This is a genomic window from Streptomyces lucensis JCM 4490 (genome assembly GCF_014650035.1).
In the GTDB taxonomy this organism is placed as follows: domain Bacteria; phylum Actinomycetota; class Actinomycetes; order Streptomycetales; family Streptomycetaceae; genus Streptomyces; species Streptomyces lucensis.
In genome coordinates this window covers 57672-173014 of sequence record NZ_BMUE01000010.1, presented here as the reverse complement: position 1 = coordinate 173014, position 115343 = coordinate 57672, and the positions used below count along the sequence as shown (strand labels likewise).

At 73.9% G+C, this 115343-nt stretch carries 103 protein-coding genes and 1 pseudogene (2 of these 104 cut by a window edge); 63 read left to right on the top strand and 41 right to left on the bottom strand.

Translation table 11 applies throughout. The features are described from left to right. A protein-coding gene (locus IE177_RS22870) for a YihY/virulence factor BrkB family protein (protein WP_190017252.1) crosses the window boundary here: on the top strand, positions 1-670 show its 3' portion. The gene continues 497 nt to the left of window position 1, outside the view; the window shows 670 of its 1167 coding nt (coding positions 498-1167); its start codon lies off the left edge, out of view; its stop codon occupies positions 668-670. A gap of 193 nt (positions 671-863) precedes the next feature. Next, complete coding sequence (locus IE177_RS22865) at positions 864-1559, top strand: helix-turn-helix domain-containing protein (RefSeq protein ID WP_190017251.1); 696 nt, start codon at positions 864-866, stop codon at positions 1557-1559. Here the strand turns inward: IE177_RS22865 and IE177_RS22860 are convergent. Next, positions 1539-1943 (bottom strand): VOC family protein, encoded by a 405-nt coding sequence (locus IE177_RS22860; protein WP_190017250.1) that lies wholly within the window; start codon positions 1941-1943, stop codon positions 1539-1541. The genes IE177_RS22865 and IE177_RS22860 overlap by 21 nt on opposite strands. 245 nt (positions 1944-2188) lie before the next feature. On the opposite strand from IE177_RS22860, the gene IE177_RS22855 reads away from it, so the two are divergent. The 3 genes from IE177_RS22855 to IE177_RS22845 all read left to right on the top strand — a co-directional run bounded on the left by IE177_RS22855 (position 2189) and on the right by IE177_RS22845 (position 5029). After that, positions 2189-3052 carry an isocitrate lyase/PEP mutase family protein gene (locus tag IE177_RS22855; RefSeq protein ID WP_190017249.1) on the top strand — a complete coding sequence of 288 codons (864 nt, stop codon included), beginning with the start codon at positions 2189-2191 and terminating at the stop codon, positions 3050-3052. Continuing rightward, positions 3049-3306 (top strand): hypothetical protein, encoded by a 258-nt coding sequence (locus IE177_RS22850; RefSeq protein ID WP_229816225.1) that lies wholly within the window; start codon positions 3049-3051, stop codon positions 3304-3306. Before IE177_RS22855 ends, IE177_RS22850 begins: the two co-directional genes overlap by 4 nt. A gap of 157 nt (positions 3307-3463) precedes the next feature. After that, positions 3464-5029, top strand: coding sequence for a carboxylesterase/lipase family protein (locus tag IE177_RS22845; protein ID WP_190017351.1), 1566 nt, complete (start codon positions 3464-3466; stop codon positions 5027-5029). A gap of 18 nt (positions 5030-5047) precedes the next feature. On the opposite strand, the gene mmuM is transcribed toward IE177_RS22845, so the two are convergent. Then, complete coding sequence (gene mmuM / locus IE177_RS22840; protein ID WP_190017248.1) at positions 5048-5980, bottom strand: homocysteine S-methyltransferase; 933 nt, start codon at positions 5978-5980, stop codon at positions 5048-5050. A gap of 148 nt (positions 5981-6128) precedes the next feature. Here mmuM and IE177_RS22835 point away from each other — a divergent pair, with 148 nt between their 5' ends. The 3 genes from IE177_RS22835 to IE177_RS22830 all read left to right on the top strand — a co-directional run bounded on the left by IE177_RS22835 (position 6129) and on the right by IE177_RS22830 (position 7805). Next, positions 6129-6497, top strand: a complete 369-nt coding sequence (locus IE177_RS22835; RefSeq protein WP_190017247.1) for a VOC family protein — start codon at positions 6129-6131, stop codon at positions 6495-6497. Between the two features lie 61 nt (positions 6498-6558). Beyond that, entirely contained in the window at positions 6559-7017 is a 459-nt protein-coding gene (locus tag IE177_RS35190) for a DinB family protein (protein WP_229816224.1), read from the top strand. Further along, positions 7014-7805, top strand: coding sequence for an isocitrate lyase/PEP mutase family protein (locus tag IE177_RS22830; protein WP_229816223.1), 792 nt, complete (start codon positions 7014-7016; stop codon positions 7803-7805). Before IE177_RS35190 ends, IE177_RS22830 begins: the two co-directional genes overlap by 4 nt. Here the strand turns inward: IE177_RS22830 and IE177_RS22825 are convergent. From IE177_RS22825 to IE177_RS35185, 4 genes and pseudogenes are all read right to left on the bottom strand, one after another. Continuing rightward, positions 7739-8455, bottom strand: coding sequence for an alpha/beta fold hydrolase (locus IE177_RS22825; protein ID WP_190017245.1), 717 nt, complete (start codon positions 8453-8455; stop codon positions 7739-7741). The genes IE177_RS22830 and IE177_RS22825 overlap by 67 nt on opposite strands. Continuing rightward, entirely contained in the window at positions 8448-9032 is a 585-nt protein-coding gene (locus IE177_RS22820; protein ID WP_190017244.1) for a TetR/AcrR family transcriptional regulator, read from the bottom strand. Before IE177_RS22820 ends, IE177_RS22825 begins: the two co-directional genes overlap by 8 nt. An 81-nt stretch (positions 9033-9113) precedes the next feature. Further along, positions 9114-11984, bottom strand: coding sequence for a glycoside hydrolase family 2 TIM barrel-domain containing protein (locus IE177_RS22815; RefSeq protein ID WP_190017243.1), 2871 nt, complete (start codon positions 11982-11984; stop codon positions 9114-9116). 7 nt (positions 11985-11991) lie between these two features. Continuing rightward, positions 11992-12301 (bottom strand): annotated as a pseudogene (locus IE177_RS35185) (transcriptional regulator); the annotation flags it as partial. 187 nt (positions 12302-12488) lie between these two features. Between IE177_RS35185 and IE177_RS22810 the strand changes: the two are divergent. From IE177_RS22810 to IE177_RS22750, 13 genes are all read left to right on the top strand, one after another. After that, on the top strand, positions 12489-13496 hold the full coding sequence (locus tag IE177_RS22810) for a hydroxyacid dehydrogenase (protein WP_190017242.1): 1008 nt from the start codon (positions 12489-12491) through the stop codon (positions 13494-13496). Between the two features lie 130 nt (positions 13497-13626). Beyond that, the gene (locus tag IE177_RS22805; RefSeq protein WP_190017241.1) at positions 13627-14958 is read left to right on the top strand and encodes a radical SAM protein; all 1332 of its coding nucleotides are present in this window, start codon (positions 13627-13629) and stop codon (positions 14956-14958) included. Between the two features lie 228 nt (positions 14959-15186). Next, positions 15187-16698: a cellulose-binding domain-containing protein gene (locus IE177_RS22800; protein WP_190017240.1), complete on the top strand. Its 1512-nt coding sequence runs from the start codon at positions 15187-15189 to the stop codon at positions 16696-16698. A 256-nt stretch (positions 16699-16954) separates the two neighbouring features. Further along, positions 16955-18049, top strand: a complete 1095-nt coding sequence (rsgA, locus tag IE177_RS22795) for a ribosome small subunit-dependent GTPase A (RefSeq protein ID WP_190017239.1) — start codon at positions 16955-16957, stop codon at positions 18047-18049. A 311-nt stretch (positions 18050-18360) separates the two neighbouring features. Next, positions 18361-19458, top strand: a complete 1098-nt coding sequence (locus tag IE177_RS22790) for a monodechloroaminopyrrolnitrin synthase PrnB family protein (protein ID WP_190017238.1) — start codon at positions 18361-18363, stop codon at positions 19456-19458. Continuing rightward, entirely contained in the window at positions 19455-20738 is a 1284-nt protein-coding gene (locus IE177_RS22785; RefSeq protein WP_190017237.1) for an FAD-dependent monooxygenase, read from the top strand. The genes IE177_RS22790 and IE177_RS22785 overlap by 4 nt, the downstream gene beginning before the upstream one ends. Continuing rightward, entirely contained in the window at positions 20735-21583 is an 849-nt protein-coding gene (locus tag IE177_RS22780) for a class I SAM-dependent methyltransferase (protein ID WP_190017236.1), read from the top strand. The genes IE177_RS22785 and IE177_RS22780 overlap by 4 nt, the downstream gene beginning before the upstream one ends. Before the next feature lie 72 nt (positions 21584-21655). Beyond that, complete coding sequence (locus tag IE177_RS22775) at positions 21656-23053, top strand: DNA-3-methyladenine glycosylase 2 family protein (protein WP_190017235.1); 1398 nt, start codon at positions 21656-21658, stop codon at positions 23051-23053. Then, a complete protein-coding gene (locus IE177_RS22770) occupies positions 23050-23553 on the top strand; it encodes a methylated-DNA--[protein]-cysteine S-methyltransferase (RefSeq protein ID WP_190017234.1) in 504 nt (167 codons plus the stop codon). Before IE177_RS22775 ends, IE177_RS22770 begins: the two co-directional genes overlap by 4 nt. A 408-nt stretch (positions 23554-23961) precedes the next feature. Beyond that, the gene (locus IE177_RS22765; protein WP_190017233.1) at positions 23962-25167 is read left to right on the top strand and encodes a GDSL-type esterase/lipase family protein; all 1206 of its coding nucleotides are present in this window, start codon (positions 23962-23964) and stop codon (positions 25165-25167) included. Positions 25168-25269: 102 nt separating this feature from the next. After that, complete coding sequence (locus IE177_RS22760) at positions 25270-26742, top strand: protein phosphatase 2C domain-containing protein (protein WP_190017232.1); 1473 nt, start codon at positions 25270-25272, stop codon at positions 26740-26742. Positions 26743-26811: 69 nt separating this feature from the next. Further along, on the top strand, positions 26812-28554 hold the full coding sequence (locus tag IE177_RS22755) for a pyruvate dehydrogenase (protein ID WP_190017231.1): 1743 nt from the start codon (positions 26812-26814) through the stop codon (positions 28552-28554). A 372-nt stretch (positions 28555-28926) separates the two neighbouring features. Beyond that, on the top strand, positions 28927-29370 hold the full coding sequence (locus IE177_RS22750) for an ATP-binding protein (RefSeq protein WP_229816222.1): 444 nt from the start codon (positions 28927-28929) through the stop codon (positions 29368-29370). 92 nt (positions 29371-29462) lie between these two features. Here the strand turns inward: IE177_RS22750 and IE177_RS22745 are convergent, their stop codons facing one another. Further along, the gene (locus IE177_RS22745; protein WP_190017229.1) at positions 29463-30509 is read right to left on the bottom strand and encodes a DUF2637 domain-containing protein; all 1047 of its coding nucleotides are present in this window, start codon (positions 30507-30509) and stop codon (positions 29463-29465) included. A 316-nt stretch (positions 30510-30825) separates the two neighbouring features. Further along, positions 30826-31668, bottom strand: a complete 843-nt coding sequence (locus IE177_RS22740) for a (2Fe-2S)-binding protein (RefSeq protein ID WP_190017228.1) — start codon at positions 31666-31668, stop codon at positions 30826-30828. Positions 31669-31837: 169 nt separating this feature from the next. Here IE177_RS22740 and IE177_RS22735 point away from each other — a divergent pair, with 169 nt between their 5' ends. Then, positions 31838-32653: a GntR family transcriptional regulator gene (locus IE177_RS22735; protein ID WP_229816221.1), complete on the top strand. Its 816-nt coding sequence runs from the start codon at positions 31838-31840 to the stop codon at positions 32651-32653. A gap of 243 nt (positions 32654-32896) precedes the next feature. Here the strand turns inward: IE177_RS22735 and IE177_RS22730 are convergent, their stop codons facing one another. Next, positions 32897-33664: a hypothetical protein gene (locus IE177_RS22730; RefSeq protein WP_190017226.1), complete on the bottom strand. Its 768-nt coding sequence runs from the start codon at positions 33662-33664 to the stop codon at positions 32897-32899. Positions 33665-33831: 167 nt separating this feature from the next. Continuing rightward, a complete protein-coding gene (locus tag IE177_RS22725; RefSeq protein WP_190017225.1) occupies positions 33832-35505 on the bottom strand; it encodes a PucR family transcriptional regulator in 1674 nt (557 codons plus the stop codon). Positions 35506-35847: 342 nt separating this feature from the next. Between IE177_RS22725 and IE177_RS22720 the strand changes: the two genes are divergently transcribed. From IE177_RS22720 to IE177_RS22695, 6 genes are all read left to right on the top strand, one after another. Then, complete coding sequence (locus IE177_RS22720; protein WP_190017224.1) at positions 35848-36741, top strand: FAD binding domain-containing protein; 894 nt, start codon at positions 35848-35850, stop codon at positions 36739-36741. Next, complete coding sequence (locus IE177_RS22715) at positions 36741-37310, top strand: (2Fe-2S)-binding protein (protein WP_190017223.1); 570 nt, start codon at positions 36741-36743, stop codon at positions 37308-37310. Before IE177_RS22720 ends, IE177_RS22715 begins: the two co-directional genes overlap by 1 nt. Position 37311: 1 nt before the next feature. After that, positions 37312-39696, top strand: a complete 2385-nt coding sequence (locus IE177_RS22710) for a xanthine dehydrogenase family protein molybdopterin-binding subunit (protein ID WP_190017222.1) — start codon at positions 37312-37314, stop codon at positions 39694-39696. A 158-nt stretch (positions 39697-39854) separates the two neighbouring features. Then, the gene (locus tag IE177_RS22705) at positions 39855-41312 is read left to right on the top strand and encodes an NCS2 family permease (protein WP_190017221.1); all 1458 of its coding nucleotides are present in this window, start codon (positions 39855-39857) and stop codon (positions 41310-41312) included. Between the two features lie 46 nt (positions 41313-41358). Continuing rightward, positions 41359-42510 (top strand): XdhC family protein, encoded by a 1152-nt coding sequence (locus IE177_RS22700; RefSeq protein ID WP_190017220.1) that lies wholly within the window; start codon positions 41359-41361, stop codon positions 42508-42510. Between the two features lie 53 nt (positions 42511-42563). Beyond that, entirely contained in the window at positions 42564-43205 is a 642-nt protein-coding gene (locus IE177_RS22695; RefSeq protein WP_190017219.1) for a LysE family translocator, read from the top strand. A gap of 282 nt (positions 43206-43487) precedes the next feature. Here the strand turns inward: IE177_RS22695 and IE177_RS22690 are convergent, their stop codons facing one another. Next, a complete protein-coding gene (locus IE177_RS22690) occupies positions 43488-43928 on the bottom strand; it encodes an SRPBCC family protein (RefSeq protein WP_190017218.1) in 441 nt (146 codons plus the stop codon). Positions 43929-44011: 83 nt separating this feature from the next. Beyond that, positions 44012-44779: a polysaccharide deacetylase family protein gene (locus IE177_RS22685; RefSeq protein ID WP_373305153.1), complete on the bottom strand. Its 768-nt coding sequence runs from the start codon at positions 44777-44779 to the stop codon at positions 44012-44014. 198 nt (positions 44780-44977) lie between these two features. Between IE177_RS22685 and IE177_RS22680 the strand changes: the two genes are divergently transcribed. Then, positions 44978-45619, top strand: a complete 642-nt coding sequence (locus IE177_RS22680; RefSeq protein WP_190017216.1) for a phosphoribosyltransferase — start codon at positions 44978-44980, stop codon at positions 45617-45619. Between the two features lie 645 nt (positions 45620-46264). Here the strand turns inward: IE177_RS22680 and IE177_RS22675 are convergent. Then, positions 46265-47107 (bottom strand): patatin-like phospholipase family protein, encoded by an 843-nt coding sequence (locus tag IE177_RS22675; RefSeq protein WP_190017215.1) that lies wholly within the window; start codon positions 47105-47107, stop codon positions 46265-46267. Positions 47108-47250: 143 nt separating this feature from the next. On the opposite strand from IE177_RS22675, the gene IE177_RS22670 reads away from it, so the two are divergent. The 3 genes from IE177_RS22670 to dmpI all read left to right on the top strand — a co-directional run bounded on the left by IE177_RS22670 (position 47251) and on the right by dmpI (position 49562). Further along, the gene (locus IE177_RS22670) at positions 47251-48375 is read left to right on the top strand and encodes a winged helix DNA-binding domain-containing protein (protein WP_190017214.1); all 1125 of its coding nucleotides are present in this window, start codon (positions 47251-47253) and stop codon (positions 48373-48375) included. 31 nt (positions 48376-48406) lie between these two features. Then, complete coding sequence (locus IE177_RS22665) at positions 48407-49273, top strand: LysR family transcriptional regulator (RefSeq protein ID WP_190017213.1); 867 nt, start codon at positions 48407-48409, stop codon at positions 49271-49273. A 106-nt stretch (positions 49274-49379) separates the two neighbouring features. Continuing rightward, complete coding sequence (gene dmpI, locus IE177_RS22660; RefSeq protein ID WP_190017212.1) at positions 49380-49562, top strand: 4-oxalocrotonate tautomerase DmpI; 183 nt, start codon at positions 49380-49382, stop codon at positions 49560-49562. 112 nt (positions 49563-49674) lie between these two features. Here dmpI and IE177_RS22655 read toward each other — a convergent pair whose 3' ends face one another. The 3 genes from IE177_RS22655 to IE177_RS22645 form a co-directional block, all read right to left on the bottom strand. Further along, on the bottom strand, positions 49675-50466 hold the full coding sequence (locus tag IE177_RS22655; RefSeq protein ID WP_190017211.1) for a S1 family peptidase: 792 nt from the start codon (positions 50464-50466) through the stop codon (positions 49675-49677). Between the two features lie 204 nt (positions 50467-50670). After that, a complete protein-coding gene (locus IE177_RS22650) occupies positions 50671-53496 on the bottom strand; it encodes a helix-turn-helix transcriptional regulator (RefSeq protein ID WP_190017350.1) in 2826 nt (941 codons plus the stop codon). 167 nt (positions 53497-53663) lie between these two features. Continuing rightward, positions 53664-54494 (bottom strand): helix-turn-helix transcriptional regulator, encoded by an 831-nt coding sequence (locus IE177_RS22645; RefSeq protein WP_190017210.1) that lies wholly within the window; start codon positions 54492-54494, stop codon positions 53664-53666. 114 nt (positions 54495-54608) lie between these two features. Here IE177_RS22645 and IE177_RS22640 point away from each other — a divergent pair, with 114 nt between their 5' ends. Together IE177_RS22640 and IE177_RS22635 are read left to right on the top strand one after the other, a co-directional pair. Then, positions 54609-56282, top strand: coding sequence for an AMP-binding protein (locus tag IE177_RS22640; RefSeq protein ID WP_190017209.1), 1674 nt, complete (start codon positions 54609-54611; stop codon positions 56280-56282). Then, entirely contained in the window at positions 56279-57889 is a 1611-nt protein-coding gene (locus IE177_RS22635) for an AMP-binding protein (RefSeq protein ID WP_190017208.1), read from the top strand. The genes IE177_RS22640 and IE177_RS22635 overlap by 4 nt, the downstream gene beginning before the upstream one ends. A gap of 116 nt (positions 57890-58005) precedes the next feature. Here IE177_RS22635 and IE177_RS22630 read toward each other — a convergent pair whose 3' ends face one another. After that, positions 58006-58716 (bottom strand): hypothetical protein, encoded by a 711-nt coding sequence (locus IE177_RS22630; protein ID WP_190017207.1) that lies wholly within the window; start codon positions 58714-58716, stop codon positions 58006-58008. Between the two features lie 246 nt (positions 58717-58962). Between IE177_RS22630 and gcl the strand changes: the two genes are divergently transcribed. Next, on the top strand, positions 58963-60750 hold the full coding sequence (gene gcl / locus IE177_RS22625) for a glyoxylate carboligase (protein WP_190017206.1): 1788 nt from the start codon (positions 58963-58965) through the stop codon (positions 60748-60750). Between the two features lie 76 nt (positions 60751-60826). On the opposite strand, the gene IE177_RS22620 is transcribed toward gcl, so the two are convergent. From IE177_RS22620 to IE177_RS22600, 5 genes are all read right to left on the bottom strand, one after another. Beyond that, positions 60827-61549, bottom strand: coding sequence for a DUF2207 domain-containing protein (locus IE177_RS22620; protein ID WP_190017205.1), 723 nt, complete (start codon positions 61547-61549; stop codon positions 60827-60829). Between the two features lie 159 nt (positions 61550-61708). Beyond that, positions 61709-61942 carry a hypothetical protein gene (locus tag IE177_RS22615; protein ID WP_190017204.1) on the bottom strand — a complete coding sequence of 78 codons (234 nt, stop codon included), beginning with the start codon at positions 61940-61942 and terminating at the stop codon, positions 61709-61711. A 411-nt stretch (positions 61943-62353) separates the two neighbouring features. Continuing rightward, a complete protein-coding gene (locus IE177_RS22610; protein ID WP_190017203.1) occupies positions 62354-63817 on the bottom strand; it encodes a catalase in 1464 nt (487 codons plus the stop codon). Positions 63818-63987: 170 nt separating this feature from the next. Then, entirely contained in the window at positions 63988-64878 is an 891-nt protein-coding gene (locus tag IE177_RS22605) for a 2-hydroxy-3-oxopropionate reductase (protein WP_190017202.1), read from the bottom strand. Between the two features lie 58 nt (positions 64879-64936). Beyond that, complete coding sequence (locus IE177_RS22600; RefSeq protein ID WP_190017201.1) at positions 64937-65776, bottom strand: TIM barrel protein; 840 nt, start codon at positions 65774-65776, stop codon at positions 64937-64939. Positions 65777-65932: 156 nt separating this feature from the next. Here IE177_RS22600 and IE177_RS22595 point away from each other — a divergent pair, with 156 nt between their 5' ends. The 7 genes from IE177_RS22595 (at position 65933) to IE177_RS22565 (ending at position 71618) form a co-directional block, all read left to right on the top strand. After that, entirely contained in the window at positions 65933-66184 is a 252-nt protein-coding gene (locus IE177_RS22595; protein WP_190017200.1) for a YkoF family thiamine-binding protein, read from the top strand. Beyond that, complete coding sequence (locus tag IE177_RS22590) at positions 66181-66549, top strand: helix-turn-helix domain-containing protein (protein ID WP_190017199.1); 369 nt, start codon at positions 66181-66183, stop codon at positions 66547-66549. Before IE177_RS22595 ends, IE177_RS22590 begins: the two co-directional genes overlap by 4 nt. A 117-nt stretch (positions 66550-66666) precedes the next feature. Next, complete coding sequence (gene uraD / locus IE177_RS22585; protein WP_190017198.1) at positions 66667-67179, top strand: 2-oxo-4-hydroxy-4-carboxy-5-ureidoimidazoline decarboxylase; 513 nt, start codon at positions 66667-66669, stop codon at positions 67177-67179. Positions 67180-67183: 4 nt separating this feature from the next. After that, entirely contained in the window at positions 67184-67588 is a 405-nt protein-coding gene (uraH, locus tag IE177_RS22580; protein WP_190017197.1) for a hydroxyisourate hydrolase, read from the top strand. A 6-nt stretch (positions 67589-67594) separates the two neighbouring features. Further along, a complete protein-coding gene (gene pucL, locus IE177_RS22575) occupies positions 67595-68518 on the top strand; it encodes a factor-independent urate hydroxylase (RefSeq protein WP_190017196.1) in 924 nt (307 codons plus the stop codon). Between the two features lie 117 nt (positions 68519-68635). After that, entirely contained in the window at positions 68636-70015 is a 1380-nt protein-coding gene (locus tag IE177_RS22570) for an 8-oxoguanine deaminase (RefSeq protein ID WP_190017195.1), read from the top strand. 235 nt (positions 70016-70250) lie between these two features. Next, a complete protein-coding gene (locus IE177_RS22565; RefSeq protein WP_190017194.1) occupies positions 70251-71618 on the top strand; it encodes a nucleobase:cation symporter-2 family protein in 1368 nt (455 codons plus the stop codon). 100 nt (positions 71619-71718) lie between these two features. Here the strand turns inward: IE177_RS22565 and IE177_RS22560 are convergent, their stop codons facing one another. Next, complete coding sequence (locus IE177_RS22560) at positions 71719-72516, bottom strand: AraC family transcriptional regulator (RefSeq protein WP_190017193.1); 798 nt, start codon at positions 72514-72516, stop codon at positions 71719-71721. 96 nt (positions 72517-72612) lie between these two features. Between IE177_RS22560 and IE177_RS22555 the strand changes: the two genes are divergently transcribed. Next, entirely contained in the window at positions 72613-73467 is an 855-nt protein-coding gene (locus IE177_RS22555; protein WP_373305148.1) for an SDR family oxidoreductase, read from the top strand. A gap of 48 nt (positions 73468-73515) precedes the next feature. Here IE177_RS22555 and IE177_RS22550 read toward each other — a convergent pair whose 3' ends face one another. From IE177_RS22550 to IE177_RS22530, 5 genes are all read right to left on the bottom strand, one after another. Beyond that, entirely contained in the window at positions 73516-73938 is a 423-nt protein-coding gene (locus IE177_RS22550; protein WP_190017191.1) for an acyl-CoA thioesterase, read from the bottom strand. A 62-nt stretch (positions 73939-74000) separates the two neighbouring features. Further along, complete coding sequence (locus tag IE177_RS22545; protein ID WP_190017190.1) at positions 74001-74624, bottom strand: hypothetical protein; 624 nt, start codon at positions 74622-74624, stop codon at positions 74001-74003. Between the two features lie 292 nt (positions 74625-74916). Next, positions 74917-75516 carry a histidine phosphatase family protein gene (locus IE177_RS22540; RefSeq protein ID WP_190017189.1) on the bottom strand — a complete coding sequence of 200 codons (600 nt, stop codon included), beginning with the start codon at positions 75514-75516 and terminating at the stop codon, positions 74917-74919. 35 nt (positions 75517-75551) lie between these two features. Further along, a complete protein-coding gene (locus IE177_RS22535; RefSeq protein WP_190017188.1) occupies positions 75552-76709 on the bottom strand; it encodes a serine hydrolase domain-containing protein in 1158 nt (385 codons plus the stop codon). Between the two features lie 79 nt (positions 76710-76788). Beyond that, entirely contained in the window at positions 76789-77997 is a 1209-nt protein-coding gene (locus tag IE177_RS22530) for a pyridoxal phosphate-dependent aminotransferase (RefSeq protein WP_190017187.1), read from the bottom strand. An 81-nt stretch (positions 77998-78078) separates the two neighbouring features. Here IE177_RS22530 and IE177_RS22525 point away from each other — a divergent pair, with 81 nt between their 5' ends. Next, the gene (locus IE177_RS22525) at positions 78079-78705 is read left to right on the top strand and encodes a winged helix-turn-helix transcriptional regulator (protein WP_190017186.1); all 627 of its coding nucleotides are present in this window, start codon (positions 78079-78081) and stop codon (positions 78703-78705) included. Between the two features lie 61 nt (positions 78706-78766). Here IE177_RS22525 and IE177_RS22520 read toward each other — a convergent pair whose 3' ends face one another. Genes IE177_RS22520 through IE177_RS22510 form a run of 3 tightly spaced genes read right to left on the bottom strand, consistent with a single transcriptional unit; the run spans position 78767 to position 82356 of the window. Then, positions 78767-79567: a hypothetical protein gene (locus tag IE177_RS22520; RefSeq protein WP_190017185.1), complete on the bottom strand. Its 801-nt coding sequence runs from the start codon at positions 79565-79567 to the stop codon at positions 78767-78769. After that, a complete protein-coding gene (locus tag IE177_RS22515) occupies positions 79567-80829 on the bottom strand; it encodes a VWA domain-containing protein (protein WP_190017184.1) in 1263 nt (420 codons plus the stop codon). The genes IE177_RS22520 and IE177_RS22515 overlap by 1 nt, the downstream gene beginning before the upstream one ends. 9 nt (positions 80830-80838) lie before the next feature. Further along, complete coding sequence (locus tag IE177_RS22510; RefSeq protein ID WP_190017183.1) at positions 80839-82356, bottom strand: IucA/IucC family protein; 1518 nt, start codon at positions 82354-82356, stop codon at positions 80839-80841. Positions 82357-82523: 167 nt separating this feature from the next. On the opposite strand from IE177_RS22510, the gene IE177_RS22505 reads away from it, so the two are divergent. Further along, entirely contained in the window at positions 82524-84035 is a 1512-nt protein-coding gene (locus tag IE177_RS22505) for an IucA/IucC family protein (RefSeq protein ID WP_190017182.1), read from the top strand. A gap of 55 nt (positions 84036-84090) precedes the next feature. Here the strand turns inward: IE177_RS22505 and IE177_RS22500 are convergent, their stop codons facing one another. Continuing rightward, positions 84091-84585, bottom strand: a complete 495-nt coding sequence (locus IE177_RS22500; protein ID WP_190017181.1) for a DUF3515 family protein — start codon at positions 84583-84585, stop codon at positions 84091-84093. Positions 84586-84899: 314 nt separating this feature from the next. Between IE177_RS22500 and IE177_RS22495 the strand changes: the two genes are divergently transcribed. Then, positions 84900-85814, top strand: a complete 915-nt coding sequence (locus tag IE177_RS22495; RefSeq protein WP_190017349.1) for a HipA family kinase — start codon at positions 84900-84902, stop codon at positions 85812-85814. Between the two features lie 40 nt (positions 85815-85854). Here IE177_RS22495 and aceB read toward each other — a convergent pair whose 3' ends face one another. Further along, the gene (gene aceB / locus IE177_RS22490; protein ID WP_190017180.1) at positions 85855-87480 is read right to left on the bottom strand and encodes a malate synthase A; all 1626 of its coding nucleotides are present in this window, start codon (positions 87478-87480) and stop codon (positions 85855-85857) included. A 185-nt stretch (positions 87481-87665) separates the two neighbouring features. Beyond that, complete coding sequence (locus IE177_RS22485) at positions 87666-88274, bottom strand: nucleotidyltransferase family protein (RefSeq protein WP_190017179.1); 609 nt, start codon at positions 88272-88274, stop codon at positions 87666-87668. 144 nt (positions 88275-88418) lie between these two features. Here IE177_RS22485 and IE177_RS22480 point away from each other — a divergent pair, with 144 nt between their 5' ends. Continuing rightward, the gene (locus IE177_RS22480; protein ID WP_190017178.1) at positions 88419-88733 is read left to right on the top strand and encodes a DUF5955 family protein; all 315 of its coding nucleotides are present in this window, start codon (positions 88419-88421) and stop codon (positions 88731-88733) included. Between the two features lie 79 nt (positions 88734-88812). On the opposite strand, the gene IE177_RS22475 is transcribed toward IE177_RS22480, so the two are convergent. Next, positions 88813-89607 carry an IclR family transcriptional regulator gene (locus tag IE177_RS22475; RefSeq protein ID WP_190017177.1) on the bottom strand — a complete coding sequence of 265 codons (795 nt, stop codon included), beginning with the start codon at positions 89605-89607 and terminating at the stop codon, positions 88813-88815. A gap of 240 nt (positions 89608-89847) precedes the next feature. Between IE177_RS22475 and allB the strand changes: the two genes are divergently transcribed. From allB to IE177_RS22445, 6 genes are all read left to right on the top strand, one after another. Next, on the top strand, positions 89848-91188 hold the full coding sequence (gene allB, locus IE177_RS22470) for an allantoinase AllB (RefSeq protein ID WP_190017176.1): 1341 nt from the start codon (positions 89848-89850) through the stop codon (positions 91186-91188). A 39-nt stretch (positions 91189-91227) separates the two neighbouring features. Continuing rightward, the gene (alc, locus tag IE177_RS22465) at positions 91228-92367 is read left to right on the top strand and encodes an allantoicase (protein WP_373305152.1); all 1140 of its coding nucleotides are present in this window, start codon (positions 91228-91230) and stop codon (positions 92365-92367) included. 119 nt (positions 92368-92486) lie between these two features. Then, positions 92487-93302 (top strand): AIM24 family protein, encoded by an 816-nt coding sequence (locus IE177_RS22460; RefSeq protein ID WP_190017174.1) that lies wholly within the window; start codon positions 92487-92489, stop codon positions 93300-93302. A gap of 74 nt (positions 93303-93376) precedes the next feature. Beyond that, the gene (locus IE177_RS22455; protein ID WP_190017173.1) at positions 93377-93985 is read left to right on the top strand and encodes a dihydrofolate reductase family protein; all 609 of its coding nucleotides are present in this window, start codon (positions 93377-93379) and stop codon (positions 93983-93985) included. Between the two features lie 134 nt (positions 93986-94119). Continuing rightward, on the top strand, positions 94120-95028 hold the full coding sequence (locus tag IE177_RS22450; RefSeq protein WP_190017172.1) for a DMT family transporter: 909 nt from the start codon (positions 94120-94122) through the stop codon (positions 95026-95028). Positions 95029-95112: 84 nt separating this feature from the next. Further along, positions 95113-95508 (top strand): guanyl-specific ribonuclease, encoded by a 396-nt coding sequence (locus tag IE177_RS22445; protein WP_190017171.1) that lies wholly within the window; start codon positions 95113-95115, stop codon positions 95506-95508. Between the two features lie 25 nt (positions 95509-95533). On the opposite strand, the gene IE177_RS22440 is transcribed toward IE177_RS22445, so the two are convergent. After that, the gene (locus tag IE177_RS22440) at positions 95534-95734 is read right to left on the bottom strand and encodes a hypothetical protein (RefSeq protein ID WP_190017170.1); all 201 of its coding nucleotides are present in this window, start codon (positions 95732-95734) and stop codon (positions 95534-95536) included. Between the two features lie 179 nt (positions 95735-95913). On the opposite strand from IE177_RS22440, the gene IE177_RS22435 reads away from it, so the two are divergent. Both IE177_RS22435 and IE177_RS22430 read left to right on the top strand, forming a co-directional pair. Continuing rightward, on the top strand, positions 95914-97176 hold the full coding sequence (locus tag IE177_RS22435) for a sensor histidine kinase (protein WP_190017169.1): 1263 nt from the start codon (positions 95914-95916) through the stop codon (positions 97174-97176). Positions 97177-97282: 106 nt separating this feature from the next. Next, a complete protein-coding gene (locus IE177_RS22430; RefSeq protein WP_190017168.1) occupies positions 97283-97960 on the top strand; it encodes a response regulator in 678 nt (225 codons plus the stop codon). 33 nt (positions 97961-97993) lie between these two features. On the opposite strand, the gene IE177_RS22425 is transcribed toward IE177_RS22430, so the two are convergent. Next, complete coding sequence (locus tag IE177_RS22425) at positions 97994-99016, bottom strand: Gfo/Idh/MocA family protein (protein WP_190017167.1); 1023 nt, start codon at positions 99014-99016, stop codon at positions 97994-97996. A 130-nt stretch (positions 99017-99146) separates the two neighbouring features. Here IE177_RS22425 and IE177_RS22420 point away from each other — a divergent pair, with 130 nt between their 5' ends. From IE177_RS22420 to IE177_RS35175, 8 genes are all read left to right on the top strand, one after another. Then, the gene (locus IE177_RS22420) at positions 99147-99884 is read left to right on the top strand and encodes a GntR family transcriptional regulator (RefSeq protein ID WP_190017348.1); all 738 of its coding nucleotides are present in this window, start codon (positions 99147-99149) and stop codon (positions 99882-99884) included. A gap of 193 nt (positions 99885-100077) precedes the next feature. After that, a complete protein-coding gene (locus IE177_RS22415; protein ID WP_190017166.1) occupies positions 100078-101082 on the top strand; it encodes a sugar ABC transporter substrate-binding protein in 1005 nt (334 codons plus the stop codon). Beyond that, positions 101079-102119, top strand: a complete 1041-nt coding sequence (locus IE177_RS22410; RefSeq protein WP_190017165.1) for an ABC transporter permease — start codon at positions 101079-101081, stop codon at positions 102117-102119. Before IE177_RS22415 ends, IE177_RS22410 begins: the two co-directional genes overlap by 4 nt. Continuing rightward, entirely contained in the window at positions 102086-102889 is an 804-nt protein-coding gene (locus tag IE177_RS22405; protein ID WP_190017347.1) for an ATP-binding cassette domain-containing protein, read from the top strand. Before IE177_RS22410 ends, IE177_RS22405 begins: the two co-directional genes overlap by 34 nt. A gap of 87 nt (positions 102890-102976) precedes the next feature. Beyond that, positions 102977-104122, top strand: coding sequence for an ROK family glucokinase (locus tag IE177_RS22400; protein ID WP_190017164.1), 1146 nt, complete (start codon positions 102977-102979; stop codon positions 104120-104122). Beyond that, positions 104119-104700, top strand: a complete 582-nt coding sequence (locus IE177_RS22395) for a sugar kinase (RefSeq protein ID WP_190017163.1) — start codon at positions 104119-104121, stop codon at positions 104698-104700. Before IE177_RS22400 ends, IE177_RS22395 begins: the two co-directional genes overlap by 4 nt. 178 nt (positions 104701-104878) lie before the next feature. Further along, positions 104879-107725, top strand: coding sequence for an SCO1167/SCO6262 family helicase (locus IE177_RS22390; protein ID WP_190017162.1), 2847 nt, complete (start codon positions 104879-104881; stop codon positions 107723-107725). Further along, complete coding sequence (locus tag IE177_RS35175) at positions 107722-109935, top strand: SWIM zinc finger family protein (RefSeq protein ID WP_229816220.1); 2214 nt, start codon at positions 107722-107724, stop codon at positions 109933-109935. Before IE177_RS22390 ends, IE177_RS35175 begins: the two co-directional genes overlap by 4 nt. Before the next feature lie 17 nt (positions 109936-109952). Here IE177_RS35175 and IE177_RS22380 read toward each other — a convergent pair whose 3' ends face one another. The 4 genes from IE177_RS22380 to IE177_RS22365 all read right to left on the bottom strand — a co-directional run. Next, on the bottom strand, positions 109953-110897 hold the full coding sequence (locus IE177_RS22380) for an aldo/keto reductase (RefSeq protein WP_229816219.1): 945 nt from the start codon (positions 110895-110897) through the stop codon (positions 109953-109955). Between the two features lie 41 nt (positions 110898-110938). Beyond that, the gene (locus tag IE177_RS22375) at positions 110939-112429 is read right to left on the bottom strand and encodes a GMC family oxidoreductase (protein WP_190017161.1); all 1491 of its coding nucleotides are present in this window, start codon (positions 112427-112429) and stop codon (positions 110939-110941) included. Positions 112430-112505: 76 nt separating this feature from the next. Continuing rightward, positions 112506-114593 carry a radical SAM protein gene (locus IE177_RS22370; protein ID WP_190017160.1) on the bottom strand — a complete coding sequence of 696 codons (2088 nt, stop codon included), beginning with the start codon at positions 114591-114593 and terminating at the stop codon, positions 112506-112508. A 34-nt stretch (positions 114594-114627) separates the two neighbouring features. Further along, positions 114628-115343: the 3' portion of an SDR family oxidoreductase gene (locus IE177_RS22365; protein WP_190017159.1), read on the bottom strand. 214 nt of this gene lie beyond the right edge of the window; only the last 716 of its 930 coding nucleotides appear in the window; its start codon lies off the right edge, out of view — the gene reads right to left on this strand; its stop codon occupies positions 114628-114630.

Sequence of the window (115343 nt, the reverse complement as noted above, 5' to 3'; positions counted from 1 at the left end):
CTTCCTGCTGTTCATCGTGGCCCTGCTGATCGGCTCGGTGGCGCTGCCGCTGATGGTGGCGGGACCGGACGCCGTGGTGCGGATCGTGCCCTGGTCGGAGACGGTCGTGCAGGTCCTGTACTGGCCGGTCGTGATGGTGCTGTCCATCGCCTTCCTGACGACCCTGTACCACGTCTCGGTGCCGGTGCGGTCCCCGTGGATCGAGGACGTGCCGGGTGCCCTGGTCGCCCTGGCCATGTGGGTCGTGGGCAGCTTCCTGCTGCGCATCTACCTCACCCACACCATCGAGGGCGCCACCATCTACGGCTCCCTCGCCGCCGCCGTCGCCGTCCTGCTGTGGATCGGGATGTCCGCCTTCGCCGTGCTCGTCGGCGCGGCGGTGAACGCCGCGATCGACCGGGTCTGGCCCGCCGCCGCGACGGCCGCCGCCCGCGAGGCGAACGAGCGGGTCCGCGAGGCGCAGGTCGCCGAGTACGTCGCCTGGGCCGCCGCGGCCCGCGACGCCGACCCCGACGACCCCGACATGCCGTCCGAGTTCCCCGAGCGCTGGTCCCGCTTCCTCCCCCCGGAGGACGTCACGGCCCGGCTGCGCACCCACGCGAAGAACCCGCACCACAGCCACCGGGCGGGCGGCACGGGCACCGGTGGCACGGCGGGCCCGGGGAACTGACCGTACGCCGGGACACCTGCCCGTCCTCCCGCGGACGGCCACCGCGGCCACCGTCGCCCGACCCGCGGCTCCCGCACCCGCCACGGCTCGCCTCCGGCCCATCGCGCGGGGCATGGCCCGCCCGTGGTCCACGTGCGGGACGTGGAAGGGCGGCCCCCTCCCGTGCGTGACCTCCCGGCGTAGGCTGGCGGCCGTGTACACGGAGCGGGCGTCGCGGCTGACCGGGGCGGTCGTGTGGACGAACACGCCGGCCGGTGCTGATGCCGGTGCCCGGCCCGTGCTGCCCGACGGCTGCATGGACCTGCTGTGGAGCGAGGGCCGGCTGCTGGTCGCGGGCCCGGACACCCGGCCGTACCTCCCCGGAGGACCGGCCCGGACCTGGGCGGGCGTCCGCTTCTTCCCCGGCACCGCGCCCGCCCTGCTAGGCGTACCGGCGCACGAACTGCGCGACCGCCGGGTGGAGCTGGCGGACCTGTGGCCCGCCGACCGGGTCCGGCGGCTGCGGGACAGGGTCGGGGCGGCGGCCGACGCGGCGACGGCCCTGGAGGACGTCGCCCTGGACCGCGCCGCGGCGACAGGGGCTCCCGATCCGCTGCTGCGCCGGCTGGTGGAGTGCCTGGACGAGGGCCGTGCGGTGTCCGCCACGGCCGCCGAACTCGGCGTCGGAGCGCGCCGGCTGCACCGCCGCTGCCTGGGTGCCTTCGGCTACGGGCCCAAGACCCTCGCCCGCGTCCTGCGGCTGCAGCGGGCGCTGGCGCTGGCCCGGTCGGGGGTGCCCTACGCCGAGACCGCGGCCCGCGCCGGGTACGCGGACCAGCCGCATCTGGCCCGCGAGGTGCGGGAGCTGGCGGGCCGGCCGCTCGGGGAGCTACTCGGCGGGGGCCGGTAGCGGGGCGAACAGGTCGACCCCGTTGCCGTCGGGGTCGTGCACGGTCGCGTACCGCTGGCCCCAGAAGGCGTCCCACGGCTTCAGCTCCCCGTGGTGCCCGGCGCCCACCAGTTCCTCGTACAGGGCGTCGACCGCGGCCGGCGAGTCGCACCGGAAGGCGAGCGACACCCGCCCGCCGCCGGCGGGCGGCCGCCAGCCGGGATGGAAGGAGCGAATGGTCTGTTCTGTGTCCAGCGCGAGGACCAGCCCACCGGGCAGCTCCGCCTCGACGTGCGGCTGTTCCTCGGCGCCGGCCGGGAAGACCAGGCCGAGGCGGCGGTAGAAGGCGAGGGAGGCGGCCAGATCGGAGGCCACCAGCCCGATCACGGCGAATCGTGTGGTCATGCGGCCACCGTAGGCGTGCGCCGGCCGCCGGTCTTGAACGAATCGGACACCGGTGGCGGTCCTGCACGCGCGGACGTCCGCGCGTGACGTTTCTGCGGTGAACCGGTTCGGCCACCCGGGTGAGTAAAGGTGGCGTACATGGAAGGTCACGTGAATGTCTAGGGATGCTTTCGTCTTGGTAAAGGGCGTCGAGACGCGGCGGACCCAGCCCGTCCGCGTCACCCACCCACAGAAGGAGCCGGACCTTGACCCACGGTAAGAAGCTGCGCGACCGCATCGCCGGGCCCGGGACCACACCGCTGATCGGCGTGTACGACATGTACTCGGCGTCGATCGCGGCCAAGCACTACGACGGGATGTTCGTCTCGGGCTTCGGATTCGCGGCCTCGTACTACGGACTGCCCGACATCGGATTCATCGCATGGCCCGACATGGTGGCCTTCGTCCAGCGGCTGCGCGGCGCGTTCCCGCACCACCATCTGCTGGTCGACATCGACGACGGTTACGTCGACCCGGAGGTCGCCTGCCACGTCGTCGAGGGACTGGAGCGCATCGGGGCCTCCGGTGTGATCCTGGAGGACCAGAAGCGGCCCCGCCGCTGCGGACACGCCGACGGCAAGCAGGTGCTGCCGCTGGAGGAGTACCTGGAGAAGCTGCACAGGGTCCTGGAGACACGCAGGGACCTGGTGGTCGTCGCCCGCACGGACGCCACCGACGAGCACGACATCCTGCACCGCGCCGAGCGGCTGGCCGCCACCGACGCCGACGTGGTCCTGGTCGACGGGGTGCGCAGCGTCGAGTGGATCAGGCGCATCCGCGAGGTCGTCGGCGGCAAACCGCTGCTGTTCAACCAGATCGCCGGCGGCAAGTCGCCGCGCCTGTCCCTCGGCGAGCTGTCCGACCTGGGCGTCGACGTGGCCATCTACAGCACCCCCTGCCTGTTCGCCGCGCACGAGGCGATGGACGCAGCGCTCACCGGCCTCAAGGCCGCCGACGGCCGGCTGCCGCGGGTGGACCCCGAGAGTGGGGTCGGTGTACAGGCGTCCACCAGCCTGCTGGAGCGCAACATCGCCCGTGAGCGGCTCGTCCCCGAGGGCGTGGGCGTGTGAGGGGTGCCGTTCCCCGGCTCGGGATCGCGACGGCCGCGGCCGTCGCGATCCTCGGCGCGGCCGCCGCGCCCGCGACCGCGTCCGGCGACCTGGTCACGGTGATCGACAACTCGCGGGCCGACTCGATCCTGGAGGTCGACCGGGCGGCCAACGTGCAGACCGGCAGCGGCACCGCCGGCAGCGACCACGACGGCAGTGCCGTGGACGTCGTCGAGGCCCTCGTCGGAGCCCCCGGCGACCCCGAGGAGGACTGACGGCGCCACCGCCTGCCCGGGCGCCGCGGTGCCGCGGGCGTGTTACCCCGGAATACCTCCGCGCCTCGTGGTGCTCATGTGAACAGTGCACCCGACGCGACTGCACCGACGCGACAGCGGCGAGAAGTGCACGAACGCGGCGAAGGGCTGGTGGGCGATGGCGGCAGACCGGACGGACCCCGTGGTCGGAACGCCCCACGGGGCCGTACGCGGCAGGTACGAGCGGGGCATCGCGGTCTTCCGCGGCATCCCCTACGCCGCACCGCCCTTCGGCCCCCGCCGGTTCCGCCCGCCCGAGCCGCCCGACCCCTGGGACGGGGTACGCGACGCGACCGCCTTCGGGCCGACCGCGCCGAAACCCCCGTACTCCGAGGCCTTCGCCCGGTACCTGTCCGACCCCGAGATCCCCGGCGACGAATGCCTCAACCTCAACGTATGGACGCCCCAGCCGGACCCCGGCGCCCGCCTCCCCGTCCTGGTCTGGATCCACGGCGGTGCGCTGACCAGAGGCTCCTCGGCCGTACCCGTGTATGACGGCAGCGCCTTCGCCCGGGACGGCGTCGTCTGCGTCTCGCTCAACTACCGGCTGGGGGTGGAGGGGTACGGGCTCTTCCCCGACGCGCCGCCCAACGCGGGCCTGCGCGACCAGTTCGCCGCCCTGCGCTGGGTCCACGAGGCGATCGCCGCGTTCGGCGGCGACCCCGACCGGATCACCCTGTGCGGCCAGTCGGCCGGCGCGATCAGCGCCGGCGCCCTGCTCGCCGCACCGCAGACCCGCGGCCTGATCCGGCGGGCGGTGCTGCAGAGCGGCCCGCCGGAGGCGTCGGACCGCGACAAGGTGCGGCGCGTGGTGCGGCGCATGGCCGCCCGGCTGAAGATCCCCGCCACCGCCGAGGCCTTCGCCGCCGTCGACCGCGACCTGCTGCTGCGCGCCCAGGCCGAAGCCGGCCGGCTCAGCGGCCCCGTGCTGGGCGGACCCGCGTTCGGCCTCGTCGTCGACGGCGACCTCGTGCCCCGCGACCCGCTCAGGGCGCTCCTCGACGGCGCCGCCCCGGGCGTCGAGCTGCTCACGGGCTGGACCCGGGACGAGTACCGGCTGTGGCTGGTTCCCGGCGGACTGCACGAGCGCGTCGACCGGATCGGACCCGTCGCCCTCGCCGGGGCCATGGCCCGCTGCCGCGTCGGCCCCGAGGTGCCCCGCGGTTACCGGGCCCTGCGCCCCGACGCCGGCGCCGCCGAGACCGTCGGCCAGATGGTCACCGACCACCTGCTGCGCGTCCCGCTGCACCGCCTCGCCGACGCCCGCCCCGGCAGCTCCTACCTCTACGAGTTCGCGTGGCCGTCCAACCTCCCCGGCCTCGGCGCCTGCCACGCCCTGGAGCTGGGGTTCGTCTTCGGCACCGGCGATCTGCCCGAGGCCAGGAAGCTGGCCGGCGAGAACGCCCCGCGTGCGCTGCGCGACGCGATGCACGCGGCCTGGGTCCGGTTCGCCACGACCGGGAACCCCGGCTGGCAGGCCTGGGACGACTCACACCCCGTACGCGTCTTCGACGGCGGCGTGCCGTACACCGCGTACGGCTCGCTGGACGAGGCGATGGCCCTGTGGACGACCGCGTCCCAGGTTCCGGAGCCGGCGCCGGGCGGCACCGTCCGAGCCCCGGGGGCCGAACTGGCGGCAGCCGTGCGGCGCCTGCGGCGGTCGGTCGGCGCACTGCGCCGCTGACCGCCGACGGCCCGGGGTCTACCGGTCGGGACTGCCCACGGCGGAGGCGATCGCCGAGATCGCCTCCGGGCCGACCCGGCAGCACCCTCCGATCAGCCGCGCCCCGGCCTCCCGCCACGCCGCGACCTGCCCGGCGCCGAACGCCGCACGCCCCGTCCAGGCACGCGTCCGCGCGTCCCACACCTCGCCGCTGTTGGGGTAGACCACGACCGGCTTGCCGGTGACCCGGGCCGCGATCTCCACCGCGGGCCCGGCGTCCCGCGGCGCGCAGCAGTTCACCCCCACCGCGATGACCTCGTCCGCGCCGGCCGCCGGCGCGAACGCGTCCTCGAGCGGCTGCCCGGCCCGCGTGCGCGGGCCGTCGACGGTGTACGACAGCCACACCGGCACCCCGAGCCCCCGCACCGCCCTGAGCAGCGCCGCGCCTTCGTCGGCGTCGGGCACGGTCTCCAGCGCGATCACGTCCGGCGCGGCGGCGGCCAGCACCTCCAGCCGCGGCCGGTGGAACCGCTCCAGTTCCCCGACGCCCAGCCCGTAGCGGCCCCGGTACTCGGAGCCGTCCGCGAGCATCGCCCCGTACGGCCCGGCCGAGGCCGCCACCCACAGGGGCCGTGTCACGCCGGCGTCCCCGGCCCGGCGGGCCGCCGTACGGGCGAGGCGCACGCTCAGCGCGAGCAGCCGCGCGGCTTCCTCGTGGCCGATGCCGTGCTTCGCGAAGCCCTGGAAGGTGGCCTGGTAGCTCGCGGTGATCGCCACGTCCGCGCCCGCGCGGAAGTAGGCGAGGTGGGCCTCGGCGACCGCCTCGGGGCGCTCGGCCAGCAGCCGCGCCGACCACAGCCCGCCGCCCAGGTCGTGCCCGGTTGCCTCCAACTGGTTGGACATGCCGCCGTCCAGCACGACGGCCCCGGTCGCGAGGGCTTCGGCGAGGCTGGGAGAGGTACGGCCGGTCATGCCTCGAAGCTAGCCGAAGGGCCGCGCCCACGACGCCCGGACCCCGGCCGGGCGGGCGGCAGAGCCCGGCCGGGTGCCAGGCCGTTCCTGTCCACGCCGTGGCGTAAGTCCGTTGCCGTGCTTCACGATCGTCCAGAAGAATCACCGCATGACTTCGAAGATCCGCCATGTGACGATCGACTCCGCCGACGCCTACGCCCTCGGCAGCTTCTGGTCGAAGGTGCTGGACCAGCCGCTGCACGAGGACGACCGTCCCGGTGACCCGGAGGCGCTGATCGCGGGAGCCGGGCTGCTGTTCGTCACCGTGCCGGAGGGCAAGACGGGCAAGAACCGGGTGCATTTCGACCTGCAGCCGCAGGACCGCGGGCGGGACGAGGAGGTCGAGCGGGTGATCGCCCTCGGGGCCACCCTGGTGGACGACCGGCGCAGGCCCGACGGCACCGGCTGGGCGGTCCTCACCGATCCCGAGGGCAACGAGTTCTGTGTGGAGCGCAGCGCGGCCGAGCGCGCCGGGTAGGGGACCGGCGGCGCGGACACTTCGGCCGCCGCCGAACGGACCCGTGCCTAGCGTGCTCCGTATGAGCGACACCGAACAGAGCACGCCCGCACGGGCCGTCACCGGCATGGTCGAGCACGTGCTGGACCTGGCGGCCGGCTGGACCGCCTGGGACGGCACCCCCGTCCGGGCCGACGACCGCGTCCACACCCCGCACAAGGCGATCCGCAGGGTCACCGACCATCTCATCGACCATCTGGCCGAACTGGAGGCCCGGCTGGCGGGCGAGGAGCCGCAGCCGGACCACTGGCACGCCTCCGCCGCCACCACGCCGGCGGACCTGGCCCCGTTCACCGCGGCCGACCTCGACGAGGCCCGCAGCCGCCTCACCCGGCTGGCCCGGATATGGGCCGTACGCCTGGCCGCGCTGACCGGCGAACAGCTCGACGACTCGCCCGGCGCGGGCTGGAGCTTCCGCGAACTCGCGCACCACGTGGCGGATTCCACGTACTACGCGGACGCGGTGGGAGATCTCTCGTGACCGTGTTCGCCGGTCTCCACCGTCGTCCCGGCGAGCCGCTGCTGCTCCCCAACGCCTGGGACCACGCCTCGGCGGCCCTCCTCGCCGCCCGGGGCCATCCCGCGATCGGCACGAGCAGTGCGGCCGTGGCGGCGGCCGCCGGGCTGCCCGACGGCCGGGCCGCCACCCGCGAGCACACCCTGGGCCTGGCCCGCGTACTCGGCTCGGAGCCGTATCTGCTCTCCGTGGACGTGGAAGGCGGCTTCAGCGACGACCCGGAGGAAGTCGCCGTGCTGGCGGGCCGGTTGTGGGAGTCGGGGGCCGTCGGCGTCAATCTGGAGGACGGCCTCGGACCGGCCGCCCGGCACGCCGCGAAGATCGCCGCCGTCAAGGCAGCCGTGCCCGGACTGTTCGTCAACGCCCGCACGGATACGTGCTGGTTGGGTGACGGGGACGGCCTGGACACCTCACGGCGGCTCGACGCCTACCGGCAAGCGGGCGCGGACGGCGTGTTCGTGCCCGGCCTGACCGACCCGCACCGGATCGCGGACCTCGTCGGATGGATCGGCGTCCCGCTCAACATCCTCTACTCACCCGGCGGCCCCACCGTGCCCCACCTCGCGGACCTGGGCGTCGGCCGGGTCAGCCTCGGCTCGCTGCTCTACCGGCGAGCGCTGGGCGCGGCGCTGGACGCGGTCGGCGACATCGCCGCCGGCCGGGTGCCGAGCGGTACGACGCCCTCCTACGGCGAGGCGGGTGCGGCGGCGAGGAACGTCTCGGTGAGCAGGCCGGCGAACTCCGCCGGGTGATCCAGGATGCCGAGGTGCCCGCCCGGGAACTCCAGGAAGGCGCTGCCGTGGCGGTCGGCGAGGACGCGGGCCGTGCGGTGCAGGACCTGGCCACGGGAGCCGGTGCCGGCGGCCAGGGTGAGGCGGGGCTCCAGGGCCGTCAGCACGGGGACGTGGGCCGTGAAGGGGCGCAGGACGTGGGCGAGGAAGACGCCCATCGACGTCGCCGAGGGGCCCTCGGCCGGCGGCCGTCCGGCGCCGTCCAGCGCGGCGATCAGCTCCTCGCGCCGCTCCCGGCCGTCCGGCAGGGCGGTCACGCAGGGCGCCTCGTGCGCCACCACGTGCGCGAGCCGTCCCGGGTGCCGGGCCAGCAGGTCGAGGACCGCGATCCCCCCGGAGCTGGTCCCGAACACGAACGCCCGCTCGTCCGGGGGCAGCACCGTCTCCAGCACCCGGGCGGCACCCCTGCTCCAGTCGGCCGGCCGCTGGTCCGCCACCGGCAGGCCGAGCCGGCCGTGGGCGAGGCCCAGCGGGTCGTACGTCACCACGGTGAAGCGCCGCGCCAGCCGCTCGGTCAGCGGCCCGAGCCCCATGGGGTGCCCGGCCCCGCCCGGCACGAGCAGGAGTACGGGTCCGGCGCCCGTCACGTCGTGGCAGGGGTGGTCAGTCATCGTTCCCCGTCTCCCGGGGCCAGTGGGTGAGGGCGAGGTGCAGGGCCTCGACCGCCTTGTCCCAGGAGGCCCGCACGTCACGGGCGGCGCCGAAGCCGCCGGCGGACTCCAGGGCGCAGTAGCCGTGGAAGGTGCTGCGCAGCAGGCGTACGGCGTCGGTCAGATCGGGCTCGGCCAGGCCGTAGGCGCGGAGCATGCCGTAGGTGATCTCGGCGGTGCGGCGCATGGCGGGGGAGTCGGCGATCAGGCTCTGGTCGATGCGGATCTGGGTGGCCGAGTAGCGGCCGGGGTGCTCCAGCGCGTACGACCGGTAGGCGTCCGCGAAGGCGGTCAGCGCGTCCCGGCCGGCCCGGCCGGCCACGGCCGCCGCGATCCGGTCGATCAGCTCGCCGCCCGCGTGCAGCGCCAGCCGGGTGCGCAGGTCGTTCAGGTTGCGGACGTGCGAGTACAGGCTCGCGTCCTTCACCCCGAAGCGCCGGGCCAGCGCGGAGAGCGTGACGTGCTCGAAGCCCGCCTCGTCGGCGAGTTCGGCGGCGGCCGCGACGATGCGGTCGGCGGTGAGTCCAGCACGGGCCATGGGCCACCTCCTTAGGAGTCTAGGTGAGATCCTAGAGCATCTAGGTAGTGGTGGACAGCCGCCGGCCGCCCGCGGCGTCGGTCAGGCGGAGACCTCCGAGAGGACGAACGTGAACCGCGCGGGCTCGGCCCGCAGGAAGTACCGCGGCAGCGGGCCGGGGCCGCAGGACTGGGAGCCGAGACCGTGCAGTCCGTGGTCGAGGTTGACCCACACCGTGTCTCCGGGGGCGAGGTCGGTGCGGTGGGCCGCCGCGTCCAGCTGTTCGGTGGTCCAGCGGCGGGCGGTGAGGAAGAACTCCGGGTCGCCCTCCACGCGCAGGCCGCCGATCTCGGCCCAGCGGACCCCGGCGCGGGCGCCGTTCTCCTGCGGACGCACGTACGGCGTCTGCAGCTCGTCCACGGTCGACTGCCAGCGGCCGACCTCCGACGCCGTCGCGCTGTCCGGATACGCCTCGCCGGGGCCGCCGCCGTACCATCGCACGCGGTCGGCCGAGGACAGCCCGAAGCGGATGCCGAGCCGGGGCAGCGGTACGGTCCAGTCGCCCTCCGGGGTGACGGACACGGTGAGCCCGAGACGCGGTCCGTCCGACGTCCAGCGGTACACCGTCGAGAGCCCGATCTCCCCGGCGGCGGGCGCCACCCGGGTGCGGACCGTCAGCGCGTCGTCGCCGCTCTCCACGGCGTCCAGCCGGTGCTGCACGCGGTGCAGGCCGAGCCTGCGCCACAGCCGGCCGTAGCGGGCGTCGGGCTGCGAGGCGGCGCCGTCGTCGTTGTCGGTGGTGGCCCGCCACACGTCCAGGCGCAGTCCGGTGATGTCCACCGCGCCGACTCGCCGCAGGGCGCCGGTGCGCGCGTCGAAGGAGGCCGGGCCCAGGGTGATCAGTCCCTCGCCGGGCACCGGGCCGCCGGCCGCCGCGACCGACGGCGCCGGGCGCGCCGACCGGCCGAACTGGCCCCAGGCGACGACGTGCCCCTCGGGCGCCCAGGCGGTGCCGGCGGCGAGCAGCGCCCGTACCGTCCAGAGGGCCTCGCCGGCCGGTGCCGTGGCCGGTGGCGCGGGCAGCTTCACCTCGGCCGACTCGCCCGGCTCCAGCGGGGGAACCGGCAGGAAGCCGGAATCGACCGTCTCGCCGTCCACCCGGTACGACCAGGTGAAGGCCAGCGCCGACAGGCCGGCGAAGTCGTACCCGTTCCTGACGCGGACGGTGCCGCCGGAGGCGTCGCCCTCGATCGTCACCGGCTCGATCACCTTCTTGAACTCGACGAGGCCGGGGGAGGGCCGCCGGTCCGGGAAGAGCAGTCCGTCGCAGACGAAGTTGCCGTCGTGCAGCTCCTCGCCGAAGTCGCCGCCGTAGGCGTAGCCCAGGCCGGGATGGGCGATGCCGTGGTCGATCCACTCCCAGACGAAACCGCCCTGGAGCCGGTCATGAGCTTCGAACAGCCGCTGGTAGTCGGCGAGTCCGCCGGGGCCGTTGCCCATCGCGTGCGCGTACTCGCACAGCAGGTAGGGCAGTTCACGGCGCCGGTGCGGGCCGCCGTCCAGGCCGCGGCCGACCCGCTCGACCTCGGCGTGGCCGGTGTACATCCGCGAGTAGACGTCCGTGTCACGGCAGGTGTGGTCACCCTCGTAGTGCACCAGCCGTGAGGGGTCCCGGCCGTGGATCCACTCGGCCATCGCGGTCAGGCCGCGGCCGGTGCCCGCCTCGTTGCCGAGGGACCACAGGACGACGGACGGGTGGTTCTTGTCCCGCTCGACCATGCGGGCCGCCCGGTCGAGCAGGGCGGGGGTCCAGCGGTCGTCGTCGACGGGGTTGTCCCGCCAGCCCTGCTCGGCGAAGCCGTGGGTCTCCAGGTCGCACTCGTCGATCACCCACAGGCCCAGCTCGTCGCAGAGGTCGAGGAAGGCCGGGTGCGGCGGGTAGTGGGAGGTGCGGACGGCGTTGACGTTGTGCCGCTTCATCAGCAGCACGTCCTCGCGCATGGTCGCGAGGTCGAGCGCCCGGCCCTTCTCCGGGTGCCACTCGTGCCGGTTGACGCCCTTGAAGAGGACCGCCCGTCCGTTGACCCTGATGAGCCCGTCGGCCAGTTCCACCGTGCGGAAGCCGATGCGCAGGGGAATCCGCTCGCCCTGGGTGGCCAGCACGCCGTCGTACAGCCGGGGCAGCTCCGCCGACCACGGTTCGACCGGCACGGTCACCGGCTCTCCGGTCGCGGTGTCGACGCCGAGGTCCGGGACGGTGACCCGGCCGTCCACGTCGGAGTCGACACGCAGGGTGCCCTCGCCGCTCACGTGGTCGTAGGAGGCGTGCACGAAGAAGTCGAGGGCGCAGCCGGCCGGGCGGTGCAGCAGGGTGACGTCACGGAAGACGCCGGGCAGCCACCACTGGTCCTGGTCCTCCAGGTAGGAGCCGGCCGACCACTGGTGCACCCGGACCGCCAGTACGTTGCCCCGGGCCCGCAGCAGATGGCCGACGGCGAACTCGTGCGGCAGGCGCGAGCCCTTGAACTCGCCGAGGTCCGTGCCGTTCAGCCAGACGCGGGCGCAGGACTCCACCCCGTCGAAGCGCAGCACGGCGCCGCCGCCGGACGGTCCCGGCCAGTCCGCGGGCAGGTCGAACACGCGCAGGTGGTCACCGGTCGGGTTCTCGGTCGGCACCCGGGGCGGGTCGACGGGGAACGGGTAGAGGTGGTTGGTGTAGACGGGGGAGCCGTGGCCCTGGAGGACCCAGTGGCCGGGAACCTCGACCCGGGCCCAGTCGCCGGCGTCGTACCCCACCTCGGCGAAGGAGTCGTCCTCGGCGTCCGCCGTCCGCGACAGCCGGAAAGCCCAGATGCCGTTAAGGGAGAGGGAAGCGGCGTCGGAGGAGGCGTACCAGGCGCGGGGCGGCAGCGCCCCGGATCCCGGGGAGACGTCCTCCACGTACGCGGTGACGGTGGTGGTGCGCGACGACATCGGACTCCTAGGGGGAGGACGGCAGGGGCCGTGGCGAAGGAGGTGCGGTGCGCTCGGTGGTGCCTGTCCGCCGGCCGGCGGACAGCAGCGCCCCTTCCAGCGCGAACGTGGCCGCGCCGAGGGACACCGGGTCGGTGCGGATCGGGGAGAGGACGATCTCGGTGGCGGCCGCCGGCCGGCGGTCGGCGCAGGGCGTGCCGGGCGACGGCCCGGCGGATTCCGTCGAGCAGTGGCGTGCCCAGCCGGGCGGCGACCCGGCTGCCGAGCACGACCACTTCGGGGTCGAGGAGGTTGACCAACACGCGGCTGCCCCTCCCCGGCGGGCCGGGCCGGGGCCGGCCCACGACGGGCGTCAGGCTATGGGCTGGGCGGAACCTCCGACAAGGGTGCGGAAACGGGTCGGAGGAAGCCGGACGGCGCGCGTGTCCGTTGCCCCTCCGCCGCGCCGCGGCCTAGCGTGGGAAGCGCTTGCCGCCACCGTGTCACGAGCCGGAGGTCACGTCCTTGCCCGAGCGTCCCCAGGCTCTGCTCGCCATGACGGCGCGGAACGTGCCGCACGTCTTCCCGCCGGAGCTGCTGGCCCGCCTGCGCGCGTGTGTGGACGTCGATCCCGCCCTGGTGGCGCACGACTTCACCGAGCCACGGGTGCGGGAGGTCCTGGCCCGCACCGAGGTCCTGATCACCGGCTGGGGCTGCCCCCGTCTGGACGCGGCAGCCCTCGACGCCGCACCGAGGCTGCGCGCGGTCCTGCACGCGGCCGGCTCGGTCAAGGGCCTCGCCACCGAGGAGGTGTGGCGGCGCGGCATCGTCGTCTCCTCGGCCGCCGCCGCCAACGCCCTGCCCGTGGCCGAGTACGCGCTCGCCGTCATCCTGCTCGCCGGCAAGGACGTCTTCGCCCTCCGCGACCGGCTGCGCGGCCGGCGCAGCTTCCCGTACGGCGGCGTCCTCCCCGGCATCGGCAACCACGGCCGCCGCGTCGGCGTCGTCGGCGCCTCCCGCGTCGGCCGCCGCCTGATCGAACTGCTCCGGCCGCACGACCTGACGGTCACGCTCACCGACCCCTACGTCGACGCCCCCGAGGCCGCCCGGCTCGGCGTGCCGCTGCTGGAGCTCGACGAGTTGCTGCGCACGTCCGACGTCGTCACGCTGCACGCCCCCGAGACCCCGGGGACCCGGCACCTGATCGGCGCCCGGGAACTCGCGCTGATGCCCCGCGGAGCGGTCCTCGTCAACACCGCGCGCGGCGCGCTCGTCGACCACGAGGCGCTGATCGGGCAGCTGCGGGCCGGCCGCCTCAGCGCGGTCCTGGACGTCACCGACCCCGAACCGCTGCCCGCCGGTTCCCCGCTGTACGACCTGCCCAACGCCTTCGTCACCCCGCACCTGGCCGGCTCCCAGGGCAACGAGGTGGCCCGCCTGGGCCGCACGGTGGTCGAGGAGGCCGAACGGCTCGCGGCCGGCGCCGGTCTCCGGCACGCCGTCGACCGAGCGGCGCTGGAGCGCTCGGCGTGAGAGCCGTTCCCTGATCCGGCCTCGCCCGGAGGACACCGGCCCCGTCCCCGGGCGGGGACCCGGCACGGCCGGGCGGAAGACGGGGGCATACGGTGTAAGACGTACGCCCGAGCCGGGAGGAGACATGCGGATGGGCAGTCGTACCGCGCTGGTCGAGGATCTGATGGAGCGCTTCCCGCACGTGCCACGGGAGGCCGTCTTCAAGGAGGACCTGCTCCGGGGCGGAGTCGCCTTCGACGCGTCCGCGCTCAGCGACAACGAGAGCGGAGAGGTGAAGCCGAAGTCGTACTTCATCTTCTCCTTCGACCACGGCACCCTGCCAGAGCTGGGCGAGGCCGCCCTCAGGCGCCCGCCCGAGGAGATCATCCTCACCGGCGGGCCGTACGACCTGCGCCGTACGGTCGTCTCCGTACGGGTGAACCCCGCCTCGCCGTACCGGGTCGCCGCCGACGACGAGGGGCTGCTCGGGCTCTACCTCGACGGCAGCCGCATCGCCGACGTCGGCGTGCCGCCGATGCCCGAGTACTACCGGCACACCCTCTCCAACGGGAAGTCGGTGATGGAGGTCGCCCCCACCATCCAGTGGGGCTACCTGATCTACCTGACCGTCTTCCGGGTCTGCCAGTACTTCGGCGCCAAGGAGGAGTGCCAGTACTGCGACATCAACCACAACTGGCGCCAGCACAAGGCGGCCGGCCGGCCGTACACCGGCGTCAAGGACGTGGAGGAGGTCCTGGAGGCGCTGGAGATCATCGACCGGTACGACACCCAGAAGGCCTCCACCGCCTACACCCTCACCGGCGGCGCGATCACCAAGACGGTCGCGGGCCGGGACGAGGCCGACTTCTACGGCCACTACGCCAAGGCGATCGAGGAGCGCTTCCCGGGCCGCTGGATCGGCAAGGTCGTGGCACAGGCGCTGCCGAAGCCGGACGTGCAGCGGTTCAAGGACTACGGTGTGCAGATCTACCACCCCAACTTCGAGGTGTGGGACCGCCGGCTGTTCGAGCTGTACTGCCCTGGCAAGGAGCGGTACGTCGGCCGGGACGAGTGGCACCGGCGCATCCTGGACTCCGCCGAGGTGTTCGGCGCGCGCAACGTGATCCCCAACTTCGTGGCGGGCGTGGAGATGGCCGAGCCGTTCGGCTTCACCACCGTGGACGAGGCCATCGCCTCCACCACCGAGGGCCTGCGCTTCTTCATGTCGCACGGCATCACGCCCCGCTTCACGACCTGGTGCCCCGAGCCCACCACGCCGCTCGGCAAGGCCAACCCGCAGGGCGCGCCGCTGGAGTACCACATCCGGCTGCTGGAGGCCTACCGCGCCACGATGGACGACTTCGGCCTGTCCTCGCCCCCCGGCTACGGCCCGCCCGGACCCGGCCGCGCGGTCTTCTCCGTCAGCTCCTTCATGGACAGCCTGCCCGCGGACGAACCCGCGCGGGAGGCGGCCGAGGTGTGACCGCACCGGCACGGCGGTGAGCGGAACGGCGCCGGCATCCGTACCAGAGGCCGGAGTTGTGGGCTCGTCGCGGCGCACACCCGCTCCGACACGCTCGGTGACCGGATGTGAACAGGCCGCTTGTCAGTTGTGTCGAAGGCGTGAAAGGCTCTGTGTCCTGCCGCGAGGTTCCGTACAACTCTCCTTTCCCTGTGTGGAGTTGACCTCGCTCGTGGATGCAGGAGTCCCATGCCCGACCTGCCGACCCCCCAGGACGCCGCCGAGACCGCCCTGTTCTCGGAGGGCTGGGACGCGGTGCTCTCGTACGCCGACCTGTGCACCTCCGGTTCGCTGACGGCCCATCAGCTGGCGACGGAGGCCTTCGCCCTCGGCATGCGTGAGATCCGCGCCGCCGCGGGTACGCACGTGCGCGGCGCCGGGCGCCGCGCCGCCCGGCTGCCGACCATACCCGCGCTGCTCACCGCCGTGCGCGACACCGCGGCCGCCTGGGAGGCCGACGGGCAGGGACACCGGCTCGATCCCGACCTGCGGCTGTGGCTCAACTCCGGCAACGCGTCCCGCTTCGCCGGGCCTCCGCCGCAGCGCCCGGTCGCGCTGCGCGGCCTGCGGGACATGCAGGAGGGCGACGCCTCGCTGCTGTGGCTGGCCGAGGTCGAGGCGCTGCCCCTGCCCACCGTCGCCCGCCGGCTGGGACTGGACCCGGCCGGCGTCGCCGACGAACTGGACCAGGTCCGCACGGTGTTCCGGGACCGCTGCCACCGCGCCCACCTGGACTCCCCGATGGACGTGCAGTGCCGCAGCTACGCCCGGCTGCTGGACGCGGTGACCCGTTCGCCCGTCGCCGACATCCCCGACGACCTCTCCCAGCACCTCGCGACCTGTGTGCGGTGCGCCGAGGCCGCCGCCTGTCTGCGCCTGCACGGCGGCGGACTGCCCGCCGCCCTGGCCGGCGGGGTGATCGGCTGGGGCGGCCTCGCCTACCTGGAGCGCCGCCGGCGCGCCGCCGAGGTCCGGCTGGGCGCCGGCCGCCCCGGCGCCCACGACGCCGGGACCGGCGACCCGGAGGAGGACTCCGGCCGCGGCCGGGTCCTGCGGCGCGGCCTGCTCGCGGCAGCCGTGCTGCTGTCGGCGCTCGCGCTCGGTGTGTCGCTGATGCCGTTCGGCGCGTCCGGCGGGGACGCCGCCGCCGCCCAGGACGACCGCCGGCCCGTCGCCGACCCCGCCGGCCCCGCCGTCCCCACCGCCCCCCGCGCCGCCGACACGCCGTCCCCGGCCGGGACGCGCGCCGCCAGGCCCTCCTCGACCCGGGCCGAGGCGGCGCCCGGCACCGGGAAGCCCGACCCCGAACCCCAGGGCACGTCCTCCGCCACGCACCGCCCCACCCGCCACGGGGCACCCGCCACCACCCCGGCCGCCACCCCGGCCACCACCTGCCGGGTCACCTACGACCTGGTCAGCCAGTGGTCCGACGGCTTCCAGGTCGCCGTCACCGTGACCACCGACGAGGCCCTCGAAGGCTGGCAGGTCGCCTGGCGGTACCGCGACGGCCAGCACGTGAGCCAGATGTGGGACGCCACCGTGCGGCAGGACGGCTCCCGTGTCACCGCCACCGCCGCCGACTACGACAGGTCCGTCGCCGCGCACGGCACGCTGTCCTTCGGCTTCAACGGCACCTGGCGGGACAGCAACGGCGCACCGTACGGCTTCACCCTCAACGGGGCTCCCTGCGCGGCGGACTGAGCCGGCGAAACGAAATCGCACGACACCGCGGAAAACGCGTTGACGCCGGTCCCCGCGGCCGGGCTACAGTGGGCGGGCACGCCGAGGTGGTGTGCGCCGAAGCGCGATCAGGAACGAGGAGGTGTCGACCGATGGCTGTCACTGTGCTGAGCGCTGCCCTCATCCAGGAACTCATCAAGTCCACCTCCGTGGCCACCGGCTGAACCGACCGCGCCGTACGCGCCTTGCCCGGGGCCACCCTTGTGAAGGGTCACCCTTGACTTCCACCTCCGCTGTATCCTCCGCGCTGGCTCCCTACGGCTGGGACGGCGCCTGGGCCGACGCGTTCACCCCCTACGCGGCCGAAGGGCTGCTGCCCGGCCGGGTCGTCCGGGTCGACCGCGGCCAGTGCGACGTCGTCACCGCGGGCGGGACCGTCCGCGCCGACACCGCCTTCGTCACTCCTCACGACCCGATGCGGGTCGTGTGCACCGGTGACTGGGTCGCCGTCGAACCCGGCGGCAACCCCCGCTACGTGCGCGCGTACCTGCCGCGCCGCACCGCCTTCGTCCGCTCGACCTCCTCCGAGCGGTCCGAGGGGCAGATCCTCGCCGCCAACGTCGACCACGTCGTCGTCGCCGTCTCCCTCGCCGTGGAACTCGACCTGGGCCGCGTCGAACGCTTCCTCGCACTCGCCTGGCAGTCCGGCGCCCAGCCCGTCGTCGTCCTCACCAAGGCCGACCTCGTGCCGGACCCGGTCACCCTCGCCCACCTCGTCGAGGACGTGGAGACGAGCGCGCCCGGCGTGCCCGTGCTCACCGTCAGCGCCCTTCACGGCGAGGGGCTCGACGTCCTCGTGGCGCTCGTCGGCTCCGGTACGACCGTGCTGCTCGGCCAGTCCGGCGCGGGCAAGTCGACCCTGGCCAACGCCCTGGTCGGCGAGGACGTCATGGACGTACAGGCCGCACGGGACGTCGACGGCAAGGGCCGGCACACCACGACCACCCGCAACCTGCTCGCCATGCCCTCCGGCGGCGTCCTCATCGACACCCCCGGACTGCGGGGCGTCGGTCTCTTCGACGCGGAGGGCGGCGTCGGGCAGGTCTTCGCCGAGATCGAGGCACTGGCCGAGGGGTGCCGCTTCCACGACTGCGCCCACGAGACGGAGCCGGGCTGCGCGGTGCGCTCCGCCGTGGACGCCGGCGAGCTTCCGGTACGGCGGCTGGAGAGCTACCGCAAGCTGCTGCGGGAGAACCAGTACATCGTGGCCAGGACCGACGCACGGCTCCGGGCCGAGATCAAGAAGGAGTGGAAGCGGAGGGGAGCGCAGGGCAAGGCGGCGATGGAGGCCAAGCGCGGCCGCCAGAGGTAGGGCCCTGCCCCCCGCTCGCACGACCCGGACCGCCGCCCCCGCGAGGGGCGGCGGTCACGGCGCATCCACCCCACGGGCCGACACCCGCCCCACGGGTTCATGACCGCCCGCTCCTCACGGCGTCCAGCATTCATGGGGAATCGCTGGGGATCTCACCCAGAGAAGCCATTGACGGCATCGCCTACCTTGGTGCCGGCGGACGGCTCCGACGGTCCGCATCGGGGGGTGGACCCTGCGCGCTCTCGGCGTCGCACCGGCTGCTTTCTCCGACGTCAGGTGACCACGGGCCCTCGCCGGAGGAGTTGGTTCACATGCACGGCACGGCGCGAATAGCGGTGACCTCCGAGGAACACAACGAAAGCGTCAGACGGCTCGACCCGCTGCGTCTGGACGAAGACCTCCGGCTCCTGCCGAAGATGAACGAAACCGCGGACGTATCCGCTCTGTCGCGCGTTCTCGGCGAAGCACTCCCCTCGGAGCAGAGTATCGCCGCTCTCACGGTGCCGGGATGTCTCGCCGCGATGCGCGACCTGGGCATGTACCTCGGCAGTCTCAAAAGGCACGGAGTCTCCGCCTTCGACACCGTGCCCGGCGCCGCCAGGGTGTTCGAACTGCTGGGGCGGCGTACGCACATGATTCCGCGGGACACCGTGTACCACTACACGTGCTGGAATCCGGTGGGCGAACGCGAGCGGCTCTACACCGGGCACCCGATGGAACGCGCCCTCGTCGACGCGGTGCGACGATGCGTACCTGATCTGGCGCACGCCGTCGAAGTGGGCCACTCCTTGCGGGACCTGGACCTGTGCCATCCCGCCCACGCCGAGAAGACGGCGTTGCTCGCCTCGTACATCACGGCCGCCGACCGGGCGATGGGCAGCGTACTCGGAGAAGTCACCCCCGAGTTCTTCGCCCTCGAACTCCGGCCGTATTTCGAGGAGGTCCGTCTGGCGGGCCGCACGTACCTGGGGCCGGCCGCGGCGCACATACCCCTCTTCCTCATCGACCTGCTGCTCTGGGCATCCGACCGGGGCAGCCGCGAATACCTGGACTTCTGCCACGAGGTCGCCTCCCACACGCTCCCCGACTGGCGGGAGTGGTATGCGAAATGGGTGGAGACGCCGTCCATCACCTCCCGGGTCGTCGCCGCTCTCGGCGACCGCGGTTCGCCGGCCGGGACGGCGCACGCCGAATCCAGCGCCGACGGTCTGCGCAAAGCCCTGCGGTCCCTCACCGCGTTCCGCGGAAAACATCTGGTGATGGCGCGGCGTGCCTATCACGCGGAGGTCCGGCTCTACGAACTGGGCAGCGGCGGGGGCAGCGTAGGACTCCTCGAGGAAATCCTCACCCTCACCAGAGACAACGGAGCGCTGATCGGCTCCGCCACCGGAGCGAAGAGCGGGCTATGAGAATCACCATCGTGGGTTCCGGGATAGCCGGACTGGCCGCCGCCGTCAGTCTGCACGCGGCGGGATTCGACGACGTCACGGTGTTCGAGGCCGACCCCGGCATCCGGCCCCACGGTCTCGGACTGAACATACTGCCCAACGCGGTGCGGGAGATCGCCGAACTCGGCCTGCTGGACGAGGTGCGGCGGCGGGCCGTGCCCACCCGGGAACTGGCGATGTACAACCCGTACGGCGACCTCGTGTGGCGGGAGGACCGCGGGACCTCGGCGGGCTACGCCTGGCCCCAGCTGTCGGTGTCCCGCTCCCACCTCGTCCTGGCCCTGGCCGCGGAGGTCCGGCGCCGCCTGGGCGAAGGCGCCGTCGTCACCGACGCCCGGCTGGTCGGCCTGGACCACGGATCCGGCGGGGCGTGCGGAGTCTTCGCGGACCGAAGGGGCGCCCTGCGGAGGGTGGAATCGGACGTCCTCCTCGGCGCGGACGGCATCCGCTCGGCCGTCCGAGCAGCGCTGTATCCCGACGAGGGCCCTCCTCCGACGAACGGGGTGCTCATGTACCGGGGGACCGCCTGGGGGGATGCGTTCCTGACCGGACGCTCCATGGCGGTCCTGGGCGACGACAGCCGGCGGCTCGTCCTGTACCCGATAGACAGGGACGAGGCGACGGGCAGGTCACTGATCAACTGGGTGGCGGCCTTTCCCCCGGACGACACGGACTGCACGGACGGCACGGACAGCAGGAGTGCAGTCCTGGCCCAGTTCGGCGAGTGGTCACCCCCCGGCGTCGACCTGGCGCGCCTCCTTGAGGACACGCCGGACATACGGAAGTACCCGATGACCGACCGGGACCCCCTCCCGCGGTGGACGTTCGGCAGCGTGACCCTCCTCGGCGACGCCGCCCACGCCATGTACCCCGCCGGATCCAACGGCGCCACCCAGGCCGTCGTCGACGCGCGCGTGCTCGCCCGGCATCTCGCCACCCGTCCCGACGCGGGCGAGGCGCTGCGGGCCTACGAGGACGAACGCCGGCCGCAGATGACGGAACTGCAGCGGAGCAACCGCTCCATGGGGCCGGAACGCGTGATCACCCTGGCCCATCGACGAGCCCCCCACGGGTTCGAGGACGTACGGGACGTGTTCAGCGAGGACGAACTCGCGGACATCTCCCGCGGCTACGCCGTGACCGGAAAGTTCGATCAGGACTGGGTCAACACCAGACCGTCGCTGTCCGTCGGCGAACGCCGCCGGCCGGCGGCGCGGCGCGACACCTGGAGCGAGGAATGACGGACACGACCCGGCAGGAAGACGACTCCGCGGCCGTCAAGGAGACCAGTTTCATCACCGCCGTCATCAGAGCCATGGAGAACGACCGCCCCGACCCGTACCTCAGCGATCCGCACGCCGTGCTGCTGAGCACCCCCCGTTCACGGACGATGGCGCGGGAGGCGCTGGCCGCCGGCGGCACCGTCGGCTCCGTGATCGTGCGCGGCCGTTTCGGCGACATCGCGCTCGGCCGGGCGGTCGCCGAGGGGATCGGCCAGGTGGTGTGCCTCGCGGCGGGCAGCGACACCCGCGCCTGGCGTCTCCCCCTCCCCGCCGGCACCCGCTTCTTCGAGATCGACCTGCCGGGCCAGCTGGAGGCCAAGGAGCAACTCCTCGCCCCGGTCCGGGACCGGCTCACCTGCCGCCGAGTCCGTCTCAGCGAGGACCTCCGGTCCGGCACCTGGCCCCAGCGCCTGACGGCCGCCGGCTACACGCCGGACGAACCCGCCGTCTGGATCATCGAGGGCCTGCTCCCGTACCTGCGGACCGAACACTTCACCCGGCTGCTCGACGACGTCGCGAAGATGTCGGGCCACGGATCGGTCCTGCTGATCGACGCCCCGCACGCCGACTACTTCCGGGACCCGGCCAACGAACGGTTCCTGGCGTTCATGAGAGCCCGGGGATCGGCGTTCCAGCTCGGCCTGGAGGACTTCGGCGGCTTCCTCGGCTCGCGCGGCTGGCAGGCGGAGGCGTACACCCTGCGGCAGCTGGCCGAGGGCGCGTGCGGATGGCTGCCCGCTCCGCCCGGGCGCCTCTGCCCGCCCCACGACCACCACTGGGTGGCCCGCGCCCGTCTCGCCTGACACCGGGCCGCCCCAGCTCCATGTCCGATTCCCGCTGGCCCCGCACCGGCCACACGTCCCAGACTGGAACGCGTGAGGGACGAAGACAGCAGGTACGAGGCGGTCCGCAGCCGGGACGGCCGGTTCGACGGGGCGTTCTTCTTCGCCGTCGAGACCACCGGCATCTACTGCCGGCCCAGCTGCCCGGCGACGACGCCCAGACGCCACAACGTGCGGTTCTTCGCGACGGCCGCCGCGGCGCAGGGCTCCGGCTTCCGCGCCTGCCGCCGGTGCCGCCCGGACGCCGTGCCGGGTTCGGCCGACTGGAACGTCCGCGCGGACGTCGTCGGCCGGGCCATGCGCCTGATCGCCGACGGCGTCGTGGACCGTGAGGGCGTCGCCGGACTCGCCGCCCGGCTCGGCTACAGCGCCCGCCAGGTGCAGAGGCAGCTCACCGCCGAGCTGGGCGCCGGCCCCGTGGCGCTCGCCCGGGCCCAGCGGGCGCACACCGCGCGGGTGCTGCTGCAGACCACCGGCCTGCCGGTCACCGAGATCGCGTTCGCGTCCGGGTTCGCCAGCGTGCGGCAGTTCAACGACACCGTCCGCCAGGTGTACGACTCGACGCCCACCCAGGTGCGGGCCGCCGCGCCCCGCGGCCGGGAGGTCCGCCGGGCCACCCCGGGCGCGGGCATCCCGCTGCGGCTCGCCCACCGGGGCCCGTACCTGGCCGCCGCGGTCTTCGACCGGCTCGCGCGGGAGGCGGTGCCCGGCGTCGAGGAGGTCACCGGCGCCCCCGGCACCCGCACCTACCGGCGCACCCTGCGGCTGCCGTACGGCACCGCGCTCGTCGCCGTCGCCGAGCGCACCGCGGTGCCGAAGGCGGGTGGCGGCACACGCCCGGGCGGCTGGCTGGACGCGCGGCTGCACCTGACCGACCACCGGGACCTCACCACCGCGGTGCAGCGGCTGCGCCGCCTGTTCGACCTCGACGCGGACCCGTACGCCGTCGACGAGCGGCTCGGCGCCGACCCGCGGCTCGCCCCGCTGGTCGCCGCCCGGCCGGGGCTGCGCTCGCCCGGCGCCGTCGACCCGCTGGAACCCGCCGTACGCGCACTGGCGGGACAGGCCGGGGCCGAGCGGCTGGTACGCCGGTACGGCAAGGCGCTCGACGCGCCCTGCGGCAGCCTCACCCACCTCTTCCCCGAACCGGGCGTCCTCGCCGAGGCCGAACCCGGGGGTCCGCTCGGCGCGCTCGCCGCCGCCCTTGCCGACGGCACGGTGCGGCTGGATCCGGGCGCCGACCGGGACGACGCCGAGAGGGCCCTGCTCGCCCTGCCCGGCATGGACCCGGCCACCGTGGCCACCCTCCGCGTGCGCGCCCTCGGCGATCCGGACGTGGCCCCGCCCGGCGCGGCGGTACCCGAAGCGTGGCGGCCCTGGCGGTCGTACGCCGTCCAGCACCTGTATGTGGCAGGAGAGCCGATCCGATGACGACCGTGTACTACACCCACCTCGACGCCCCCGTGGGCCGGCTGCTGCTCACCGCCGGCGCGGACGGCGCGCTCACGTCGCTGTCCGTGCCCGGGCAGAAGGGCGGGCGGACCGTCCAGGACGGCTGGCGCCCCGACCCCGGCCCGTTCCGCGCGGCCGCGGACCAGCTCGCCGCCTACTTCGCCGGCGAACTGAAGGAGTTCCGGCTGCCGCTGGACGCGGAGGGCACCGAGTTCCGGCGGCGGGTGTGGGTCGCGCTGGACGAGGTCCCGTACGGCACCACCGCCACCTACGGGGAGATCGCGGCACGTATCGGCGCCTCCCGCATGGCCGTCCGCGCCGTCGGCGGGGCGATCGGCGCCAACCCGCTGCTCATCGTGCGCCCCTGCCACCGGATCATCGGCGCGGACGGTTCGATGACCGGTTACGCAGGCGGACTCGACCGCAAGATCCAGCTGCTCACCCTGGAAGCCACCCCCGGCGCCCCCGCACACCCTTAGGGGCGCGGGGAACTGCGCGACGAGCCACGACGGGCCCGCACCCGACGACGCACAGCGCCACCCCTTTCAGGGGCGCGGGGAACTGCGCGACGAACCACGACGGGCCCGCACCCGACGACGCACAGCGCCACCCCTTTCAGGGTCGCGGGGAACTGCGCGCCGAACCACGACGGGACCCGCACCCGACAGACAACGCACCGCCCCTCTCAGGGGCGCGGGGAACTGCGCGACCAGCCACCACACACCCGCACCCGACGACGCACAGCGCCACCCCACAACCCCACCACGCCCCAAGCGGCAGCGCCCCGGTTGCGCCGAGCGGGTGGACCGCCGCCGCCGTTCCACCGGTGCGCCCCGCCCGTGTGGCACGGTCACCCCGACGGGCCACGGGGAAGGAAGGGCGCACGCATGGCCAAGGTCGGACGGGTCCTCGTGGTCCTGCTGCTGGCGGTGCCGGCCCTGCTGCCGGGCGCGGCGGGGCCGGCCGTCGCCGCCCGGGCGGTCCCGTCCTGGACCGGCAGCTGGGAGAGCGCGCCGTCGGGCACCGCGCCCGCGCTGCCCGGCGCCGCGGTCCGCAACGTGGTCCACCTCAGCGTCGGCGGCAGCGCCGTCCGCGTCCGTGTCGGCAACCGGCTCGGCACCGCGCCCCTGTACCTCGGCGCGGTCACCGTCGCCCTGCGCCGCGCGTCCGGCCCGGGCGCCGTGCCCGGCACCCTGCGCACCGTCACCTTCGGCCGCGCCCCCACGGTCACCGTCCCGCCGGGCCGGGACACCGTCTCCGACCCGGTGCCGCTGCGCGTCCCGGCCGCCGCCGATCTCCTGGTCACGGTGTACACCCCGGGCGACAGCGGGCCCGCCACCTACCACCGCACCGCCCTGCAGACCAGCTATGTGGCCCCCGCCGGCGCCGGCCGGGCCGCCGACGAGGACGGCGCCGCGTACACGAAGACCGTCAGCAGCTGGTACTACCTCACCGGCGTCGACGTCCGGGGGAACGCCGCGGGCAGCGTCGTCGCGTTCGGCGACTCCCTCACCGACGGCACCGGATCCACCCCCGACGCCAACCGCCGCTGGCCGGACCGGCTCGCCGAGCGCCTGCGCCCGTACGGCCTGGGCGTCCTCAACGCGGGCATCGGCGGCAACCGCCTGCTGCGCGACGGCGTCGGGCCCGGCGCCCTGGCCCGGCTGGACGCCGACGCCCTGGACCGGGCGGGGGTGCGCGCCCTGGTCGTCTTCGAAGGGATCAACGACATCAAGGGCATCCCGGAGGCGAGCGACGCCGCCGCGTACGCCGACGCCTACCGCACCCTCGTCGCCCGAGCCCACGCACGCGGCATCCGGGTCGTCGGCGTCACCCTCACCCCGTACCGCGGCCACCTCGCCTACACGGAAGCGGGCGAGGCGGTACGGCAAGGGGTCAACACGTTCATCCGCACCGGCGGCGCCTTCGACGCGGTCGCCGACGCCGACGCCGCCCTGCGCGACCCGGCCGATCCGGCCCACCTCCTGCTCGGCTACGACCCCGGCGACCACCTGCACTTCAACGACGCGGGCATGACGGCCGTCGCCGACACCGTCCGGCGGGCGCTGGCGGACGGCCGCGCTCTGTCGTAAGCCTGTTCACTCCGTCACCTGACGCCCCGTCCGAGGGGCCGGGTGTGCGGCTTTTTCCCGATGCCCCGTTTTTCGACGGCCCCCGCGGTGGAAAATCAGGGCATGAGCCAGCAGGGGGGAAAGCCCGCCCGTCAGGACGACGACTGGTGGGGACAGCTGTACGACGACGCCACGGCGGACACGGGCCCGACGGCCGTGCCCGATTCCCTGGACGACCGCTTCGCCTCGGCCAGGAGCACGGTGGCGGGGCGGCCGGGCGGGCAGGACGGTGCCGACGACGGGAGTGCCACCGGTGACGACGCCGGCGGCGCGGGCGACGGCGGAAGCGGCGGTGACGGGGCGAGCCCGGAACATCAGGGAACCTCGGTCCCGGCGCAACGCGCCGCGCGGGTTTCCCGCCCGGATCCGGCGGCCGGCCGGCCCGCACCCACCCCACCGCCGCCCGAATCCCCGGCACCCGGCCCGCCGCCGCAGGTAAGCGCGCCCGTTCCGCCGCCGCAGGTGAGCGCGCCCGCACCCGCGCCTCAGGCCTCGGCTCCCACCCGGCCCCCGGAGGCCGGCAACCCCCCGGCGCCCCGAGGACCGTCCGCGCAGGAACCCGCGTCCTCCGTCGACTACGTGGGCTCCGGACCGCCCACCTACGACCCTGAGCCCACCACCCTCCCCGCCGCCGACCCCGACGACCTCGGTGAGCCGGTCCCGGACACCGTGCTGGACGGCGCCCGGTACGGGGCCTGCACGCTGCGGGCGGTGTCGCTGCGCGGGGACTCGGCGCGGTACCGGGGCGAGCCGCGCCGGGACGCGCTGCTCACCGCGCGGTTCGGCAGCGGGGAGCAGGCGCTGGTCCTCGTCGCCATGGCGACCGGCGCGCGGGCGACACCGGGCGCCCACCGGGCGGCGGCCGAGGCGTGCCGGTGGATCGCGCGCGCCGTGGGCCGCAGCCAGCGGCGGCTGGCCGAGGACATCCGGGCCGGCCGGCGCGGCGACCTGAAGTCGGGCCTGCACCGGCTGACCGACCGCACGCTCGGCAGGCTGCGCGCCGGCGCCGCCGAACAGGAGCTGGACCCCGAGGAGTACACGGCGAGCCTGCGCTGCCTGCTGCTGCCCGCCGACCCCGACTGCCGGGTCCGGGTCTTCTTCGGCGTGGGCGAGGGCGGCCTGTTCCGGCTGCGGGACGACGAGTGGCAGGACATCGAGCCGCAGGCGCCGGCCGCCGGCGCCACGGGCGGGCCCGTGGTCGGCTTCGGCTCGCCCCTCGCCGAGACCCGCGAGGGCGACCGCCTCACCATGGACCTCGGCATCCCGACCCCGCCGAGCCCGTTCGAACCGGCGCCCGAGCCGCCCCGCGCACCCTTCCTCTTCCGGACCTCGCTGGCCCGCCCGGGTGATGTCCTGGTGATGTGCACAGGCGGGTTCGCCGATCCGCTGCGCGGCGAGGCGGCCCTGTGCGCCTACCTGGCCCGCCGCTGGTCCGGCGGGGCCGCGCCCGGCCTCGCCGCGTTCCTCGCCGACGCCCAGGTACGGGTGAAGGGCTACTCCGACGACCGCAGCGCGGCCGCCGTTTGGGAGGCGTAACCGCTGCCCCTGTGACTTGATGGGACGGCAGGCCGTATCCCGGGGCAGCGAAGGGGCAGACGGAACACCATGGCCAGACAGAACGTAGCCGAGCAGTTCGTCGACATCCTCGTCCGCGCCGGGGTGCGCCGGCTCTACGGCGTCGTCGGTGACAGCCTCAACCCGGTCGTGGACGCCGTGCGCCGCAACCCCGCCATCGACTGGATCCACGTCCGCCACGAGGAGAGCGCCGCCTTCGCGGCCGGGGCCGAGGCCCAGATCACCGGCAGACTGGCGGCCTGCGCCGGTTCCTGCGGCCCCGGCAACCTGCACCTCATCAACGGTCTCTACGACGCCCACCGCTCGATGGCCCCGGTGCTCGCCCTCGCCTCGCACATCCCCTCCAGCGAGATCGGCCTCGGATACTTCCAGGAGACCCACCCGGACCGGCTGTTCCAGGAGTGCAGCCACTACAGCGAGCTGATCTCCAGCCCGAAGCAGATGCCCCGGCTGCTGCAGACCGCCATCCAGCACGCGGTCGGGCAGAGCGGGGTGAGCGTGGTGTCCCTGCCCGGCGACATCGCCGCCGAGCCCGCCCCGGAGAAGGCAGCGCAGAGCGCCCTCGTCACCTCCCGGCCCACCGTCCGGCCCGGCGACGAGGAGATCGACCGGCTCGTACGGATGATCGACGCGGCCGACCGGGTCACCCTGTTCTGCGGCGCCGGCACGGCGGGAGCCCACGCCGAGGTCATGGAGTTCGCCGGGAGGATCAAGTCCCCGGTGGGGCACGCCCTGCGCGGCAAGGAGTGGATCCAGTACGACAACCCGTACGACGTCGGCATGAGCGGGCTGCTCGGCTACGGCGCCGCCTACGAGGCCACCAACGAGTGCGACCTGCTCATCCTGCTCGGCACCGACTTCCCGTACAACGCCTTCCTGCCCGACGACGTGCGGATCGCCCAGGTCGACGTACGGCCCGAGGTGCTCGGCCGGCGCTCCCGCCTCGACCTCGCGGTGTGGGGCGACGTCCGCGAGACCCTGCGCTGCCTGATCCCCCGGGTGAAGGAGAAGACCGACCGTCGCTTCCTCGACAGGATGCTGAAGAAGCACGCCGACGCCCTGGAGGGCGTGGTCAAGGCGTATACCCGGAAGGTCGAGAAGCACGTTCCCATCCATCCGGAGTACGTGGCCGCCGTCCTCGACGAGGTCGCCGACGACGACGCCGTGTTCACGGTGGACACCGGGATGTGCAACGTCTGGGCCGCCCGGTACGTCTCGCCCAACGGCCGCCGCCGCATCATCGGTTCGTTCTCGCACGGCTCGATGGCGAACGCCCTGCCCATGGCGATCGGGGCGCAGTTCACCGACCGTCGCCGGCAGGTCGTCTCCATGTCCGGTGACGGCGGGTTCTCCATGCTCATGGGCGAGTTCCTGACGCTGGTGCAGCACGACCTCCCCGTCAAGGTCGTGCTGTTCAACAACTCCTCCCTCAGCATGGTGGAGTTGGAGATGCTGGTCGCCGGCCTGCCCTCGCACGGCACGGCCAACGCCAACCCCGACTTCGCCGCGGTCGCCCGGGCCTGCGGCGCCTACGGGGTGCGGGTGGAGAAGCCCAAGCAGCTCGCCGGGGCCCTCAGGGACGCGTTCCGGCACAAGGGGCCGGCCCTGGTGGACATCGTCACCGATCCCAACGCCCTGTCCATCCCGCCGAAGATCAGCAGGGAGATGGTCACCGGGTTCGCGCTGTCCGCCTCCAAGATCGTGCTGGACGGCGGCGTCGGCCGCATGCTCCAGATGGCCCGCTCCAACCTCCGCAACGTGCCCCGCCCCTGATGCGTCCCCGCGTACCCCCCGCGCGGGCCGTGGGCGCGGGGGAGTCTTCGTCCGGGTGAGCGCTTTTCGGCCACTTTCACGGCCCGTGACGGCGCGCCGACCGCCGGTACCGGGCGCAGCTGGGCTGCCGTCACGTGGCGTCAGTGACGGCCGACTGTGGTCAGGAGCCCGAATTGCGGGGGTCCATGGGATTGTGGAGGGGGAGTGGTGCCGTTGAGCGGTGGCCGAACCGCCGGTCATCGGGCAGGCGCCATGACTGCCCGTGAGCCCGCTGGGCAAGCATCCCCCCGTGAACGTGTTCGACCAGGAGGGGCAGGGTCCGGCGGCGTGCGGGCGGGGGTCATGAAGAGGCAGGCACGAGGGGGCGGTCCCGTGGTCATCGGGGCCTCCTCGGCGACATCGGGGGAAACGACCGACACCATCAGCGAACACGCGAGCCGTCTGCGGCGCAGGCTGGGCCGGGCGGATCTGCGGGCGGTGCCCGAGGCCCGCCGCGAGTTACGCGAACTGCTGCGGCACTGGGGCAAGCCGGGCCGCTCGGAGATAGCCGAACTGCTCACCAGCGAACTGGTCACCAACGCGCTCGTCCACACCGACGACGACGCCGTCCTGACGGCCGTCGTGCGGCCGGGCGGACTGCGGGTGGAGGTGCGGGACTTCGTGGCCGGCAGGCCCGAGCCACAGGCCCCGGACACCGGTGACGGCACCCACGGACGCGGCCTGGTGCTGGTGGAGTCCCTCGCGGACGACTGGGGGGTACGGCCGCACGAGGTGGGCAAGTCGGTGTGGTTCGAACTGGGCGCCGAGGCGGCCTGAGACGCGAGCGGCGAGGGCACGGCGAGGACGGCGACGGGACGGGGCGCGACCCCGCGTGGTCGCGCCCCGTCCCGTGTGTCCGGCCCCGTGGGTCAGCCGAACTGCTGTTCCAGGTCCTTCAGTTTGCGCTCCAGGGAGTCCAGGCGCGGCAGGGCCATGGTGTCGTCCTCCGCGGTGAGGTCGACGGTCACCGGCTCAGAGCCGCTGCGGACCGGCTGCAGGGAGGGCCGGGCGCGTACGGGCAGTTGCTCCGCGGTCGATATGGCAGGCTCCGCGGTCGCGGACGCGGGCGCGCGCTCCACGGCCTGCACCTCGACCTCGACCTCCCGGCCGCCCCGGCCGATGATGCCGCGGTGGCCCCGGCTGATGGCCTTCAGCTGGGCGCGCTCCATCCGCTCCTGCTCGCGTCGGCGCTGCCGCGCCTGCTCCTTCTGCCGCTGGTCGTCGCGGACCTCCTCGACGGCCTCGTCGAGGCTGCGCACACCCTCCAGCAGCATCAGCGACCACGCCCTGTAGGTCTCACGGGGCGCACGCAGCCAGCGGACTATGCGGATCTGCGGCAGCGGGCGCGGCACCAGACCCTGCTCGCGCAGCGCGGCCCGGCGGGTCTGCTTCAGCGCCCGGTCGAACAGGACGGCCGCCGACAGCGACATGCCGGAGAAGAACTGCGGCGCGCCGGCGTGGCCCACGCCACGGGGCGCGTGCACCCAGTTGAACCAGGCCGCCGCCGCCGCGAACATCCACACGAGTATCCGGGAGCCGAGGGCCGCGTCACCGTGGCTGGCCTCGCGCACGGCGAGCACGGAGCAGAACATCGCCGCACCGTCCAGACCGAACGGCACCAGGTACTGCCAGCCGTCGGTCAGCCCCAGGTTCTGTTCGCCGAAGCCGACGAGACCGTGGAAGGACAGGGCGGCCGCAACCGCCGCACAGCAGAACAGCAGGACGTAGGAGGCGGTGCCGTAGATGGCCTCCTTGCGCCTGCGGCGCTCCTCGCTGCGCTCCCACGAGTCGTCCGCGCTCGCGCTCTCCCCGGAGCCGCGCTTGCCGCGCGCGAGCACCGCCACCGCCGCCAGCACGCCCAGGAGCAGTACGGCGCCCGGAAGCAGCCAGTTCAGCGATATGTCGGTCAGTCTCATCAGGGGGTCCCTTGCATTGGGATAGGGCGTAACGCCCGCCATAGTGGCCCACTCCCGAGGGCCCTCAGGGGGTTTCGGGGCAAGAGGCCGCCAAGGGAGCGCAAGGGGATGCCCGAGACGGCTGTCTGCTCGAACTGCCGCGTGAGGGGCGGGAGTTGAGTTCGAATAAGACTACCCGTACGGATGGTTCCTCGGAAAGTTCCTGAGACGGGTGAGGGAGTTGTGAATAACCCGTCCGAGGGCCGGTCCGTGAAGGGGCGGTCCGATGGCGGTGATCCTAGTGGACGCCGGGCCGTGCTCCCGACCTGATGATCGCTCAGGCGGCAGCCGCAGCGGGCAGTTGGGCGACCCGTGCGCCGTCGCAGGTCCGCGGGCAGGTGGCACACGTGTCCTCGGGGCGCACGGTGTAGAACATGCAGCAGCTCACCCGGTCGCGGGTGGGCAGCGGCCTCCCGTCCGGCCCCGTGAGCACCCGGAACGCGGCCGAACCGGCGTACGGCCGGGTGGCGCCGGGCAGCAGCAGTTCCAGCTCCCGGACGGCCCGCCGCTCGGCGTCCGCCCCGAGCAGCCGGGCGACGTACCACAGCCCCTCCACGACCTCGTCGGTCGCCATGCCCCACAGGGCCCGCCCGCGCCGCCGCATCCGCGGCCCGAAGGCGGCGAGCACCGGTTCCAGGTGCCCGGCCACGGCCGCCCGCACCTCGGCCCGCAGCGCCTCCTCGTCCGGCACGACGACGGCGCCCGGCAGTGTGGCCGCGGGGTCGTCCGGCAGGCAGGCGAACGGGACGGGACGGCGTACGGCCATGCGGCCGGCGGTGCGGTCGTACGAGACCTGGGTCACGGACAACCGGGGGACCCGGCGGTACAGGAACCACGGCACGGTGATCAGCAGGCAGGCGTGCCAGGCGTAGCGGTGCAGGCCGAACGTGGCGACGACGTCCGGGCGGGCCCGCCGGCCGTGGTCCCGCAGCACCTGCGCCTCGTCCCAGGCCAGGAAGGCGTCCAGCTCCGCCCCGCCCGCGGCCAGTTCGGCGGCCCCCGCCCAGCCGTCGCCCCGGGGCGCGGGGTCGGCCGGCCCCAGCTCCGTCACGGTCAGGAACGGCAGGACCGAGCCGAGGCGGTCGTAGGCGGCGGTGAGCGGCGAGGGCGCAGGGGGCATGGCGGAACGACCCGTCCTTTGCACATCCAGGGAAATCAAGGGAGGTAAGCCTTACCTTATTCGATCTTCGTGAAGTTTGAACTGCCGCCCGCTGCGCCTATGGTCTTGACGGACAAGCGACAACCCGTCGTCAATGACCCCAAGTACCGACAAGCCGCCAGGAGGACCCGTGAAGCAGGACGCGCAGGGCTCCGCCGGGGCGGGCGCGGCGCCGGGCGCGGCCCGGGTGCCGGCGCAGCAGCGTGGGTCCGACGCCCTGGACCGGGTCCGCGAGCGGGACGCCGCGCTGCCGGGCGCGCGGGGCGAGCACACGCACGCCGAGCGGCCCTACCCGCCGTCCCGGCCCGCGGTGCAGCGGCCCGCGGTGCAGCGCTCCTCGGTGCGCGGGCAGATCCTGGACGCGCTGCGCACGGCCCTGGTCGCCGGTGAGCTGAAGCCGGGCGAGGTGTACTCGGCGCCGGTGCTCGGGGAACGCTTCGGCGTCTCCGCCACGCCCGTACGGGAGGCCATGCAGCAGCTCGCCGTGGAGGGCGCCGTCGAGGTGGTGCCCAACCGGGGCTTCCGGGTGATCGAACGGGGGACCCGGGAGCTGGCCGAGCTGGCGGAGGTGCGGGCGCTGATCGAGGTGCCCGTGATGCTGCGGCTCGCCCGGACCGTGCCGGCCCAGCGGTGGGCCGAGCTGCGGCCGCTCGCGGAGGAGACGGCGCGGGCGGCCGCCTCCGGCTGTCCGGCGGCGTACGCGGAGTCCGACCGGGCCTTCCACCGGGCGCTGCTCGCCCTGTCGGGCAACGAGCAGCTGGTCCGCATCGCGGAGGACCTGCACCGGCGGTCGCAGTGGCCGCTGGTCGGCGGCCCGGTCCGGCACGGCCGTGCCGACCTGGTGGCGGACGCGGCGGAGCACACGGCGCTGCTGGACGCGTTGGCCGCCCGCGATCTGGACGTGGTGCGCGACCTGGTCGGCGATCACTTCACCGGCGCGGCCTGACCGACGCGGGGCGCGAGCCGTCGCCGGGTGCGGGTACGCGGCAGCCGGCCGTGCGGTTCCCCGCGCCCCTTGGGGTGGGGGCTGGTCTCGGCTGGGAGGGGGCGGCGCCGGCTCGAAGGGGGATGCGGAGGTGCCCTAGGGGCGCGGGGAACTGCGCGACCGGGCCCCACGCGCCCGCGGACGGTGAACGGCCTCAGGCGCCCCGGCGCTACGCCGGACCCGCACCCGCGGAGGGGTCCGGCGCTACGCCGTGGCCGCACCCGGAGCCGGCGGAGCCAGCTGGCGGGACAGCCAGGTCGGGACGCCGCCCAGCAACCGGAACAGGCGGCGAGCCTCCTCGCGCAGCCGCCCCGCCTCCGGCTCGGACTCCGTGTCGGCCAGGGAGACCAGCGCGGGCGCCGTACCCACCAGATAGCCCAGCTCCTCCCGGATCCGCAGCGATTCGGCGAAGCCGTGCCGCGCCTCGGCCAACTCGCCGTCCCGGAGCGCGAGTCCGGCCAGATGGCGCCAGGTGAACGACAGCAGCAACGGATCGGCGTGCGCGGCGGCGCCCGCGTGCGCCCGGCGGTACGCGGCGCGAGCCGCCTGCGGCGACCGGCTCAGGTTCTCGGCGAGCAGCCCCCGGCGGAAGTCCAGCAGGGCCCGCCCGGCCGCCCCCGGAGGGATCAGCGCCGCGGCCCGGCCGAGCGCGGCCCGCGCCTCGTCGGCCCGGTCGCGGACCCCGTGCAGCGTCGACGCGTAGGCGAGCTGGCCCCGCTCGCAGGCCGCCGCCCCCCGCTCCTCGTCGCCGTGCGCGAGCGCCTCCGCCGTGCGCAGCGCGTCCTCGGCCTCCTCCCAGCCCCGCTCGGTGTACAGGCACCGCTCGACGAACAGGGCCGCCCGCTGCAGCGCCGTCGCCGGGACGTCGGCCGGCAGCAGGGCCGCCGCGTCGGCCCAGCAGGCCCGCGAGCGCAACCGCCATACCGCGGTCTGGAGAGGATCGTCACCGGCGGTCGTTCCGTTACCAGACATGGCGGAATGCGCCACGTTGCCCTCCCCGAGCACGCCATCGAGCTGTTGAGTGGTGGCGGCATTCCAGCACCAATCGCGGGGCCGGGCCAAGAGGATGGGTGAAAAAATTCACAAAGTCGTGGGGCGCGGGGGTGACCGGCTTTCGCCGTCCCGCGCCCCCGCCGGCGTCAGCTCATGCGCAGTGCCAGGAAGAAGTCCAGCTTGTCCTCCAGGCGCGACAGGTCGCGTCCCGTCAACTGCTCGATACGGCCGACCCGGTAGCGCAGTGTGTTGACGTGCAGGTGGAGACGGGTGGCGCAGCGGGTCCAGGAGCCGTCGCAGTCGAGGAACGCCTCGAGCGTCGGGATCAGTTCGGCCCGGTGGCGGCGGTCGTAGTCCTTCAGCGGATCGAGCAGGCGCGCGGTGAAGGCGCGGCGGACGTCGTCCGGGACGAAGGGCAGCAGCAGGACGTGCGAGGCCAGCTCCTGGTGCCCGGCCGCGCAGACCCGGCCGGGGCGGGCCGCGGCGACCCGGCGGGCGTGCCGGGCCTCCTCCAGGGCGCCGCGAAGCCCCTCCGCCGAGTGCACGGCCGCGCTCACGCCGAGGGTGAGCCGCCCGTCGCCGTCCAGGCCCGCCGACAGCGGCTCACGCACCGACCGCAGGAGCGCGTCGGCCAGCAGCCCGGTCTCCGAGCCGTCGTGCTCGGCCGAGACCGCGGGGAGCGGGACCAGGGCGATCGCCTCGTCCCCGGTGTGCGCCACCGCGATGCGGTCGGACGGCTCCGGGCCGGTCGCCAGCGGGTCGACCAGCACCTCCTCCAGGAGCGACTGGGCGACCGGGCCGCCCTCGACCTCCTCGCCCTCCCACTCGACGCGGGCCACGACGACCTGCCAGTGCGGGGCGGCCCCGAGGCCGGGCAGCAGCACCGGCGCGGCGACCCTGAGCCGGGCCGCGATCTCGGCGGGCGCGGCGCCCGTCTGCACCAGCTCCAGCACCTCCTGGGCGAGCCGGCGCCGCACGGTACGGGCCGCGTCCCGGCGGTCCCGCTCCACGGCGATCAGCTGGGTGACGCCCTGGAGCAGGTCCAGCCGCTCCTCGGGCCAGTCGCCGGCGTCCGCCTCGACGGCCAGCAGCCAGTCCGACAGGACCGTCTCGCGCACGTCGCGGGAGGCCTGCGGGGAGCGGCCCGTGGAACGGACGGGGAAGAGCGAGTAGGTGGCGGCGCCCACCTGGACCCGGTGCGGTCCGCGCCGTGCGGTGCGGGTGGCGGCCAGGTGCTCGGCGGCGAGCCGGGTGCAGATCTCGGCGGGCAGCGCGGGGCCCGTGACCTTGGAGCCCGCTATCAGGCGGCCGGTGGGGGAGAGCACCCAGGCGTGCAGGTCCAGGTCGGAGCCGAGCAGGTCCAGGACCACGTCGGGGCCGCCGCCGGCCGGGCCGGAGGTCATCATCCGGCGGTGCCGGTCCACCACGGCCGCCAGGTCCCCGGCCCGCTCGCCGGACACCTGCCGGACCACGTGCTCGGTGATCGTCGCGAAGGCCACCGACTCGTGCACCGCGAACAGCGGCAGCCGGTGCCGGGCGCAGGCCAGCACCAGGTCGTCCGGCACGTCGCCCAGCTCGGCCTCACCGGCGGCGAGGGCCGCCACACCGGCCTGCACGAGGATCCGGACGAACGGGTCGGAGTCCGCGGCGTCCCGGCGCCAGGCCAGGCCCGTGAGCACCAGCTCACCGCCGGACAGGTAGCGGCTCGGATCGCGCAGGTCGGTGGTCATGACACCGCGTACCGAGCGGTCCAGCTCGTCCTCGCCGCCGAGCAGCCGCAGCCCCAGCGCATCGGTGTCCAGCAGTGCGCGCAGCCGCATCTCGTCGCCGCCGTTCTTTGTCTAGAAACCTACGATGAATGCCGGAGGGCGGCGGGAGAGCCGCCCGGAGAGGGCGCGCACGTGTGCGCTCCAGGGGCCTCGTGCCGTGCCCTGTGTTTCCTCGGGAAAACAGAGATGTTGCCGATGCCCCCCGTTCATACGAATCTACAAGATGCTCCCCCTGGCCAGCGAACTCCTTCATGGTTTCCGTGACTGACCCCGCCGGAGCAACGGACGGTGTACTGAGCCCACTCCGCGTAAAGAGCACATGAACGAGCCGGGCCCGCCGCACACGGATTGGCTCAATCTGTACGACCCACGAGACGAAGAAGAGAGCCGGTCATGGACTTCCTTCGCCCCGCCAGCTGGGAGGAGGCGCTCGCCGCGAAGGCCGAGCACCCCACCGCTGTGCCGATTGCGGGTGGCACCGACGTGATGGTCGAGATCAACTTCGATCACCGCCGGCCCGAGTACCTGCTCGACCTCACCCGGATCGGCGATCTCTACGAGTGGGAGACCGGCGAGGACACCGTACGGCTCGGCGCGTCCGTGCCCTACACCCGGATCATGGAACACCTCCGGGCCGAGCTGCCCGGCCTCGCGCTCGCCTCGCACACGGTCGCCTCCCCGCAGATCCGCAACCGCGGCGGCGTCGGCGGCAACCTCGGCACGGCCTCGCCCGCCGGCGACGCCCACCCCGCCCTCCTCGCGGCCGGCGCCGAGGTCGAGGCGGAGTCCGCGGCCCGCGGCACCCGCCTCATCCCGATCGACGCGTTCTACACCGGCGTCAAACGCAACGCGCTCCAGCCCGACGAGCTGATCCGCGCCGTCCACATCGAGAAGGCCGACGGCCCGCAGCAGTACTCCAAGGTCGGCACCCGCAACGCCATGGTCATCGCCGTGTGCGCCTTCGGCCTCGCCCTGCACCCCGCGACCCGCACCGTGCGCACCGGCATCGGGTCCGCGGCACCCACGCCGGTGCGGGCCAGGGCCGCGGAGGAGTTCCTGAACGCGGCCCTGGAGGAGGGCGGCTTCTGGGACAACCGAAAGATCATCACCCCTTCGGTCGCCAAGCGGTTCGCGGAGCTGTGCTCCGGCGCCTGCAACCCGATCGACGACGTCCGGGGCACCGCGAGCTACCGCCGCCACGCGGTCGGCGTGATGGCCCGCCGGACGCTCACCTGGACCTGGGAGTCGTACCGCGGCGCCCGCCGCGCCACCGAGGGAGCTGCGTGATGCGCGTCAACTTCACCGTCAACGGACGTCCGCAGGAGGCCGACGACGTATGGGAGGGCGAGTCCCTGCTGTACGTGCTGCGCGAGCGCCTCGGCCTGCCCGGCTCCAAGAACGCCTGCGAGCAGGGCGAGTGCGGCTCCTGCACCGTACGCCTGGACGGCGTGCCGGTGTGCTCCTGCCTGGTCGCGGCCGGCCAGGCCGAGGGCCGCGAGGTCGTGACCGTCGAGGGGCTGGCGGACCACGCCAGGCAGCGCTCCCGCGGCGGTTCCCGCGGCGTCCCGCTCGACGAGGCCAAGGCCTGGCAGGCCGGCGGACCCGGCTCCCGCACCGGCGAGGAAGCGGAACTCAGCACCGTCCAGCAGGCGTTCATCGACGCCGGCGCCGTCCAGTGCGGCTTCTGCACCCCAGGACTGCTCGTCGCCGCCGACGAGATGCTGGAGCACAACCCCGACCCGAGCGACGCGGACATCCGCGAGGCCCTGTCGGGCAACCTGTGCCGCTGCACGGGCTACGAGAAGATCATGGACGCGGTCCGCCTGGCCGCCGCACGCCAGTCCGGGGAGGTCTGACATGCCGGCCAACGGCGCTCCTACGAAGATCACGCAGGGCTCGCGGAGCAGGGGCGGCATCGGCGAGTCCACGCTCCGCCCGGACGGCACCCTCAAGGTCACCGGCGAGTTCGCCTACTCGTCCGACATGTGGCACGAGGACATGCTCTGGGGCCAGATCCTGCGCTCCACCGTCGCGCACGCCGAGATCGTGTCCATCGACACCTCCGAGGCCCTCGCCCTGCCCGGCGTGTACGCGGTCATGACCTACGACGACCTGCCCACCGAGGTGCGGAACTACGGCCTGGAGATCCAGGACACCCCGGTCCTCGCCCACGGCAAGGTGCGCCACCACGGCGAGCCGGTCGCGATCGTCGCCGCCGACCACCCGGAGACCGCCCGCCGCGCCGCCGCCAAGATCAAGGTCGAGTACCGGGAACTGCCGGTCGTCACCGACGAGGCCTCCGCGACCGCCCCGGACGCGGTCCTCGTGCACGAGGACCGCGACGACCACCACGCCGGGCACGTCCCGCACCCGAACATCGTCCACCGCCAGCCGATCGTGCGCGGCGACGTGGCGAGCGCCCGCGGGCGGGCCGACGTCATCGTCGAGGGCGAGTACACCTTCGGCATGCAGGATCAGGCCTTCCTCGGCCCCGAGTCCGGCCTCGCGGTGCCCGAGGAGGACGGCGGGGTCCACCTCTACATCGCCACCCAGTGGCTCCACTCCGACCTGCGTCAGATGGCGCCCGTCCTCGGCCTGCCCGAGGACAAGGTGCGGATGACCCTGGCCGGCGTCGGCGGCGCGTTCGGCGGACGCGAGGACCTGTCCATGCAGATCCACGCCTGCCTGCTGGCGTTGCGCACCGGCAAGCCCGTGAAGATCGTCTACAACCGGTTCGAGTCCTTCTTCGGGCACGTCCACCGCCACCCGGCCAAGCTGTACTACGAGCACGGGGCCACGCGCGACGGCAAGCTGACGCACATGAAGTGCCGGATCGTCCTGGACGGCGGCGCCTACGCCTCCGCCTCCCCGGCCGTCGTCGGCAACGCCTCCTCGCTCTCCGTCGGGCCGTACGTGGTCGACGACGTCGACATCGAGGCCATCGCCCTGTACACCAACAACCCGCCCTGCGGCGCCATGCGCGGCTTCGGAGCGGTCCAGGCGTGCTTCGCCTACGAGGCGCAGATGGACAAGCTGGCCAGGGAACTCGGCATGGACCCGGTGGAGTTCCGGCAGCTGAACGCGATGGAGCAGGGCACCCTGATGCCCACCGGACAGCCGGTCGACTCCCCGGCCCCGGTCGCCGAACTCCTGCGCCGCGTCAAGGCGATGCCGCTGCCGCCGGAGCGCCAGTGGGAGTCCAGCGAGGGCGCCGACGTGCGGCAGCTGCCCGGCGGCCTGTCCAACACCACGCACGGCGAAGGCGTCGTACGCGGCGTCGGCTACGCGGTCGGCATCAAGAACGTCGGTTTCTCCGAGGGCTTCGACGACTACTCCACCGCACGCGTCCGCATGGAAGTGGTCGCCGGCGAGCCGGTGGCCACCGTGCACACCGCGATGGCGGAGGTCGGCCAGGGCGGCGTCACCGTCCACGCGCAGATCGCCCGCACCGAGCTGGGCGTCGCCCAGGTGACCATCCACCCGGCCGACACCAAGGTGGGCAGCGCCGGTTCGACCTCGGCCTCCCGGCAGACGTACGTCACCGGCGGCGCCGTGAAGAACGCCTGCGAGCTGGTCCGCGAGCAGGTCCTGGAGATCGGCCGGCGCCGGTTCGGCAGCTACCATCCCGCCTGGGCCACCGCCGAACTCCTGCTGGAGGGCGGCAAGGTGGTCACCGACGGCGGCGAGGTGCTGGCCGACCTGGTGGACGTCCTCGGCGACGAGGCCGTCGAGGTCGAACGGGAGTGGCGGCACCGGCCGACCGAGGCCTTCGACCTGCGCACCGGCCAGGGCAACGGACACGTCCAGTACTCCTTCGCCGCCCACCGCGCGGTCGTCGAGGTCGACACCGAACTCGGCCTGGTCAAGGTCGTCGAACTGGCCTGTGCCCAGGACGTCGGCAAGGCGCTCAACCCGCTCTCCGTCGTCGGCCAGATCCAGGGCGGCACGACCCAGGGCCTGGGCGTGGCGGTGATGGAGGAGATCATCGTCGACCCGAAGACCGCGAAGGTCCGCAACCCCTCCTTCACGGACTACCTGATCCCCACGATCCTCGACACGCCGACCATCCCCGTCGACGTGCTCGAACTCGCCGACGACCACGCCCCGTACGGGCTGCGCGGCATCGGCGAGGCCCCGACCCTGTCGTCGACCCCGGCCGTCCTCGCGGCGATCCGGAACGCGACGGGCCTGGAGCTCGACCGTACGCCGGTCCGCCCGGAACACCTCACGGGCACGGCGTAAGCCGCGCCGTCGCCGGGCAACGCTCGACCACGGCCACCCCGGCGCCGGTCACCAGGTACCACGTTCGTCTCGGGCCGTCCCCCGGGCCGTCCAATCCCAAATCCCGCCCGCCGCCCCACGGCGGGACGGGTGCCCCTATGAACCTTGGGAGTTGGCCCATGACCCAGCAGTCAGTGGAGCCCAGGAGCACGGCCGAGGACGCGGGTGAGGGCACCCGCGTCCCGGCCGGCAGATCCTGGCTCGACCGGTACTTCCACATCACCGGCAGAGGATCCACCGTCGCACGTGAGGTGCGCGGCGGCGTCACCACCTTCATGGCGATGGCCTACATCCTCCTGCTCAACCCCCTGATCCTGTCCGGGAAGGACGCGGCCGGGGACACCCTCGGACAGCGGGCCCTGATCACCGCGACCGCGTTCGCCGCCGCCCTCACCACGCTGCTGATGGGCCTCGTCGGCAAGGCGCCCCTCGCGCTCGCCGCCGGCCTGTCGGTCTCCGGCGTCCTGTCCTCGCAGGTCGCCCCCGACATGACCTGGCCGCAGGCCATGGGCATGTGCGTGGTGTACGGCGTCGTCATCATGCTGCTGGTCGTCACCGGCCTGCGCGAGATGATCATGAACGCGATCCCGCTCGCGCTCAAGCACGGCATCACCATGGGCATCGGCCTGTTCATCGCCCTCATCGGCTTCTACAAGTCCGGCTTCGTGCACCAGGGCAAGGCCACCCCGGTGAGCCTCGGCCCCGCCGGCGAACTCGCCGGCTGGCCGGTCCTGCTCTTCGCCGGCACCCTGCTGCTGATCTTCATGCTCCAGGCGCGGAACATCCCCGGCGCGATCCTGATCGGCATCGTCTCGGGCACGGTCGTCGCCGCCGTCCTCAACGGTCTCGGCGTGATCGACCCGAAGCAGTGGGCGGGCGGCGCGCCCGAACTGCGGGGCAGCGCGATCTCGATGCCCGACTTCTCGCTCTTCGGGCACGTGGAGTTTGGCGGCTGGGGCGAGGTCGGCGCGATGACCGTCGGCATGATCGTCTTCACCCTGGTCCTGGCCGGCTTCTTCGACGCGATGGCCACCATCATCGGCGTCGGCACCGAGGCCGGGCTCGCCGACGACAAGGGCCGGATGCCGGGCCTGTCCAAGGCGCTGTTCATCGACGGCGCGGGCGGTGCCATCGGCGGCGTGGCGGGCGGCTCCGGCCAGACCGTGTTCATCGAGTCGGCCACCGGGGTCGGTGAGGGCGCCCGCACGGGTCTGGCCTCGGTCGTCACCGGACTGTTCTTCGCCGCCTGCCTGTTCTTCACCCCGCTGACCGCGATCGTGCCGCAGGAGGTCGCCTCCGCCGCCCTGGTGGTCATCGGCGCGATGATGCTGATGAACGCCCGGCACGTCGACTGGGCCGACCGCGCCACCGCGATCCCGGTGTTCCTGACCGTCGTCCTGATGCCGTTCACGTACACCATCACCTCCGGTGTCGCCGCGGGCGTCATCTCCTGCACCGCCATCAAGACCGCCCAGGGCAGGGCCCGCGAGCTCGGCGTGTTCATGTGGGGTCTGACGGCCGTCTTCCTGGTCTACTTCGCCCTCCACCCGATCCAGGGCTGGCTGGGCGTCCACTAGCCCGCCCGGCCTTCCCCGCACCGCGACCCCGTTAGGAGACCGACAGATGCTGGACATCGCCGAGGAGCTGAACCGGTGGGTCGAGCAGGGCCGTGACTTCGCCGTCGCCACCGTGGTGGCCGTCGCCGGCAGCGCCCCCCGCCGCCCGGGCGCCGCCCTCGCGGTGGACGCCGGGGGAACGGCGATCGGCTCGGTCTCCGGCGGGTGCGTGGAGGGCGCCGTGTACGAGCTGTGCCGGCAGGCGCTGCTGGACGGGGAGACCGTCGTGGAGCGCTTCGGGTACAGCGACGAGGACGCCTTCGCCGTCGGCCTGACGTGCGGCGGCGTCATCGACGTCCTCGTCACGCCGGTCCGGGCGGACGGTCCCGCCCGGCCGGTGGTCGCGGCGGCGCTGGCCGCCGCCGCGCGCGGCGGGGCGGCGGCGCTCGCGCGGATCGCGGACGGCCCGGACGGGCTGCGGGGCCGGGCCCTCCTCGTCCGCCCCGACGGCTCCTTCGACGGCTCCTTCGCCGCCCACCCCGAACTCGACCGCACGGTCGCCGCCGAGGCCCGCGCCTTCCTGGACGCGGGCCGCACCGGCACGCTGGAGATCGGTGCGCGGGGCTCGCGCTGCGGCTCCCCGCTCACGGTCCTCGTCGAGTCCTCCGTCCCCGCGCCCCGGATGATCGTGTTCGGCGCCATCGACTTCGCCTCGGCCCTGGTCCGCGTCGGCAAGTTCCTCGGGTACCACGTCACCGTGTGCGACGCCCGTCCGGTGTTCGCCACCCGCACCCGCTTCCCGGAGGCCGACGACATCGTCGTGGAATGGCCCCACACCTACCTGGAGCGCACCGAGGTCGACGCCCGCACGGTCCTGTGCGTCCTCACCCACGACGCCAAGTTCGACGTACCGCTGCTGCGGCTCGCGCTGCGCCTGCCCGTCGCCTACGTCGGCGCGATGGGCTCCCGCCGCACCCACCTCGACCGCACCGAGCGACTGCGCGAGGTCGGCGTCACCGAGCTGGAGCTGGCCCGGCTGCGCTCCCCGATCGGCCTGGACCTCGGCGCCCGTACGCCGGAGGAGACGGCCCTGTCCATCGGCGCGGAGATCGTCGCGAACCGGCGCGGCGGCAGCGGGGTGCCCCTGACCGGGGCGCACACGCCCATCCACCACGACGGCGCCCCGCACCCGGCCGGGCGCATCGGAAGCGTGGCCTGAGGCCCCGGAAAAACGCTTGCCGGACGGTGCCACCCCCGTGTTTGCATGGGCCCATGGTGTCCACCGACCGGCTGGCCGCGTTCGCGGCGCTGTCCCTCCTGCTCATCGTCGTGCCCGGCCCCAGTGTGCTGTTCGTGATCGGCCGGGCGCTGGCCCACGGCCGCCGGGCCGCGCTGACCAGCGTCGCCGGCAACACGCTCGGCGCGTACGTCCTCGTCGTGGCCGTCGCGCTCGGTGTCGGTTCGGTCGTGGAGCGCTCGGTCCTCGTCTTCACCGCCCTGAAGCTCGCGGGCGCCGCCTACCTCGTCCACCTGGGGGTGAAGGCGTGGCGGCGGCGCGGCTCGCTGCGGGCCGCGTTCACCGGGACGGACGGTCCGGCGCACGGCGGTCTGCGCACCCTGGCGGAAGGTTTCGCGGTCGGCGTGGCCAATCCCAAGACCATCGTCTTCTTCGCCGCCGTGCTGCCCCAGTTCGTGGACCGCGGCCAGGGTCACGTGCCGGCGCAGATGCTGTTGCTGGGACTGGTGTTCAACGCCATCGCCCTGGCCTCCGACAGCGCGTGGGGGCTGGTCGCCTCCGCCGCCCGCGGCTGGTTCGCCCGCTCGCCCCGGCGGCTCGCCGCGGTCGGCGGAGTGGGCGGGCTGACGATGATCGGCCTCGGCGTGACGGTCGCGGCGACGGGCCGCACGGACTGAACGCGCGGCGGACACGGGCACGCCAGGCCCTGTCCGCCCCGCCCTGTCTGCTCGCGCGCCCGCGCTTGGTCCGGTCCCGCGTTTGGTCCGGTCCCGCGTTTGGTCCGGTCCCGCGTTTGGTCCGGGCCGCGCTGGGTCCGGGCCCGCGCTAGGTCCGGGCCCGCGCTGGGTCCGGGCCCGCGCTTGCCCCGGTCCGCGCCCGCACTTCCTCTGGGCCGGCGCTCCGCCCGGGCCGGCGCTTCGTCCGGACCCGCGCCTGGTCCGTGCTCGCGTCCGCCTCGTTCATGCCCGCCGGAGCAGCCGGTCCGCCGCGCGGCCGAACATCGCGCGAGCCGTCCGTTCCAGGACGCCGTCGAAGACGCGGGGCAGGAAGCGGACCCGCAGCTCCTCCCGCCACACCACCCGGCTGGCGCCCCCGGGCCCCGGGCGGACCTCGATCTCCGCCCAGCCGAGGACCACCCGGCCGCGCTTCTCCAGGCGGCACAGCCCGGGCTCGCCGTCGGCGGGCGGGCGCCAGACCGTCACCTCCATGATGTCGTCGAAGACCAGCGGGCCGACGCCCGAACGGGCGACGAAACGGGTGCCCTGCCGGGTCGGCCCGGGCGTGAGCACCTCGATCCGGGTCAGCGGGACCGCGCCGGCGTGGCGGGGCCACTCGGTGAGCCGGCGCCACGCCTCGCCGAGGGCGAGCGGGGCCGTACGCGTGAAGGAGAAGGTCGGCACGGCACGATCGTAGGCAATGCCCGCCGGTCACCCGCGCGTTCGCCGACCGCGTCACCCTCCTGGGCCGCGCCGCTGCGGCGGTGTCAGGGGCGGTACACCTTGCCGGGCTCGGCCTTGCCGGGCGCCAGCAGCTGGGGGACCGTCACGAAGACGTACCCGCGCTCCTTCAGCGCGTCGATGATCCCCGGAACGGCGGGCACCGTGCCGGCATAGATGTCGTGCAGCAGGATGATGCCGTCCCTGGTCGTCTGGTCGAGGACGCGTCGGGTGATGAGCGCGGAGTCGTCGGTCGTGTAGTCCTTGGCGGTCACGCTCCACAGCACCTCCGCCAGACCCAGCTCCTTGGCGATCGCGTGCACGTTCGCGTCCGTGCGGCCCTGCGGGGGGCGCATCAGCGTGGGCTTGTGACCGGTGAGTCGCTCGATCGCGTCGTTGGGGCGCTTCAGCTCCTCGCGTATCTGCGCGTCCGATATGCGGGTGAGGATCTTGTGGTCCCAGGTGTGGCTCGCGACCTCGTGGCCCTCGGCGGCCATCCGCTTGACCAGCTCCGGGTACTTCTCGATATGTCGCTTGCCGAGAAGGAAGAAAGTGGCCGGAACCTTCTTCTCCTTGAGGATGTCGAGCAGCCGTGCCGAGTTCTCGCTCGGCCCCGCGTCGAACGTGAGCGCCACGCACTTGGCCTCGCGGCAGTCGACGGTTCCCCACTGCGCCGGTGCGCCGTGCGCGGCCTCGGCACGCGCGGCGCTCGGTGCGGTCGTGTCGACCTCCGCGCAGCCGGACAGGGCGAGCGCGAGGGAGACGGCGGCCGAGGCGAGCGCGGCGGCACGGAACCCTCGGCGCCCTTCGCGCATCTTCCTGGTCGCGCGGGTCGGCGTCGGGATCTTGTCGGTCAAGAGAGGCATGCCGGGACTATACACTCAGTGTATAGGATGCGTGTTCGAATTTTTCTGCTTGGTCGACCTGGTCAACGCCGGCCACCGGTCGCCCCCCGGGGCGGTGCCTCACCGCCGTAGCACCATGGAGGGAGGGGCCCACGCAGGAGGACGACCATGCGCTTCCGGGACCGCGCCGAAGCCGGACGGGAACTCGCCGGACTGCTGAGCGCCGCGCACGCGCGCGGTGACCTCCCCGACCCCGTCGTGCTCGCCCTGCCCCGCGGTGGCATCGCCGTGGCCGAACCGGTCGCCCGGGCCCTCGGCGCCCCGCTCGACGTGCTCGTCGTCCGCAAGATCGGCGCCCCCGGCCAGGAGGAGTTCGCCGTCGGAGCACTCGCCGCGGACGACCCGCCGCTCTTCGACGAAACCACTCTCGGCGAGCTGGGCCTCACCGAGGAGTCCCTGGCCCCGGTCGTCGAGCGCGAGCGGCGGGAACTGCGCCGCCGCGAACAGCGCTACCGGGGCGACCGTCCGCCCCCCGACCTCGGCGGCCGTACGGTGATCGTGGTCGACGACGGCCTGGCCACCGGCGCCACCGCCCGCGCGGCCCTGCGCCACCTGAGGCGCCTGCGCCCCGCGCGGCTCGTCCTGGCCGTACCCGTCGGCGCCCCCGACTCCCTCGACCTGCTCGCCGCGGAGGCCGACGTCGTCCTGTGCCCGCACCGCCCGTCCGGTTTCGCCGCGGTCGGCCAGTGGTACGACGACTTCGAACAGCTCACCGACACCCAGGTGCTCGCCGCACTGCACGGTCACTGAGCCCGCCGGACGCCTGGCCGGCACTGCGACCGCCTACGTTCCCCGGGCTGACGGCCCCGGACCCGCGCCTCTTGGCCGGCGTCCGACGCGCGCCGACCTGACGCCGGACCAGCCGTGGTCAGCCGGACCACCCCGGCGGGGCCTCACGCCCCTCGCGCGCGCAGCCGCCCAGGCGCACCCGGCGAGAGGTGCCCGGCGGATGCCGCGGCCCCTGCGGACGCACCTGGCGATGCCCCCGACCTGCACCCGTGCGGCCGGGATCCGCGCAGCCGCATCCGGTCCGGCTCTGCGCGTGTGGACGCGCGGTCCTCCCGGCGGCGGCGAGCCGACCGGCGTCATTCGGCATGACGGCTCAGCAGCGCGGCCGTCGTCGCCCAGGTGCCGGGCCGGCCGCGGTCAGCCGGATGCCCCGGCGAGGGATGCGCGCTCCTCGCGCCGCCGCCCAAGGCGCACGGCGTGCTCGCCGTCTCCTGCCTCGCCCTCCTCATCCGGCCGGCGATCCCGGGCATCCCGCTCCGGCCCCGGGCACCGTCGACCACCCGGCCCCGTGTCCGCAGGGCGCTCCGCGTCCGCGAGGCGGCTCCGCCCCGGCGAGGGCCGTGGCACGGGTGCCGTCGTCCACCGCCCGGCCAGGCCCCGGCGCTTTCAGGAACGGCCCCACGCAAGTGTGAGCGCCCGACCCTGGGCCCGGCCCGCCTCGGCGGCGGGGCCGCGGGTGCCCGGGTCCAGCGGATTGCCGCCGATCGCCGCCGCCGACGCCTCGTCCGGGGCGACCACCACCACCTCCGCGCCCCCGTCGCGCAGCTCCTCGACGGCGCGTTCCAGCGGCTGCTCGCTGGGGAACGGCTCGGTGGCGCCCATCGGCACCAGCACCAGCACCCGGTCCGCACCGGCGGCGAGATCGACGTTGGCCATGGAACGCACCCCGCCGTCCACGTACCGGCGCGCGCCGATCGTCACCGGCGGCCACACACCCGGCACGGCGCAGCTCGCCGCGACGGCCTCCACCAGCGGCACGCCCGAAGTCCGGTCGAAGACACGGGGCTCGCCGCTCTCCGCGTCCACCGCGACGACCTTCAGCGCCCGCTCCGGCCACCCGTGGGACGGCAGCCGGGACTCGATCACCGCGCGGCGCCGCGACTCGGACACCGTGTCCGCCTCCAGTGCCAGCCGACCGACCGCGCGCCGCAGTTCCGGCACGGAGGCCGACGAGGCCGTGGCGGCGCCGAACTCAACGGCGAACTTCTCCATATCCATCTCGGCCATGATCTCGGCGGACTGCCGCGCGGGATCCACCTGCCGGGCGTACAGCTCCGCCAGGCTCAGCCCGCTGCCCACCTGGGCCGCCACGGTCGACCCGGCGGACGTCCCGACGAGCAGACCGGCCCCCGTCACATCCCGCCCGGCTTCGGCGAGCCCCGTCAACACCCCGGTCAGCCAGGCGATTCCGCCCACGCCGCCGCCACCCAGTACCAACGCCTCGCTCATGTCCACCCCGTTCGCTCAGTTCTTGATCCCTTCATACGGCACCGGCCGCCCGCCGGCCATTCCCCCGTGCGTAATCGCCCTCCCGGCGGGCACGGGGCGCACCGCGGACAGCAGGTGTCCGCAAGGGGCGTTAGCGTGCGGCCATGACGAAGCGCAGCGCGCACCGGAGCACGGGCGCCGGTGCCCCGGTCCTCGACACCCGTGCCCTGAACCGTGCCACCCTCGACCGGCAGCTCCTGCTGCGCCGCTCCCGGCGGTCCGTCCAGGACGCCGTGCACCATCTGCTCGGGCTCCAGGCGCAGAACGTCAAACCGCCGTACCATGCCCTCGCCGCCCGCCTCGACGGCTTCGCGCCCGAGCGGTTGTCCGTGCTCATGGCCGGCCGTGACGTCGCGCGGATCGTCACCCTGCGCTCCACCATCCACACCCACACCGCCCACGACTGCCTGACCCTGCGCCCCTTCGTGCAGCCGGCCCGCGACCGCGAACTGGGCGCTTTTCGCCGGGGGTTGAACGGCGTCGACCCGGACCGCCTCGCGGCCGTAGCCCGGGAACTGGTGGAGACCGAGCCGCGCACCATGGCCCAGTTGCGGCGGGCACTCGGCGCCCGGTGGCCGGACGCCGACCCGCGAGCCCTCGCCGTCGCCGCCCGCTGCACGCTCCCGCTCGTCCAGGTCACCCCGCGCGGTCTGTGGGGCGAGAGCGGCCAGGTCGCCCTCACCACCGCCGAGCACTGGCTGGGCCGCCCGGCCGGACCGGCCCCCGCGCCGGAGGCCGTCGTCCTGCGCTACCTCGCCGCCTTCGGCCCCGCCTCCGTGAAGGACATGCAGACCTGGGCCGGACTCACCCGCCTGCGGGACGCCTTCGAGCGGCTGCGCCCCCGGCTGGTCGCCTTCCGGGACACCGGCGGCACCGAACTCTTCGACCTGCCCGACGCCCCGCGTCCCGACCCGGACACCCCGGCGCCGCCCCGCTTCCTGCCCGAGTTCGACAACCTCCTGCTCTCCCACGCCGACCGCACCCGCGTCGTACCACCCGCCCACCGGGGCCGCAACTGGCAGGGCAACCAGGCCCACCGCGCCCTCCTGGTCGACGGCTTCCTGGCCGGCCTGTGGAAGCAGGCGCCCGACGCCCTCGTCATCGAGCCGTTCGGGAAGCTGACCGGGGCGCAGCGGGAGGAGGTCGCCGAGGAGGGCCTGCGGATGCTGCACGTCATGCACCCGGGCACGGCGTTCGACGTCCGGTTCGGTGACGTCACCGGGCGCTGACGCCCTGGCGGCCCCGTCTACAGTCGGGCGCATGGAACTCCGCCAGCTGAACTACTTCGTCGCCGTGGCCGAGGAGTTGCACTTCGGGCGTGCGGCCGAGCGGCTGCACATCGTGCAGTCGGCGGTCAGCCAGCAGATACAGCGGCTGGAACGGGAGCTGGGCGCCGAGCTGTTCGACCGTTCGCCGCGCCGGGTGCGGCTGACCGGGGCGGGGGAGCGGCTGCTGCCCGAGGCCCGGGCGGTGCTGGCGGCGGCGGAGCGGGCGCGGACGTCCGTGGCGGCGACCGCCGGGCTGCGCCTCGGCACCAGCACCGGGCTCGGGGCCCATCTGGACCGGGTGCTCGCCGCCTTCGCCGAGCGGGTGCCCGACGTGGCGGTGGAGCTGGTCTCGCTCCCGGCCGGCGAGCGGCTGGAGCGCGTCGCGGCGGGCCGGCTGGACGCCGCGTTCGTCCGCTCGGCCGAGCCGCCGCCCGGAGTGCGGGTGCTGCCGCTGTGGCCCGACCCGCTGGTGGCCGCGCTCCCGGCCGGGCACCCGCTCGCGGCCCGGGACGAGATCGACGTGGCGGAGCTGGCCGGACTGCCCCTCGCCCTCACCCCGCGCGCCACCAACCCCGCCCTGGTCGACCTGGTCGTCGGCGCCTGTCACGCGGCCGGTTTCGAGCCGGTACCGGGACCGGCCGGCGGCTCGCTGCACGACACGCTCGCCGTCATCGGCACCCGGCCCCTGTGGACGGTCGTCTACGCCTCGCACGCGCGTGTGCTGCACACGCCCCGGGTCTCCTACGTTCCCTTCCGCGCGCCGGGCCTCGCCCTCGTCACGGGCCTCGCCGTATCCGCCGCCCGGCCCGCCCGGCACCTGGAGGAACTGCTCCTGGCCTGCGGTCATCACGAAAGCTGATCGCTGCGGTCGCGGACCGGCCCTTGGTCGCCGGGACGGCAGGCGGTGGACTGGACCCATCGCGACAGCAGGCGGCGACCGCCGCCCCGTCCATGAGGAGTCAGCCATGCCGATCGTCACCGTCCAGCAGGGCCCGCGCGACACCGAACTCAAGCGGGACCTCGTCAGGCGGATCACCGACGCGTTCGTCGACGCCTACCGGGTCCCCGCCGAGACCGTGCAGGTGTGGATCCACGAGGTGCCGGCGGACAGCTGGGGCGCGGCCGGGAGGCTCACCGCCGACAGGTAGCCGCCGCGTTCCACGGGGGTGAACGTGGAGAGGGAGGCGTTGCGGGCCGCTCGTGGTGGCCCGCAACGCCCCCCTGGCAATGACCCGAGGGGTGCTCGGGAAGTCTTCCGGGCTACGAGTTGACCTGCGCGGTCACCAGGTTCGAGAAGGTGGTCAGCCGGGTGTACACACCCGGGTAACCAGCCTCCGCGCACCCCTCGCCCCAGGAAGTGATCCCTGCCAGGACGCCCCCGATGAGCAGGGGACCGCCGCTGTCGCCCTGGCAGGTGTCTACGCCGCCGGAGGTGTATCCGGCGCAAACCATGTCGGACTGCACGAAGTCCGAACCGTAGGAGGAACGGCAACTGGAGTCGGACACGACCGGCACGGTCGCGGTCCGCAGCTGGTTGGAGGAGTTGCCGCTCTCCGAGGTGGTGCCCCAGCCGAGGATACGGGCCGTGGTGCCGGCCGCGTACACGCTCGTCTGGGCGGAGGAGACGTACTTCGCCGTGGTGTACGGCATCGACGTCGACAGGGTCAGCACGGCCACGTCCTCGCCGTTCGTGGCGTCCGTGTAGTCCGGGTTGATCCAGATCTTGCTGACCTTGGCGACCGTGCCGTTGGTGCCGTTCAGGTAGGTCCGGCCGCCGACCACGCGGACGCTTCCCGTGGTCTCGCCCACCATGCAGTGCGCCGCCGTCACGACCTTCCTGGGCGCCACCAGGGTGCCGCCGCAGAACTGGTTCTGGGACGCGTCCGTGATCTGCATCATGAACGGGTACGCGGTCGTCGTGGTGGTCGTCCCGCCGACGATGGGCTGCGGTGCGGCGTTCGCCGTGGGGGAGGCGAGCAGCGCGGTCGCCGCGGCGGCGGTGGTGGCCATCAGGGTCGCGGCGGTCTTTCTGGCACGTCTGGGCCCGAACATGAGTCTCCTCAGTGGGGGTTGCACCGGTGGGGGATCGCGCGGGTGGGGATGTGCACGGGGGTCGCGGGACCGACCCCCGTGTGCCCGGGCGAGCGGCACGCCCCTTACGCTAGGACCCGGCACCCTCGGCTCCCAATGAGGGAACCCCCTAGGGGGTTGGGTGAGGGAAAACCCTCGGTCCGGATCAGTTAACAAGATCGCACCTCAGGGCGCGCGGCGACCTGCCGCCAATCGGACGATGTCGACGCGGGATCGGATCCCCAGCTTGCGGTAGACCCGGGTCAGGGTCGCCTCCACCGTCTTCACGCTGATGAACAGCCGGGCGGCGATCTCCCGGTTGGTCGCGCCCTCCATGACGAGCGCCGCGACCTGACGCTCCATCGCGGCGAGGACGTCCAGCGCCTCCAGGGTGTCCCGCACGGCCGGCGCGGGATCCGTCTGCGGAGCCCGCAGCGCCTCGTCCACCTGGCGCAGCCACGGCAGCGCCCGGCAGCGGCGGAACAGCCGGACGGCCTCGTCGTACGCCGTCGTCCGCTGGAGCGGGTCCTGGGCGTAGCGGGCGCGCAGCCGGGCCAGCGCGAACGCCGCCCGCGCCTCCTCCAGGCCGTTGCCCAGCTTGCCGAGCCGGTCCTGAGCGGACGTCAGCTGGGCGACGGCGGCCTCATGGTCCCCGCGGGCCGCCCGGACCAGGGCCTCCGCCCGGTCCAGCACCGCGATGACACTCTCCCGGCCCAGCCTCAGGGCGTGTTCGCGGGCCCCGTCGATGACCTGCTGCGCCTCGCCCGGCTCCCCGGCCAGCACCAGCGCCTCCGCCAGGTCGCCGTGCCAGCGGCCACGTGCCGGGTCGGTGATGCCGAGCCCCAGCTCCAGTTCCCGCACCCGGCCGAACGCCTCCACGGCGGCCCGGGCGTCCCCGGCGACGAAGTGGGCGTAGCCCAGGGCGGCCACGGCGCGGGAGAGGTACATCTGGTCGCCGTCCTCCTCGGCGTGCCCGATCGCCTCGCGGGCGAGCGTCAGCGCCCGCTCGGTGTCCCCGCCCGAGGCCTCGGCTATCGAGGCCAGCGTCGCGGACGCGCTCTCGCCGATGCCGGTGTCGCGGGCGAGCAGCAGGCTCTCCCGGGACAGCTCCAGGGCCCGCCCGCAGTGCCCGGCGCGCAGTTCGGTCTCGGCGAACATGCGCAGGAAGTGCACCTCGCTCTCGACCATGCCGCGCCGCCGCACCTCGCGCAGCAGCGCGGTGATGGTGGTGCGGGCCTCGGCCAGCTGGTCGCTCATCAGCAGCCAGCGGTAGCGGGCGTAGCCGACGCCGTTGTGGTGGCAGGCGACGTAGGGGTCCTGCGGCTCCTCCAGCGCCCGTCTGGTGGTGGCGGCGGCGTCCGGGTGGCCCATCAGGGTCTCGCTGGAGGCCTGGAAGGCGCGCGCCATCAGCTCGGTGCGCCGGTCGGCGGCGCGGGCGGCCAGGGCCGCGGCGCGCGCGGCCTCCGCGCGGGACTCGGCGAAGTCGCCCTCGACCAGCAGGGCGCGCCAGGCGAGCATGTACCGAACCAGCGCGAGCAGTCGCGGGTCGTCACCGGCGTCGGCCAGCGCCTGCGGGAAGACGGCGTCCACGTCGCCGAGCGCCTGCCCGGCCGACTCGATGACCACCATCCACGCCCGCACCCGCTCGGCGGGCACCACCGCCCGGGTCAGCACGTCGCGGGCGATGTCCCGGGCGAGGTCCGTCTCGCCGGCCGTGATGGCGTCCTCGGCGGCCCGCAACCGACGCTCGGCCTCGCCCGGCTCGCCGTCGGCCGGGGTGTGCCGGGCGGCCAGCAGCCCGAGCGAGGCGGCCATCGACGGCGCCCCCCGGTCCCGGGCCAGCGCGGCGGCCTCGGCCAGCCGGGCGGCCACGTCCGGGTCGGTGCCGGTGGTGGCCAGCGCCAGGTGCCGGGCCCGTTCGATGGGGTCCGAGGCCGCGGTCGACAGCGCCGCGTGCACCGTCCGCCGCTCCTGCGCGGGCGCCTCCGCGTACAGCGCGGCGGATATCAGCGGGTGCGCGAACCGCACCGCCGGACCCTCGGCCTCGGTGGCCAGCAGCCCGAGTTCCGCGGCCTGGGCGCACTCGGCCTCGGCGTTCTCCCGGCCGGCCGCGTCCAGCAGTGCCAGGGTGGGGCGGGCGCCGGCGCTGGCCACCAGCAGGGTGCGGCGGGCCTCCACCGACAGCATGTCCAGGCGGCTGAGCACCAGGGCGCGCAGCGAGGTGGGCACCGGCAGCGGCTCACCCGGGCGGGGCGGGGCCGGGGTCTCGGCCAGGGCGCGGCCCAGCTCCAGGGCGAACAGCGGGTTGCCGCCGCTGGTGCGGTGCACCTCGCGCACCGTGGAGCGGGGCAGGCCGTGGTAGCCGCGGTGGTCCAGGAGCGTGCTCAGCTCGGCGCGGGAGAGGGGGCCCAGCCGTACCGAGAGGGTGCCCGGCGGGCAGGCGCGCAGGTGGCGGTCGTAGTCCTCGTCCTCGGTGCGCACCGCGCACAGCATCTGCACCGGGGTGTCGCCGAGGCGGCGGGCGGCGAAGCCGAGCAGTTCGGCGCTGGCCGGGTCCAGCCACTGCAGGTCGTCGGCGACGATCAGGACCGGGCCCCGCTCGGCGAGCGCCCGCAGCGCGGAGAGCACCGCGAGGCGCAGGGCGAGGCCGTCGCGCTGGAGGCTGGACTCGCCGCGGCCGGTGAGCGCCGACTCCAGCGCGGTGCGCTGGGCCGCGGGCAGCCGCGGACAGACCTCGTCGAGCACCAGCCCGAGGAGGTCGGCGAGGGCCAGGAACGGCAGGTGCGATTCGGACTCGGTGGCCGAGCAGCGCAACACGGTCCGCGCTCTCGCGCCGTATTCCTCGGCCAATGCCCGCAGGACCGTGGATTTCCCTATTCCGGCTGGGCCGTGGAGCAGCAGGCTGCCGCCGGAGGCGAGCTGGTCGCGGGCGCTGTTGAACAGATCCTCGCGGCCGATGACCAGGTCCGGGTGGCATCGAACCGACTCCTGGAAGTCCCGTCGCACGGTCAGCGCTCCCCTCCTGTGTCGTGTCCGGGCCAAATTCTAGGCAACGATCCTTGAAATTCGGACGGAAGCCGTGGTGAGGGAAATAACAAACGGTCAAGGACTGTGAAAATTCATGGCGACGCCACGTGAATGGGCAGGTTTCCTTACCGGCGTCCCCGCCCCGCCCGTTGCTACGGCAGCAGCCCCGCCCTGCGGGCCGCCGTCACCGCCTCCCCTCGGGTGTGTGCGCCCAGTTTGCGCATCGCGGAGCGCAGGTAGCCCTTGACCGTCTCCGGACGCAGCCCCAGCCGCTCGGCCACGGTCGCGTTGGTGGCACCCGCCGCCACCCAGGAGAGCACGTCCAGCTCACGCGGCGCCAGGCTCCCGCCGCCGGCCGGCCGCGGCGCCGTCAGCAACCCGCACGCGGCCAGCAGCTCGGCCCGCAGCCCGGGGTCCGCGATCCGCGGCGCCAGCGCCCGCAACGCCGCGTGCGCCTCGCGCACCTGCTCCCAGCCGGCCCCCCGGTCGCCACCGGCGGGCTCCGGCCCGGCCTGGGGCAGCAGCCCGCGCGCCTCGTCCCGCACCACCAGCGCCTGCTCCACGTCCCGGGCCACCGCCAGGGCCGCGCCCAGGGTGCGGTCGCCCAGCGGCTGGGCCGAGCGCAGCGCGCCGTACAGCACCCCGCGCACCCGCCGCCGCACCACGACCGGCACCGCGAGCACCGAGCGGATGCCCTCGGCGGCCACCGGCGCGTCGTACTCGTGGCTGATCTGCCGGGAGCTGGAGTACTCCGTCACCGCGCACGGCCGGGCGAGCGCCACCGCCTTGCCGCCCAGCCCGTTGCCGGAGGTCACCGTGAGCGAGCGCAGGGCCGCCGTGGTGGTGCCGCTCAGTTCGCTGATGCGCACCTGCGGCCGCCCGGGCTCGACCAGCCCGCCGAAGGCGACCGGGAGCCCGGTCGCACGCCGCAGCCGGGCCAGCGCGCCGCCGATCTCCGCCGCTCCCGCCGCGTCTGACGTCACCTGTTCGCCCCTTCGGCCGCTCACACCCCCGTTCGGGGGTAGTGAGACCTGCATCACGGATTAGACGATGCCAGAGAGCCGCCCGGCAATGGTCCGGTACTGAGGAGGACACCAATGACGACGGCGACGGAGCTGTTCCGCGGGGCCCGGGACTTCCTGCTGGAGCACCGCGAGGACTGGGCCACCGCCTACGGCGGGTTCACCTGGCCGCGGCCCGAGCACTTCAACTGGGCGCTGGACTGGTTCGACGTGATCGCCGAGGGCAACGACCGGACCGCCCTGCACATCGTCGAGGAGGACGGCACCGAGACCCGGCTGTCCTTCGCCGAGCTGTCCGAACGCTCCAACCGCGTCGCCCGGTGGCTGCGCGAGCGGGGGGTCGCCGCCGAGGACCGCGTCCTGGTCATGCTCGGCAACCAGGCGGAGCTGTGGGAGACCGCGCTGGCCGCGATGAAGCTGCGCGCGGTCGTCATCCCGGCCACCCCGCTGCTCGGCCCCGCCGACCTGTGCGACCGCGTCGACCGGGGCCGGGTGAAGCACGTGATCGCGCGCGCCGGGGACACCGCCAAGTTCGACGGCGTGCCCGGCGCCTACACCCGGATCAGCGTCGGCGGCCTGCCGGAGGAGGGCTGGGAACCGTACGAGGACGCGTACGCCGCCCCCGCCGAGTTCCTGCCCGACGGCCCCACCCTGGCCGACGACCCGCTGATGCTCTACTTCACCTCGGGCACCACCGCCCGACCCAAGCTGGTCGAGCACACCCACACCTCGTACCCGATCGGGCACCTGGCCACCATGTACTGGATCGGCCTGCGTCCGGGCGACGTGCACCTGAACATCTCCTCGCCCGGCTGGGCCAAGCACGCCTGGTCCAACCTGTTCGCCCCGTGGAACGCCGAGGCGACCGTCTTCATCTTCAACTACACCCGCTTCGACGCGGCCCGCCTGATGGCCGAGATGGACCGGGCCGGCGTCACCACTTTCTGCGCCCCGCCGACCGTGTGGCGCATGCTCATCCAGGCCGACCTCGGCCAGCTGCGCATCCCGCCCCGCGAGGTCGTCGCCGCAGGGGAGCCGCTCAACCCGGAGGTGATCGAGCAGGTCCGGCGGGCCTGGGGAGTGACCGTCCGGGACGGGTTCGGGCAGACCGAGACGGCCGTCCAGGTCTCCAACAGCCCCGGCCAGGTCCTGAAGACCGGCTCCATGGGCCGCCCCAGCCCCGGCTACCGCGTCGAGCTGCTCGACCCGGTCTCGGGCGCGCCCGGGGTCACCGAGGGCGAGGTCGCCCTCGACCTCTCCGAGCGGCCGGTCGGCCTGATGACCGGCTACCACGGCGACCCCGACCGCACGGCCGAGGCCATGGCGGGCGGCTACTACCGCACCGGCGACATCGCCGCGCGCGACGAGGACGGCTACCTGACCTACGTCGGACGCGCCGACGACGTCTTCAAGGCCTCCGACTACAAGATCAGCCCCTTCGAGCTGGAGAGCGCGCTGCTGGAGCACGAGGCGGTCGCCGAGGCGGCCGTCGTCCCGGCCCCGGACGAGCTGCGGCTCGCCGTGCCCAAGGCATATGTCGTCCTCGCCGAGGGCTTCGAGCCCGGCCCCGGCACCGCCAAGGTCATCTTCGAGCACTCGCGCCAGGTGCTCGCCCCGTACAAGCGCATCCGCCGGCTGGAGTTCGGCACGCTGCCCAAGACGGTCTCCGGCAAGATCCGCCGGATCGAGCTGCGCGAGGCCACGGCGGCCGGCGCCCAGGACGAGTACCGCGAGGAGGACTTCCGGTGACATCGGAACCGTCGTACACCCACGGCACGGGCGGCACCGCCCTGCTCGGCGACACCATCGGCGCCAACCTCGACCGGGCGGTGGCCGCCTGGCCGGACCGCGAGGCCCTGGTCGACGTGCCCTCCGGACGGCGCTGGACCTACGCCGAGTTCGCCGCCGACGTCGAACGGCTGGCCCGCGCGCTGCTCGCGAGCGGGGTGGCCAAGGGCGACCGGGTCGGCATCTGGGCGGTCAACTGCGCCGAGTGGGTCCTGGTGCAGTACGCCACCGCACGCGCCGGCGCCGTCATGGTCAACATCAACCCGGCGTACCGCACGCACGAGGTCGAGTACGTCCTCAACCAGGCGGGGATCTCCCTGCTGTTCGCCTCCCTCGGCCACAGGACCAGCGACTACCGGGCGATGGTCGAGGAAGTGCGCGGCAGATGCCCGCGGCTGGAACGGACCGTCTACATCGGGGACCCGAGCTGGGAGGCCTTCGCCGCGCGCGGTTCAGAGGTGCCGCGTGACGAACTGCGGGCGCGGGAGGCTTCGTTGTCCTGCGACGACCCCATCAACATCCAGTACACCTCGGGCACGACCGGATTCCCGAAGGGCGCCACCCTCTCCCACCACAACATCCTCAACAACGGCTACTTCGTGGGCGAGCTGGTCTCCTACACGGAACAGGACCGGATCTGCATCCCGGTGCCCTTCTACCACTGCTTCGGCATGGTGATGGGAAACCTGGCCGCCACCTCGCACGGCGCGTGCATGGTGATCCCGGCCCCGTCCTTCGAGCCGAAGGCCACCCTGGAGGCGGTGCAGCGCGAACGCTGCACGTCCCTGTACGGCGTCCCGACGATGTTCATCGCCGAGCTGAACCTCCCGGACTTCGCCTCCTACGACCTCGCCACCCTGCGCACCGGCATCATGGCCGGCTCGCCCTGCCCGGTGGAGGTGATGAAGCGGGTGGTCGCCGAGATGCACATGGAGGAGGTCTCCATCTGCTACGGCATGACGGAGACGTCACCGGTGTCGCTGCAGACGCGGATCGACGACGACCTGGAGCACCGCACGGGCACCGTGGGCCGGGTCCTGCCGCACCTGGAGACCAAGGTCGTCGACCCGGCCACCGGGGTCACGCAACCGCGGGGTGCGGCGGGCGAGTTGTGCACCCGGGGCTACAGCGTGATGCTCGGCTACTGGAACGAGCCGGACAAGACGGCCGAGGCCGTCGACGCGGGCCGCTGGATGCACACCGGCGACCTGGCGGTGATGCGCGAGGACGGCTACGTCGAGATCGTCGGCCGCATCAAGGACATGATCATCCGGGGCGGCGAGAACATCTACCCGCGCGAGATCGAGGAGTTCCTCTACGCCCATCCCAAGATCAGGGACGTCCAGGTCGTCGGAGTGCCGCACGAGACGTACGGCGAGGAGGTCCTCGCCTGTGTCATCCCGCTCGACGCGGCCGACCCCCTCACCCTGGAGGACCTGCGCGCCTTCTGCCGGGACCGGCTCGCGCACTACAAGATCCCCAGCAGGCTGCAGATCCTCGACGCCTTCCCGATGACGGTGTCCGGGAAGGTGCGCAAGGTCGAACTGCGGGATAAGTACCAGGTGTGAAAGGGCGGTAACCGAGCATCTGCTTCCTGTTCGCCGGCGGGTCCCGGGCGGACGAGCGCGCAGTCGGCGGCGCGCTCGGCCCGGGACGCGCCGGCGTTCCCGCTCCCCGGGGGCCTTCAGTCCCCGTCCGGCGCCCCGGGCCCCTGCCGTGACGCCCGCTCGGCGGTCAGTGCGGCCGCCGCGTCGTTCGCCGGCCGCGTGACGCCCGGCGGGCCCAGGGCGAACAGCGGTATCCGCAGCGCGGCGGCGCGGTCGAGGGCCTCGGCCGTATAGCCGGCGCGGGAGAAGTACACGCATTCCGCGGCCTGGGTCATCGCCGTCAGCCACAGGCACTCCACGTCCCGCTGCCCGGCCGGCCGTGGCGTGGCGTCGACCTGGGCGAGCAGCCCGTGGGCGGCCAGCCCGACGCCGCCGGACGGCCGCCGGCCGGCCCGGCGGACGTCCCGGTGGCCGAGCCCGAGCAGACAGAGCACGGCGGCGCCGACGGCGTCGCGGGCGGTGGGCGGGAGCGGGCGGCGGACGGCGAAGGTGTCCGCCCCTGGCGCGTCCGGGGGCGACGCCCGGGGCATGCCCGCCAGGGGGATGAGCAGCACCGAGCCGCACGGGCAGCCCAGTTCCGGGCGGGGCCACTGGTTGCGGCGCCCGCAGGCGGCGCACGGCACGGTCACCCACTCGTCGTCCCAGGCCCGGTGCGCCGCCACGGCCGGTTCGGAGGCCGGATCCACCCGGGGGGCGCCGGGGGCGCCGCACGCGCACGGGTACACCGGCGCGGTGTAGACGTGCGCGCGCCGACAGGCCGGACAGCGCACCGGCACGCTCTCGGGCATGGTCCCTCCAAGGCGTCGCGCCGGGACGGTCGTTGCCCGGACGGCGCCTCCCATCGTGCCCTTCCGGCACCCCGGTCGTCCGGCCCTTGGGGGACGCGGCCGCCCTTGACGGCGTTCACCCACCGCCCTACATTGCTTCCACGTAGCAGAAGTAATATTTCACAATGCGGAAGTAAAAGCTGGAGACCGTGCTCACCGCGGGGCGCGACGGGAGTACGCATCCGACAGCCGAGGCAGGAGTACTCGATGGCTCGTATGACCGCTGCCCGCGCGGCAGTTGAGATCCTCAGACGCGAGGGCGTCACCGACGCCTTCGGCGTGCCGGGCGCGGCGATCAACCCGTTCTACAAGGCGCTGAAGGAGGGCGGCGGCATTCACCACACCCTCGCCCGCCACGTCGAGGGCGCCTCCCACATGGCCGAGGGCTACACCCGCGCCAGGCCGGGGAACATCGGCGTCTGCATCGGCACCTCCGGCCCGGCCGGCACCGACATGATCACCGGTCTGTACTCCGCCACCGGTGACTCCGTCCCGATCCTGTGCATCACCGGTCAGGCGCCGACCGGCGTGATCCACAAGGAGGACTTCCAGGCCGTCGACATCGCCTCGATCGCGAGGCCGGTCACCAAGATGGCCGTCACCGTCCTGGAGGCCGCGCAGGTCCCCGGCGTCTTCCAGCAGGCCTTCCACCTGATGCGTTCCGGGCGGCCGGGTCCGGTCCTGATCGACCTGCCGATCGACGTCCAGCTCACCGAGATCGAGTTCGACCCGGAGACCTACGAGCCGCTTCCCGTCTACAAGCCGGCCGCCACCCGCGCCCAGATCGAGAAGGCGATCTCCTTCCTGCTCGCCGCCGAACGCCCGCTGATCGTCGCCGGCGGCGGCGTCATCGGCGCCGACGCCTGCGACCTGCTGGTGGAGTTCGCCGAGCTGACACGGACCCCGGTCGTCCCGACCCTGATGGGCTGGGGCGCCCTGCCCGACGACCACGAGCTGAACGCCGGCATGGTCGGCGTCCAGACCTCGCACCGCTACGGCAACGCCACCTTCCTGGAGTCCGACTTCGTCCTCGGCATCGGCAACCGCTGGGCCAACCGCCACACCGGCTACCGGCTGGACGTGTACCGGGGGGACCGGAAGTTCGTCCACGTCGACATCGAGCCCACCCAGATCGGCAGGATCTTCCCGCCGGACTACGGTGTCGTCTCCGACGCCAGGGCCGCGCTGGAGCTGTTCACCGAGGTGGCGAGGGAGCTGAAGGCCGCGGGCAGGCTGCCCGACCGCACCGGCTGGGTCGCCTCCGTCCAGGAGCGCAGGGCCACCCTGCTGCGCCGCACGCACTTCGACGACGTGCCGATGAAGCCGCAGCGCGTGTACGAGGAGATGAACAAGGCCTTCGGTCCCGAGACCCGGTACGTCACCACCATCGGCCTGTCCCAGATCGCCGGCGCGCAGATGCTCCACGTGTACCGGCCGCGCCACTGGATCAACTGCGGCCAGGCGGGCCCCCTCGGCTGGACGGTCCCGGCCGCGATCGGTGTCGCCAGGGCCGACCCGGGCTCCCCGGTCGTCGCGCTCTCCGGCGACTACGACTTCCAGTTCCTGATCGAGGAGCTGGCGGTCGCCGCCCAGCACCGGATCCCCTACGTCCACGTCCTGGTGAACAACGCCTACCTCGGCCTGATCCGCCAGGCGCAGCTCGGTCTCGACATCGACTTCCAGGTCAACCTGGAGTTCGAGAACGTCAACTCGCCCGAGATCGGCGTCTACGGCGTCGACCACGTCAAGGTCGCCGAGGGGCTGGGCTGCAAGGCCATCCGGGTCACCGGGCCGGACCAGCTGGGCACCGCCTTCCAGCAGGCCAGGAAGCTGGCCGCCGAGCACCGGGTGCCGGTCGTCGTCGAGGCGATCCTCGAACGGATCACGAACATCTCGATGAGCCGCACCATGGACATCAGCGACGTCCACGAGTTCGAGGACCTCGCCACCGAGCCCGGCCACGCGCCGACGTCGGTCAGGCCGCTGAAGGTCTGACCCACCGGGCGTGCGAGGGCGGCCCGCTCCGGGAGGGGACGGGCCGCCCCTTCGGCCCGCCCGCGAGCGACGGCGTTCAGCCGTACCCGCCGCCCCCGCCGCATCCGCCGCCGTGGTCGTGGCCGCCGTACCCGCCGCTGTGGTCATGGCCGTGGCCGTACCCGCCGTGGCCGTGGCCGCCGTGCGTTCCGCCGGCGGTGTCCCCGTCGCCGTCCCAGCCGGTCATGCCCTCGTCGCCCATGACGCCGCGCGGGAGGCCGCTGCCCCTGCCGAACGGGAAGAGGCCCTCGTCCGCGAGCGCGCCGCGGCCGGTGAGCCCGCAGTCGCGGGCGAAACCCGGCACCAGGGCGGTCAGGGCCCGCTCGCCGTACAGCGCGACGGCGAGCAGCACCTCCTCCTCGGGCAGGCCGTCCGGGCCGCCGGGCAGCGGATGGCCCGCGCGAAGGGCCGCCAGCAGACGGCCGGCGGCCAGGGTGCGGCGGGGCGGCAGCGACCGCAGCAGTCCGGCTGCCCGCAGTTCGGCGCGCATCCTCGCCAGCGCCCGTTGTACCACCGCCCGGCCGGGCAACTCCCGCGGCCCCGCAGGCCGGTACAGTCCGGTGCGCACCGCCTTCTCCAGCGGATGGCGGAAGGGTCCGGCGGTGCCCGTCCCGGTCCGCCGCAGAACGCCCGGCCGGCCGGCGCCGACCGCGCCGCTCAGGTGCAGCCCCAGTACGGCGACGGTCACGGCGGCGCGGTCGCCGCCCCGCAGCAGGGCGATCGCGCACGGCTCCGGCGGAAGTGATGTCGTACGGCCCATGGGAGACCCCCCGTACGGGGTCCGCCGCCCCCGTGCCGGCGGACCCCGTGTGCAGTCACTGTGCCCGCCGCCGACGGCCGCCGAAGCCTCCTTGCCGGTGTTCAGAGGTTCATTTGAGCTTTCGCCGGGCCGGATACGGCCGCTGACGTACCCGGCGTCTCACAGCTCGTGCTCCGACAGGCCCGGCCAGTCGTCCGGCCCGCCGCCCTGCCACTCGATGAGATCACTCTCCTCCACCTCGATCCGGTCCAGGTCGGCCAGCCGGAGGATCTCCACGACGTCGTCCAGGTGGGAGGCGAGACCCAGGGTCACGTCCCCCTCGGTGACGCGCCGCGAGCCGTCCAGGGCCGGGGAGTGGACCACGATGTGCGGGTGCCGCGTCTGATTGCCCATGGCTTCAGCGTCCTGCGGATGGGGCGGACCCGCACGCCGGGCGCCGGGCACGGCCGAAGCGCCCTCCCGCCGGGGGGCGCTTCCGGTGTCGCGTGATGGCCGCCCGACGGCGCGAGGCCGGGCGCGACAGGTCGTTCGCGCCGCCGGACGGGGCAGGTGGCCCTCCTCGTGGTGAGGGGGTGGGCGGGACCGCGGAGGATGCGACGGAGCCGGAGGCCTTCCCTCTGGCCGGGAAGGGCACGCCGTTCCTTCACCACCGCACTGGCTCGCACTCCGCCGCGGTCCCGCCCGGCCCGCACCGTCCGCCCGACTCGGGGCCCCTCATCCGGGCCGTCGGGCGTCCTGCGCGGACCGCGTACGGACGCCGTGACCTCCGTCGGGCTCCGTACGCCGCTTGTGTGTCGCCGGGTCTCAGTCCTCGCGCAGGGCGCGGACCGCATCCTCCACGCGCCTGCCGTACTCCGGGTCGGCGGCGTGGAAGTGGGCCAGGTTCCGCTCGATCACGTCGTCGCGGGTGACCCTCGCGAGCCCCCCGGCGATGTTCGCGACCAGACGGGACCTCTCCTCCCGGGACATCAGCCGGTACAGCTCGCCCGCCTGGAAGAAGTCGTCGTCCTTGGTGTGCTGGGGCGCCTCGTGGGTGCCGGTGTGCCCTGACACCGGCAGCGGGGCCGACAGCGGGCGGCCGGTCTCGACGGGGCCGTCGTAGGAGTTCGGCTCGTAGTTCTTGGCGTGGCGGCCCTGGGCGTTGGACGCCATGAGGCCGTCGCGGCCGTAGTTGCGGGCGCCGCCCGGGACCGCCTTCGGGGCGTTCACGGCGAGCTGCGTGTGGTTGATCCCCAGGCGGTACCGGTGGGCGTCCGCGTAGGCGAACAGGCGGCCCTGGAGCATCTTGTCCGGCGAGGGGCCGATGCCCGGCACGAAGTTGTTCGGGGAGAACGCGGCCTGCTCGACGTCGGCGAAGACGTTGTCCGGGTTGCGGTCCAGGACCAGCCGGCCCACGCGGGTGAGCGGGTGGTCCCGGTGCGGCCAGACCTTGGTCACGTCGAACGGGTCGAACCGGTAGTCCGCCGCCTCGGCCGCCGGCATGAGCTGGACGTACAGCGTCCAGGACGGGTGCACGCCCCGTTCGATGGCCTGCAGCAGGTCCGTCTGGTGGGAGCCGGTGTCCCGGCCCGCGAGCTCCGCGGCCTGCTCGCTGCTCAGACAGCGGACGCCCTGGTTGGTGCGGAAGTGGTACTTGACGAAGAAGGCCTCGCCGTCGGCGTTCGTCCACTGGTAGGTGTGCGAGCCGTAGCCGTTCATGTGGCGGTAGGACGCCGGGATGCCGCGGTCGCCCATGAGCCAGGTCACCTGGTGCGTCGCCTCGGGGGAGTGCGACCAGAAGTCCCAGACGTTGTCCGGCTCCTGACGGCCCGTGAACGGGTCCCGCTTCTGCGAGTGGATGAAGTCGGGGAACTTGACCGGGTCCTTGATGAAGAACACCGGGGTGTTGTTGCCGACGAGGTCGTAGTTGCCCTCCTCGGTGTAGAACTTCACCGCGAAGCCGCGCGGGTCGCGGACGGCGTCGGCGCCGCCGAGCGAGTCGGCGACCGTGGAGAACCGTACGAAGACCTCGGTGCGCCTGCCGATCTCGCCGAGGAAGGCGGCGTGGGTGTAGCCGGTGACGTCGTCCGTCACCTCGAAGTGGCCGTACGCGCCGGAACCACGGGCGTGCACGACGCGCTCCGGGATCCGCTCGCGGTTGAAGCGCGCGAGCTTCTCCAGGAGGTGCTGGTCCTGGAGCAGGAGCGGGCCGCCCGCGCCTGCGCAGGCGGAGTTCTGGTTGTCGGCGACCGGGGCGCCGGACTCGGTAGTCAGCACGCGCTTCGACATCGTGGACCTTCCGTACGGGTGTCAGCGGAAACCTGTTTCCGCTTCGTGGAGCCTAGGAGTGCGGTGAACGGAGCGTCAACAGTTTGTTGAACTGGATCCCGGGCCGCGGCGCCGCCTGGGCGCGACAGGACAGGTGTCGGCGGCGCCGCGGCCCGGAAGCGGGGGTGCCGTCAGGCCGGGGAGCCGGACAGGCGCTCCACGGTCCGCAGCAGGGCCGAGTGGTCCAGGCCGCCGTCGCCCTGGGCGCGCAGCGACGCGACCAGTTGGGCGACCACCGCACCGACCGGCAGGGCGGCGCCGACGTTGCGGGCGGCGTCGGTGACGATGCCCATGTCCTTGTGGTGCAGGTCGATGCGGAAGCCCGGCCGGAAGTCGCGGCCGAGGAAGTTGTCCTTCTTGCGGGCCAGCACCGTGGAGCCCGCGAGGCCGCCGCCCAGCACGTCCAGTGCGGCCGCCAGGTCCACGCCGGACTTCTCCAGGAAGACCACGGCCTCGGCACAGGCCTGGATGTTCACCGCGACGATCAGCTGGTTGGCCGCCTTCACCGTCTGTCCGGAGCCGTGCGGGCCGCACAGCACGATCGTCCTGCCCAGCGCCTCGAAGACCGGCCTGGCCCGGTCGAAGTCGGCCTGCTCGCCGCCGACCATGATCGACAGAACGGCCTCCACCGCGCCGGCCTCGCCGCCGGACACCGGGGCGTCCAGTACCCGGATGCCCTTGTCCGCGGCGGCTCTCGCGAGGTCGACGGAGGTCTGCGGGGTGATCGAGGACATGTCGATCAGCAGGGCGCCGGGCCTGGCGTTCTCCAGGATGCCGCCGGGGCCGTAGGCGACGGCCTCGACCTGCGGGGAGGCGGGCACCATCGTGACGATCACGTCGGCGTCGCGCACGGCCTCGGCGATCGAGCCGGCCGGGGTGCCGCCGGCGGCGGCCAGGCGGTCCAGCTTGTCCTGCTCCAGGGTGTGACCGGTGACGTCGTAGCCCGCCTTGAGCAGGTTCTCGGACATGGGCGAGCCCATGATGCCGAGGCCTATCCAGGCGATCTTGGGAAGATTGCTCATCGGGGATGCCTCTCTGACTGTTTCGCCTGATTCCGCGCTTCCGGGTGGCCGCGGCGCCTCAGCGGGCGGCACGCGCCCCGGCCGGCAGCCACTCGAAGGCCTCCGCGCTCGGCGAGGCCCCCGGCTTGTACTCGAGGCCGACCCAGCCGTCGTAGCCCGCTCCGCTCAGTCGGTCCAGCAGGTCTTCGAGGGGCAGTGAGCCGGTGCCGGGCGCGCCGCGGCCCGGGTTGTCGGCGATCTGCACGTGGCCCGTCCTCGTGGCGTACCGCTCGATCACCGACGGCAGGTCCTCGCCGTTCATGGACAGGTGGTAGAGGTCCATGAGGAACCTGGCGTTGCCGAGTCCCGTCGCCTCGTTCACCTTGTCGGCGACCGCGACCGCGGCCGGCGCGGACTGGAGCGGGTACAGCGGCGACTCGGGTCCGTTCAGCGCCTCGACCAGCAGGACCGCGCCGATCCGGTCGGCGGCCCGGGCCGCGAGGGCGAGGTTCTCCAGGGCGAGCGCGTCCTGCTCGGCCGGGTCCGTGCCCTCGACGCGGTTGCCGTACAGGGCGTTGAGCGCCGTGCAGCCGAGGGCGCCGGCGAAGCCGGCGGCCACGTCGACGTTGGCGCGGAACCGCTCCGACTCCTCGCCCGGGACCGACAGGGCGCCGCGGTCCGGGCCCGGCAGCCGTCCGGCGTAGAAGTTCAGGCCCGTCAGGCGGACGCCCGCGTCCTCGATCGCCCTTCCCAGCGCGTCCGGCTCGGACTGCCGGGGGGTGGGGGATTCGGCCCAGGGCCACCACAGCTCGACCGCGGTGAAGCCCGCCGCGGCGGCCGCCGCGGGGCGCTCCAGGAGCGGGAGTTCCGTGAAGAGCATCGACAGGTTGACGGTGAAGCGCTGGTCCGCGAATCCCACTGGGCGGCGCCCCCTTTCTCAATATTCCATGATGTGGAAGTTTGTTTCTGTCCAACGGAAGACTGCCCGTGGGTGTCGCGGCTTGTCAAGGGGGCCCGTGCGCCGGTCCGCGGCCGGACCTGCCCAGGGGGCTCCGGTGCGGGTTAGGTTGAGCCCGTGCGATTGAGAGTGGAGTTCACGACCGAGCCCTTCGACCTCGACGAGGCGCCCGCGCACGCCGTGGTGGCCCGCGAGGTCATCCAGGCGGCCCAGCTCGACGCCGTGGACGTCGGCCCGTTCGGCAACACGGCCGAGGGGGGTGCGGACAGCGTGCTGACGGCCGTCGACGCCCTGCTGCGCCAGTCCCTCCAGGCCGGCGCCACCCGCATCTCGCTGCAGGTCAACGTGGTCGCGGAGGGCGGGAGGTGACCGGCGTCGGGGGCGAGTCCTTCATCGCGGCCGTGAAGCCGCTGGTCGACGCCATGGGCGGGGAACTGCTCCCGCCCGACGAGGCCGGCCCCGACGACGTCGTGCTCGCCTGGGAGGGCGCCGACGCGGTCGCCGTGCGCCTGCCGCAGCTCGCCGACTCCCTCGACCACATCCTGGCCGCCATGGAGCGCAGGAAGGGCATGCCCCTCGCCGACCTGGACCGCAAGGCGAAGCAGGAGGTGGTGCGGGCGCTGGAGGCGCGGGGCGCCTTCTCCGTCCGGCACGGCGTGGAGACCGTGGCGAGCGCGCTCGGCGTGAGCCGCTTCACGGTCTACAACTACCTCAACCGCGACAAGGAGAGCTGAGGGCCTCCGGGAGGTAACCCGGAATTTTCAACAAAGTGTTGACGCGGCGTTTCCGGGGGCGTTAGCTGTCGGCAGCCCGTTCAGCACGACGGCCGCACACCGGCCACGGAGGCTCCCGTGACGTCGACTCCCACGCCCCCGGGCCTGACCCGGTTCAACGACCTCGAGGAACGCGCCGCCTTCACCGCCCTCCACGAGGCGTGCGCCTCCACCGCATGGGCCCGGCGGCTCCTCGCCGCCCGCCCCTACGCCACCGCCGAGGAGCTGTACGCCGCCAGTGACGCCGCCATGGCCGAGCTGACCACCGCGGACCTCGAGGAGGCGATGGCCGGGCACCCGCCGATCGGGCGCCCCAGACCCGGCGACCCGGCCTCCGCACGCGAACAGCGCGGCATGGCCGGCGCCTCCGCGGAACTCAGGGCCGAGATGCTCGACCTGAACCTGGCCTACCAGGAGCGGTTCGGTCACGTGTTCCTGATCTGCGCCACCGGGAAGAGTGCCGAGCAGATGCGCGACGCGGTCAGGGCACGGATCGGCAACCCGCCCGAGCGCGAGCGGGAGATCGTCCGCATCGAGCTGGGCAGGATCAACCGCATCCGACTGGCCCGACTCGTCGAAGAGGACGCCTGACACCATGAGCACCAGCACCACGGCCTCCGTGTCCACACACATCCTGGACACCTCCGCCGGCCGCCCCGCCGGGGGCGTCGCCGTCCGCCTCTCGGTCCGCGGCGGCCGCGACGCGGACTGGCGGCCACTCGGCGGCTCCGCGACCGACGCCGACGGCCGGTGCAAGGACCTGCCGGCACCGCCGGAGGGGACCACCCACGTACGGCTCGACTTCGCCGTCGAGGCGTACTTCTCGCAGTCCGAGAAGAAGCAAGCCGATGCGCAGCAGGACGCCCCCGCGAACCGGGACAGCGGACCCGGTGTGTTCTTCCCGGAGGTGGCGGTCACGTTCGCCGTCGTACCGGGCGAGCACTATCACGTGCCGCTGCTGCTCAACCCGTTCGGCTACTCCGTTTACCGAGGGAGCTAGCGAAGCATGCCCACGATCCTGGGACAGAACCAGTACGGCAAGGCCGAGAACCGAGTCGTAAAGATCACGCGGGACGGCGCCACCCACCACATCAAGGACCTCAACGTCTCCGTCGCGCTGAGCGGCGACATGGACGAGGTCCACTACTCCGGCTCCAACGCCAACGTCCTGCCGACCGACACCACCAAGAACACGGTGTTCGCCTTCGCCAAGGAGCACGGCATCGAGTCGGCCGAGCAGTTCGGCATCCACCTCGCCCGCCACTTCGTCACCTCGCAGGAGCCGATCCACCGCGCCCGGATCCGCATCGAGGAGTACGCCTGGGAGCGGATCGAGACCTCCGACGCCAACTCGCGGTTCATCGGCGCCGACGAGGTCAAGCACTCCTTCGTGCGCAAGGGCCAGGAGACCCGGCTCACCCAGATCACCTACGACGGCGCGTCGTGGGAGGTCGTCTCGGGCCTGAAGGACCTCACGGTGATGAACTCGACCAACTCCGAGTTCTGGGGCTACGTCAAGGACCGGTACACCACCCTGAAGGAGGCGCACGACCGCATCCTGGCCACCTCGGTCTCCGCCCGCTGGCGCTTCGGCTGGTCCGACGACGAGCAGAAGGCGCCGAACTGGGAGAAGTCCTACGAGCAGGTCAGGAAGCACATGCTGCAGGCCTTCGCCGAGACGTACTCCCTCTCGCTCCAGCAGACGCTGTACCAGATGGGCGCGCGCATCATCAACAACCGCGGCGAGGTGGACGAGGTCCGCTTCTCGCTGCCTAACAAGCACCATTTCCTGGTGGACCTGGAGCCGTTCGGGCTGAAGAACGACAACGAGGTCTACTTCGCCGCCGACCGGCCCTACGGCCTCATCGAGGCCACCGTCCTGCGGGACGGCTGTGAGGCGCGCATCCCGGTGGATCTCACCAATCTGTAGCCACACCCCTCTCGGCACCCGTGACCGGGGAACACATGTCCCCGGTCACGGCACTCAAAGCTCCCAGGGTCCTGCCGTGCCCACCCACTTCAGTCCGCTGAGCGAAAAGGACGAATCATGGCAGCAGCCCAGCGCATCGTCATCGAGAACTGTTCGATCGCGACCGTCGACGCCGACGACACCGAGTACGCCTCCGGGCACCTGGTCCTCGCCGGCAACCGCATCGAGGCGGTCGGCGCGGGCAGGGCCCCCGAGGGCCTGGAGAACGTCGTACGCCGCATCGACGCCACCGGACACCTCGCCACCCCGGGCCTGGTCAACACCCACCACCACTTCTACCAGTGGATCACCCGGGGCCTGGCCACGGACCACAACCTCTTCGACTGGCTCGTCGCGCTGTACCCGGTCTGGGCGCGCATCGACGAGCCGATGGTGCACGCTGCGGCGCAGGGGTCCCTCGCCATGATGGCCCGGGGCGGCGTCACCACAGCCATGGACCACCACTACGTCTTCCCGCGCGGCTGCGGCGACCTGTCCGGCGCGATCATCCGGGCCGCCGTCGGGATGGGCGTCCGCTTCACGCTGGCCCGCGGGTCGATGGACCGCGGCGAGAAGGACGGCGGCCTGCCGCCGGACTTCGCCGTCGAGACACTGGAGGACGCGCTCGCCGCGACCGAGGAGACCGTCGGCGAGCACCACGACGCCTCCCCCGACTCCATGACCCAGGTGGCCGTCGCCCCCTGCTCGCCGTTCTCCGTCTCCACCGAACTGATGCGCCAGGGCGCCGAGCTCGCCCGCCGGCTCGGCGTGCGCCTGCACACGCACGGCTCGGAGACAGTGGAGGAGGAGAAGTTCTGCCACGAGCTGTTCGGCATGGGCCCGACCGACTACTTCGAGTCCACCGGCTGGCTCGGCGAGGACGTGTGGATGGCGCACTGCGTCCACATGAACGACTCCGACATCACCGCCTTCGCCCGCACCGGGACCGGCGTCGCCCACTGCCCCTCGTCCAACGCCCGGCTCGCCGCCGGCATCGCCCGCGTCCCCGACATGCTGAGGGCGGGCGTCCCGGTCGGCCTCGGCGTCGACGGCACCGCCTCCAACGAGTCCGGCGAACTCCACACCGAACTGCGCAACGCGCTGCTGATCAACCGCCTCGGCGCCCACCGCGAGGCCGCCCTCACCGCCCGCCAGGCGCTGCGGCTCGGCACCCACGGCGGCGCCCGGGTCCTCGGCCGGGCGGACCAGCTCGGCTCACTCGAACCCGGCAAGCTCGCCGACCTGGTGCTGTGGAGGATGGACACGCTCGCCCACGCCTCCATCGCCGACCCGGTGACCGCGCTGGTCCTCGGCGCCGCGGCCCCGGTGACCGCCTCCTTCGTGGACGGCCGGCAGATCGTCGAGAACGGCCGGCTGCTCACCGCCGACGAGGACGCCATCGCCCGCGCCACCCGCGAGGAGGCCCGGCGCCTCACCCGGATCGCCGCCCAGGGCTGATCCGGCTCCCGGACTCCGGCCGGGAGGGACGGCTCCCGGCCGGGACCGTGGATCCGAGCGGGATCCACGGCAGGCCGTCGCCGGGACGCGCGCCGACGCGCGCGCCCCGGCGACGGCCACCGCCTCACCGCTCCCCGCTCAGCGCCACCCCCCGTCACGGTCCCGCACGACCACAAGCACCACCTCCAAGAAACCCACGTCGTCGGTGACGTGTTACCCGACCGGAGGACCCGCCGTGGCCGCCCATCCTGTTGACGAGAAACTCCCCGCCCTCAAAATGGCGACCAGCGGCCTGCAGCACGTGGCCGCCATGTACGCCGGAGTCGTCGCCCCACCCCTGATCGTCGGCGCCGCCGTGGGCCTGTCCACGACCGACCTGACGTTCCTCACCGGCGCCTGCCTGTTCACCGCGGGCCTCGCCACGTTCCTGCAGACCCTGGGCATCTGGAAGATCGGTGCCCGGCTGCCCTTCGTCAACGGCGTCACCTTCGCCGGTGTCGCCCCGATGACGGCGATCGTCGCCTCCAGCCACGACAAGTCCGACGCCCTGCCGGTCATCTTCGGCGCCGTCATCGTCGCCGGCCTGCTCGGCTTCCTCGCCGCCCCCTTCTTCAGCAGGGCCGTCCGGTTCTTCCCGCCGGTCGTCACCGGCTCCGTCATCACCCTGATCGGCGTGTCCCTGCTCCCGGTCGCCTTCGGCTGGGCCCAGGGCCCCGACCCGAAGGCCGGCGACTACGGTTCGGCGGCCCATCTCACCCTGGCCGCCGTCACCCTGGTCCTCGTCCTGCTGCTGCGCCGCTTCACCCGCGGCTTCGTCAAGCAGATCGCCGTCCTGCTCGGCCTGATCGCCGGCACGCTCGTCGCGATACCCTTCGGCGCCACCGACTTCGGCCCCGTCGCGGACGCCGACGTGGTGGGCTTCCCCACCCCGTTCCACTTCGGCGCGCCCCAGTTCCAGCTCGCGGCCGTCCTCTCGCTGTGCGTGGTGATGGTGGTCTCGATGACCGAGTCGACCGCCGACATGCTGGCGCTCGGCGAGATCGTCGAACGCCCCGCCGACGAGCGGACCATCGCCGCCGGCCTGCGCGCCGACACCCTCGGCTCGGCGCTCAGCCCCCTGTTCAACGGGTTCATGTGCAGCGCCTTCGCCCAGAACATCGGCCTGGTGGCGATGACCAGGATCCGCAGCCGGTACGTGGTCGCCACCGGTGGCGGCTTCCTGGTGCTCATGGGCCTGTGCCCGATGGCCGCGTCCCTCATCGCGGTCGTGCCCCGTCCGGTCCTCGGCGGCGCCGGCGTCGTCCTGTTCGGCTCGGTCGCCGCCAGTGGCATCCAGACCCTGGTGCGGGCGGGCCTGGACAGGGACAACAACGTCCTGATCGTGGCCGTCTCCCTCGCCGTCGGCATCGTCCCGATCACCGAGCCGGACTTCTACCACGCGTTCCCGGAGACCGCGAGGATCGTCCTGGACTCGGGCATCTCCACGGGCTGCCTGACGGCAGTGCTCCTCAACCTTCTCTTCAACCACATCGGCAAGGGCCGCGAGGCCCACGACGTGACCCACCCGATGGAGGCGGGGGAGGAGATCGCCGTCGCCCACTGAACCGCGGGCGGGGGCACGGCGCACGAGGCCCCCGTGTCCCCGCCCGCCGTGACGCGCCCGCCGTCGCGCGGGCAGGATCCGGCCCGTTCCGCGCACGGACTCAGACCCGCCGGCCCGCCCGGCAGGGCGTGCTCGCCGGCAGCCGGCCGGTGAAGTACGAGCGGGGCGGTACGCCCATCAGGGCGCGGAAGTCGGACGTCATGTGCGCCTGGTCGTAGTAGCCGGTGGCCGCGGCGACCTCGGACCAGCGGGTGCCCGGGGCCCTGGTGAGCACCGTGCGGACCCGGTGGATACGGGCGTAGTGCTTCGGGGAGACACCGACGCCCTCGGTGAACAGGGTGCGCAACAGACGCTCACTGACCGCGAGTTCGCGGGCGACATCCCGCACCTGGGCCGGCGTCCGGTCGCCGCGCACCGACAGCGCGTCGACCCCCGCCCGCAGCAGCGCCGTCCGTGACGGGTCCACGGCGGCCGACAGCAGCTCCGGCAGCGCCCCGGAGAGGTACGGCACGGCCTCCTCCGGGGCCAGCCACCGCAGCCCGGCGGCCAGCCGCCGGGGCGTTCCGCCCGGCAGCGCCTCCAACGGCACTGCCCTGCCGACCAGTTCGGCGGCCGGGACACCCAGCAACGGCCGGACCGTCCCGGGCGTCAGCCGCAGCTCCACACAGGCGATGTGGGCCTTTCCCTCGTGGTACGACGCACGCACCCGCGGCCCGACGGCCAGCACGTCCCGGTGCCCGTCGGCCGCCACCCGCAGCACCACCTTGGTGGCCGCGTCGGGAAGGTGCACGAAGGCTTCGCCGGCCGGTTCGGGTACGGACAAGGTGCGCACCCCGGCGATCCAGGGGCGCAGCACCTCGGGCGTGGACAGGGCCTGCTCGGCGGTCGCGTTCGGCACCCCTCCACGGTAAGGGCGTCACACCTCCGCCGGGGCCGGCGAAGCGTGCCGGAATCTCCAAGAACCGGCCGTCCCGCCCGGGTCACCGTGGACCCCATGATTCTGGTGACGGGTGCCACGGGCACCACAGGCAGTGAACTCGTACGACAGCTCGCGGAGCGCGGCGAAAGGGTGCGCGCCCTGACCCGCGACCCGGCGAAGGCCCAGGTGCCGCCCGGGGTGGAGGTGGTGCGCGGGGACTACACCGATCCCGGATCGCTCGCGGACGCGACGCGGGGCGTGACGGCCGCGTTCCTCGCCGGCCCGCCGGGACCGTCCGCCGGGCACGACCTGGCACTGGTGGCGGCGGCGCGCACGGCGGGAGTGCGCCGGCTGGTGAAGCTCTCCGCCCTCGGTACCGGCGATCCCCGGGTCGGCCCGTTCGGATCGTGGCACGTGGACGGTGAGCGGGCCGTGCGGGACAGCGGGACCCAGTGGACGGTGCTGAGGCCTTCCACGTTCGCCTCCAACACGCTCAGCTGGGCCCGGGAACTGGGGGCGGACGAGCCGGTGCCCAACCCGACCGGTGACGGCGCGTCCGGGGTGGTCGACCCGCGCGACGTGGCCGCGGTGGCGGTGCGGGCCCTGACCGACGGCCGCCACGCCGGGCGGACGTACACCCTGACCGGGCCCGAGGCGGTCAGCGTTCCGGAGCAGGCCGCCGCGCTCGCCTCGGTCCTGGGCCGCCCGGTCACCACACGCGACCTCTCACCGGAGGAGACCCGGGCGTTCCTCCGCGACGTCTGGGGCTTCGACGAGCCGCGCACCGAGGGCGTCCTGACCAGCACCACGTTCGTCCGCCGGGGCGGCAACGCGGTGGTCACCCGGGCCGTACCCGACGTGCTGGGCCGGCCGGCGCGGACGTACCGGGAGTGGGCCGAGGACCACCGGACCGCCTTCCCGCGCGCCTAGGGGGTGTCTCGGCCGTGTCCGGCGTCGCGCCTGCGCGCCGGACACGGTCTAGAGGCCGAACAGGGAGACGTCCGTGGTCAGTTCCCTGAACACCTCGCGCGGGTCCGCGACCAGCTTGCGCGCGTCGAGGTCCATCAGGCCGCCCACCGCGCTGATCTCGGCCGCGAGGACGCCGTCGGTCCGGCGTATCTCCTGGCGGATCCGGAAGGTCTTCCCACCGCTCCACTCGAACTCGCACGTCACGTCGACCTCGTCGCCGGCGAGCAGCTCGCGCAGGAAGCGGATCGTCGTCTCCAGCGCCACCGGGCCCACGCCCCGGGCCCGCAGCCGGGCCTGGCTCAGCCCGGACTCCTGGAGCAGCGACCAGCGGGCGTGCTCGGCGTAGTTGAGGTACACGGCCTGGTTCACATGTCCCTGCACGTCGGTCTCGTAGCCGCGGACGGTCACACGGACGGAATACGGTCGGGTCACTGCTCGCCCTTCCTGGGTGACGGATCTCTGCCGGACCGATCCTGGCACGCCGCTCGCACCGGTCACGCCCGGCGCGGCGAGGCCAGCACGTAACGCGCCCTGGTCCGCGGCTCGGTGTACTCGCCCGCCTGCCAGCCGGCCCGCTCCAGGGTGGCCGCGCAGGCCGCCAGGGTCCGCGGGTCGGGCGCGTACACGGCGACCGCCTCCGGCTGCGGGGTCGCCCGTACCCGGTAGCCGTCCGCGCCCCCGCCCGCCGGGCGGTGTCCCGCCGCCTCCAGGGCCAGGGCGGCGGCCCGCACCAGATGCGTGCGCTCCCAGCCGCACGGCAGGTCCACGGCCCCGTCCGCACGGGTCATCCGGCGCAGCTCCAGCAGCCCCTGCCAGGCGCTCCGCACCTCGCGCAGCCGCTCCGGCCCCGCCGGCGGGGTCTCCTCCTCGCCGCCGACGCGGGCGGCGAACACCCCGGTGGACGGCGCGGGCTCCGCCGCCGGCGGCTGCGGCGGCGCCTCGCGTATCCGGTGCCCGGCCGGGGTGAGGAAGTGGTCGTGCGGGGGCCGGGGGTGCCGGAAGGCGAGCCCCCGCCTCACCAGCGCGGCGAGCTGGGCGTCCGTGCCGCGCAGCCGCCCGGTGACCGGATCGGCGCCCTCGATCACGCGCCGCTGGGCGGCGGTGGGTGTTGGTGTCACGACCCGCTCCCTCTGGTGCCGTCCCCGCACGGACCGCCCGGCGGACGGCCCATTCGCAGAGTACGGGGCGGGTCTGACACCGGCGGCAGGCGAGGGCGGGCGGGACGGACCGTGGGGCAAGCGGGGCCGGCGCCGGCGGGAGCCGAGCGGCGCGGCGGGACCGGCGACGATGGCCGGGCGCGGCCGGCGGCGGTGGGGCGAAGCCGGCGCGGGGGCCGGGCCGACGGCGGCGGCGGGGACGGCGCCGGAACCGGGCGGGGCGGGCCGTGCAGCCGGAGCGCTCCCGCTCCGGTCAGTCCGCCGGGCGGATGTTCCACCCGGCCACCACCGGGCGCCCGTGCTCCGTGCCGAGGCGGCAGACGGTGCCCGTCGCCAGCTGGAACAGGGCCCCCTGCTCCGGCGGGAGTCCCAGCCGGCGAGCGGTGAGGACGCGCAGGAAGTGACCGTGGGCGACCAGGACGACGGCCCCCTCGGTGTTGGCTAGGGCGGCGTCGGCCTTGGCCAGCATCCGGTCGGCGCGCTCCCCGACCTGCTCCGCGGTCTCGCCCGGATGGTCCGGCGGCCCGGGCGCGACCCCGTCCGTGAACAGGAACCAGCCGGGCCGGGTCCGCTGGATCTCCACGGTGGTCACGCCCTCGTACCCGCCGTAGTCCCACTCGCGCAGGTCCGAGTCGACCCGTGCGTACGGGACGCCGATGAGCCGGGCGGTCTCCCGGGCCCGGTGCAGCGGGCTGACGAACGCCGCCCCTACGCGGTGCGAGCAGATCAGCGGCTTCAGCCGGCGCGCCTCCTCGCGCCCGTGCCCGGTGAGGGGCACGTCGGTCGAGCCGGTGTGCCGTCCGGACCGCGACCACTCGGTCTCACCGTGCCGGACCAGAAACAGGTCACCCACGTCAGCGCCTTTCCCGCTCGTTGGTCAGCACCGTGTCACAGAGCGGCGGCGGCCCGCAGGACGGACTGCGCCAGACGGCCGTTCTCCACGGCCGCGCCCACCCCGGACGGGAAGGCGAACCGGCGCTGGGCGTACGCGTACGCGATCCCGTGCTCGGGGTCGGCGAAGCCGAGGGAACCGGTCGCGCCGCTGTGTCCCAGGGTGCCCGCGCCGAGGAAGGGGTAGAGGCCGGGCAGGTACTCGAAGCCGAGCGCGAAGTGGTCGGCGTTCCCCGTGACCAGGTCGGGGCCGGGCGTGCGCAGCCCGCCGAACAGCCGGGCGGTCTCGGCGGTGAGCAGCGGCGGCCTGCCGCCCACCGGGCCGAGGACGGCCGCGTACAGCCCGGCGATCCCGCGCGCGTTGCCCACCCCGCCCGAGGACGCCGGTCCGAGGGCCCGGACCCGTGGGTGGTTGCCGAAGGCCACCAGGTCGACCGGCTGCGGCCCGTGCGCGTTGAGGGCGATCTCCTGGAGCGCGTCCGGGTCCGCCGTCCGCTCCTTCAGCGGCACGGCCTCCTCGCCCGTCGGCTCCAGCGGCTGGACCTCGACCCAGCGCGACTCCGCGCCCGCGGGCAGGCCCAGGTAGTAGTCGAGCCCGTACGGCGCCCGTACGCGCTCCTCGTACACCTCCTGGAGGGTGCGGCCGGTCACCCGGCGCACCACCTCGCCGGTGAGGGCGCCGATGACGAAGGCGTGGTAGCCGTACGCCGTCCCCGGCTCCCACAGCGGCGTGCGCCGTGCCAGCCGCGCCGCGATGGTCCGGTCGTCCGCCAGCTCCTCGACGGTGAAGGCCCGTTCGGCGTCCCCGACGAGCCCGGCCCGGTGCTCCAGCAGCTGCCGCACCGTCAGCCGGTCCTTGCCGTTCACCCCGAACTCGGGCCAGTACGAGGCCACCTCGCGGTCGAGGTCGAGCGAACCGTCCTGCACCAGCAGGGCGACGACCAGGTGCGCGGCGCCCTTGGCGATGGAGTACTGGCTCGTCAGGGTGTCCCCGTCGATCCGGTCTCCGCCCCACAGGTCGACCACCCGGCGCCCGTGCCGGTACACCACCAGCTGCGCGCCCGGGTCGGCACGCTTCCGGGCGAGCATCGACGCGAACTTCTCGCGCACGCCCTCGAACCCGTCGGCCACCGTTCCGTGTACGCCGATCGTCATGCCCGTCCCCCTGCCCGGTGATCGCCTGCCGCGTACGGTCCTGCGGGCGATCTTCGCACAGGGGAGCGGAGCCGGGGCGCTACTGGCGGTACCCGCCCAGGAACCGTCCGATCCGGCCGATCGCGGCCTCCAGGTCGTCCGCGTGCGGCAGGGTGAGGATGCGGAAGTGGTCGGGGGAGGGCCAGTTGAAGCCCGTGCCCTGGACGACCTGGATCTTCTCCCGCAGCAGCAGGTCGAGGACGAACCTCTCGTCGTCGTGGATGGCGTGGACCTTGGGATCGATGCGCGGGAAGGCGTACAGCGCGCCCTTGGGCTTCACGCAGGACACGCCGGGGATCTCGTTGAGCTTCTCCCAGGCGACGTTCCGCTGCTCGTGCAGCCGCCCGCCGGGCGCGGTGAGTTCCCCGATGGACTGCCGGCCGCCCAGCGCGGCCTGGATGGCGTACTGGGCGGGCGCGTTGGCGCACAGGCGCATGGAGGCCAGCATGGTCAGGCCCTCCAGGTAGTCCCTGGCGTGCTGCCTGGGGCCCGTGACGGCCAGCCAGCCGGAGCGGAACCCCGCCACCCGGTACGTCTTCGACAGGCCGCAGAAGGTGAGGACCACCAGGTCGGGAGCGAGCGCGGCGGCCGAGTGGTGGACCGCGTCGTCGTAAAGGATCTGGTCGTAGATCTCGTCGGCGAAGACCATCAGGCCGTGCCGGCGGGCGAGGTCCAGGATGCCCTCGACCACCTCCTTCGGGTACACCGCGCCCGTCGGGTTGTTCGGGTTGATGATGACGACGGCCTTCGTCCGGTCCGTGATCTTCGAGGCCATGTCGGCCAGATCCGGGTTCCAGTCGGCCTGCTCGTCGCACAGGTAGTGGACCGCCTTGCCGCCGGCCAGCGTGGTCACGGCGGTCCACAGGGGGAAGTCCGGTGCGGGGATGAGGATCTCGTCGCCGTCCTCGACCAGGGCCTGGACGGCCATGGAGACCAGCTCGGAGACACCGTTGCCCAGGAAGACGTCGTCCACGCCGACGTCGATGCCCAGGTTCTGGTAGCGCTGGGCGACCGCTCGGCGGGCGGACAGGACGCCGCGCGAGTCCGTGTAGCCGTGGGCCTGCGGCAGCATCCGGATCATGTCCTGGAGGATCTCCGCCGGCGCCTCGAAGCCGAAGGCCGCGGGGTTGCCGGTGTTCAGGCGCAGCACGCTGTGCCCCGCCTCCTCCAGCGCGTTGGCGTGCTCGATCACCGGGCCGCGGATCTCGTAACAGACCTCGCTGAGCTTGTTCGACTGCCGGAACTCCATGCGCCCCTCCAGGAACTCGTGTTGCTTGGTTTTACCAAGTGTGAGCTTGGAAAGTCCAACAACATGTCTAGACTGCGTCGCATGCCACCTCGCCGAAGCTACGACCAGTACTGCTCCGCAGCCCGCGCCCTCGACCTCGTCGGCGACCGCTGGACCCTGCTGATCGTCCGGGAACTGCTCGCCGGCCCGCGTCGTTACACGGACCTGCACGCGGATCTGCCCGGCGTGAGCACGGACGTACTCGCCTCCCGGCTGAAGGACATGGAACGCGACGGGCTGGCCACGCGCCGCCGGCTGCCCCCGCCCGGCGCCGCCTACGTGTACGAACTCACCGACCGCGGGCGCCGGCTGCTGCCCGTGCTGCAGGCGCTGGGCGCCTGGGGCGAGGCCGAGCTCGGTGAGCGGCGGCCGACCGACGCGGTGCGCGCGCACTGGTTCGCCCTCCCCCTGCTGCGCGCCCTGCGCGGCGAGGGACTGGTCGAAGTGGCGCTGGACGAGGGCGACTTCCACCTGCGCGTCGGCACCGGCGAGGGACCCGTGTACGGCGACGGCCCCGTGCCCGGCGAGCCGGACGCCCGGCTCGTCCTGGACGCGGGGACCTGCGAGGCCGTGGCCCGCGGGGACGTGACCCTCGCGGACGCCGTCCGCTCCGGCCGCGTCACCGTGACCGGTGACGGCATCCTGGCCAAGACCCTGCGGGAGGCCTGACGAAAGGACGAAGGCCCGCCCAGCGGGCGGGCCTTCGCGGGAAGCTCGCGAACCGTACGGCTCACGCGCCCGGCGGCACCCGGGACGGCCGTCCCGAACCCCGCGTCAGGGCGTACCCGCCGATGCCGGCGAGCGCGGCCAGCACGCCGCCGATCGCGGTCCACACCCAGCGGTCGGACCACCAGCCGGAGGACCAGCCGTCGTCCGAGCCGAAGCTGGACAGCACCGCCGGCTTCGAACCGTCCTTCCGCTCCTCGGTCTTGACGGCGACACCCGGGACCAGCGGCTTGCCCAGCGAGCCGTCCACCGCCGCCGCGCCGCCGATGTCCTTGGAGTCGGCCCGCACCTCGGCGCTCACCGGCTGGCCGAGGTCGGAGGCGCCGAGGTCCACCACGGTAAGCCGGACGTAGTAGGTGCCGGGCAGCGGGTCGTTGGCCCACGGCTCCGACCAGCCGCGCACCGTGCGCAGCACACAGGCCAGCTCGACCGACGGGACGCCCTGGCCCGCGGTGCGGGTCTGGGCGCCGTACTGGCAGGCCTGGCGGCGCCGCAGCCCGTCGTACACGTCGAGCTGCCAGGTCTGCGAGCCGTGCGTGCCGGGGAGCTTCACCGTCGCCTTGACGGTGGGCCGCTGTCCGACGTCGGCCGGGAACGACCAGTACAGGTAGTCGCCGGTGGAGCCGGACGCGGTGGCCTGCTGCCCCTGCTCGATCTCCGTCGCCGTACGGAACGAGGTGCCCGCCCGGGTGGGTGCCCTGTCGTCACCCGAGGCGCTCGGGGAGGGCGAGGAGTCGGCGGCGGCCGGCCCGGCGGCCAGGCCCAGCGCCAGCAGCGCGGCGCCCAGAACTCGTGTGATCCGCATCAGTTCGTCCTCCAGACCGCGACCCGCCAGCGCGACAGCCAGCCCCACAGTAGACCGGCCACGAAACCGATCAGCACGAGCGCGCCCAGCAGCCACCAGCCGCGCCCGAGACCGAAGGAGGCCACGTCGTGGTGGCCGGACGGCCCGTCCACGACGTCCACGGTCAGCTCCAGCGGCAGACCGGGCCTGGTCTTCACCCCCGCGGCCGCCGAGAACGAGTTGGTGACCTGCAGACACACGGTCTCCGCGGTCGCGTCGTCGTCGTCGCTGTCCGGCTTCGGATAGCGCAGACCGGTGGACACGGCGTCCGTGCGGCCGGTGCCCGCGGCCTCACCGCGCACGATCTCCCGGCCGTGCACGGTCACCGCCCGCAGCAGCACGCCGTAGTGGGGGCCCACCGTCCGGTCGTCCGCCACGCTCACCGCCGCGCGCAGCTCCTGCCCGGGGCCGACCTCCACCTTGTACCAGCGCTCCTGGCCGAACTCCTCGCGGTCGGTGTAGAGCCCGGACTTGAGCGCCGGCGCCTTCTCGCACCGGTCCGCGCCCTCGGTCGCCACCGGCGTCACCACGGGATCGGCGGCCCGGTCGACCAACTGCCCTACCCGGTCGCTCAGTTCCTCCTTGTGCTGCACGGAGGTGTAGGTGCCGCCGGTCGCGTCCGCGATGCAGCTGAGCTGGTCGCGGGTCTTGGCGTCCGGTACCAGGCCCAGGGTGTCGATGGTCAGCCCGATGCCCTTGGCGGCTATCTCCCGGGCCACCACGCACGGGTCGAGCGGCTGGCAGGTGTCCTCGCCGTCGCTGATCAGGACGATACGGCGGGTGCCGGCACCGCCGTTCAGGTCGTCGGCCGCCTTCAGCAGCGCGGGCCCGATCGGCGTCCAGCCGGTCGGCGCCAGCGTGGCCACCGCCGTCTTGGCGTCGGTCCGGTTCAGCGGGCCCACCGGGTAGAGCCGCTCGGTGTCCTTGCAGCCCTCCTTGCGGTCGTCGCCGCGGTAGTTCGCGCCCAGGGTGCGGATGCCGAGCTGCACCTCTTCCGGGGTCGCGTCGAGCACCTCGTTGAACGCCTGCTTCGCCGCGGCCATCCGGGTGCCGCCGTCGATGTCCCGGGTGCGCATGGAACCGCTGACGTCCAGGACGAGTTCGACCTTGGGAGCGGCCTGCCCGGTCTCGTCGGCGACCGCTCCGGCGGGGAACGCGAGCCCGGCCGTCAGGGCGGCGAGGAGAGCGCAGACTCCCGCCGCCAGCCGTTGTCTTCTGATCATCGGCGGATCCTATTGATCAGACCGGTCGTACTCCAAAACGAGCGGGTTGGGCAGCGCGGCCCACAGGTCGCCCGGGGTGCCGGGGGACAGCCGCATCAGGCTCAGCGCCTTGGCGGGCAGGGGGTCCTCGCACAGAGCCCGCAGATCGGGGGTGTCCGGCAGGCCGGTTACGGCGGCGGCCAGGGCGGCGCCGAGCGCCGGTCGCGAGCCGGCCGTGCCGGCCAGGGCGCCCGCCACCAGCGATCCGAACAGCTTGCGCCGCAGGACCGTCTCGTCGTCGGTGACCAGACGGCCCGTCAGGGCGGGCGGGGCGATGCCGTGGCGGGCCAGCCGGGCCGGGCTGATCCGGATGTCGGCCAGATCCCGGTAGACCAGCCGCCGGGGCGTGCCGTCGGCCGACAGGACCACCAGGAGGTTCTGGCCGTGGGCCTCCAGGGCCACGCCCAGGTCGAGCAGGCCCAGGCCCACCGTGAGCGCGAGCCGGGCGAACGCGGCGAGCCAGGAGGGGGAGTCCGGCAGGGCGGTGGTGGCGAGGGCGGCCACCGGCAGGACGCGCTCACCCGCCCGCGCGTACACCTCGGGCGACTCGCGCAGCAGCGCGGCCAGGTCGGGGGAGCGGGCCGTGACCGCGCCCAGCGTGCGGGTGACGTGCAGCAGCCCGCCGGTGCGGGCCGCCAGGTCCGCGGCGAGCGAGGACAGCGGCGCGGCGGCCCGCACCGAGTACTCGGAGATGTCCCGCACCGAGGAGGTCAGCCGGGTGCTCAGCGCGGTCTTCACGTGCGCACCACCGGGCAGCGCGAGCGTGCGCAGGGACATCAGAGGATGGGCCGGCCGCCACGGGACGCACGGCCGTCCGGCCAGGACATGGGCCGCCTGCCAGGGGTGCACCGGCACCAGCAGCTCTCCGCCGCCGCGGAGTTCGTCCGGCCACTCACCGCTCACCAGGCACTCGTCCGCCGGGACCGCCACCGTCCCCAGCTCCACCACCGGCCGGTGCTCCGGACCGTACGCCAGCTGCTCCGCCACCGAGAAGCCGGGTCGAGAACGGCAGTTGGGGTGGAAGGGATGCCCGTCGACCACCCGCTGCTCCCACTCCCAGTCCCGGGCCGGCCACTCCTTCGAGTGATCCGCACCGGCCCGCGACAGGGCCAACGAGGCCACGCTGCCCGCCAGTTCGGCGGCGAAGGCGGACGCGTGCGGCACCCCGAGAGCCGCCGTCAGCCGGGCCGGATCGGCGTACCGCTCCCGGCCCAGGCGGACGCCGGTGACGCAGGCGCTCGTGGCGTACGGGTCCGCATGCGGGCCGTGCAGCGTCCGCCCGTCCCAGAGCCGCAGGGTGAGGCCGTACGCCCCGTGCGACCTGCCCGTGACCCACGGCAGCGGCTCGTGGGCGAGGGCCCGCCACAGCCGGGTCAGCACGGCGGCACGGGCGCCCGGCAGCTCCGCCGTGAACCGGGGCAGCAGCGCGGGCCGGACGGCGGCCAGCTCCTCGGCCGCCTCGGCCTCGGCGGTGGGGGGTCGGTGCACGGTCGGCTCCTCGGGTACGCACGGCACGGGGCACGATTGTCGGGTACGGCAGACATACTGGGCACGACCGGCTCCCGGACGACGTGCGGGACGTACGGCGCGTCGCACGCACGTGCGGCACGCCGAGCCCGGCCCGTCCGGAGCGTCGCCCCCTGGACGACAGACGAATGGATCGCGTGGACCTCTCACCCCCCACCGGCGCCGCCGGCCGCCGCGCCGACGCCTGCGCGGCCGCGCCGCTGCTCAACTGCCTGCTGCGCGAGGTGGCAGAGCCCCTCCCGGACGCCGGGCGCCGGCGCGTGCACCGGCTGCCCAGCGGGCGGCTGCTGCGCGTGCGCCCCGGGCGGCGCCCGGCGGACCCCGAGGTCCACCGGGCCGGGGCCTGGCACGCGGTCGGGCACACCGAACTGGTCAAGCTGGTCGCCGAGGAACTGCGCCGGCACACCGGGCTGCCGGGCGGTGACCTGCCCGCCGAGATGACCGACAGCAGGGACGCCGTCGCCGCCCTGCTCGCCGCCCGCGAACGGGCGACGGCGCCCACGGACCCGTACCTGCGTTCCGAGCAGTCCCTGCTCATCGGCCACCCCTACCACCCGGCGCCCAAGGCGCGCGGCGGCGGCCCGGCCGCCTCGTGGCTGCCGTACGCCCCCGAGGCCCACGCCCGCTTCCCGCTCGTGCTGCTCGCGGTCCGCGAGGACCAGGTGGCCGAGGAGGGCGACACCCGTGCCCTGGACGCCCTCGGCACCCCGCCGCCCGGCTACCGGCTGCTGCCCGCGCACCCCTGGCAGCTCGGCCTCGTCGCCCGCGACCTCGCTCCGGCCTTCGCCGACGGCCGCCTGCTCCGCCTCGGCGGGAGCGACTTCGACGTCTGGCCGACCGCGGCGGTCCGCACGGTGTACGAGCCCCGGCGCGACCTCTTCCTGAAGTTCAGCCTCGACGTGCGCATCACCAACGACATCCGCCGGCTGTGGCGCCATGACCTGGCCGGACTGAGCCGCACCGACACCGCCGCCCGCCAGGCCTTCGCGGCCATGGGACCGCCCGCGGCCTGGCTGAGCGACCGCGGCTACCGCACGGCCGCCTTCGCCTTCGAGGAGCTGGCCGTCCTGGTCCGGGACGGCCTGCGCGGCCATCTGCTGCCGGGCGCCACCCCGCTGCTCGCCGCGGCTCTCGCCGAGGGCTTCGACGGCAGCCCGCTGGCGGCCGCGGCCGACCCGGAGCACTGGTGGGAGGCCTATCTGCGGCAGGTCGTCCCGCCCGCCCTGACCGCCTTCGGCGAGCACGGAGTCGTCCTGGAGGCCCACCTGCAGAACACCCTCGTCGCCGTGGACGCGGCCGGCACGCCCGTACAGGCGCTGTTCCGGGACGCCGAGGGCGCCAAGGTGCTGCCGGACGTCCCGCGGGCCGCCGGATGGGAGCGGCTGGTGTACTGCCTGGTCGTCAACCACCTCGGCGAGATCGCCGCCGCCCTCGCCGAGCACCGTCCCGGCTTCGACCCGTGGCCCGCCGCCCGCCGTGAACTGGCCCGGCACGACCTGCCCGAGATCCCCGCCCTGCTCACCGCGCCCACCCTGCCGGGCAAGACCAACCTGCTGCTGCGCTGGACCGGCGCGGACGGCGCCGCCGCCCGCTACCTGCCCCTGCCGAACCCGCTGGCCGGTGCCGGGGGCGTCCAGTAGGCGGCCCGGGACCGCGACCGGGCCGCGCGTTGCGGCGTGCCGAACCCCGGCCCGGCTATGCCGGGGGCGTGTCGGAGAGGCTGACGCATTTGTGTCCGTTGGCGGGCAGGCGTTCGGCGAGGGAGGTCAGGCTGATGAGGGCGGTGTCGGGGGCGGCCCTGGTCTTGTCGATGCGGACCTCCAGGGCGGGATCGCGGCCGTAGGTGACGAGGGTCTGGTGGGTGGCGTCGCCCGTGTGCTGCCGCCAGACCCAGTCGACTTCTCCGATGGTGGAGCAGGGGTCGGGGGTCGCCACGGCCGCGTCCAGGCCGCAGCGGGCTGTGAGGGCGCCGCCGCCCCAGACGGCGGTGCCCGGGGTGGCGGCGGGGTCGCGCCGCAGGCCGCCGATGCGGTCGGGGAAGCGGGCGGCGAGCCGGGCGCAAGGGCGCGACGCGGCGTGCGGGGGCTCGGGGAGCCACTGCCCGGCGGGGACCGCCTGGAGGTACTGGAGGGCGACGGCGGTGACGCTTCCCACGGCGAGGGTGAGCAGGAGCGGCCGGTTGATGGTCATGCGGTGATCGTACGGCTCGGGGCATGTGCCCCAACGGGCGCTGTGCGCCGCCGCGTTGCCCACCGGCTCCGCCCGCAGGCGGCCGGGTGCCGGCCGTGCCGTGCGGAAGCCTTCGAGGCCCAGCTGTCACGCTTGGTTACTATGCACACTCAATGCCGGAGGCCGGTAACAAGGGCCGCACGGCCGTCGACGGACTCGCCGGGGACCGGCCGGAACTCCCCGGAAGCCACCCGGGGCCGGCCGGACGTCTCCCCGGACAGCAGCGCCCTGGAGGTGACCGTGGAAGGCAAGGTCGAGGAGCGGTGGCCGCGAGAATGCTGAGAGAGGTCACCGCAACCCGCTACGTCGAACCCCTCCACTCCGGAGGCTCCGTGCCCGGCGTCGTCGAGGCCGACGACCTCGGCACCTACGTCGTGAAGTTCACCGGCTCGGCGCAGGGGCACAAGGCGCTGGTCGCCGAGGTGATCGTCGGCGAACTCGCCCGGGCGCTCGGGCTGCGCTTCCCCGAACTGGTCCTCGTCCGCTTCGATCCGGCGATCGCCGCCGGCGAGCCCCACCAGGAGGTCCGGGAGCTGCACGGCGCCAGCGCGGGCGTCAACCTCGGCATGGACCACCTGCCGGGCGCCGTCGACCTCACCCCGGAGGTCGCCGGGTCCTTCGACGTGGACCCGCTGGAGGCGGGCCGGATCGTCTGGCTGGACGCGCTGACCGTCAACGTGGACCGTACGGTGCACAGCTCCAACCTGATGGTGTGGCCCACTCTCGGCACCGTGCCGCCGCGCCTGTGGCTCATCGACCACGGCGCCGCCCTCGTCTTCCACCACCGCTGGGACACCACCACCCCGGGCAAGCGGTACGACTTCCGGCACCACGCCCTCGGTCGTTACGGCCCCGACGTCCGCGCCGCCGACGCGGAACTCGCGCCCCGGGTGACCGAGGAGCTGCTGCGCGGGATCGTCGCCGAGGTGCCGGACGCCTGGCTGGCCGAGGACGCGGGCTTCGCGACCCCCGGCGACGTCCGGGCCGCCTACGTCGACTACCTGCTGCAGCGGCTGCGGCTGTCGGCCGGCTGGCTGCCCACCGACTTCCCGAGCCGGGCGGAACTGGCGGACGAGGAGGCCGCCCGCGCCGCGAGGACCCGGCAGGGCCGCCCGGACTGGCTCAAGCACGTCCCCGACCTGCACGGCAGGCCGGGGGTGGAGACGGACGGGGCGGTGCACCTGGGATGAGCGCCCGGCGCCGGGGACGGCCCCGGGGCCGGGTGAGCGGTCAGCCCCTCAGCCGCTCGTAGGCCGGCAGGGTGAGGAAGTCGGCGTAGTCCTCGTCGAGGGAGACCTGGAGCAGCAGGTCGTGCGCCTGCTGCCAGTGGCCGGCCGCGAAGGCCTCCTCGCCGATCTCCGCGCGGATGCCGGCGAGTTCCGCGGCGGCCACCTCGCGGGCCAGTTCCGGCGTGGCCTTCTCGCCGTTCTCGAACTCGACGCCCGCGTTGATCCACTGCCAGATCTGCGAGCGGGAGATCTCGGCGGTGGCCGCGTCCTCCATCAGGTTGAAGATGGCGACCGCGCCGAGTCCGCGCAGCCAGGCCTCGATGTAGCGGATGCCGACCTGGACGGCGCCCACGAGACCGGCGTACGTCGGCTTCGCGTCCAGCGAGTCGACCGCGATCAGGTCGGCGGCCTCGACACGGACGTCCTCGCGCAGCCGGTCCTTCTGGTTCGGCTTGTCGCCGAGGACGTCGTCGAAGGACTTCATGGCGATCGGCACCAGGTCGGGGTGGGCGACCCAGGAGCCGTCGAAGCCGTCGTTCGCCTCGCGGTCCTTGTCCGCCTTCACCTTCTCGAAGGCGACCCTGTTGACCTCCTCGTCGCGCCGGGACGGGATGAACGCCGCCATGCCGCCGATCGCGTGCGCGCCGCGCTTGTGGCAGGTGCGGACGAGGAGTTCGGTGTACGCCCGCATGAACGGGGCGGTCATCGTGACCGCGTTGCGGTCCGGCAGGACGAACCGGGGGCCGCCGTCACGGAAGTTCTTCACGATGGAGAACAGGTAGTCCCAGCGGCCGGCGTTCAGCCCGGAGGCGTGGTCGCGCAGTTCGTAGAGGATCTCCTCCATCTCGTAGGCGGCCGTGATCGTCTCGATCAGCACGGTGGCCCGGACGGTGCCCCGCGGGATGCCGACGTAGTCCTGCGCGAAGACGAACACGTCGTTCCACAGCCGTGCTTCGAGGTGCGACTCGGTCTTCGGCAGGTAGAAGTACGGGCCCTTGCCGAGGTCGAGCAGCCGCTGGGCGTTGTGGAAGAAGTACAGGCCGAAGTCGACGAAGGCGCCCGGGACCTGGCGGCCGCCGGCGTCGACGAGGTGCCGCTCGTCCAGGTGCCAGCCGCGCGGGCGCATGACGACGGTCGCCAGCTCCTCGTCGGGGCGCAGGGCGTACGACTTGCCGGTGCGCTCGTCGGTGAAGTCGATCCGCCGGGTGTACGCGTCGATCAGGTTCACCTGGCCGAGGACGACGTTCTCCCAGGTGGGTGCGGAGGCGTCCTCGAAGTCGGCGAGCCAGACCCGCGCGCCCGAGTTGAGCGCGTTGACGGTCATCTTGCGGTCGGTCGGGCCGGTGATCTCGACGCGCCGGTCGTTCAGCGCGGCCGGGGCCGGGGCGACCCGCCACGACTCGTCCGCGCGGACCGCCGCGGTCTCGGGGAGGAAGTCGAGCGTGGACGTGCGGGCGATCTCGGCGCGGCGCTCGGCCCGGCGGGCGAGGAGTTCGTCGCGGCGCGGGGTGAACCGCCGGTGCAGCTCCGCCACGAAGGCGAGCGCCGCGTCGGTGAGGACCTCTTCCTGCCGGGGCAGGGGCTCGGCGTCGACGATGGCCAGCGGGGACGGCGCTGGTGCGGACATGAGCTGTCACTTCCTTCAGCGGTGGCACCGGGTGCCAAGGGGCACGGACAGGACGGTGAGCGCCCACTGTGCGGCAAAGGCGCTTCTGATCAGTGGATAGTAGTTTCCTCATCGTGGAACTTCAATGATTTGTTGATGTCGAGATTCTCCGGACGGAGTCGGAACGGCCCCCGGTGCCACCGTGTTCACTCGAGGCGGTTCAGGTCGGCCTCGGTGTCGATGTCGTGCGGATCGGCCACGTCCGCGCACTCCACGAGCCTGATCGCCGCCGCGTGGTCCCTCAGGTACGCGCGCGCCCCCTGGTCGCCGGTCGCGGTCGCGGCGATGCCCGCCCAGTGGGCCGCGCCGAACAGGACCGGATGCCCGCGGGTGCCTTCGTAGGCGGCCGACACCAGCGAGTTCACGCCCTCGTAGGCGGCGAGCACCCGGGCGGCCGCCGCCGGGCCGATGCCGGGCTGGTCCACCAGGCTCACCAGGGCGGCGCGCGCCCCGGTGCCGGCGAGGGATTCCAGCCCCGCGCGCAGGGACGATCCCATCCCCCCGCCCCAGTCCGGGTTGTCCACGAGCACGCATCCGCCCAGCTCGGCGCGGCGCCTCACCTCGTCCGCCCCGGCGCCCAGGACGACGTGGACGCGCCGGCACCCGGCCGCCCGCAGCACCCCGGCCGCGTGCTCGACCAGCGGCCGTCCCCGGTGTTGCAGCAGCGCCTTGGGGCGTCCGCCGAGCCGTCTGCCACCGCCGGCGGCGAGCAGCAGCCCGGCGACATCACCCCGATGATCCTGGTGGTCCGTCATGAGTCCTGCATACCCGACGGCGGAGCACGCGTGCGCCTCCCCGGCGCCCGTGTCCGTTGGGCTGAATTTCGGTCCGCGCTGTGGCGCTCGGACACCGGGTGGCGTTTACTGACCCGCGCACGACGGCGCGTCAGGGGGAGGGCTGTGTTGCGGAGTCTGGGGCAGAGGCCGGTGACCGGCAGTGACGAGGACCCTAGAGCGGTGGAACTGCGGACGGCCGTTTCCCGGCTGCGCCGTCAGCTCGCCGCGATCCCGGCGGACTTCCCCGACCGCTCCATAGCCGAGGACGAGCTGGCGGCCCTGGCCGCGATGGCCGCCGGCGGTTCACCGCAGATCCCTCTCCTGCGCCGCTCCCTGTTACTGATCGCGGGTGCGATCGGCTCGGTCAGCGCGCTGACCCGCGCTCTGACGGAGGTCCGGGAGGCGGTGGACCTGTTCGGGCGGCCGCCGGGAAGATGAGCCCCACGGCCGGCTACGACACCCTCGGCGTCGGCCGCCGGCTGCCCGTGGCCGACCTCTGAGCGGCCGGTCGCCCGGCTCAGGCCCCCGAACTCGCCAGTGCCTCGGAGAGTTCCGCGGCGATGCCCCGCAGTACCGGCACGATCTTTTCGGTGGCGGCCTCGGTGACCCGCCCGGCCGGCCCGGAGATGGAGATGGCGGCCGCCGTGGGGGCGTCGGGCACGGGCACCGCCAGGCAGCGGACGCCGATCTCCTGCTCGTTGTCGTCCACGGCATAACCGAGCCGGCGCACCTCCTCCAGCGCCGCCAGGAAGCCCTCCGGCGTGGTGATGGTCTTCTCCGTCGCGGCCGGCATGCCGGTGCGGGAGAGCAGGGCGCGGACCTCGGCGTCGGGGACGCCGGCCAGCAGGGCCTTGCCCACGCCCGTGGAGTGCGGCAGCACCCTCCGCCCCACCTCGGTGAACATGCGCATGGAGTGCTTCGAGGGCACCTGCGCCACGTACACGATCTCGTCGCCGTCCAGCAGCGCCATGTTGGCGGTCTCGCCGGTCTCCTCCACCAGCCGGGCCAGGTACGGCCGCGCCCAGGTGCCGAGCAGCCGGGACGCCGACTCGCCGAGCCGGATCAGCCGGGGGCCGAGCGCGTACCGCCGGTTCGGCTGCTGGCGGACGTATCCGCAGGCGACCAGCGTGCGCATCAGCCGGTGGATGGTCGGCAGGGGCAGCCCGCTGGTGGCGGACAGCTCGCTCAGGCCGACCTCGCCCCCCGCGTCGGCCATCCGCTCCAGCAGATCGAAGGCACGCTCCAGGGACTGGACTCCGCCGCCGTTGGAGGACCTGGCGGAGTCGGTGGTGCTGGCGCTGGACGTCGGCACGGCGCGTTCCTTTCGGGACTGGCAGAGGGCTGCAGCCTACCCGGCGGCCGGTTGACTCCCCGCTTGTACGTAGCTACGTTCTGCTCATCGGAATTCTAATTCCGTGTTGTGGAAACGTCCAGGGGGAGCGCGCGCGGGCCGTCACCCGGCGTGTGCCTCTTGACGGTGCCAAGGCGGAAGTGAAGACTCCTTCAACAGAACGTTGAAATAGAAGAGCGGTACGGCGGAAGAGGGGTTCGGGTGTCCGACGCTGAACTGGTGCTGCGCTCGACGCGCGTCGTCACTCCGGAAGGGACGCGGGCCGCCGCGGTCGCCGTGTCCGCCGGCAGGATCGCGGCCGTACTGCCGCACGACGCCGAGGTCCCCGCGGCGGCACGCCTGGAGGACCTCGGGGACCACGTCCTGCTGCCGGGCCTCGTCGACACCCACGTGCACGTGAACGACCCGGGCCGCACGGAGTGGGAGGGCTTCTGGACCGCGACGCGCGCCGCGGTGGCCGGGGGCGTCACGACCCTCGTCGACATGCCCCTGAACTCCCTCCCCCCGACCACGACCGTCGAGCACCTGAGGGTGAAGCGGGCGGTCGCCGCCGACAAGGCGCATGTCGACGTCGGCTTCTGGGGCGGCGCCCTGCCCGGCAACGTCAAGGACCTGCGCCCGCTGCACGACGCCGGCGTCTTCGGCTTCAAGGCCTTCCTGTCCCCGTCCGGCGTCGACGAGTTCCCGCACCTCGACCAGGAGCGGCTGGCCGCGTCCCTGGCGGAGATCGCCGGGTTCGGCGGGCTGCTGATCGTGCACGCCGAGGACCCGCACCACCTGGCCGCCGCCCCGCAGCACGGCGGCCCCAGGTACGCCGACTTCCTCGCCTCCCGCCCGCGCGGCGCCGAGGACACGGCCATCGCCGGCCTCATCGCCCAGGCCCGGCGGCTGGACGCGCGCGTGCACGTGCTGCACCTGTCGTCCGGCGACGCGCTCCCGCTGATCCGCGCCGCGCGCGCGGAGGGCGTGCGGATCACCGTGGAGACCTGTCCGCACTACCTCACCCTGACCGCCGAGGAGGTTCCGGACGGCGCCAGCGAGTTCAAGTGCTGCCCGCCCATCCGTGAGGCCGCCAACCAGGACCTGCTCTGGGAGGCGCTCGCCGACGGCACCATCGACTGCGTGGTCACCGACCACTCGCCCTCCACCGCCGACCTGAAGACCGACGACTTCGCCACCGCCTGGGGCGGCATCTCCGGCCTCCAGCTCAGCCTCTCCGCCGTGTGGACCGAGGCCCGCCGGCGCGGCCACGGCCTGGAGGACGTCGTGCGCTGGATGTCCGCCCGGACGGCGGCCCTGGTCGGGCTCGGCGCCGCCAAGGGCGCCATCGCGCCCGGCCGCGACGCCGACTTCGCCGTCCTCGCCCCCGACGAGACCTTCACCGTCGACCCGGCCGGCCTCCAGCACCGCAACCGGGTCACCGCGTACGCCGGCCGGACCCTGTACGGCGTCGTGAAGTCCACCTGGCTGCGCGGAGAGCGCATCGTCGAGAACGGTGTGTTCACCGCACCGAAGGGCTTGCTGCTCAGCCGCCCCCACTGAGCCCCCCCGCACCGCATCAGCCGCCTCCCGAAAGGAACCCTGATCACCGTGACGGCGTTGCATCGATCTTCTCTGGCTCGCTTCACCGGCGACGCGAACCCCTACGCGGGCGGCGACCCGTACGCGGACTACCGCACCGCCGACTTCCCCTTCACCCGGTACGCCGACCTCGCCGACCGGCGGCTCGGCGCCGGTGTCGTCGCCGCCAACGACGAGTTCTTCGCCCAGCGGGAGAACCTGCTGGTGCCCGGGCGCGCCGAGTTCGACCCCGAGCACTTCGGGCACAAGGGCAAGATCATGGACGGCTGGGAGACCCGCCGCCGGCGCGGCGCCTCGGCCGCGCACCCCTGGCCCACCGCCGACGACCACGACTGGGCGCTGATCCGCCTCGGCGCGCCCGGCGTGATCCGCGGGATCGTCGTCGACACCGCCCACTTCCGCGGCAATCATCCGCAGGCGGTCTCGGTCGAGGGCGCCTGCGTACCCGGCGCCCCCTCCCCGGAGGAACTGCTGGGCGACGACGTGAAGTGGACCACCCTCGTCCCGCGCACCCCCGTCGGCGGCCACGCGGCGAACGGCTTCGAGGTGGGCGTCGAGCAGCGCTTCACCCACCTGCGTCTCAACCAGCACCCCGACGGCGGCATCGCCCGCCTGCGCGTGCACGGCGAGGTCGTCCCGGACCCGGAGTGGCTCCAGGCGCTCGGGACCTTCGACGTGGCCGCCCTGGAGAACGGCGGCCGGGTCGAGGACGCCTCCGACCTCTTCTACTCACCGGCCGCCAACACCATCCAGCCGGGCCGCTCCCGCCGGATGGACGACGGATGGGAGACCCGCCGCCGCCGCGACCAGGGCAACGACTGGATCCGCTACCGGCTCGCGGCCCGGTCCCGGATCCGCGCCGTCGGGATCGACACCGCCTGCCTGAAGGGCAACAGCGCCGGCTGGGCCTCGGTCTCCGTCAGGGACGGGGAGGACGGCGACTGGACGGAGATCCTGCCGCGCACCCGCCTGCAGCCCGACACCGACCACCGCTTCGTGCTGCCGCGGGCGGTCGTGGGCACGCACGCGCGCGTGGACATCTTCCCCGACGGCGGCATCTCCCGGCTGCGCCTGTTCGGCTCCCTGACGGAGGACGGCGCCGCCCGGCTGGCCGCCCGCCACCAGGAGCTCGGCGGCTGATCCCCCGCGCGCGTGGCGCGGCCCGGCCGGACGGCGCCGGGCGCCCCGCGTGTCACCCTCATGGACGCCCTTTCCGTACACCCGGAACCTTTCGCTCCACCTGTCGCGTTCAAGTCCTCGTGACCCTTAAGCAAGAGATCGTCGGCAACGCCATGCAGATGGCGGTCGTCAACCTGCACCCCGGCCAGACCGTCTACTGCGAGGCCGGGAAGTTCCTGTTCAAGACGACGAACGTGACCATGGAGACACGGCTCTCCGGCCCGTCGGACAACGGCGGACGCCAGCAGAACGGCCCGGGCGGCGGCATGGGCGGCATGCTGCGTCAGGCCATGGGCACCGCCATGCAGGTCGGCCAGCGGATGCTCGCGGGAGAGTCGCTGGCCTTCCAGTACTTCACCGCCCGCGGCGGCGAGGGCACGGTCGGCTTCGCGGGCGTCCTCCCGGGCGAGATGCGCGCCCTGGAGCTGGACGGCACGCGTGCGTGGTTCGCCGAGAAGGACGCCTTCGTGGCCGCCGAGTCCACGGTCGACTTCGGCATCGCCTTCCAGGGCGGCCGCACGGGCACGAGCGGCGGCGAGGGCTTCGTCCTGGAGAAGTTCACCGGGCGCGGCACGGTGATCATCGCCGGCGCGGGCAACTTCATCGACCTGAACCCGGCCGACTTCGGCGGCCGGATCGAGGTCGACACCGGCTGCGTGGTCGCCTTCGAGGAGGGCATCCAGTACGGCGTCCAGCGCGTCGGCGGCCTCGACCGGCAGGGGATCATGAACGCCGTGTTCGGCGGCGAGGGCCTGTCCCTGGCCACCCTGGAGGGCGACGGCCGGGTGATCCTGCAGTCCCTCACCATCGAGAGCCTCGCAGGCGCCCTGAAGAAGGCGCAGGGCGGCGACAAGCAGGGCCCGACCGGCGGACTGTTCTCCACCCACGCCGGCTGAACCGATGAGTTGCGGGCGGGTGCGGGGTCTGAGCTGATGACAGCGGATCCCGTACCCGGAAGAAGGCACCCGCCATGGGCAAGCTCGTCTCCACCGTCTTCGTCACCCTCGACGGCGTCCACCAGGCACCCGGCGGCCCCCAGGAGGACCCCAGCGGCGGCTTCGACCAGGGCGGCTGGAGCTTCCCGTTCGGCGACGACGACTTCGGCCGGTTCGTCACCGAGGTCCTCGACGGCGCCGGCGCCTTCCTGCTCGGCCGCCGCACCTACGAGATCTTCGCCTCCTACTGGCCGCGGATGACCGACCCGGCCGACCCGATCGCGTCCAGGCTCAACACCCTCCCCAAGTACGTCGTCTCCTCCACCCTCCAGGCACCGCAGTGGTCCGGCACCACCGTCGTCTCCGGCGACCTCGCCAAGGAGGTCACCGCTCTCAAGGAGCGCACGGACGGCGAACTCCAGATCCACGGCAGCGGCGCCCTGGTGCGCTCCCTGCTGGACCTGCGCCTCGTCGACACCCTGCACCTGCTGACCTTCCCGGTCGTCCTCGGCGCCGGCCGCCGGCTGTTCGCCGAGGGCGCGGTCCCCACCCGTTTCACGCACCGGGCCGGGCGGGTCACGGGCTCCGGCGTCTCCCTGCAGACGTACGACCTGGCGGGCCGCCCCGAGTACGGGTCCTACTGAGGCCCGGACGGAGGTTCGGTCCCACCTTCCGGGACGAGCCTGGCCGAAGATCGTTCCCGCCGGTACCGTGATCGTGTCGTACGCGGGCCGCCGGTGTCTCCGCACCCGCTCCGGAGACCGGGGGAGCCGCACCCATGTCGTCGATCGCCGTACCGGGCGCGCTCGTGCCGCGCCGGGCCTGGCACACCGACCTGCCCGTCCTGCTCGTCGCGGTGTGCTGGGGCGCCAGCTACCTCGCGGCGAAGGACGTCACCACCGCCCGCACGGTGCTCGCCGTCCTGGTGCTGCGGTTCGCGCTCGCCCTCCCCGCCCTCGCCACGGCCGGACGGCGCGCCCTGCGGGCACTGACCGCCGCCCAGTGGCGGGGCGCGGCCCTGCTGGGGCTCATCCTCAGCGGGATCTTCCTGCTGGAGACGTACGGGGTCGTCCACACCTCGGCGACGAACGCGGGCCTGATCATCAGCCTCACGATGGTCTTCACCCCGCTCGCCGAGGCCGCCGTCACCCGCACCCGGCCCACGGTCCCCTTCCTCGGCGCGGCGGCCCTGTCGGTGTTCGGCGTCGTGCTGCTCACCCAGGGCGGCGGCATCACCCGGCCCTCGGCCGGCGACCTGCTGATGCTGCTCGCCGCGCTCGCCCGTACGGTGCACGTCCTCGCCATGGCGCGCGTCAGGGCCCTGCGGGGCGCCGACGCGCTGCCGCTCACCACGGTCCAGCTCGGCACCTGCGTCGCCGTCTTCGCCCTGCTGGCGGCCGCCGGCGGCGGCCCGGCGCCCTGGACGGTCGCGGCGGACCTCGGCGCGCGGGAGTGGGGAGGACTGCTGTTCCTGTCCGCGCTGTGCACGGTGTTCGCCTTCTTCGTGCAGATGTGGGCCGTGCGCCGCACCTCGCCCTCCCGGGTAGGCCTGCTGCTCGGCACCGAGCCGCTGTGGGCCGCCGCGGCCGGTGTCGTGCTGGGCGGGGACCGGCTCGGGACGGTGAGCGTCGCGGGCGGTGTCATGGTGCTCGCGGGAACCGTGTGGGGACGCCGCGTCGCAGGTTGACTTCCTGAGAACTCATGGGACTTGTTGTGAACGTCTTCAGCTTGTCGTTGACATGTCAACGTCTACGCGCGTCATCATGAGCGCATGAGATTCCCCCCACGGATACACCGGACCGGCGCCGCGGCCGCGCTCCTGTCCGCCCTCCTCGTCGGCGGCACGGTCTCCGCCACCACGGCGGACGCGGCAGCCGCGTCGGCCGGCAGCGTCTGCTACGGCGCCCTGCCGTCCCAGGCCCACGACACCCTGCACCTGATCGACCAGGGCGGCCCCTTCCCGTACTCGCAGGACGGAATCGTCTTCCAGAACCGCGAGGACGTCCTGCCCGGGCAGTCGACCGGCTACTACCACGAGTACACCGTGAAGACCCCCGGCTCCTCCACCCGCGGCGCCCGGCGCATCGTGACCGGTGAGAAGAACCAGGAGGACTACTACACCGCCGACCACTACGCCACGTTCGATCGCGTCGACTTCGGCTGCTGACCGGCCGGAGCGGACGGGACGGTGCTCAGCCGGACCCACGGCTCCCCGCGGCGGCGAACAGCGCGAACGCGAGCACCACGAGCGCGGCGCTCGCGTAGACCTCGTAGCCGTCGAGGAACCCGAGCCGCTGCACGAGCCCCACGTGCCAGTGCGTGAACTCGTGCACCAGCCCCATCGCGCCCTGCACGAGGGCGACGAATCCGAGAAATTCCAGTAACTCCTTCACGGCACGACTCTCGCCCCCCGGCCTCCTCCCACGCATCGGCCGCGGGGCGGGAGCCGTCCGGCCATCCGGCCGCGTTCCTCGGGCGCCGCCCCACCGAAAGTCCACAGCCGCGCGACTTTGGTCGGTGATCCGGTGCGCGGCGGGGCCACGAGGGCCGCGCGTGCGTACATTGGCCGACCGTGAGCATCGACGAACCGGCCTGGGCGCCGCAGGGGTTCACGGGGCGCCGGTGGCTGTTCCCGTCCGCGCTGGTCCACGAACTCGACCCGGACGCCCGCGCCTTCGGACGACGGCCACGGCGCACGGCGCGCGACTGGGTCGTCGACTTCTCCTGCTTCCTGCTGGCCGTCGTCCTCGGACTGGCGGCCGCGGCGTCCCTGGGCGACGAACCCGGCCTGCCGTTCTCCCTCGCCGTCCTCGACCAGGTGCTGGGCGTACTCGCCGTGGCCGCCCTCTGGCTGCGGCGCCGGTGGCCGGTCGCGCTCGCCGCCGCGATGGTGCCCGTCGGCCTGCTGTCCAACACCGCCGGCGGCGCGGGGCTGATCGTGCTGTTCACGCTCGCGGTGCACCGGCCCTTCCGGTACGTGGCCTGGATCGGCGGCGTCGACCTCGCGCTGCTCCCGCTCTTCTACTGGCTGCGCCCAGACCCCGAACTGCCCTTCGCCGGAGTCGTCGCCTTCACCGCCCTGCTCACCGTGTCGGTCACCGGCTGGGGCATGTTCGTCCGCTCCAAACGCATGCTGATGCTGAGCCTCAGGGACCGGGCCCACCGGGCGGAGACCGAGGCACGCCTGCGGGCCGAGCAGGCCCAGCGCCTCGCCCGCGAGGCCATCGCCCGCGAGATGCACGACGTCCTCGCCCACCGGCTCACCCTGCTCAGCGTGCACGCGGGCGCCCTGGAGTTCCGGCCGGACGCCCCCAGCGAGGAGGTCGCCCGGGCCGCCGGGGTCATCCGGGAGAGCGCCCACGAGGCCCTGCAGGACCTGCGGGAGATCATCGGCGTGCTGCGGGCCGGCGAGGCCGACGACGCGGCCGGCGGCCGGCCCCAGCCCACGCTGGCCGCGCTCGGCGCCCTCGTCGCCCAGTGCCGCGAGGCGGGCATGAAGGTCGCCCTCGACCACCGCGTCGCCGACCCCGCCGACGTCCCCGCCTCCGTGGGCCGCACCGCCTACCGCATAGCCCAGGAGGCCCTGACCAACGCCCGCAAGCACGCACCGGGCACCGAGGCCACCGTCCGCCTCGCCGGCACCCGGGGCGACGGCCTGACGATCACCGTCACCAATCCGGCGCCGCCCTCCGAGGTGCCACCGGTCCCGGGCTCGGGCCAGGGCCTGATCGGCCTGTCCGAGCGCGCGACACTGGCCGGCGGGCGACTGGAGCACGGGACCACCGGGGACGGGGGGTTCCGCGTGCGGGCATGGCTGCCGTGGGGGCAGACCTGAGGGCCGCGCCCCAGCCCCGCACCCGCCGCCGGGCCGCGCCGCCCCAGGAGCGGCGGCCGGCGAAAACCACCCGGGCGGCACCGCCCGCCCATGATTACGTAGGGCCATGACTGCGACGCCGATCAGACTCCTCCTCGTCGACGACGACCCCCTCGTACGGGCCGGGCTCGCCCTGATGATGGGCGGGGCCCAGGACATCGAGATCGTCGGCGAGGCGGCCGACGGCGCGCAGGCCGAGGAACTCGTGCGGCGCACCCGGCCGGACGTCGTCCTGATGGACATCCGGATGCCGTCGGTGGACGGGCTCACCGCCACCCAGCGGCTCCGCGCCCGCCCCGGCGCCCCGCAGATCGTGGTGCTCACCACCTTCCACGCCGACGACCAGGTGCTGCACGCCCTGCGCGCGGGCGCCGCCGGATTCGTCCTCAAGGACACCCCGCCCGCCGAGATAGTCGACGCCGTGCGCCGGGTCGCGGCCGGCGACCCGGTCCTCTCGCCCGCCGTCACCCGGCAGTTGATGCGGCACGCGGCCGGCAGCGCCGCCGACGCGCGCCAGGCACGCGCGCGTGAACGCCTCGCCGCGCTCAACGACCGCGAGCGCGAGGTCGCCGTCGCCGTCGGCCGCGGACTCGCCAACGCCCGCATCGCCACGGAACTCTTCATGAGCGTGGCCACCGTCAAGACCCACGTCTCCCGCGTCCTCGCCAAGCTCGGCCTCGACAACCGCGTCCAGATCGCCCTGCTCGCCTACGACGCGGGACTGCTGGAAGACGCGGAGGAGTGACCGCCGGACCCGCTGACGCGCTCCGCGCGGCCCTCAGGCGCGCGGCGGCCGGTCCTGGTCCGCGATCTCCGTCAGGGCCACCGGCCGGCGCTCCCGGCGGGACAGCTCGCAGGCCTCCGCGATCCGCAGCGCCCGGAGCGCCTCCCGGCCGTCGCAGGGGTTGGGCCGGTCGCCGCGCACCACCTCGACGAAGGCGGCCAGCTCGGCCTCGTAGGAGGGTGCGAAGCGCTCCAGGAAACCGTTCCACGGCTTGTCCGCGGGCGGTGGCCCGCTCGGCTCGGTGGACGCGACCGGCGTACGGTCGTCCAGGCCCACCACCACGGTGTCCCGCTCCCCGGCCAGTTCCATGCGGACGTCGTAGCCCGCGCCGTTCAGCCGGGTCGCCGTGGCCGTGGCCAGGGTGCCGTCGTCCAGCGTGAGCAGCGCCGCGCCCGTGCCGACGTCACCGGCCTCGCGGAACATCGCGGGACCGGCGTCGGAGCCGGTGGCGTAGACGTCGGCCACCTCGCGGCCCGTCACCCAGCGCAGCACGTCGAAGTCGTGGATCAGCGTGTCGCGGAACAGCCCTCCGGACAGCGGCAGCCACTCGGCCGGGGGAGGAGACTGGTCGCAGGTCATGGCCCGTACGGTGTGCAGCCGGCCGAGCCGCCCCGAGCGCACCGCCTCCCGGGCGCCGGCGTAGCCCGCGTCGAACCGCCGCTGGAAGCCCATCTGCAGCACCGTCCCGGCCGCGTCCACCTCCGCGAGCGCCTGCAGCGTGCCCGGCAGGTCCAGGGCGATCGGCTTCTCGCAGAATACCGGCAGGCCCGAGCGGGCCGCCCGGCCGATCAGCTCGGCGTGGGCCGCCGTCGCCGCGGTGATCACCACCGCGTCCACGCCCCACCTGAACACCTCGTCCACTCCCGGGGCCGCCGTCTCGCCCAGCCGGTGCGCCAGCTCCTGCGCCCGCGCCGGATCCGCGTCCGTCAGGATCAGCGATCCCACCTCGCGGTGGCGGCTGAGCGTCCTCGCGTGAAGGGTGCCGATGCGGCCCGTACCGATGACCCCGATGCGCATGGAGACAAAGTGAGGGCCGACCCCCCACCCTGTCAATGTGCATGTCCTGACAATCGAACTACACGACTTTCCGTCAACCGTGCACGGGACTACGCTCGGGCCCGTGCCCAAACCAGATGTGGACCCGACCGTGTCGCTCGACCTGCGCGTGGACCGCGGCTCCCCGGTGCCGTTGTACTTCCAGCTCTCCCAGCAGCTGGAGTCCGCCATCGGGAACGGCGCACTCACCCCGGGCAGCCTGCTGGGCAACGAGATCGAGCTGGCCGCGCGGCTCGGCCTGTCCCGGCCGACCGTCCGCCAGGCCATCCAGTCGCTCGTCGACAAGGGCCTCCTCGTCCGCCGCCGGGGCGTCGGCACCCAGGTCGTGCACAGCCAGGTCAAGCGCCCGCTGGAGCTGAGCAGCCTCTACGACGACCTGGAGGCGGCCGGCCAGCGTCCCGCGACCAAGGTCCTCGTCAACACCGTCGTCCCGGCCGACGCCACGGTCGCCGGCGCGCTCGGCGTCGCCGAGGGCAGTGACGTCCACCGCGTCGAGCGGCTGCGGCTCGCGCACGGCGAGCCGATGGCCTACCTGATCAATCACCTGCCGCCGGGGCTGCTCGACCTGGCCACCGACCAGCTGCAGGCCACCGGCCTGTACCGGCTGATGCGCTCGGCGGGGATCACCCTGCACAGCGCCCGCCAGTCCATCGGCGCCCGCGGCGCGACGGCCGCCGAGGCCGAGCGGCTCACCGAGCACGAGGGCGCCCCGCTGCTCACCATGCGGCGCACCACCTACGACGACACCGGCCGCGCCGTCGAGTTCGGTGACCACACCTACCGTCCGACGCGCTACTCCTTCGAGTTCCAGCTGCTCGTGCGGTCCTGACGGCCCTCCGTGTTCGTCGCGATGTCCGGACAATGTGACCGGTGACTCCTGCCCCGGTCCCGTCACGGGTGTACCCCGTGTTCGATACTGAGGTGTTCGGGGCAGGCGCGGGCGCCGCCGGTACACGCCGGCGGCGCCCGCGCCCGCCCCTCGCGCACGTCGGAGCAAGAGCACGCAAGAAGGGCACGGCCTCGTGGCACGGTTTCGGACCTGGGTAGGCATGGCGCTGGCGGGGGCACTGTCCGTGTCCCTGGCGGCCTGCAGCAGCACCGGCGGCAAACGGGCCGAGGACGCCCGCAAGGCCGCCGCCGCCCAGGGCAGGGCGGCGGTGAACACCCCCCGCTGGACCATCGCGATGATCACCCACTCGGGAGACGGCGACACGTTCTGGGACATCGTCCAGAGCGGCGCCGAGCAGGCCGCCCGCAAGGACAACATCAACTTCCTGTACTCGCACGACGACGAGGCCCAGCAGCAGGCGCAGCTCGTGGACGCGGCCGTGGACAAGAAGGTCGACGGCATCATCGTGACCCTCGCCAAGCCGGACGCCCTGAAGGCCGCCGTGGCCCGCGCCGAGAAGGCCGGCATCCCGGTGATCACGGTGAACTCCGGCTCCGAGGAGTCCCGGGCCTTCGGCGCCCTCACCCACATCGGGCAGGACGAGTCCGTCGCCGGCGAGGCCGTGGGCGACGAGCTCAACAAGCGCGGCAGGAAGAAGGCCCTGTGCGTCCTGCACGAGCAGGGCAACGTCGGCCACGAGCAGCGCTGCGACGGCGTCGCCAAGACCTTCCACGGCACGCTGCGCAAGCTCTACGTCAACGGCACGAACATGCCCGACGTGCAGTCCGCGATCGAGGCCAAGCTGCAGGCCGACTCGTCCCTCGACGCCGTCGTCACCCTCGGCGCCCCCTATGCCGACACCGCCGTGAAGGCGCGCGACGACGCGGGCAGCAAGGCCGAGATCGACACCTTCGACCTCAACGCCAAGGTCGCGGCCTCGCTGAAGAACGGCACCCTCGGCTTCGCCGTGGACCAGCAGCCGTACCTCCAGGGCTACCAGGCCGTCGACCTGCTGTGGCTGTACAAGTACAACGGCGACGTCCTCGGCGGCGGCCGCCCGGTGCTGACCGGCCCGCAGATCGTCACCAAGGACCAGGCGTCCGCGCTGGCGGAGTTCACCGAGCGGGGCACCCGGTGAACGCCGCCCTCGAACCGGCCGTCGACGAGAGGATCGCGCGGACCTCGCCGCTGCGGAAACTGCTCGCCCGTCCCGAACTGGGCTCGGTCGTCGGCGCGCTCGCCGTCCTCGTCTTCTTCGCCTTCGCCGCCGACGGCTTCCTGCGCGCCGCCAGCCTCAGCACGGTGCTGTACGCCTCCTCCACCATCGGGATCATGGCCGTACCGGTGGCCCTGCTGATGATCGGCGGCGAGTTCGACCTGTCGGCGGGCGTCCTCGTGACGTCCTCGGCGCTGGTCTCCTCGATGTTCAGCTACCAGATGACCGCGAACACCTGGGTCGGCGTGGGCGTCTCGCTCCTCGTCACCCTGGCCGTCGGCGCGTTCAACGGCTTCGTGCTCACCCGCACCAAGCTGCCCAGCTTCATCGTCACCCTGGGCACCTTCCTGATGCTGACCGGCATGAACCTCGGCTTCACCAAGCTGATCGACGACACGGTCTCCACCAAGAGCATCGCCGACATGGAGGGGTTCCCGAGCGCCCGCGCCGTCTTCGCCTCGACCCTCACCTTCGGCGGCGTCGACCTCAAGGTCACCGTCCTGTGGTGGCTGGGCCTGGTCGCCCTCGGCTCCTGGATCCTGCTGCGTACCCGCGCGGGCAACTGGATCTTCGCCGTCGGCGGCAACGCGGACGCGGCCCGCGCGGTCGGCGTCCCGGTCGCCCGGACCAAGATCGCCCTCTACATGGGCGTCGCCCTCGGTGCCTGGATCTCCGGCCAGCACCTGCTCTTCTCCTTCGACGCCGTCCAGTCCGGCGAGGGCGTCGGCAACGAGCTGATCTACATCATCGCGGCCGTCATCGGCGGCTGCCTCATCACCGGCGGCTACGGCAGCGCCGTCGGCTCGGCCGTCGGCGCGCTCCTGTTCGGCATGACCAGCAAGGGCATCGTCTTCGCCGAGTGGAACCCGGACTGGTTCAAGTTCTTCCTCGGAGCGATGCTGCTCCTCGCGACCCTGCTCAACGCCTGGGTCCGCAAGCGCGCGGAGGCCAGCAAGTGACTTCTCTCGTCGAGCTGACCGACGTCAGCAAGCACTACGGCACGGTCCGCGCCCTCGAGGGCGTGAGTCTGGAGGTCCACCCGGGCGAGATCACCTGCGTCCTCGGCGACAACGGCGCGGGCAAGTCCACCCTGATCAAGATCGTCGCGGGCCTGCACCGGCACGACGGCGGCACCCTGCGCGTCGAGGGCGAGGAGACCACCCTCTCCTCCCCGCGCGAGGCCCTGGACCGCGGCATCGCGACCGTCTACCAGGACCTCGCCGTGGTTCCCCTCATGCCGGTCTGGCGCAACTTCTTCCTCGGCTCCGAGCCCCGCAGGGGCGTGGGCCCCTTCAAGCGCCTCGACATCGACCTCATGCGCCGCACCACCCGCGAGGCCCTGCTCCGCCTGGGCATCGACCTCCGGGACGTCGACCAGCCCATCGGCACCCTCTCGGGCGGCGAACGCCAGTGCGTGGCCATCGCCCGCGCGGTCCACTTCGGCGCCAAGGTCCTGATCCTCGACGAGCCGACGGCGGCACTGGGCGTGAAGCAGTCCGGCATGGTGCTGAAGTATGTGGCGGCAGCACGCGACGAGGGCCTGGGCGTCGTACTGATCACCCACAACCCGCACCACGCGTACCTGGTGGGCGACAGGTTCGTCCTGCTGCGGCGGGGCACGATGGTGGGCAATCACACAAAGGACGACATCACCCTGGACGAGCTGACCGGGCAGATGGCGGGAGGGTCCGACCTGGACGCCCTGCGCCATGAGCTGCAGCGGAGTTGAGGAGCGCGTCCGGCACCGATCCGGACGCTCCCCTCTCCGCGGACCTGTACGGCACCCGCCCCCACGGTGAGGCAGAATCGGTCAACGATGAGCACCTACCGCGACCTCACGGCCCCCATCGGCTCCCGCCGGGCCCCCGTCCTGCGAACGGTCGGTACCAGGGAACGCCGCTCCCACCTGACCGCACCCCGGGTGCCGACGGTCGGCATCGACATCGGCGGCACCAAGGTCATGGCGGGCGTCGTGGACGCCGACGGCAACATCCTGGAGAAGCTCCGCACGGAGACCCCGGACAAGTCCAAGAGCCCCAAGGTCGTCGAGGACACCATCGTCGAACTGGTCCTGGACCTCTCCGACCGGCACGACGTGCACGCGGTCGGCATCGGCGCGGCAGGCTGGGTCGACGCCGACCGCAACCGCGTCCTGTTCGCCCCCCACCTGTCCTGGCGCAACGAGCCGCTGCGGGACCGCATCGCCGACCGTCTCGCGGTGCCCGTGCTGGTGGACAACGACGCCAACACCGCGGCCTGGGCCGAGTGGCGCTTCGGCGCCGGCCGCGGCGAGGACCACCTCGTCATGATCACCCTCGGTACCGGCATCGGCGGCGCCATCCTGGAGGACGGCCAGGTCAAGCGCGGCAAGTACGGCGTCGCCGGGGAGTTCGGCCACATGCAGGTCGTCCCCGGCGGGCACCGCTGCCCGTGCGGAAACCGGGGCTGCTGGGAGCAGTACAGCTCCGGCAACGCGCTCGTCCGCGAGGCCAGGGAGCTGGCCGCGGCCGACTCCCCGGTGGCGTACGGGATCATCGAGCACGTCAAGGGCAGCATCGGCGACATCACCGGCCCGCTGATCACCGAGCTGGCCCGCGAGGGCGACGCCATGTGCGTGGAGCTGCTCCAGGACATCGGCCAGTGGCTCGGCGTCGGCATCGCCAACCTCGCGGCCGCCCTCGACCCGTCCTGCTTCGTCGTCGGTGGCGGCGTCTCGGCCGCCGACGACCTGCTCATCGGCCCTGCCCGGGACGCCTTCAAGCGCCACCTCACCGGCCGCGGCTACCGCCCCGAGGCCCGCATCACCCGCGCCCAGCTCGGCCCCGAGGCCGGCATGGTCGGCGCCGCCGACCTGGCCCGGCTGGTCGCCCGCCGGTTCCGCCGCGCCAACCGGCGCCGGGTCGAGCGGCACGAGCGCTACGCGCGGTACACGCAGGCCCGCCGGGACCAGGACACCGCATGACCGCGTCGCTGCCCCGCCAGGCCGCACCGCCGGACGAGCCGCGCCGGCCCGCGGAGAACCCGCGCCACAGGATCGAGCGCCGGGCGATCACCCTGCTGATCATCGGCCTGCTCATCGGCGTCCCGGCCGGCTACCTGGTGATCTCCGCGAACCAGAGCCGCAGCAGCGGCAAGGACAAGGAGGCCAAGTACTCCGCGACCGGCCTCACCCCCGGCTGGCCGTCCAAGGTGCAGCGCCGCCTCTACCAGGTGATCGTCCCGCACCCCGCCGACCCGATCGCCTACTACGAGACGAACAACTGGAAGACCAGCCGCCTCTACGTGCAGTTCCGCACCAACCAGGCCGGCCTGGACACCTTCCTCGGGGCGATGGGCGTACGCCGGGACCAACTGGAGAAGGGCGACGTCACCATCGGCGCCCGCGACCGGAAGGTCTCCGGCTGGCGGTTCACCGGCCCCGGCCCCTGGTCGGGGCTCACCCACGAGCAGAAGAACCCGGCACCCACCCAGGACGTGGTCGTGAACACGTCCGACCCGGAGTACCCGATGGTCTACGTCGTCTCCCGCACGGTGCCGTAGGCCGCGTCCGCGCATCGCGCAGCTCGCCCGCGGGGCGGGCGGCGCCGGCGCAGGCGTGACCGCGCGGACACGCCCCGGGCAGGAGCGGGGCAGCGGCGGCCCCGGAGCCGGTTGTCAGACCCCGCCCGTAGAGTCGAAGACGTTCGATGCGGCGCGCGGACGGGAGGTGGCGGGACACATGAGCGGCGGCACGGCCACGGTGGCCGGGCGCACGGGGCACCCCGGGCCGGCCGGGGACCCGGTACCGGCGCGCCTGGCCTCCGTCTACCTGCCCGCGCCGCTCCCGCGCGAGGGCCGCATCGCCTTCTGGGACCCCGACGGCGGGACACCGCCGGCCGACGGCGGCACCGCCGGGCTGACCGTCGTGCGGCGCCACGGCGCCGGCGTGCGCCGCAGGCAGGTGCCCGCGCTCACCCTGCCGCTCACCGAGGCCCTGCCGCTGCTGGTAAGGGCCCGGCGCGACCCGGCCGCCCACCCCGCCACGGCCTGCTGGGGCGCCGCCGCCCTGCACGCCCTGCGCCTGGTCGCCCGCGGCCGCCTGCTGCCGGGACTGACCCCGAGCGGCCACGACGCCTGGCGGGCCGGTCCGCTGGAACCCGACGACATCGCCCACCTGCGCGCGATCGCCGCGGCCCTGCCGCCGGAAGGCCACGCCGTCCCGCTCCCCGGCCCCGGCCCGCTGCGGCTGCCCGAGCCGGAGGCGCTGGTCCGCTCCTTCCTGGACGCGGTCGCCGACACCCTGCCGCGCACCCCCGCGGCGCCGTACGCCTCCGGCCGGCCCTTCGCCGCCCGCGAGCCCCAGACCCTTCCCCGTGCCCACGAGTGGGCTGCCGAGGTCGCCGCCGGGATGGACGCGGGCGTGCGGATCTCCCTCCGCCTCGACCTGTCCCCCCACGACGTCTTCGACGCCGGCGCGGCCGAGGGCGCCCGCGCCGCGGGAGCCGCGATCGTGCAGGTGCACAGCCTCGCCGACCCCACCCTGGTGGCCGACGCGGCGGCCCTGTGGGCGGGCGACGCCGAGGCCGCCCTCGGTCCCCGCGCGCGCGTGGACGCGGCCCTCGCCGTGCGGCGCGCGGCGCGCGTGTGGCCGCCCCTGGACCGGCTGACCGAACAGGACGTGCCCGACGTCCTCGCCCTGTCCGAGGCGGAACTGAGCGACCTGCTCGGCGTGGCGGCGACCCGCCTCGCCGCCGCCGGGGTCGCCGTGCACTGGCCCCGGGACCTCGCCCGCGACCTGACCGCCGCCGCCGTGGTCCGCCCCGCGCCCGGCTCGGCGACCGACGGCACCGGGTTCTTCGAGAGCGAGGACCTGCTCCGGTTCCGCTGGCAGCTGGCGCTCGGCGGCGAACCGCTCAGCGAGGCCGAGATGGACGCGCTCGCAGAGGCGCACCGGCCGGTCGTACGGCTCCGGGACCGCTGGGTGCTCGTCGACCCCGCCCTCGTCCGCAAGGCCCGCAAACGCGAGCTGGGCCTGCTCGATCCGGTCGACGCGCTGTCCGTCGCGCTCACCGGCACCGCCGAGGTCGACGGCGAGACCGTGGACGCGGTCCCCGTCGGCGCCCTGGCCGCCCTGCGCGACCGGCTCACGGCCGGCCTGCGCCCCGCGGACCCGCCCGCCGGCCTCGACGCCACCCTCCGCGACTACCAGCTGCGCGGCCTCGCCTGGCTGGAGCTGATGACCTCCCTCGGCCTCGGCGGCTGCCTCGCCGACGACATGGGCCTCGGCAAGACCGTCACCCTCATCGCCCTGCACCTGAAACGGGCCCGCACCGAGCCGACCCTCGTCGTCTGCCCCGCCTCCCTCCTCGGCAACTGGCAGCGGGAGATCAACCGGTTCGCGCCCGGCGTCCCGGTCCGCCGCTTCCACGGCCCGGAGCGCACCCTGGACGGCCTGGAGGGCGGCTTCGTCCTCACCACCTACGGCACCATGCGCTCCGCCGCGGCCCACCTCGCCGGGCAGCCCTGGGGCATGGTCGTCGCCGACGAGGCGCAGCACGTGAAGAACCCCTACTCGGCCACCGCCAAGGCGCTGCGCACGATCCCGGCCCCCGCGCGCGTGGCGCTCACCGGCACCCCGGTGGAGAACAACCTCTCCGAGCTGTGGGCCCTGCTCGACTGGACCACCCCAGGGCTCCTCGGCCCCCTGAAGTCCTTCCGCGCCCGGCACGCACGGGCGGTGGAGAACGGCGAGGACGCGGAGGCGGTCGAGCGCCTGGCCCGGCTCGTCCGCCCCTTCCTGCTGCGCCGCAGGAAGTCCGACCCGGGCATCGTCCCCGAACTGCCGCCCAAGACCGAGACGGACCACCCGGTGCCGCTCACCCGGGAACAGGCCGCGCTGTACGAGGCGGTGGTCCGCGAGTCGATGCTCGCCATCGGGACCGCGGACGGCATCGCCCGCCGCGGCCTGGTGCTGAAGCTGCTCGGCGCCCTCAAGCAGATCTGCGACCACCCGGCGCTGTACCTCAAGGAGGAGGCGGACGCCGGCCGTCCGGCCCAGCGCTCCGGCAAACTCGCCCTCCTGGACGAACTGCTGGACACCCTGCTCGCCGAGGACGGCTCGGCGCTCGTCTTCACCCAGTACGTCGGCATGGCCCGCCTCATCACCGCCCACCTCGCCGCCCGCGCGATCCCCGTGGACCTCCTGCACGGCGGCACACCCGTCCCGGAGCGCGAGCGCATGGTCGACCGCTTCCAGGACGGCGCTACCCCGGTCCTCGTCCTGTCCCTGAAGGCGGCCGGCACCGGCCTCAACCTCACCCGCGCGGGCCACGTCGTCCACTTCGACCGGTGGTGGAACCCGGCCGTCGAGGAACAGGCCACCGACCGCGCCTACCGCATCGGCCAGACCCAGCCCGTGCAGGTCCACCGCCTGGTCACCGAGGGCACGGTCGAGGACCGGATCGCCGAGATGCTGACCGCCAAGCGTGCCCTGGCCGACGCGATCCTCGGCTCGGGCGAGACGGCCCTCACCGAACTGACGGACCGCGAACTGTCCGACCTGGTCTCCCTGCGGAGGACCCCATGACGCCGCCGGAACACCCCCGTCCGGCCGACGCGGCCCGCCACGCCCTGCGGGCGGCGCGGGAGGAGGCGCGGGCCGAGGGGGACGGCGCGGGTCCGGCCGCCGAGCAGCGGGTCGAGGCGGGAGCCACGCCTGATGCCCCGCGGGAGGCGCCGGAGGAGACGTGGGCCGAGGGGGAGGACGTGGGTCCGGCGACGCCGGGGCGGGCTGAGGCGGGCGCGGCCCGCGACGCCCTGCGGGTGGCGCGGGAGCGGCTGCGGGCCGGGCGGGACGGCGCGGACCAGCCGGCGCACGGCACGGCGGAGACCGAAGGGGGGGAGACGGCGGTACGCGCGGACCGGGGCGCGGGGGAGGACGGCGATTTCCTGGAGGCGCCGGTGTCCCGGGGGCCCGCCGGGGCCGGCACCGCACCCGGTGGCGGCATCGCGCCGAGGGCCGCGGAGCGCTCCGGCGGCACCGGTCCGAGACCCGGCGACGTGGCGCGGGCGGCGCTCAGAGCCGCCGCGGCCGGGCGCCGGGATGACGGCGAGGAGCCGTCGGCCGGCGCGTCCGCGCCGTCGGCATGCACCGCCGACTCGGCCCCCGGCGAGGCCGCCGCACCGGAACCCACCGCCCCCGGCGGCGCGGGCGGGCGTCCCGGTGACGCCGCCCGGGAAGCGCTCCGAGCGGCCCGGCGTGAGGCGCTGCGCGCCGAGGAGGCGGAGCCCCGGCGGCACAAGCGTGCGCCGGAGCGTACCGGCCACTCCTCACCGCGCGCCTCCGCCGGCTCCACCCGGGCCAGGGCCGCCCAGGACATGCGGCACTACTTGGCGAACGCCTTCCGCATGCCTGAGCCGGACGGGCCGGACGACGGCACCCCCGCGCCCTCCGACCCGAGCCCCACCGTCTCCACGCCCCCCGACCCGGGCCCCACCGCCTCCGCACCCGTCGCACCCCCGCACGTGCCCCCCACCATGGCCACCCCCCACCGCGACACCGAACTGCGCCGCACCTTCCCGGCGTTCCCGGTGCGGGAGGCCGCCGGTGCGGACGTGCCGTTCGCCGGGACCTGGTGGGGCAACGCCTGGGTCGAGGCGCTCGAGGAAGGCGCGCTGGACCCCAAGCGGCTGGCCCGCGGCCGCGGTTACGCGGATCAGGGGAACGTGGACGCCATCACCGTCACACCGGGACTCGTGCTGGCCTACGTACGCGGCAGCCGGCCGCGGCCGTACCGCGTGCAGGTGCGGCTGCGCACGCTGACGGACGACGACTGGGCCCGCTTCCTGGACACGGCCGCCGACCGGCCCGGCCACATCGCCGCGCTGCTCGACAAGGAACTGCCCCAGTCCCTGGCCGACTGCGGTGTCCCCCTGCTGCCCGGTCCCGGCGACCTCGCCCCCCACTGCAGCTGCCCCGACTCCGGCCACCCCTGCAAGCACGCGGCCGCCCTCTGCTACCAGACGGCACGCCTGCTCGACGCCGACCCGTTCGTCCTGCTCCTGCTGCGCGGCCGGGGCGAGAAGGACCTGCTTGACGCGCTCTCCCGCCGCAGCGCCGCCCGCGCCGCCCGGGAACAGCAGCCGCGGACGCTGCCCGGCGTGCGCGCCGCGGAAGCCCTCGCCCCGCGGGAACTCCCGTCGCTTCCACCGCCGTTGCCCGTACCCCCACACCCCGAGCAGCCGCCGGCGTACCCCGGGGCGCCCGACGGCCCGGACGCGTTCGCGCTGGACCAGCTGGCCACCGACGCCGCCGCCCGCGCACACGCGCTGCTCGGCACCGGGCGTGACCCGGTCGGCGAGCTGACCCTGTGGCAGGACGCCGTGCGGCTGGCCGCCGCCCGTCCCGGGTCCGGCCTGACCGCGGCCACGCGCAAGCTGTACTCCACGCTCGCCGCGGCCGCCGGCCGCACCCCCGCCGACCTCGCGCGGGCCGTCGCCGCCTGGCGGCAGGGCGGCCTGGAGGGGCTGGCCGTGCTGGAGGAGCCCTGGGACCCGCCCGCCGGCCGTTTCGACCGGGCCCGCCCGCTGCTGCTCGCCGCCGACCTCCCGGCGTTCCGCCCCTGGCGCAACCGCCTCACCCACCCCCGCGGCCACGTCCAGCTCCGCCTCGGCCACGACGGCCTCTGGTACGCCTACGAGTCGGAGCCCGGACAGGAGGACTGGTGGCCCCGCGGGACGCCGGACCTCGACCCGGTGGGCGCGCTGACCGGTCTCGGCCACGCCGACGACCTCTGAGCGACCGGAACCGCCGGTCAGGGCAGCGGCACCCCCCGCGCCGCGACCCACAGGGCGTACCACTCCTCATGGGTGAGGTCCGGCGCCCGGCGCACCGCGTCGGCGCAGGCACTGATGCGGTCGGGGCGGGTGGTGCCGACGACCGGGGCGATGCCCGCCGGATGGCGGCGCAGCCACCAGAGCAGGATGGTCTCCGGCGTGGTCCCCTTGCGCCGCGCGAGTTCCGCGACGAGCCGGTTGACCGGGGCCTCGCCCCCGCCGGTGAAGCGGCCCCGGGCGAGGGCTCCCCAGGCCTGCAGCCGGATGCCCTCGGCCGCGCAGAACTCCAGCGTGCCGGGCGTGAAGCCGTTCTCCGCGGCTGACGGCGTGTTGACCAGGACGCCCGCCTCCACCCAGTCCCGCCGGGCCAGGCTCATCTCCAGCTGGTCGACGACGAGCGGCACGTCCAGGTGGGACTGGAGGTGCGCGATCTGCGCGCCACTCATGTTGGACACGCCGAACTGCCGGACCAGGCCCTGGGAGCGCAGTGAGGTGAGTGCCCCGGCGATGTCCTCGGGGTCGGCGAGGGGGTCGGGCCGGTGCAGGAGAAGGACGTCCAGGACGTCCGTGCGCAGCCGGACGAGGCTCTCCTCGACCCGCCGCACGATGCTCGCGCCCCGCAGGTCGTAGTGTCCGGGCAGGTCGTCGCCGGGCAGCCGGATGCCGCACTTGGTCTGCAGGACGATGCGTTCGCGCAGTCCGGGAGCCCGGGCCAGGATCTCGCCGAAGACGGCCTCGGACTTGCCGTGCCGGTAGATGTCGGCGTGGTCGAACGCCGTGATCCCGGCGGCCAGGGCCGCCTCGACCGCGGCCTGGGCGTGCTGGACGTCCGCGGCCGTGTACGGCCGGGTGTCCCAGCCGCCGCCGAGTCCCATGCAGCCGTACAGCAGTGTGTGTGCGCGTATGTCGGTGTGTGCCGCCATGGCGGTGTGCTCCGTGATGGGTGCGGGGGTGGGGGGGAGGATCAGGCGCGCAGGGCGTCGGCGAGCATCTCGGCGGCGGCCAGGACCGGCAGCTGGGTGTTGGCGGCCGGTACCGTCGGCAGGACGGACGCGTCGGCGATCCGCAGGTTCTCGACCCCGTGGACCGCGCCCTGTCCGTCGACCACCGCTCGCGGGTCGCCGGCGGGGCCCATGGCACAGGTGCCCACGGGATGCCAGTAGGTGCCCACCCGGCCGCGCAGCTCGGCGTCGGACAGCGCGTGCGGCGGTGCGCCGTCCGCCGGGGCCGCCAGTGCTCTCATGGCCCCGGCCAGGGCCTGCGCCTTCTCCAGCCCCGACCGGAGCACCGCGACGTCACGGCCGTCCGGGTCGGTCAGGAACGCGGGGTCGATCTCCGGCGGCTCCAGGGGATCCGCGGAGCGAAGCCGGACGTGCCCGCGCGAGAGCGGCTTCATCAGGAAGGCGGAGATGCCGGCCTCGTACTCGCCGGGCGGCAGGCTGCCGAACAGCGGTGGGCCGGCGGTGGGGAGGAGGTGCAGGTCCCACGCGCCGTCCGGGCAGTACTCGCTGGCCGCGCGCACCAGCATCCGGCTGACGTACAGCTTCCCGTCCGCCTCCTTGGCCGCCAGCGCCGCGTTCAGCCCGGCCGTGGGGGACAGGGGCATGAAGACACCCGGCTGGTCGGACAGATTGGCGCCGACGCCCGGCAGCTCCACCTCGCAGTGGATGCCGTTCTCCTTGAGGTCGCCCGCGGGTCCGACGCCACTGCGCAGGAGCACGGCCGGTGAGCCGAAGGTGCCGGACGCCAGGACGTAGGTGCCGGCCGTCAGGGTCGTGCGTTCCCCGTCCAGGACGACGCGCGCGCCGTGCACCCGGCCGGCGCGCACGTCCAGCCGGTCCACCAGGGCGCCGCCGAGGATCGTCAGGTTCGGCCGGGACCGGGTCGCCGGGTCCAGGTAGGCGAAGGCGGCGTTGAAGCGCAGCCCGTCCACCGCGTTGATCAGTGGCCGGCCGTATCCCGGCAGGCCACAGGCGCCCATGTCCACCTCCTGGTGGCCGAGTTCCCGGGCCGCCACGAGGGCGGCCGAGGCCCAGGCGGACAGTTCGTCGTCCGGTGGGGTGCGCAGGCCCATGCGCTCCACGGCCTTCAGCCGGTACGGCTCCAGCGCCGCGGCCGACCACCGGTCGCCTCCCGCGCGCGTCCACTCGGCGTGGTCGGCGTGCGAACCCCAGGTGTTCCAGGCGCCGTTGATGCACGAGGAGCCGCCGAGGACCCGGGCCCGGATGCGGTAGAACGCGGTGTGCCGTTCCCACACGTCGTCCCGCGGCAGGGCACGCGCGTTGAGCACCTTCCGCGGCCAGTCCTGCTGCCGGGGCCCGTAGTCGGGGCCCGCCTCCACGAGGCACACCGACCGGCCGGGGTCCTCGCTGAGGCGGGCCGCCAGTACGCAGCCGGCGACTCCGCCGCCGAGCACGACGACGTCGTAGCCGGACGGGAGGGCTGGGTTGGTCATGGTCGCTCCGTTGGGGTGTCGTCGCCGGGCACGGCGGGCGGGAAGGAGGAGTGGCGGGCCGGGCGGGGCGTGGCTCTCACGGGGTCCGCACGCCGGCCTCGGGCACGGACACGGGCGTGAGGCCGGGTTCCGGCAGGGACCGCGGTCCGGCTTCGGACCGGGGAGTCGGCACATCGGGTCGGGACGGGGAAGTGCGCACACCGGGTTCGGACAGGGACGTGTGCACGCCGAGTTCGGACAGCAGCAGACGCCGTTCGATGTCCGGGGCCGTTCCCGGATCCGCCGCCGCCCGCCAGCGCCGCACGGCCGTGCGGAGCGCGCCGGTGTCCGCGTGCCGCAGCGATGCCACGAACCGCTCCAGTCCGACGCCGCCGCGCGCCTCCTCGGGCGTGGGCACGGGACCGGACGCGGGCGCCCCCGGGGCCGGCACCGAGTCGCCGGTCAGCGCCGGGGCCAGCTCCGGCGCGAACAGCCCGGCCAGTTCCGCGCGGCGCTCCGGTCCGGACAGCACGCCCAGCAGCTTGACGGCCAGGGGCTCCTCGTCGTGGCCGCGCGGTGCGCCGAACGAGGCGATGTCCGCGGCGGGCAGCGTGCTGAAGGAGGCCAGCAGGGCGAGTGCGGACGCGGCGCGGTGGCCGCGCAGCACTCGTCCGGCGCGGGCGCACCAGCGGCCCAGCCGTTCCCGCGCGGCGTTGTCCGGCGCGCCGCCGGGCAGCAGCGTGAGCAGGACCCGCCAGCAGTCCAGATGGACGTCGAGGAGGTCCTCGGCGAGCTCCGGGGCGCCTTCGGCGCCGCCCGCGCCGTGGGCTGCCAGGGCGGGGAGGATCTCGGCGTACAGCAGCCGCACGATCCGGTGCGGGCTGCGCTGGATCCGCCAGCAGTCCTCGTGTGCGTGGTCCGCGAGCAGCTCCTCCACCGCGACGGGCCGCACCGCCAGACCGGTGCGCACGCCCACGCCGTCCGCCCCGTCGTCCGCCCCGAAACGGTACAGCTCGTCGAGGTGTTCACCCGGCCGCAGCGGCGCGGACACCCGCTCCACCTCCGCCAGCACCGCGTCGCTCCGCTCCAGCAGCGCCGCGCGCCGCTCGGGCGGCAGCGCGGCCGCGTACGGTTTGAGCCGGTCCAGCTCCCGCGAGAACGCCTGGAGCAGGAACGGCGTGGTGAACCGGTGGCTCATCGGCAGCCCCAGATAGGGGAAGACCGCGCAGGAGCGGCAGCCGGGGCGGGTTCCCACCTCCTCCTCGCGCACCCGGATCAGCTCCGGGTCCCGCACCAGTTCCCGGTACGGCCGCGACCAGTCGAGCGAGGTGTCCCACTCGTGGTAGCACGGCAGCATGACCCGGCCGTCGGGACCGACGGTGAGGATCCGGGAGGCCGCCCCGCACGCGGTCACGGTGGCCGGATCGAGCGTGCGCAGATGGTGCAGGAAGGCCAGGTTCACCACGGTGTGCGGCGCGTACCGCTGCTCCGCGACCCGCCGCAGCAGCACCGACGACGGAACCCGCGGCGGCGCTTCGGCCGCCGGGGACGCGGCCCCGCGCCCGTTGACCGCGGCCAGCTTGAGCGTGCGGACCGAGCCGGGCGGGCGGACCTCGCCCTGGGCCGCGAAGTAGCTGAACATCGGCGCCAGATAGACGTCCACCCCGTGCCGCTGCGCGTAGCCGACCACGTCCTGGAGCTCCGCGAGGTTCTGGTCGGTGACCACGCAGATCAGCTTGAGGTTGCCGGCCCCGTCGGCCCGGAGCTTCTCCACCAGGGCGAGGGTCCGGTCGAGGGTGTCGGTGCCCCGGATGCGGTGGTAGCGCTCGGCGCTGAGCGTGTCCAGCGAGATGTTCAGCGTGTCGACGAGCGGGACGACGTCGGCCGCCTGCGGGGCGAACCGGATCGCGTTGGTGGTGAGTTCGACCGTCATGCCCAGGTCGTGGGCGTGCCGTACGGCGGTGGACAGCTCACGGTGCAGGGACGGTTCGCCGCCGGTGATGTCCAGGTAGGTGACCCCCAGTTCCGCGAGTTCGTCCAGGCAGCGGCGCAGTCCGTCGGCCGTCAGTTCCCGGTGTCCGTCGAAGACGGGGTCCTGCCAGACGTTGCAGTAGCCGCAGCGGGAGTTGCAGCGGAAGGTGAGATACAGCCGGGCGTGCCGGAAACGGGTGGGTGTGGTGGGCACGGTGCTCCTCGTGCGGGTGCGTGCGGGGGCGTGTTCAGACGGCCGGGGTGCCGCCGAAGGCGGGCGCCAGCAGGCGCGCTCCCTCGCGCACCCCCCGTACGGCGATCCCCCCGGTGGCGGGAAGGTCCGGCAGCACCTCGCTGGCGAGGCAGGCGTTCACCGGACGGGAGGCGTAGCGCGTGCGGGCGCGCGGGACCGGGATCACCAGGCCCGCCGGTGCTCCCAGCGCCCGGGCGATGACGCCGGCCCACTCGGCGCGCGTGACGCGGTCGGGGCCGCCCAGGTGCAGCACCGGGGGCAGCGGGTGCCCTGCGCGCAGGACCGCCGCCGTCACCTCCGCCACGTCGTCCACCAGGACCGGTGTCGTCCAGTGGTCGTCGGGCGCCTCGACCGGCTCGCCCCGCCGCAGCCGGTGGGCGCAGGCGGCGAAGAAGTTGAGCCACTTGCCCGCGTCGGCCGGCTCGTGGCCGTAGACGAGGCTGACGCGCAGCGCGACGGCCCGGGGCGCCTTCGCCAGCAGCGCCTCCTCGGCCGCCAGCTTCGCCCGGCCGTAGGCGTTCGCCGGGGCTACGGGGGTGCTCTCGGTGTGGTGTGCCGAGTCGCCGCCGAAGACGTTGTCGGTGGAGATCATGACGATCCGCGCGTCCGGCGCCAGCGAGGCGAAGGTGTCCGACACGGCGACGTGCGCGGCCCTGGCCTCGTCCGGATGGTCCTCGCACCAGGTGACGTCGGACGGCCCGTGCACCAGCA

What these genes read in the sequence shown, in the direction of transcription:
- IE177_RS22860 (WP_190017250.1), bottom strand. Translation starts at nt 1,943, where the DNA reads ATGACCACACGATTCGCCGTGATCGGGCTGGTGGCCTCCGATCTGGCC.
- IE177_RS22845 (WP_190017351.1), top strand. Translation starts at nt 3,464, where the DNA reads ATGGCGGCAGACCGGACGGACCCCGTGGTCGGAACGCCCCACGGGGCC.
- mmuM (WP_190017248.1), bottom strand. Translation starts at nt 5,980, where the DNA reads ATGACCGGCCGTACCTCTCCCAGCCTCGCCGAAGCCCTCGCGACCGGG.
- IE177_RS22835 (WP_190017247.1), top strand. Translation starts at nt 6,129, where the DNA reads ATGACTTCGAAGATCCGCCATGTGACGATCGACTCCGCCGACGCCTAC.
- IE177_RS35190 (WP_229816224.1), top strand. Translation starts at nt 6,559, where the DNA reads ATGAGCGACACCGAACAGAGCACGCCCGCACGGGCCGTCACCGGCATG.
- IE177_RS22825 (WP_190017245.1), bottom strand. Translation starts at nt 8,455, where the DNA reads ATGACTGACCACCCCTGCCACGACGTGACGGGCGCCGGACCCGTACTC.
- IE177_RS22820 (WP_190017244.1), bottom strand. Translation starts at nt 9,032, where the DNA reads ATGGCCCGTGCTGGACTCACCGCCGACCGCATCGTCGCGGCCGCCGCC.
- IE177_RS22815 (WP_190017243.1), bottom strand. Translation starts at nt 11,984, where the DNA reads ATGTCGTCGCGCACCACCACCGTCACCGCGTACGTGGAGGACGTCTCC.
- IE177_RS22805 (WP_190017241.1), top strand. Translation starts at nt 13,627, where the DNA reads ATGGGCAGTCGTACCGCGCTGGTCGAGGATCTGATGGAGCGCTTCCCG.
- IE177_RS22800 (WP_190017240.1), top strand. Translation starts at nt 15,187, where the DNA reads ATGCCCGACCTGCCGACCCCCCAGGACGCCGCCGAGACCGCCCTGTTC.
- IE177_RS22790 (WP_190017238.1), top strand. Translation starts at nt 18,361, where the DNA reads ATGCACGGCACGGCGCGAATAGCGGTGACCTCCGAGGAACACAACGAA.
- IE177_RS22785 (WP_190017237.1), top strand. Translation starts at nt 19,455, where the DNA reads ATGAGAATCACCATCGTGGGTTCCGGGATAGCCGGACTGGCCGCCGCC.
- IE177_RS22780 (WP_190017236.1), top strand. Translation starts at nt 20,735, where the DNA reads ATGACGGACACGACCCGGCAGGAAGACGACTCCGCGGCCGTCAAGGAG.
- IE177_RS22770 (WP_190017234.1), top strand. Translation starts at nt 23,050, where the DNA reads ATGACGACCGTGTACTACACCCACCTCGACGCCCCCGTGGGCCGGCTG.
- IE177_RS22765 (WP_190017233.1), top strand. Translation starts at nt 23,962, where the DNA reads ATGGCCAAGGTCGGACGGGTCCTCGTGGTCCTGCTGCTGGCGGTGCCG.
- IE177_RS22760 (WP_190017232.1), top strand. Translation starts at nt 25,270, where the DNA reads ATGAGCCAGCAGGGGGGAAAGCCCGCCCGTCAGGACGACGACTGGTGG.
- IE177_RS22755 (WP_190017231.1), top strand. Translation starts at nt 26,812, where the DNA reads ATGGCCAGACAGAACGTAGCCGAGCAGTTCGTCGACATCCTCGTCCGC.
- IE177_RS22745 (WP_190017229.1), bottom strand. Translation starts at nt 30,509, where the DNA reads ATGAGACTGACCGACATATCGCTGAACTGGCTGCTTCCGGGCGCCGTA.
- IE177_RS22740 (WP_190017228.1), bottom strand. Translation starts at nt 31,668, where the DNA reads ATGCCCCCTGCGCCCTCGCCGCTCACCGCCGCCTACGACCGCCTCGGC.
- IE177_RS22730 (WP_190017226.1), bottom strand. Translation starts at nt 33,664, where the DNA reads ATGTCTGGTAACGGAACGACCGCCGGTGACGATCCTCTCCAGACCGCG.
- IE177_RS22725 (WP_190017225.1), bottom strand. Translation starts at nt 35,505, where the DNA reads ATGCGGCTGCGCGCACTGCTGGACACCGATGCGCTGGGGCTGCGGCTG.
- IE177_RS22720 (WP_190017224.1), top strand. Translation starts at nt 35,848, where the DNA reads ATGGACTTCCTTCGCCCCGCCAGCTGGGAGGAGGCGCTCGCCGCGAAG.
- IE177_RS22715 (WP_190017223.1), top strand. Translation starts at nt 36,741, where the DNA reads ATGCGCGTCAACTTCACCGTCAACGGACGTCCGCAGGAGGCCGACGAC.
- IE177_RS22710 (WP_190017222.1), top strand. Translation starts at nt 37,312, where the DNA reads ATGCCGGCCAACGGCGCTCCTACGAAGATCACGCAGGGCTCGCGGAGC.
- IE177_RS22705 (WP_190017221.1), top strand. Translation starts at nt 39,855, where the DNA reads ATGACCCAGCAGTCAGTGGAGCCCAGGAGCACGGCCGAGGACGCGGGT.
- IE177_RS22700 (WP_190017220.1), top strand. Translation starts at nt 41,359, where the DNA reads ATGCTGGACATCGCCGAGGAGCTGAACCGGTGGGTCGAGCAGGGCCGT.
- IE177_RS22695 (WP_190017219.1), top strand. Translation starts at nt 42,564, where the DNA reads ATGGTGTCCACCGACCGGCTGGCCGCGTTCGCGGCGCTGTCCCTCCTG.
- IE177_RS22685 (WP_373305153.1), bottom strand. Translation starts at nt 44,779, where the DNA reads ATGCGCGAAGGGCGCCGAGGGTTCCGTGCCGCCGCGCTCGCCTCGGCC.
- IE177_RS22680 (WP_190017216.1), top strand. Translation starts at nt 44,978, where the DNA reads ATGCGCTTCCGGGACCGCGCCGAAGCCGGACGGGAACTCGCCGGACTG.
- IE177_RS22675 (WP_190017215.1), bottom strand. Translation starts at nt 47,107, where the DNA reads ATGAGCGAGGCGTTGGTACTGGGTGGCGGCGGCGTGGGCGGAATCGCC.
- IE177_RS22670 (WP_190017214.1), top strand. Translation starts at nt 47,251, where the DNA reads ATGACGAAGCGCAGCGCGCACCGGAGCACGGGCGCCGGTGCCCCGGTC.
- IE177_RS22665 (WP_190017213.1), top strand. Translation starts at nt 48,407, where the DNA reads ATGGAACTCCGCCAGCTGAACTACTTCGTCGCCGTGGCCGAGGAGTTG.
- dmpI (WP_190017212.1), top strand. Translation starts at nt 49,380, where the DNA reads ATGCCGATCGTCACCGTCCAGCAGGGCCCGCGCGACACCGAACTCAAG.
- IE177_RS22655 (WP_190017211.1), bottom strand. Translation starts at nt 50,466, where the DNA reads ATGTTCGGGCCCAGACGTGCCAGAAAGACCGCCGCGACCCTGATGGCC.
- IE177_RS22640 (WP_190017209.1), top strand. Translation starts at nt 54,609, where the DNA reads ATGACGACGGCGACGGAGCTGTTCCGCGGGGCCCGGGACTTCCTGCTG.
- IE177_RS22630 (WP_190017207.1), bottom strand. Translation starts at nt 58,716, where the DNA reads ATGCCCGAGAGCGTGCCGGTGCGCTGTCCGGCCTGTCGGCGCGCGCAC.
- gcl (WP_190017206.1), top strand. Translation starts at nt 58,963, where the DNA reads ATGGCTCGTATGACCGCTGCCCGCGCGGCAGTTGAGATCCTCAGACGC.
- IE177_RS22620 (WP_190017205.1), bottom strand. Translation starts at nt 61,549, where the DNA reads ATGGGCCGTACGACATCACTTCCGCCGGAGCCGTGCGCGATCGCCCTG.
- IE177_RS22615 (WP_190017204.1), bottom strand. Translation starts at nt 61,942, where the DNA reads ATGGGCAATCAGACGCGGCACCCGCACATCGTGGTCCACTCCCCGGCC.
- IE177_RS22610 (WP_190017203.1), bottom strand. Translation starts at nt 63,817, where the DNA reads ATGTCGAAGCGCGTGCTGACTACCGAGTCCGGCGCCCCGGTCGCCGAC.
- IE177_RS22605 (WP_190017202.1), bottom strand. Translation starts at nt 64,878, where the DNA reads ATGAGCAATCTTCCCAAGATCGCCTGGATAGGCCTCGGCATCATGGGC.
- uraH (WP_190017197.1), top strand. Translation starts at nt 67,184, where the DNA reads ATGAGCACCAGCACCACGGCCTCCGTGTCCACACACATCCTGGACACC.
- pucL (WP_190017196.1), top strand. Translation starts at nt 67,595, where the DNA reads ATGCCCACGATCCTGGGACAGAACCAGTACGGCAAGGCCGAGAACCGA.
- IE177_RS22570 (WP_190017195.1), top strand. Translation starts at nt 68,636, where the DNA reads ATGGCAGCAGCCCAGCGCATCGTCATCGAGAACTGTTCGATCGCGACC.
- IE177_RS22555 (WP_373305148.1), top strand. Translation starts at nt 72,613, where the DNA reads ATGATTCTGGTGACGGGTGCCACGGGCACCACAGGCAGTGAACTCGTA.
- IE177_RS22535 (WP_190017188.1), bottom strand. Translation starts at nt 76,709, where the DNA reads ATGACGATCGGCGTACACGGAACGGTGGCCGACGGGTTCGAGGGCGTG.
- IE177_RS22530 (WP_190017187.1), bottom strand. Translation starts at nt 77,997, where the DNA reads ATGGAGTTCCGGCAGTCGAACAAGCTCAGCGAGGTCTGTTACGAGATC.
- IE177_RS22525 (WP_190017186.1), top strand. Translation starts at nt 78,079, where the DNA reads ATGCCACCTCGCCGAAGCTACGACCAGTACTGCTCCGCAGCCCGCGCC.
- IE177_RS22520 (WP_190017185.1), bottom strand. Translation starts at nt 79,567, where the DNA reads ATGCGGATCACACGAGTTCTGGGCGCCGCGCTGCTGGCGCTGGGCCTG.
- IE177_RS22515 (WP_190017184.1), bottom strand. Translation starts at nt 80,829, where the DNA reads ATGATCAGAAGACAACGGCTGGCGGCGGGAGTCTGCGCTCTCCTCGCC.
- IE177_RS22505 (WP_190017182.1), top strand. Translation starts at nt 82,524, where the DNA reads ATGGATCGCGTGGACCTCTCACCCCCCACCGGCGCCGCCGGCCGCCGC.
- IE177_RS22500 (WP_190017181.1), bottom strand. Translation starts at nt 84,585, where the DNA reads ATGACCATCAACCGGCCGCTCCTGCTCACCCTCGCCGTGGGAAGCGTC.
- IE177_RS22495 (WP_190017349.1), top strand. Translation starts at nt 84,900, where the DNA reads ATGCTGAGAGAGGTCACCGCAACCCGCTACGTCGAACCCCTCCACTCC.
- aceB (WP_190017180.1), bottom strand. Translation starts at nt 87,480, where the DNA reads ATGTCCGCACCAGCGCCGTCCCCGCTGGCCATCGTCGACGCCGAGCCC.
- IE177_RS22485 (WP_190017179.1), bottom strand. Translation starts at nt 88,274, where the DNA reads ATGACGGACCACCAGGATCATCGGGGTGATGTCGCCGGGCTGCTGCTC.
- IE177_RS22455 (WP_190017173.1), top strand. Translation starts at nt 93,377, where the DNA reads ATGGGCAAGCTCGTCTCCACCGTCTTCGTCACCCTCGACGGCGTCCAC.
- IE177_RS22450 (WP_190017172.1), top strand. Translation starts at nt 94,120, where the DNA reads ATGTCGTCGATCGCCGTACCGGGCGCGCTCGTGCCGCGCCGGGCCTGG.
- IE177_RS22445 (WP_190017171.1), top strand. Translation starts at nt 95,113, where the DNA reads ATGAGATTCCCCCCACGGATACACCGGACCGGCGCCGCGGCCGCGCTC.
- IE177_RS22430 (WP_190017168.1), top strand. Translation starts at nt 97,283, where the DNA reads ATGACTGCGACGCCGATCAGACTCCTCCTCGTCGACGACGACCCCCTC.
- IE177_RS22425 (WP_190017167.1), bottom strand. Translation starts at nt 99,016, where the DNA reads ATGCGCATCGGGGTCATCGGTACGGGCCGCATCGGCACCCTTCACGCG.
- IE177_RS22400 (WP_190017164.1), top strand. Translation starts at nt 102,977, where the DNA reads ATGAGCACCTACCGCGACCTCACGGCCCCCATCGGCTCCCGCCGGGCC.
- IE177_RS22395 (WP_190017163.1), top strand. Translation starts at nt 104,119, where the DNA reads ATGACCGCGTCGCTGCCCCGCCAGGCCGCACCGCCGGACGAGCCGCGC.
- IE177_RS22390 (WP_190017162.1), top strand. Translation starts at nt 104,879, where the DNA reads ATGAGCGGCGGCACGGCCACGGTGGCCGGGCGCACGGGGCACCCCGGG.
- IE177_RS35175 (WP_229816220.1), top strand. Translation starts at nt 107,722, where the DNA reads ATGACGCCGCCGGAACACCCCCGTCCGGCCGACGCGGCCCGCCACGCC.
- IE177_RS22380 (WP_229816219.1), bottom strand. Translation starts at nt 110,897, where the DNA reads ATGGCGGCACACACCGACATACGCGCACACACACTGCTGTACGGCTGC.
- IE177_RS22375 (WP_190017161.1), bottom strand. Translation starts at nt 112,429, where the DNA reads ATGACCAACCCAGCCCTCCCGTCCGGCTACGACGTCGTCGTGCTCGGC.